68 protein-coding genes, 1 tRNA gene and 1 riboswitch are annotated in these 89745 nt (G+C 59.7%); of the genes, 50 read left to right on the top strand and 19 right to left on the bottom strand.

Annotation, left to right across the window (positions count from 1 at the left end):
• Both HMPREF2842_RS08505 and HMPREF2842_RS09130 read right to left on the bottom strand, forming a co-directional pair.
• On the bottom strand, positions 1–1920 hold a 1920-nt coding region (locus HMPREF2842_RS08505; protein ID WP_246823242.1), incomplete at its 3' end, for a pentapeptide repeat-containing protein.
• A 181-nt stretch (positions 1921–2101) separates the two neighbouring features.
• Positions 2102–4381, bottom strand: a complete 2280-nt coding sequence (locus HMPREF2842_RS09130) for a pentapeptide repeat-containing protein (RefSeq protein WP_083309229.1) — start codon at positions 4379–4381, stop codon at positions 2102–2104.
• A gap of 772 nt (positions 4382–5153) precedes the next feature.
• Here HMPREF2842_RS09130 and dnaK point away from each other — a divergent pair.
• The 4 genes from dnaK (at position 5154) to HMPREF2842_RS08475 (ending at position 9365) form a co-directional block, all read left to right on the top strand.
• Positions 5154–6986, top strand: a complete 1833-nt coding sequence (gene dnaK, locus HMPREF2842_RS08490) for a molecular chaperone DnaK (RefSeq protein ID WP_070644231.1) — start codon at positions 5154–5156, stop codon at positions 6984–6986.
• Positions 6987–6988: 2 nt separating this feature from the next.
• Entirely contained in the window at positions 6989–7567 is a 579-nt protein-coding gene (locus HMPREF2842_RS08485; RefSeq protein WP_070644228.1) for a nucleotide exchange factor GrpE, read from the top strand.
• A 295-nt stretch (positions 7568–7862) separates the two neighbouring features.
• Positions 7863–8855, top strand: a complete 993-nt coding sequence (locus tag HMPREF2842_RS08480; RefSeq protein WP_049341459.1) for a DnaJ domain-containing protein — start codon at positions 7863–7865, stop codon at positions 8853–8855.
• A gap of 3 nt (positions 8856–8858) precedes the next feature.
• Positions 8859–9365 carry a heat shock protein transcriptional repressor HspR gene (locus tag HMPREF2842_RS08475; protein ID WP_070644225.1) on the top strand — a complete coding sequence of 169 codons (507 nt, stop codon included), beginning with the start codon at positions 8859–8861 and terminating at the stop codon, positions 9363–9365.
• 258 nt (positions 9366–9623) lie between these two features.
• Here the strand turns inward: HMPREF2842_RS08475 and trmB are convergent, their stop codons facing one another.
• Both trmB and HMPREF2842_RS08465 read right to left on the bottom strand, forming a co-directional pair.
• The gene (trmB, locus tag HMPREF2842_RS08470) at positions 9624–10430 is read right to left on the bottom strand and encodes a tRNA (guanosine(46)-N7)-methyltransferase TrmB (RefSeq protein ID WP_070644223.1); all 807 of its coding nucleotides are present in this window, start codon (positions 10428–10430) and stop codon (positions 9624–9626) included.
• A 240-nt stretch (positions 10431–10670) separates the two neighbouring features.
• Positions 10671–11069: a hypothetical protein gene (locus HMPREF2842_RS08465; protein ID WP_070644220.1), complete on the bottom strand. Its 399-nt coding sequence runs from the start codon at positions 11067–11069 to the stop codon at positions 10671–10673.
• Between the two features lie 500 nt (positions 11070–11569).
• On the opposite strand from HMPREF2842_RS08465, the gene HMPREF2842_RS08460 reads away from it, so the two are divergent.
• Positions 11570–13036 (top strand): amino acid permease, encoded by a 1467-nt coding sequence (locus tag HMPREF2842_RS08460; protein ID WP_070644216.1) that lies wholly within the window; start codon positions 11570–11572, stop codon positions 13034–13036.
• A gap of 448 nt (positions 13037–13484) precedes the next feature.
• Entirely contained in the window at positions 13485–14960 is a 1476-nt protein-coding gene (locus HMPREF2842_RS08455; RefSeq protein ID WP_049350024.1) for an amino acid permease, read from the top strand.
• 188 nt (positions 14961–15148) lie between these two features.
• Here HMPREF2842_RS08455 and HMPREF2842_RS08450 read toward each other — a convergent pair whose 3' ends face one another.
• Complete coding sequence (locus HMPREF2842_RS08450) at positions 15149–16732, bottom strand: dehydrogenase (protein WP_070644213.1); 1584 nt, start codon at positions 16730–16732, stop codon at positions 15149–15151.
• Between the two features lie 413 nt (positions 16733–17145).
• Here HMPREF2842_RS08450 and HMPREF2842_RS08445 point away from each other — a divergent pair, with 413 nt between their 5' ends.
• Entirely contained in the window at positions 17146–19734 is a 2589-nt protein-coding gene (locus tag HMPREF2842_RS08445; protein ID WP_246823241.1) for a helix-hairpin-helix domain-containing protein, read from the top strand.
• A gap of 163 nt (positions 19735–19897) precedes the next feature.
• Here the strand turns inward: HMPREF2842_RS08445 and HMPREF2842_RS08440 are convergent, their stop codons facing one another.
• Positions 19898–20734 carry an aldo/keto reductase gene (locus HMPREF2842_RS08440; protein WP_070644208.1) on the bottom strand — a complete coding sequence of 279 codons (837 nt, stop codon included), beginning with the start codon at positions 20732–20734 and terminating at the stop codon, positions 19898–19900.
• Between the two features lie 175 nt (positions 20735–20909).
• Positions 20910–25049 carry a DEAD/DEAH box helicase gene (locus HMPREF2842_RS08435; RefSeq protein WP_070644205.1) on the bottom strand — a complete coding sequence of 1380 codons (4140 nt, stop codon included), beginning with the start codon at positions 25047–25049 and terminating at the stop codon, positions 20910–20912.
• On the opposite strand from HMPREF2842_RS08435, the gene HMPREF2842_RS08430 reads away from it, so the two are divergent.
• From HMPREF2842_RS08430 to HMPREF2842_RS08415, 4 genes are all read left to right on the top strand, one after another.
• The gene (locus HMPREF2842_RS08430; RefSeq protein WP_070644202.1) at positions 25029–25259 is read left to right on the top strand and encodes a hypothetical protein; all 231 of its coding nucleotides are present in this window, start codon (positions 25029–25031) and stop codon (positions 25257–25259) included. The genes HMPREF2842_RS08435 and HMPREF2842_RS08430 overlap by 21 nt on opposite strands.
• A 56-nt stretch (positions 25260–25315) precedes the next feature.
• A riboswitch (SAM riboswitch) is annotated at positions 25316–25450 on the top strand.
• 35 nt (positions 25451–25485) lie between these two features.
• On the top strand, positions 25486–25713 hold the full coding sequence (locus tag HMPREF2842_RS08425) for a hypothetical protein (protein WP_005506796.1): 228 nt from the start codon (positions 25486–25488) through the stop codon (positions 25711–25713).
• A 10-nt stretch (positions 25714–25723) separates the two neighbouring features.
• The gene (locus HMPREF2842_RS08420) at positions 25724–26158 is read left to right on the top strand and encodes a PIN domain-containing protein (RefSeq protein WP_005508979.1); all 435 of its coding nucleotides are present in this window, start codon (positions 25724–25726) and stop codon (positions 26156–26158) included.
• A gap of 129 nt (positions 26159–26287) precedes the next feature.
• Entirely contained in the window at positions 26288–28765 is a 2478-nt protein-coding gene (locus HMPREF2842_RS08415; RefSeq protein ID WP_070644201.1) for a cell division protein PerM, read from the top strand.
• Positions 28766–28777: 12 nt separating this feature from the next.
• Here the strand turns inward: HMPREF2842_RS08415 and HMPREF2842_RS08410 are convergent, their stop codons facing one another.
• Positions 28778–29368: a 4-hydroxyphenylpyruvate dioxygenase gene (locus HMPREF2842_RS08410; protein ID WP_070644198.1), complete on the bottom strand. Its 591-nt coding sequence runs from the start codon at positions 29366–29368 to the stop codon at positions 28778–28780.
• A 202-nt stretch (positions 29369–29570) separates the two neighbouring features.
• On the opposite strand from HMPREF2842_RS08410, the gene purN reads away from it, so the two are divergent.
• From purN to HMPREF2842_RS08385, 5 genes are all read left to right on the top strand, one after another.
• Complete coding sequence (purN, locus tag HMPREF2842_RS08405) at positions 29571–30152, top strand: phosphoribosylglycinamide formyltransferase (protein WP_044150744.1); 582 nt, start codon at positions 29571–29573, stop codon at positions 30150–30152.
• A 210-nt stretch (positions 30153–30362) separates the two neighbouring features.
• On the top strand, positions 30363–31973 hold the full coding sequence (gene purH / locus HMPREF2842_RS08400; protein ID WP_070644195.1) for a bifunctional phosphoribosylaminoimidazolecarboxamide formyltransferase/IMP cyclohydrolase: 1611 nt from the start codon (positions 30363–30365) through the stop codon (positions 31971–31973).
• Positions 31974–32241: 268 nt separating this feature from the next.
• The gene (locus HMPREF2842_RS08395; RefSeq protein WP_049341495.1) at positions 32242–32823 is read left to right on the top strand and encodes a TetR/AcrR family transcriptional regulator; all 582 of its coding nucleotides are present in this window, start codon (positions 32242–32244) and stop codon (positions 32821–32823) included.
• Positions 32824–33067: 244 nt separating this feature from the next.
• Complete coding sequence (gene glyA, locus HMPREF2842_RS08390; protein WP_049346827.1) at positions 33068–34342, top strand: serine hydroxymethyltransferase; 1275 nt, start codon at positions 33068–33070, stop codon at positions 34340–34342.
• A gap of 205 nt (positions 34343–34547) precedes the next feature.
• On the top strand, positions 34548–35426 hold the full coding sequence (locus HMPREF2842_RS08385) for a bifunctional methylenetetrahydrofolate dehydrogenase/methenyltetrahydrofolate cyclohydrolase (RefSeq protein WP_005508973.1): 879 nt from the start codon (positions 34548–34550) through the stop codon (positions 35424–35426).
• 104 nt (positions 35427–35530) lie between these two features.
• Here the strand turns inward: HMPREF2842_RS08385 and HMPREF2842_RS08380 are convergent, their stop codons facing one another.
• Complete coding sequence (locus tag HMPREF2842_RS08380; protein ID WP_049352140.1) at positions 35531–36364, bottom strand: GntR family transcriptional regulator; 834 nt, start codon at positions 36362–36364, stop codon at positions 35531–35533.
• An 80-nt stretch (positions 36365–36444) separates the two neighbouring features.
• On the opposite strand from HMPREF2842_RS08380, the gene HMPREF2842_RS08375 reads away from it, so the two are divergent.
• The 3 genes from HMPREF2842_RS08375 to HMPREF2842_RS08365 all read left to right on the top strand — a co-directional run bounded on the left by HMPREF2842_RS08375 (position 36445) and on the right by HMPREF2842_RS08365 (position 39101).
• Positions 36445–37320, top strand: coding sequence for an exodeoxyribonuclease III (locus HMPREF2842_RS08375; protein WP_005506814.1), 876 nt, complete (start codon positions 36445–36447; stop codon positions 37318–37320).
• 86 nt (positions 37321–37406) lie between these two features.
• Entirely contained in the window at positions 37407–38471 is a 1065-nt protein-coding gene (gene trpS / locus HMPREF2842_RS08370; protein ID WP_070644192.1) for a tryptophan--tRNA ligase, read from the top strand.
• A 51-nt stretch (positions 38472–38522) separates the two neighbouring features.
• On the top strand, positions 38523–39101 hold the full coding sequence (locus HMPREF2842_RS08365) for a 2'-5' RNA ligase family protein (RefSeq protein ID WP_070644189.1): 579 nt from the start codon (positions 38523–38525) through the stop codon (positions 39099–39101).
• 104 nt (positions 39102–39205) lie between these two features.
• On the opposite strand, the gene HMPREF2842_RS08360 is transcribed toward HMPREF2842_RS08365, so the two are convergent.
• Positions 39206–40609: a hypothetical protein gene (locus tag HMPREF2842_RS08360; protein ID WP_070644187.1), complete on the bottom strand. Its 1404-nt coding sequence runs from the start codon at positions 40607–40609 to the stop codon at positions 39206–39208.
• Between the two features lie 296 nt (positions 40610–40905).
• Complete coding sequence (locus tag HMPREF2842_RS08355) at positions 40906–42015, bottom strand: mannose-1-phosphate guanylyltransferase (protein WP_012904083.1); 1110 nt, start codon at positions 42013–42015, stop codon at positions 40906–40908.
• 348 nt (positions 42016–42363) lie between these two features.
• On the opposite strand from HMPREF2842_RS08355, the gene sdhC reads away from it, so the two are divergent.
• The 19 genes from sdhC to ilvA all read left to right on the top strand — a co-directional run bounded on the left by sdhC (position 42364) and on the right by ilvA (position 67203).
• A complete protein-coding gene (gene sdhC / locus HMPREF2842_RS08350; RefSeq protein WP_005506819.1) occupies positions 42364–42822 on the top strand; it encodes a succinate dehydrogenase, cytochrome b556 subunit in 459 nt (152 codons plus the stop codon).
• Positions 42823–42825: 3 nt separating this feature from the next.
• A complete protein-coding gene (locus HMPREF2842_RS08345) occupies positions 42826–43311 on the top strand; it encodes a succinate dehydrogenase hydrophobic membrane anchor subunit (protein WP_005506820.1) in 486 nt (161 codons plus the stop codon).
• A gap of 51 nt (positions 43312–43362) precedes the next feature.
• Positions 43363–45126, top strand: coding sequence for a succinate dehydrogenase flavoprotein subunit (sdhA, locus tag HMPREF2842_RS08340; RefSeq protein WP_070542594.1), 1764 nt, complete (start codon positions 43363–43365; stop codon positions 45124–45126).
• Between the two features lies 1 nt (position 45127).
• Positions 45128–45916, top strand: a complete 789-nt coding sequence (locus HMPREF2842_RS08335) for a succinate dehydrogenase iron-sulfur subunit (protein WP_005508960.1) — start codon at positions 45128–45130, stop codon at positions 45914–45916.
• Between the two features lie 244 nt (positions 45917–46160).
• Positions 46161–47411: an amidohydrolase gene (locus HMPREF2842_RS08330; RefSeq protein ID WP_049355854.1), complete on the top strand. Its 1251-nt coding sequence runs from the start codon at positions 46161–46163 to the stop codon at positions 47409–47411.
• A gap of 248 nt (positions 47412–47659) precedes the next feature.
• Positions 47660–51421, top strand: coding sequence for an ornithinee aminotransferase (locus tag HMPREF2842_RS08325; RefSeq protein WP_070644185.1), 3762 nt, complete (start codon positions 47660–47662; stop codon positions 51419–51421).
• 88 nt (positions 51422–51509) lie between these two features.
• Entirely contained in the window at positions 51510–52256 is a 747-nt protein-coding gene (locus HMPREF2842_RS08320) for a nucleoside triphosphate pyrophosphohydrolase (protein ID WP_005506837.1), read from the top strand.
• 371 nt (positions 52257–52627) lie between these two features.
• Positions 52628–53908, top strand: coding sequence for a phosphopyruvate hydratase (gene eno, locus HMPREF2842_RS08315; RefSeq protein ID WP_049341512.1), 1281 nt, complete (start codon positions 52628–52630; stop codon positions 53906–53908).
• A 357-nt stretch (positions 53909–54265) separates the two neighbouring features.
• On the top strand, positions 54266–55174 hold the full coding sequence (locus HMPREF2842_RS08310) for a beta-1,6-N-acetylglucosaminyltransferase (RefSeq protein WP_005506839.1): 909 nt from the start codon (positions 54266–54268) through the stop codon (positions 55172–55174).
• Between the two features lie 101 nt (positions 55175–55275).
• Positions 55276–55920, top strand: a complete 645-nt coding sequence (locus tag HMPREF2842_RS08305; RefSeq protein WP_070644182.1) for a septum formation initiator family protein — start codon at positions 55276–55278, stop codon at positions 55918–55920.
• An 85-nt stretch (positions 55921–56005) separates the two neighbouring features.
• On the top strand, positions 56006–56605 hold the full coding sequence (locus tag HMPREF2842_RS08300; protein ID WP_049341514.1) for a DUF501 domain-containing protein: 600 nt from the start codon (positions 56006–56008) through the stop codon (positions 56603–56605).
• Between the two features lie 152 nt (positions 56606–56757).
• A complete protein-coding gene (locus tag HMPREF2842_RS08295; RefSeq protein ID WP_070644178.1) occupies positions 56758–57711 on the top strand; it encodes a Ppx/GppA phosphatase family protein in 954 nt (317 codons plus the stop codon).
• Between the two features lie 63 nt (positions 57712–57774).
• Entirely contained in the window at positions 57775–59406 is a 1632-nt protein-coding gene (locus HMPREF2842_RS08290; RefSeq protein WP_070644174.1) for a S8 family peptidase, read from the top strand.
• Positions 59407–59844: 438 nt separating this feature from the next.
• Positions 59845–61230 (top strand): NAD(P)/FAD-dependent oxidoreductase, encoded by a 1386-nt coding sequence (locus HMPREF2842_RS08285; RefSeq protein WP_049341518.1) that lies wholly within the window; start codon positions 59845–59847, stop codon positions 61228–61230.
• Between the two features lie 259 nt (positions 61231–61489).
• Positions 61490–61563: transfer RNA gene (locus tag HMPREF2842_RS08280), tRNA-Leu, on the top strand.
• Between the two features lie 610 nt (positions 61564–62173).
• A complete protein-coding gene (locus HMPREF2842_RS08275; protein WP_070644170.1) occupies positions 62174–63058 on the top strand; it encodes a Cof-type HAD-IIB family hydrolase in 885 nt (294 codons plus the stop codon).
• Between the two features lie 199 nt (positions 63059–63257).
• On the top strand, positions 63258–64268 hold the full coding sequence (locus HMPREF2842_RS08270; RefSeq protein WP_070644167.1) for a Bax inhibitor-1/YccA family protein: 1011 nt from the start codon (positions 63258–63260) through the stop codon (positions 64266–64268).
• A gap of 173 nt (positions 64269–64441) precedes the next feature.
• Positions 64442–65716 (top strand): AI-2E family transporter, encoded by a 1275-nt coding sequence (locus HMPREF2842_RS08265; protein ID WP_049358313.1) that lies wholly within the window; start codon positions 64442–64444, stop codon positions 65714–65716.
• Between the two features lie 233 nt (positions 65717–65949).
• Positions 65950–67203, top strand: a complete 1254-nt coding sequence (gene ilvA, locus HMPREF2842_RS08260; RefSeq protein ID WP_070644165.1) for a threonine ammonia-lyase — start codon at positions 65950–65952, stop codon at positions 67201–67203.
• Between the two features lie 158 nt (positions 67204–67361).
• Here ilvA and greA read toward each other — a convergent pair whose 3' ends face one another.
• Positions 67362–67859, bottom strand: coding sequence for a transcription elongation factor GreA (gene greA / locus HMPREF2842_RS08255; protein WP_044150727.1), 498 nt, complete (start codon positions 67857–67859; stop codon positions 67362–67364).
• 419 nt (positions 67860–68278) lie between these two features.
• Here greA and mca point away from each other — a divergent pair, with 419 nt between their 5' ends.
• The 5 genes from mca (at position 68279) to HMPREF2842_RS08230 (ending at position 73299) form a co-directional block, all read left to right on the top strand.
• A complete protein-coding gene (gene mca / locus HMPREF2842_RS08250) occupies positions 68279–69250 on the top strand; it encodes a mycothiol conjugate amidase Mca (protein WP_070644159.1) in 972 nt (323 codons plus the stop codon).
• 279 nt (positions 69251–69529) lie between these two features.
• Positions 69530–70339, top strand: coding sequence for a polyprenyl diphosphate synthase (gene uppS, locus HMPREF2842_RS08245; protein WP_070644154.1), 810 nt, complete (start codon positions 69530–69532; stop codon positions 70337–70339).
• A 111-nt stretch (positions 70340–70450) separates the two neighbouring features.
• The gene (locus HMPREF2842_RS08240) at positions 70451–70978 is read left to right on the top strand and encodes a prepilin peptidase (protein WP_049346792.1); all 528 of its coding nucleotides are present in this window, start codon (positions 70451–70453) and stop codon (positions 70976–70978) included.
• A 126-nt stretch (positions 70979–71104) separates the two neighbouring features.
• Positions 71105–71611 carry an NUDIX hydrolase gene (locus tag HMPREF2842_RS08235; protein WP_070614673.1) on the top strand — a complete coding sequence of 169 codons (507 nt, stop codon included), beginning with the start codon at positions 71105–71107 and terminating at the stop codon, positions 71609–71611.
• A 416-nt stretch (positions 71612–72027) separates the two neighbouring features.
• Positions 72028–73299: an MFS transporter gene (locus HMPREF2842_RS08230; RefSeq protein WP_246823240.1), complete on the top strand. Its 1272-nt coding sequence runs from the start codon at positions 72028–72030 to the stop codon at positions 73297–73299.
• A gap of 132 nt (positions 73300–73431) precedes the next feature.
• On the opposite strand, the gene HMPREF2842_RS08225 is transcribed toward HMPREF2842_RS08230, so the two are convergent.
• Positions 73432–74838 (bottom strand): class II fumarate hydratase, encoded by a 1407-nt coding sequence (locus HMPREF2842_RS08225; protein WP_070644148.1) that lies wholly within the window; start codon positions 74836–74838, stop codon positions 73432–73434.
• A gap of 224 nt (positions 74839–75062) precedes the next feature.
• Complete coding sequence (locus HMPREF2842_RS08220) at positions 75063–75782, bottom strand: carbonic anhydrase (RefSeq protein ID WP_070644145.1); 720 nt, start codon at positions 75780–75782, stop codon at positions 75063–75065.
• A 417-nt stretch (positions 75783–76199) separates the two neighbouring features.
• On the opposite strand from HMPREF2842_RS08220, the gene glpX reads away from it, so the two are divergent.
• Positions 76200–77207 (top strand): class II fructose-bisphosphatase, encoded by a 1008-nt coding sequence (glpX, locus tag HMPREF2842_RS08215; RefSeq protein ID WP_049346787.1) that lies wholly within the window; start codon positions 76200–76202, stop codon positions 77205–77207.
• Between the two features lie 164 nt (positions 77208–77371).
• On the opposite strand, the gene HMPREF2842_RS08210 is transcribed toward glpX, so the two are convergent.
• From HMPREF2842_RS08210 to HMPREF2842_RS08200, 3 genes are all read right to left on the bottom strand, one after another.
• A complete protein-coding gene (locus tag HMPREF2842_RS08210; protein ID WP_049346785.1) occupies positions 77372–78373 on the bottom strand; it encodes a lipid II:glycine glycyltransferase FemX in 1002 nt (333 codons plus the stop codon).
• Positions 78374–78392: 19 nt separating this feature from the next.
• A complete protein-coding gene (purE, locus tag HMPREF2842_RS08205) occupies positions 78393–79031 on the bottom strand; it encodes a 5-(carboxyamino)imidazole ribonucleotide mutase (RefSeq protein WP_049346784.1) in 639 nt (212 codons plus the stop codon).
• 99 nt (positions 79032–79130) lie between these two features.
• A complete protein-coding gene (locus HMPREF2842_RS08200) occupies positions 79131–80321 on the bottom strand; it encodes a 5-(carboxyamino)imidazole ribonucleotide synthase (RefSeq protein ID WP_049346782.1) in 1191 nt (396 codons plus the stop codon).
• Positions 80322–80684: 363 nt separating this feature from the next.
• On the opposite strand from HMPREF2842_RS08200, the gene HMPREF2842_RS08195 reads away from it, so the two are divergent.
• The gene (locus HMPREF2842_RS08195) at positions 80685–81302 is read left to right on the top strand and encodes a GtrA family protein (RefSeq protein ID WP_070644140.1); all 618 of its coding nucleotides are present in this window, start codon (positions 80685–80687) and stop codon (positions 81300–81302) included.
• A gap of 124 nt (positions 81303–81426) precedes the next feature.
• Here HMPREF2842_RS08195 and HMPREF2842_RS08190 read toward each other — a convergent pair whose 3' ends face one another.
• The gene (locus tag HMPREF2842_RS08190) at positions 81427–82227 is read right to left on the bottom strand and encodes a TIGR03089 family protein (RefSeq protein WP_070604210.1); all 801 of its coding nucleotides are present in this window, start codon (positions 82225–82227) and stop codon (positions 81427–81429) included.
• A gap of 651 nt (positions 82228–82878) precedes the next feature.
• Between HMPREF2842_RS08190 and HMPREF2842_RS08185 the strand changes: the two genes are divergently transcribed.
• The 3 genes from HMPREF2842_RS08185 to HMPREF2842_RS08175 all read left to right on the top strand — a co-directional run bounded on the left by HMPREF2842_RS08185 (position 82879) and on the right by HMPREF2842_RS08175 (position 85021).
• Positions 82879–83295 carry a WhiB family transcriptional regulator gene (locus HMPREF2842_RS08185; RefSeq protein WP_005506882.1) on the top strand — a complete coding sequence of 139 codons (417 nt, stop codon included), beginning with the start codon at positions 82879–82881 and terminating at the stop codon, positions 83293–83295.
• Positions 83296–83315: 20 nt separating this feature from the next.
• Positions 83316–83543 carry a DUF3499 family protein gene (locus HMPREF2842_RS08180; RefSeq protein WP_070634168.1) on the top strand — a complete coding sequence of 76 codons (228 nt, stop codon included), beginning with the start codon at positions 83316–83318 and terminating at the stop codon, positions 83541–83543.
• A gap of 146 nt (positions 83544–83689) precedes the next feature.
• Entirely contained in the window at positions 83690–85021 is a 1332-nt protein-coding gene (locus tag HMPREF2842_RS08175; protein ID WP_070644130.1) for a TIGR01906 family membrane protein, read from the top strand.
• A gap of 168 nt (positions 85022–85189) precedes the next feature.
• Here HMPREF2842_RS08175 and HMPREF2842_RS08170 read toward each other — a convergent pair whose 3' ends face one another.
• Positions 85190–86836 (bottom strand): dolichyl-phosphate-mannose--protein mannosyltransferase, encoded by a 1647-nt coding sequence (locus HMPREF2842_RS08170; protein WP_070644127.1) that lies wholly within the window; start codon positions 86834–86836, stop codon positions 85190–85192.
• Between the two features lie 196 nt (positions 86837–87032).
• Here HMPREF2842_RS08170 and rsmI point away from each other — a divergent pair, with 196 nt between their 5' ends.
• Complete coding sequence (gene rsmI / locus HMPREF2842_RS08165; RefSeq protein WP_070634166.1) at positions 87033–87971, top strand: 16S rRNA (cytidine(1402)-2'-O)-methyltransferase; 939 nt, start codon at positions 87033–87035, stop codon at positions 87969–87971.
• Positions 87972–88040: 69 nt separating this feature from the next.
• Complete coding sequence (locus tag HMPREF2842_RS08160) at positions 88041–89114, top strand: TatD family hydrolase (protein WP_070634165.1); 1074 nt, start codon at positions 88041–88043, stop codon at positions 89112–89114.
• The last annotated feature ends 631 nt before the right edge of the window (positions 89115–89745 follow it).

The following is an 89745-nucleotide window of genomic DNA, read 5'->3' as shown; positions in this document are numbered from 1 at the left end:
GTACACCGCGAAGTTATGCGCCTCCTGACCAGCAGCTTCCGAAGCGGTAGACAGGGCAGCGAACCGAGCCCGGCGCATCTCGCCCGAGTCAGCATCCTCAACAGCGAAGACCGGCGGGGTCTTCACGAAAGACACATTGCAGAAATCTGCAACACCCATAAAGGTTGCCTCCACGAACTCCGCGCCTGCCTCGAAGGCTGCATCAGCGAACCAAGCGAGCTGCTCAAACGCAACCCCGCTGAAGTTGGCATCAGCGCTGAAAGCCGCCGTGCTGAACCCGGCATACCCCTCAAAGACAGCCTCACGGAACTCTGTAGTCCCCGCAAAATCCGTCCTGAAGAAGCTCGCATTACCGCCGAACGACGCCCTGCAGAACCCCGCATTACCACCAAAGGTTGCACCGCTAAACCTCACATCTGCCGCAAACGTAACGTCGCGGAAGTCCGCGTGCCCTCTAAAAGAAGCCTCGTGGAACTCCGCATTAGCGTTGAAGGTCGCATTCGCGAAGCTCGCACTATAGTTGAACGTCGAACAGGTAAAGTCCGCGCCCTGACCGAACGTCGCATCCGCGAAGTAGGCACCCTCAAAGCTCGCCCCGTTGAAGCTCACCGCCCGAGCGAACGTCACCCCACCGAAGCCGACACTCGCCGTGAACGTCGCCTCACTAAAGTCGGCATCCTGCGCAAATGCCGCGTTACCGAAGTTCGCGTACTGCGGGAAGTCCATCTCATAGATCGTCCTCGGCAGCGCAATAAACGACGACCGGCTGAACGTGACATCGCCGTCGAACCGCGCCCCACCAAAATCCTCGTACTGCGTGAACGACGCCCCGCTAAAGTCCGCCGCGCTCGCAAAGCGTACGTTGCTGAACATCGCGGACTGCTTGGTGACTACACCGGCAAAGCGCGCGGCCCCGCCGAACAGCGACTTGGAGAACACCGCCGGGCGGTTGAAGACCGAGGCGGCGAAGTGTGCTTCATCGTGGAACGTGGAGGCGGTAAATATTGCCTCTCCGCCGAAGGTGACCGCCGCGAAGCTCGCTATGCCCGCGGTGTTCAAGCGTGAAAAGTCGGCGTCGGACTCGAAGGAGGCTACCGCGAAGTCAGCCGTAGCTGAAAAGACCGCGTCTGAGAAGTTGACCGTGCCGGTGAAGGTTACGGTTGCGAAGCTTGCGGTATCCGCAAAGCGTGCCCCGCTGAACTTAGCCGCGCCTGCGAAGTGGGCGGCGCTGAACCCCACCCAGTCGTTGAAGTTCGCGCCATGGAAGGATGCGTCGGCCGTGAACTGCGCCGCCGAGAAGCTGGTGTCACCGTGGAAGGTAGCACCGGAGAAATCCGCCGGGCCGTAGAAGGTCGCGGAGGCAAAATCGGCGTTCTGAAAGTGCAGCTGCCCCAGCGGGTAGAAGATGGGTGCGCCACCAAAGTCGAAGCGCAGGTCAGCCCACATGGGCGATATTGGCGGCACCGAGTGCTGGCTTTCCCTGTTGTCTTTCTCGGCGCTCTCGGTGATTGAGGCGAGGCGGCGGCTGAGCTCCATGAAGACTGTGCGGCGTACTAGCTGCTCTTCGCGTAGTGCTTCCTGATCGTGCGTAAAGTCGCCTGCGTACCCTTCGGGGGCCTCGTCTGCTTCTAGGATCTGCCGTTTCTGTGCGAGGGGGTAGGGCGTGCGGATGCACTCGGTCAGCGCGTCGATAATAGCTTGGGCTTCTTCGCGGCACACCTGCTCGGGCAGGGAGGTATCGGTGAGCCATTCGTCTGCAAGGTTTACGAGCGTGTACGCCCCGCCGAGGCGTACGGCGGGTTGTCCGTCGAGGAATTGTTCGAGGGCGTGAGTGTAGCGTTCGTGCCGCCCGGCCTGCTGGTTGCGCGCCGGGGTGTTTTTGCGTTGCCGCAGCGCTGTGAGGAGTTTGTTGAGGTTCATGACGGTGTGCCCTTCCTGCTCCGGTGCTAGCTTATAACCAGCATAGGGGAGAGCCCCACCCTGGCGCGCTCGCGCTGGGCAAAGAAGAAGCCCCGCCTGCACGAGGTGTGCAGACGGGGGGGGTCTCTATGAATGAGCTTTATTTAAAGGAGGACTTTCCTTCTTTTTCAGATTCTTATATTCACTTCGCGGGATCACTTATATCGTCTGAATCGGGATTGAAAAGTACCGTATCAAGAGGAATTTCAAAAGTATTACCGTAAAGTGTAGCCTTTCCTAAAACTATTTTATGAGAAAAAGAATCATGTTTGAACTCGTATGCGTCAGATGCAACATTGACGGAGAATTTTGCGGCACCGTTCTTTTCAGAACCTTGAGAGAATAATACCTCCTCGGCAAAATATGCATCGGTAAAGTCCACGCTTTTTTTAAAAATTGCTTTGATAAATTCTGCCCCTTCTTCAAAACGCGTTTTTATGAAGTATGTATCTTTATTGAAAGTTGCCCCATAAAATTTTGCTGGAAATTTCGCTGAGGGGAGGGTTTTTCTAATTTCTGCGAATCTCCTTGAGCGGGCATAATAAAAAATAACTTCACTGAAATCTGTGGGGCCTTCAAAAACTGCATGGGTGAAGTTTGCTACACCCTTAAATTTTGCTCGAGTGAATTTTGCTGCACCTTTGAAATTTGTTCTATTAAAATAGCAACTTCCCTTAAATATCGTTTCTTTAAATAGGGCATCCTGATGAAATTCTGTACCCCAAATAAGTAAATCTTTTTCAAATATTGCTCCACTGAAATTAATTTTTTGCCTAAAGTTCATATCGGTTAGGCGCATCTCTTCTCTGAATACTGCGCCGCTCAAGTTTACAATTTTTGCAAAACGTATTTCATTTATGATTGGAGTCTCATTAAATATTGCTCTACTAAAATTTTGATCCTGAGGAAATATTGTATTTCTAAAATCTGCCTTGCCGTAGAATTTTGATGCAATGAAATTAGCTTTCTCGATTGTTATATCGCTGAGAGGATAAAAAATTTGAGCTTGGCTAAAGTCAAAATCGAAGTTACTCCAAGGGCCTGGATTTGTATTTTTTTTGCCTCTAGAGAGAGTACTGCTACGTTTGCTCATTTCAACAAAAATGGTTCGGCGTATACTTTGTTCTTCGAGAACTTTGGCTTGGAGATCTGTGATATTTCTAGGCTTCTTGTACTTGGCAGAAGCATTAAAACGATGATGAAGAAGCTTGAATTTTTGCTGTTCTTCTACGCTGCGACGGCTAGATTCCTTATTCTCAAGTTTTTTCAATTCTTGGCGAGCTTCATACTCCTCTACCGGATCTATATGTGCGAAAGGAGAACGAATGTAGGAGCAAAGATTATTGACAATAACCTGCCCCTCCTTGAGCCGAATTTCTTCATTGATGTTATCGTCATCTAACCACTCATCGACAAGACCAACAAGAGCGTAGACTCCACCAAGGCGTACCGGTGCATTATCGCTCGATAGTTTATCAACAGCTTCAATATAGCGGTCACGGCGATCTGCATGAATCTGACGAATATGATCCTGGCTATTTTTTCGATTTGTTTCGATTAAGCCAAGAATTGCAATAATACCACCTGTGATATACAGAAGGTGAAGTCTTAAATCGGAAGTCGATTTTTGCTCTACCTCTGCAGCCTTATTGCCAGTAGGCGAGGCTGTAGGAGTGGGATTATTCTGCGCCTTTTCTGGATTTTCTTTGGTGCTATCTTGTAGCGGGCTGGTATATCCGGACTCCCTAAATAAATTTGTATAGCTCGGTATTATTAGAGCGGCCGCTCCGCCAAGAAGTGCAAGTACTGCTAGAGTGAATATGAAATACTTACTAGTTAGATTAGATATATATTTTTGTAACTTTGCAACAATTATTTTAGTAAAGAGAAAGAGGAGGAAGGTTGTTGCCGCTAGTGATAATGAAATTTTCACTGGATTGTCGTTAGGGAACAGAAATTCTAGCACTGATGTCGTTGCATTAGTTGCTTCCCCCCAGTGAGTTGTAAAAAATAGAGAGGCGAGGAATACGAGGATTGCCATAAATGCTGCAAAAACTATTCTCATTGATAATTTCTTGGACATCTCTAGAGTTTTCTTTTTGTTTATTGTCTCGAATAGACTGGCAATTAGCCCCCGTAGTGAAATCATAATTTTTGATATATAAGTACATGGATGAGGTGATTTTTTATCTTCTTTTTTGTTTTGAAGCAAGGTATCTTGCTTGCTTTTTTGGGTGTTGGTTTTTATTGATTCTTTTTTGAAATTTTTATCTTTTGAGAAAAGGGAGGTGATAAAAATGATTCCAGATGCAAATAATATGATATTTTCTATAATTTTAGATATTGAAAATCTTTTTTCTGGAGTTGATGGTGATTTGGGAGAATCTGTGTTTGTCTCCGGTGAATTGTCTTGCTCTGACATGGGGTCTCCTGTCTACTTTGAGAGGATATGGTCGTAACCAGGATACGGCAGGAGGGTAGCCTCAAGCCATAGGTGAAGGTTAGGGGATTACGAGTCGGACAAGCGGAGATGCCTCTATAAGATGAGCGATGGAGCTCATAAGCAGATCCTCTATATATAAGAGGAGTGAACCTCTAAGATCTCAGACGGGCGTTCGTAGTTGAGGCGCCTACACGAAGCGCACCCCTAACAACGCTGCTAGAGGCCTAGCCTCCAGGCCTAAAAATCGCGCCTAAAAATCGCCTCGCACACCCTATATAAGGTGCCCTCAGACCACCTTCCGGCACCTCTCACACCCTCATTTTTAGGTTTTTCGCCCCTTTTTTTAATTTTTTTAAAAAATTTTTCGCCCAGTTAGCCCGCCCATGTCCGCCGTGCGCTGAATCGCCTCGCCACACCCTAGCGCCACCCAAAAACCGCGGAATTTCGCGGCAAAACCGCCCATTCGCGCCTCGCCGCCGCCTCAAAATCACCTGCAAAAACACCCCGGCAGAACCCCCAAAAAATCTGCCCCTCACACACCTCCGCGAAAAAAAGTTGAGTAAAGTTCGCTCAACTCTATTGACAGCCCCTCCGAGAGGATGCATACTTGAGTACATGAGGCTCAAGGAAGCCGCGCAGACCACCCCACACGGGGCGGCACGCACAGCACCGACCGCCTCCAAAACTTTCAAACTATCCCGCCTCGCATTAGAAGAAGCGGGGCACTAACACCTAAGGAGTGAATAAACATATGGCACGTGCAGTAGGTATTGACCTCGGTACCACCAACTCGGTCGTAGCAGCACTGGAAGGTGGCGACCCGGTCGTCATCGCTAACGCAGAGGGCACCCGCACCACCCCCTCCGTCGTCGCATTCTCCAAGGACGGCGAGGTTCTGGTCGGTAGCGTTGCAAAGCGTCAGGCAGTGACCAACGTCGACCGCACCATCTCCTCCGTCAAGCGCCACATGGGCACTGACTGGACCACCGAGATCGACGGCAAGAAGTACACCCCGCAGGAAATCTCCGCTCGTATCCTCATGAAGCTGAAGGGCGACGCAGAGGCATTCCTGAACGACACCGTCACCGACGCTGTCATCACCGTCCCGGCATACTTCAACGACGCTGAGCGTCAGGCAACCAAGGAAGCCGGCGAGATTGCAGGCCTGAACGTCCTGCGTATCGTCAACGAGCCCACCGCCGCAGCACTCGCATACGGCCTGGACAAGGGTAAGGAAGACGAGCTCATCCTGGTCTTCGACCTCGGTGGCGGTACCTTCGACGTCTCTCTGCTGGAAGTCGGCAAGGACGACGATGGCTTCTCCACCATCCAGGTTCGCGCAACCAGCGGTGACAACCGCCTCGGTGGCGACGACTGGGACCAGCGCGTAGTCGAGTGGCTGCTCGCACAGGTGAAGGCAAACACCGGCGCAGACCTGTCCAAGGACAAGATCGCGCTGCAGCGTCTGCAGGAAGCAGCTGAGCAGGCTAAGAAGGAACTGTCCAGCGCAACCAGCACCAACATCTCCCTGCAGTACCTGTCCGTCACCCCCGAGGGCCCCATCCACCTGGATGAGAAGCTGACCCGCGCAAAGTTCGAGGAACTGACCCGCGACCTGCTCGAGCGCACCAAGAAGCCCGTGCTCGACGTAATCAAGGAAGCTGGCGTAACCATCTCCGAGATTTCCGAGGTCGTTCTGGTCGGTGGCTCCACCCGTATGCCCGCCGTCGCTGAGCTCGTCAAGGAGCTCACCGGCCGCGAGCCCAACAAGGGCGTGAACCCCGACGAGGTCGTGGCAATGGGTGCAGCACTGCAGGCAGGCGTTCTGAAGGGCGACCGTAAGGACGTTCTGCTGATCGACGTCACCCCCCTCTCCCTCGGTATCGAGACCAAGGGCGGCGTGATGACCAAGCTGATCGAGCGCAACACCGCAATCCCGACCAAGCGTTCCGAGACCTTCACCACCGCAGAGGACAACCAGCCCTCCGTGACCATTCAGGTCTTCCAGGGTGAGCGTGAGTTCACTCGCGACAACAAGAACCTGGGTACCTTCGAGCTGACCGGCATCGCCCCCGCACCCCGTGGCGTGCCCCAGATTGAGGTCACCTTCGACATCGACGCAAACGGCATCGTCCACGTCTCCGCAAAGGACAAGGGCACCGGTGTTGAGCAGTCCATGACCATCACCGGCGGCACCTCCCTCTCCAAGGACGACATCGACCGCATGGTCAAGGACGCAGAGGCACACGCTGAGCAGGACAAGGCACGCCGCGAGGCTGCTGACACCCGCAACGCAGCTGAGTCCCTCGCATACTCCGTCGAGAAGCTCCTGAAGGAGAACGGCGACAAGCTGCCCGAGGACGTCAAGACCGAGGTTCAGGGCGATGTCGACGAGCTGAAGAAGGCACTCGAGGGCGACGACGACGCAGCAGTGAAGTCCGCATTCGAGAAGCTGCAGGCATCCCAGTCCAAGCTGGGCGAGGCACTCTACGCAGCAGCACAGGCTGAGGCATCCGAGTCCAAGCCCGCCGCTGATGAGGACGTTGTCGACGCCGAGGTTATCGACGAAGACGAGAAGAAGTAATCATGGCTGAGCAGGAAAACACCACCCCCGACCCGCTGGAGGAGGCATTCAATGCCCCCGCAGCGGAAGGCCACCCCGAAGCTGAATCGGTCGAAACCGCCGAAGAAGCTGCGGAAGCCGTCGAGGCTGAGCTCCAGGACGCCGTAGAAGCAGAATCTGCGGATGCGGCACTCGCCGCAGAGCGCCTGGACTCCCTGCTTCGCCTGCAGGCAGAGTTCACCAACTACAAGAACCGCACCGCCCGCGAAAAGGAGCAGCTGCGAAACTTCGTAATCGGTGACCTGGTCGGCGCACTGTTGCCGGTGCTCGACGACATCGACGCCGCACGCAAGCACGGCGACCTGCAGGACGGCCCCTTCGCCTCCATCGCTGCGAAGCTCGAAGAGCTGCTCAGCAAGCAGGGCGTGGAGCGCTTCGGTGAAGTAGGCGACGCCTTCGACCCGAACATCCATGAAGCTGTACTGCAGCAGCCCACCGACGAGGTGGCCGAGGATCATGTCTCCATGGTTCTGCGTTACGGCTACCGCGTGAACGACCGTGTGGTTCGTACCGCTCAGGTGGCTGTGGCTGTCGCACCGTAAGGTGGTCGGCTCAGCAATGGCTGAATAACTAACGACGGGCGGGTGCTCTCCCTGGTGGGGAGTGCCCGCCCTGTTGTTTGCCTAGCTGTTCTGCCTGGTGTTGGCGCGGGTTCCGGCGGGCTGTGGCTGCGGTTAAAAGGCTTGTAGGGGCGCAATTTTTTGGGCTCAACCCTTTCAAAATTGAGTCAAGTAGACTAAACTTTTATATAGAGCATTAAGACAAGCACGCGGTGCCCCTGCAAGCCGTCCCGTAACCGAGGAGGGCGGCGCATCACCGCAGAAGGAGAAACACAACATGGCAAGTGAAAACTGGCTAACCGACGACTTTTATAAGGCACTGGGTGTCAGCGAAGACGCAAGCGAAAGTGACATCAAGAAGGCGTACCGCAAGCTCTCCCGCAAGTACCACCCGGACCTGAACCCCGGTGACGCCGCAGCAGAGAAGAAGTTCAAGGAAATCTCGGAAGCATACGACGTGCTCTCCGACAAGAAGCAGCGCGAAGAGTACGACCAGATTCGCCGCTACGGCGCATCTGGCATGGGCGGCTTCGGCGGTGGCGGTTTCGGCGGTGGTAGCTACACCGGCTACCCCGGCGCGGACGCATTCGGCGGCTTCAGCAGCGGCGGCGCAGGCATCAACATTGACGACCTGCTCGGCGGCCTCTTCGGTGGTAGCGCTGGCGGTTCCCGACGCTCCGCAGGTTTCACCAGCGCCGACTTCGGCGGCATGGGTGGCGGCGGCTTCGGCGGTGCACAGCACGCAGCCCCCGAAGAGAGCAGCACCAGCACCCGCATCAGCCTCGCTCAGGCATACACCGGTGCGACCGTGACCGTGTTCCTGCCGGACGGCTCCCACACCGAGGCACGCATCCCCGCAGGCATTAAGGACGGCCAGAAGGTCCGCCTGCGCGGCAAGGGCCTGCACGGCGGCGACCTGAAGGTCACCGTGCGCGTTTCCGATGACTCCGTGTACTCGCGCGAGGGCAACAACCTGATTATGCGTGCGCCCGTCACCCTCGCCGAGGCTGTCGACGGCGCAGTGATTGAGGTGCCCCTGCCCGACGCATCCACCGTGAAGCTGCGCCTGGCCCCCGGCCAGGTCGGCCGCCGACTGCGCGCCAAGGGCCGCGGCTTCAAGGCTAAGGGCGGCGACGGCGACCTGCTGGTCATCCCCGAAATTGTTCTGCCCACCGAGCTGAGCGCAGAGGCGCAGGAAGCATTCGATAAGTTCGTAAAACTGGCACCGCAAGAGAACCCGCGTAAGGATCTGTTGAAGAAGGCGAAGTAAACCATGGCATCTCGAGAATCATCATCTAAGTCCCGTAGCGGCAAGCCGTTGCACAGCGTGGACCTGCCGGTTTTCGTGATTTCTGTGGCGGCTGAACTGGCGGGCATGCACCCGCAGACCCTACGCCAGTACGACCGCATCGGCCTGGTCCAGCCTTCGCGTGCGCCCGGTAAGGCGCGCCGCTATTCGCAGCGTGACGTGAACCGTCTGCAGCAGATTCAGCAGCTCTCGCAGGAGGGCGTCTCCCTAGAGGGTATTCGCCGCATTATTGAGCTGGAGTCCCTCGTGGAGGAGCAGCAGGAGCAGATTGCGGCGCTGCAGCGTCAGGTTGAGGATGGGAAGGTGAAGCTGGGCTTGGCGGAGCGCGTGTTCGCCGCCGGTACCAGCGGCGACGTGGTGCATATTGCCCGCGGTACCCGCCCGGCGCCTCGTCAGCGTTCTTCGGCTGTGGTGCTGTACCGTCAGCGTCACCAGTCGGCTACGGCGGATGACGCGAAGCCGCAGCGCTAAACCAGCTAAACCCGCTACACTTGGATAAACGGCTCGGCTGTTCTAGCTCGCTTCTAGTTCATTTGAGCTGGTCAGCCGCCCGTATAGGCTTGTGCGTCTTAGCGTTGTGCGAGCGAGGTAGGGTAGACCCCCGCCCGCACTTGGACCCACACACAAGGAGGTGAGGCTCCCCGAACGAACGGGGAGCCTCACCTGCTTTAACGTATGCACTTTGCGCGCTGGAGGGAAACCACCTGGCGGTAACTGGCGTTGCCTTGCTTACTTGCGGCGGTAGGTCAGATCGTGCGCGCGGCGGCCCGCCTCCTGAGCCTTACGCTCAAAGCTGGTGAGGGTACGACCCTCCCAACGCGGAGCCCAACCACCCAGCGGATCCTCCTCGGTCGCACCGGCGCCCGGGTTCATGTTCTCAAAGTCGGGGTGAGCCTCCAGAACCTCACGCATGACCAGGGCGTACTCCTCCCAGTCAGTCGCCAGACGCCAAATGCCGCCGGGCTTGAGCACGCGCGCAACCTTATCAGCGAACGCCGGGGACACCAGGCGGCGCTTGTGGTGGCGGGACTTGTGCCAGGGGTCCGGGAAGAACACCCACAGCTCGTCCACGGAGTTCTCCTCAAGCATGTTGTCGAGCAGTTCGGGTGCGTTCGCCTGAGCCACACGCACGTTCTCCACGCCGGCGTTGCCCATCTTTAGCAGCAGGTCCGCGATGCCGGGGGTGTACACCTCAACGGCGAGGAAGTTCGCCTCGGGCACCTCAGCAGCGCGGTGCACAATTGCCTCGCCCAGACCGGAACCGATCTCGACGACCTGGTACGCCTCACGGCCGTAAATCTTCACCGGGTCGAAGGTCGCCTCGGGTGCGACGGAGGTGTCGGTGCGCAGGCGCGGAATGTCCAGCACGTGGGTGGGGGAGTAGGTGTCCCACGCCTTCTGACGGCGCGCGGTGAGGCGGTCGCCGCGGCGGACGAAGGAGTAGGGCTGGCGGAAGAATTCCTCGGGAACCGGCTTCTTGGCCTTTTCTTCGGTGGATTCGGGTGCCTGGCTAGGCTGCGTGTTCTCAGTAGACATACCTAAAAGAATAGCGTAGCGCCGCTACACCGTGCGGTTTCGTGGTGCGCGGGGCTGGCGTGACGCTGAGCTAATCGGGCGCGGGGTAGGGAGCGTGCGCGGTCTGCGAGGCATAGAAAATCGGCGCGCATAGAAATTCGGTGCGCATAGAACTTCAGCAGGCACACAAAAGTGCGGCGGGAACAGTCTTGGTTCCCGCCGCACTTTCGTGAGGTTGTTGAGTGAGTTAGCTTGTGGGGATTACTTCTTGGAGCCCAGCAGTGCCAGGCCCGCGCCGAGCAGCACGATGTTGTTTGCGAGCTGCTGGCCGTCCTGGGTGGGGCGGAAGGTTGCGTCGTGCATGTCCGGGTTGCGGAAGTACATGGTCATCAGGTTTGCTGCGAATGCGGTCAGGCCTGCACCCGCCAGGCGTGCGGGAATGAAGGGGGTCAGCAGGGTTGCGCCGAGTGCGGTCTCTGCGCCGGCGATGAGCTTACCGAAGGTTGCTGCGTCCAGCTTGGAGACTGCGGGAACACCGGTTGCCGCCATCTGCTGCAGGAAGGCGTAGGTGCCTTCGTCTGCCTTGAGCTTCTTGACGCCTGCGTCGAGGATGAGTGCGCCAGCGGTGAGTCGCAGTGCTGCGTTGGAGAACTTGCCCATTGTTGTGTCCTTCTGTTCTGTAGTTGGTTGGTTAGGTTTTTGTTGAACGGTTTCTACTCTAGACCCGGTTTCTCGCTATGTAAAGTTTTACACGTAAAGTTTCTAAATATTTTTGAAAACCCGGCAGGAGCGTGCAGGGAAGGGGCGCGATCTAAGGGCGGTGCGGGGCGTGTTCCGAGTGGAGGGTGAGGGGTGCCACAGGCTCGCCCGTCTCAAAAATCTGGTGATGTTGTATTCCTTGTACTTGTGTGGGTATGAGGGGGTAAAATTTGAAATTATGCGTTCTCTGCATAACCCTTTATCGGCGATGCAAGAAATCGGAAGCCCCGCGAAATCGGAGCCCACAAGCCCAAGTCCACCGCGCAAGCTATGGATGCGGGAATTTCTCCCCCATACACGCCGCTAAGAATTATGCATGAATACCAACCACCCGGACTCGCCCCCGAGTGAAATTTAGGGCGAATCGACGCAGGAAAGAGAAATACGTGACACAGCAGCCAATGCAGCACAACTCCGTCACCGGCCTAGACTCCGAAGCTGAGCACTCCAAGCTTCAGCGCGGACTAAGCTACCGACACATCCAGCTGATCGCTATTGGCGGCGCCATCGGCACCGGCCTTTTCCTCGGCTCAGCAAAGACCATCGCCCTGACCGGCCCCTCCATCGTCTTTGTTTACGCCATTATCGGTAGCGTCATCTACTTTGTTCTGCGCGCCATGGGCGAGATTCTGCTCTCCAACCCCAAGTACAAGTCCTTCACCGACTTCATCACCGACATCCTCGGTCTGCGCGCCGGCTTCTTCGTCGGCTGGTCGTACTGGTTCTTCTGGGTCGTCACAGGTATCGCGGACGTCATTGCCATTACCGGCTACATCAAATACTGGTGGCCGGAAATCCCAGCCTTCATCCCGGCGCTGACCGTTATCGTGGCTCTGCTGTTGCTGAACCTGCCCTCGGTGAAGAACTTCGGTGAAATCGAATTCTGGTTCGCAGTCATTAAAATCGTCGCGATTGTCGCCCTCATTATTGTTGGTGCGCTCATGGTTGCCTTCAGCTTCACCGCGCCCGACGGTACCGTCGCCTCTGTGGCAAACCTCTGGGATCACCCCGGCCCCTCCGGTAGCGGTATCTTTACCCAGGGCCTGACGGGCTTCCTGGGTGCCTTCCAGATTGCGCTCTTTGCCTTCGTGGGTGCTGAGCTGGTCGGTACCGCCGTGGCGGAAACCGAACACCCTGAACGCACCCTGCCCAAGGCAATTAACGCGGTACCCTTCCGCATTGGCCTCTTCTACGCGCTGCCGCTGCTGACCATCCTCGCCGTCACCCCCTGGGACAAGCTGGATAAGTCCATGAGCCCCTTCGTGGGCATGTTCTCCCTGGCGGGCATTGCTGTTGCCGCCTCCCTGGTGAACTTTGTGGTGCTGACCTCCGCGGCGTCCTCGGCGAACTCCGGTATTTTCTCGACCTCCCGCATGGTCTACGGTCTGGCACACGACGGTGCCGCACCCTCCGCGCTGGGTAAGCTCACCAAGAACGGTGTGCCCGCTAACGCCCTGTACCTGACCACCGTGATGCTGCTGTTTAGCCTGGTCATGTTGTATGCCGGTAGCGGCATCATGGAGGCGTTCACCGTGGTGACCTCCGTGGCGTCGATGATGGGTATCTTCACCTGGAGCATGATCCTGATTGCGTACCTGGTGTACCGCAAGAAGTTCCCGGAGCGCCACGAGGCGTCCGCGTACAAGATGCCCTGGGGTATTGGCATGAGCTGGTTTGGTCTGGTCTTCTTCGCCGTCATGGTCTACGCCCTGAGCCTGTACCCGGACACCGCAATCGGCCTGGCGCTGACCCCCATCTGGTTTATCGCTCTGGCTATTGGCTACGAGATTCTGACCCGCCGCCACGCGGCGAAGCGTGCTCGTGCGCTGGCTGTTGAAAACGCTGCTGACAAGGCTGGTCAGAAGTAGTTTCTGTTCTTTCTGTGGCGCTCCGGTAGTGCTGTGTGTAAGCCCCGTTTCTGCATTCTTTGAGATGCGGAGGCGGGGCTTTCGCGTGCCCTCGTGCTTGCCTGTTTACGTTCGAGGCGGCATTTTTTACACCGCTTGATATGACGTGAATAATAGAAACAGGTCACATTTTTGCCGTAAATCCTGTTTTCTTGCACTTAACACCTGTAGAATAACTATCCAAGTAGCTGTGAGAGCTCTCAGAAAAACTCCGCGTCAATCGATAGCGTGACACTTCCGAATGCCGCGCGGTATTTGATAGAGACCCAGCCTCGCCCCGAAATCCGGGGACGCCCCGCAAGCTAATGGCCGCATATTCATACAGTGACCGTGCCTGCTGCGATCTAGCGATTCTTATTCCAGTAACGGCACATGCGGTACGGGGTACAACCGCTGAAAAGAGGACGTCGTGACTGAACAGAACAACGTCAGCCTGAATCCTAAAGCTCCCGAGCAGGGAGAGCGACTACACCGCGGTCTAAGCAACCGCCACATCCAGCTCATCGCCATCGGCGGTGCCATCGGCACCGGCCTGTTCATGGGCTCCGGTCGCGCCATCTCCCTGGCGGGCCCCTCCGTGATTTTCGTGTATATGCTCATCGGCGCCGTCATCTTCCTGGTGCTGCGAGCTATGGGCGAGATTCTGCTCTCCAACCTGAGGTACAAGTCCTTCTCCGACTTCACCACCGACCTCGTCGGCCCCATGGCCGGGTTCTTCCTCGGCTGGTCCTACTGGTTCATGTGGGTGGTCACCGCCGTCGCGGACATCATCGCAATTGTTGGCTACCTGCGTCTGTGGTGGCCCGACCTGCAAGCCTGGATCCCGGCGCTCGTCGTCATCGGCGTTCTGCTGACCCTGAACCTGGTGTCCGTGAAGAACTTCGGCGAAATCGAATTCTGGTTCTCCATGATTAAGATTGTCGCCATCGTCGCCCTGATTATCGTTGGTGGCGGCATGGTCGCTATCGGCTTCACCTCACCCAGTGGCGCGCAGGCGTCCGTCGCCAACCTCTGGAACGACGGCGGTATGTTCCCCAACCACCTGATTGGCTTCCTCGGCGCGTTCCAGATTGCCGTCTTCGCGTTCATGGGCTCCGAGCTTGTCGGTACCACCGCCGCAGAAACCCAGGACCCCGAAAAGACCCTGCCCAGGGCAATCAACGCCGTGCCGGTACGTATTATGGTCTTCTACGTGGGCGCGCTCGTCACCATCCTGATGGTTACCCCCTGGCGCCTCGTCAGCCCCGATAAGAGCCCCTTCGTCGCCATGTTCACCCTGGCGGGCCTGGGCATCGCCGCGCACATCATCAACTTTGTGGTGATTACCAGCGCAACCTCCTCGGCGAACTCCGGTATCTTCTCCACCTCGCGCATGGCATTCGGCCTGGCGCGCGAGCGCAGCGCCCCGCAGTTCCTGGGCAAGATCTCTAAGAACGGTGTGCCGCGTAACGCGCTGTTCCTCTCCGCCGTGATGCTGCTGTCCTCCATCGTGCTGCTCTACGCGGGTGACTCAATCTCTAGCGCGTTCAACCTGGTCACCACCGTGGCTGCGGTACTCGTGATTTTTGCGTGGGCGATGATTATGGTCAGCTACCTGATGTACCGCAAGAAGTTCCCGTCACGTCACGAGAAGTCGAAGTTCCGTCTGCCCGGCGGCCGTTTCTCCGCGTGGCTGTCGCTGGTGTTCTTCGCCTTCACCATCGGTGTGCTGGCCATGGATGAAGAAACCCTCAGGGGTCTGCTCGCGATGCCCGTCTGGTTCGCGATTCTGGGTATTGGTTGGTTCTTCAAGCGCCGTGCGGATGCACGCCGCCACGAAGCAATCTCTACCCGCACCGCGCAGATTGCGATTGTGGAGGCATCCGAGATTTTCTCGGCACGCTAAACACCCACGCTAAACACCCACGCTAAGCAACCCACGCTAAGCCACATCGGCTATCGGTACCGGCTACTAGTACACCGGCTACCGGTGCATGCGTAAAGCCCGCGTCACCTGCTCCTCTCAGGGAGCGGGGGACGCGGGCTTTCGCTGTCTCCAGGGATGAACCCGACGAGAGGCTCGCGGGAGTGCGCTTAGAGAGGCGCCACCTCAGCCTCTTCGGCCAGCGGGTCGTCGTCATCATCGGTGCGGTAGAAATCCCAGCGTTCACAACCGCAACCCGAACGCATCGCCTCAATGACGGCGGCAGCAGCCTCCAGCGGGTCGAGCGCGTGCAGGTTCCACAGCGCATGCACCGGTACCGGGTGCCTCCAGCCGTGCTCCTGCAGGAACTCCGGGTCGAAGGCGGGCAGCGCCTCGACGGTGGGTTCAAGCTCGCAGAGGAAACCGGTGGGGGAGCGGAAAACCGTCACCACGGGGGTCGGGTCGGCATCTTCCAGGCAGGCTCCGTCGAAGAAGTAGTAGGTGCTCAGACGGCGGTTCCAGGCAAGCTGCGCGAGGCGTTCGCCGAAGACTTCCACCGTCTGCTCCCACTGGGTGCGGTGGTACGCCGCCAGGTTGGTGTGGGCGGTCTGCACCACGCCGATGCCCTGCTCGGTGAGTTCGCGGGCGCTCAGACGCGCGGGCTCTGCCGGTTCCGCCGGTTCTGCGGGAGCGCCCGCAGGGGATGCGTCCGGGGTATCCAGCTCTGCTAGTTCTGCTTCGGGGAGCTCAGCGTTAGTCAGCTCAGCGTCGAGGAGCTCAAGCTCCTCAGCCGCGCTCGCCTCGGTCTCGTTCGACTCAGCGGCAGCTGCGTTTGCTTCGTTCTTCGTCCACAGGCGCAGCTCGCGGGCAATCTGCGTGCGTCCGCGATGCAGAGTCGTCTGCCAGGAACCGAACTTGGCGCGTACCGCACCCAGCGGCGGCACCTGCTCAATGAGCGTGGGAATGGTAGACCAGTAGCCGTAGTTCAGCGCCGTCGGCTCGCGGTCGTAGCGGGCGCAATAGCTCAAAAAGAGGCTCAGAGTCTTCGGTGCAAAATCCTCGGGTACCGCCGCGGCGTCGATATACCACTCGTTCTCGAGCGCCTCCGCCGGGTAAATGCCGGTGCGGAGCATGCCCAGGGACCAGTCGCCGTCGCCGAGGTAATCGTTGACCGTCTGTGCGGGGGCAGGCCACGCGGATTCGCCCTCCATGCTGGAGGCGAGCAGGGTGTACAGGCTACCGCCCTCGGTGCCGATTTCTTTCACGCCTCGCTGCCGGATGTCCTCGAGGGTCTGCGCGTAGGCTTCTTCCTCCAGCTGGGAGTAGGGGTGTGCGGCAAGGTACTTGAGCGTTGCGCCAATCTTCGCCAGAACGTGTGCAATGTCTTCATTGTTGAAGTGGCGTGCCTCCAGCGCGGGCGGCAGGTCGTGAATAATATCGCAATCAAGAATCAGCGCCGTGTACTCGGGCTCCGGAGGCAGATCGTAGGCTTCCGCGAAAACGTACCAGAGGCCGCAGGCGAGCACCGTGTAGCTCGGGGCGTCTGCCGTGACCGGGCCAAACTGCCAGATGCCGGAGCTCAGCGCATAGTTCAGGTACTTCTTGTTGATGCGCGGGTACAGAAAGTTGAGGCGGCGGAGAACCTGGGTAGGGGTGAACCCCAGCGCGGCGAGTTCGGCGATGAGTTCCGCGTACTCGTCGTGAAAATCTAAGTAGCCCTCCGGAGCGTTTGATAGCGCGGCTTGTTCGCGCATGGGTCCCTCTTTCATCTGCGGGATGTGGCGGCACCTTGTCGTACCGTGCCGCCGAAACCCTGAATGTGTGCACGCAGATAAGGGTGTTTGCGTGGTGTGAGGCCACCCCTTATCTGCACGAATAAGAGATATTTTTTCAAAAAAATATGCTCTTTTATCTAAATTTATCGCTGAAACTTAGCACTATTCAAATATGTGAACCCCTAACACGGTTTCTTACGGAAAGATGACAATGTTTAGCGCACCCACAGGGCAAAATGTGCGTAAAGACTCGTAATCTGCGCTAGAAGATACGGTGGAAAAATACGCTTACCCGCACCCGCACAGGCGAGCAAAATACGCCCCGCGCTGACTCTTTCCTCAGCATTACCTGCCAACCCATGAGCCGCGGCGAAATATGCGAAACTGGAAGGATGAGCGAACACCCCCTCCCGAGCAGCATCCGCCCGCGCGCGGATCGAGCTGCATACCCCGCGCCCAGCAGCGCCGCCGGCAATGAACCCAGCAGCGCCGCCGGCAACGAACCCAGCAGCGCCGCACACCGCGAAAAACACGAAACCGGCGGCACAGCTGAGCAGCCCGCCGAGCACCTCATTAACGCGCTCGCCGTAGAAACCGGCATTGCGCCGCACCGCATCCGCGCAGCCGTGGCGCTGCTTGACGCCGACAACTCCGTACCCTTCATCGCCCGCTACCGCAAAGAAGCGACGGGCGCGCTCACCGACACCCAGCTGCGCACCATCCAGTCGCGCCTGGGCCAGCTCCGCGCCCTCGAAGAGCGCCGCAACCGCGTGCTCGAAGCGCTCACCGAACGCGCCGATGAAGGCCTCATCGACCCGCTCACCCTGCTGCAGCTGCGTTCCTCGCTCATGAACGCCGCCACCATTGCAGACGTGAATGCCATCTACGCCCCGTACCGCAGCGAGCGCGTGACCCGCGCCCAGATGGCGCGTGCCGCCGGGCTTGATTCCCTCGTCGAAGACCTGCTGGAGGTGCCCCTCGCCGAGGCGCACGCCATCGCTGCCGCGTACATTACCGACGGCACCGAAGACGACGGGGACGATGGGGATGATGAGGACGAGAGCATTGAGGTTGCAGAGGCGGACGAAGCCCTGCAGATTCACAGCGCCGAAGAGGCCCTCGACGGTGCCCGCGCAATCCTGGTTGACCGCGCCCTCACCGACCCGGTGCTGAGCGAAAAGCTCCTCAAGCGCCTGCGTGAAGGTGGCGTAATCGAGTCCCGCGTGATTGCCGGTCAGGAAAGCATCGGTGCGAAGTTCTCCGACTATTTCGCCTTCTCGGACCGTATTCGTTCCATTCCGCCGCACCGCGTGCTGGCGCTGCACCGCGCCAAGGATGCCGGCGTGGTGCGCCTCAAGGTGGATGTGGCACCCGCCCCCGTGGCGCTCAGCCGCCTGCGTGATGCCGCCCGCGCCGAAGCTGAGGCCGCCACCGAAAATTACGAGAACGTCCGTTCTGCATACGAGCGTGAAGTCGCCGCCGCGCTACGCATCCCCGTGCAGGTGCTCAACACCGTCGACGACGAAGACCGCGTACTCGGCTGGCTCGCCGCCACCGTGCGCACCGCATGGCGCAGCCACCTGCGCCCGCGCCTTGCCGAACGCATCCGCCACCAGCTACTCGACGCCGCCGCACAGCACGCGACCGAGGTGTTCGCCTCCAACCTACGCGATATTCTGCTCGCCGCACCCGCCGGACACAAGACCACCCTCGGCCTGGACCCGGGCCTGCGCCACGGCGTGAAATACGCCGTGGTCGACGGTACCGGTGAGCCGCTGCGCGTGGGCACCGTCTACCCGCACGCCCCGCGCAATCAGTGGGAGGAGGCGTTGCGCGAGCTCGCCGCCGCCTGCCGCGAGCACAGCGTGGAACTCATCGCCATTGGCAACGGCACCGCAAGCCGCGAAACCGACAAGCTCGCCAGCGAACTGATCCGCACCCTGCGCGAGGAAGGCGCAGAAGCACCCCAGAAGGTGACCGTCTCGGAAGCGGGCGCCTCCGTCTACTCCGCCTCCGCGCTCGCTGCCGCCGAGCTGCCCGACTACGACGTGACCGTACGCGGCGCCGTCTCCATTGCCCGCCGCCTGCAGGACCCGCTCGCCGAGCTCGTTAAAATCGACCCGCAGTCCATCGGCGTGGGCCAGTACCAGCACGACGTGCCGCCCGCCGCCCTGCGCCGCGCCCTCAACGACACCGTCGAAGACTGCGTGAACGCCGTGGGCGTGAACCTCAACAGCGCCTCCGTGCAGCTGCTCGCGCACGTGGCGGGCGTGGGTACCGCAACCGCCGAACGCATCGTCGCCTACCGCACCGAACACGGCGCCTTCGCGAACCGCCAGCAGCTGCTGAACGTGCCGCGACTGGGCGCGAAAACCTTCCGCCAGGCGGCAGGATTTATTCGCATCCGCGGCGGTGAGGAGCCGCTGGACGCCTCCGCCGTGCACCCGGAAGCCTACCCGCTCGCGCGCCGCATTATTGCCGACGCGCAGGCGCGCAACGGCGCCCACTGGGTTGCCGGCGCCCTGGGTACCTCGGATGGAACCGACCCGCTCGCCGGGCTGAACCCCGCCGACTACGTGCAGGACAGCCACGAGCAGGACGGCCACATGCCGGAGAGTGCGGAAGGCACCGCCGGCGTGTACACGGTCGAGGACATCTTCGCCGAGCTGCGCCGCCCCGGCCTGGACCCGCGCGGTAGCTTCCGCACCGCCCGCTTCTCCGAGTCCGTCTCGCACTTCGAGGACGTGCGCCCCGGCATGGTGCTCGAGGGCACCGTCTCGAACGTGGCGGCATTCGGTGCGTTCGTGGATATTGGCGTGCACCAGGACGGCCTCGTGCACATCTCGCAGATGAGCCGCGGCTATGTGGCGAACCCGCACGATATTGTGCGCAGCGGCGACATCGTGCAGGTGCGCGTCGTGGAGGTCGACCCGGCTCGCCGCCGCATCTCCCTCTCCCTGCTGGTGGAGGACGAGAACTAGCGGGGGAGAGCGCAAGCGTTCGCTGACCTGTTGAGCAATCCGCGAATGAGCATTCTCTAAAACCTTAGCTCCCGCAAGAGCGCACAAAAGCCCCGACAAACACTATCTGTGCCTGTCGGGGCTTTATGTAGGTTCGATTCGAGCTCTACGCCCGAGCTACACCTTAGAAGTCGATGTTCGCCGGGTCAGCGCCAATACGACCCTCGGGGGTGGAAAGCGCATCCACAGCCGCGATGTCCTCGGCGGTCAGCTTCACGTTCACCGACGCCAGGTTCTCCTCAATGCGGGAGGGGGTCACAGACTTCGGGATAGCCACGGTGCCCTTAGCCAGGTGCCACGCCAGCACAACCTGCGCGGGGGTTGCGCCGTGACGCTCCGCAATCTCAGTCAGCACGGGGTTCTGCAGCAGGTCGCTACCGTTGCCCAGCGGGCTCCACGCCTGAGTCGCGATGCCGTACTCGGCGTGAACGGCGCGCAGCGCCTCCTGCGAGAAGTAGGGGTGCAGCTCAATCTGGTGGATGACCGGAATTACGCCGGTCTCCTCGATAATCTCGCGCAGCTGCTCCTCGGGGAAGTTCGAAACACCAATGGAACGGACCTTACCCTGCTTCTGCAGCTCAATCAGCGCCCGCCAGGAATCCAGGTACAGGCCCTGCTGCGGCTTAGCCCAGTGAATCAGGTACAGGTCAACGTAGTCGGTGCCCAGCTTCTCCAGGGACGCCTCAAACGCCTCAAAAGCGCTCTCGTAACCCTGATCGGAGTTCCACAGCTTGGTGGTGAGGAAGATGTCCTCACGAGCCACGCCGGAGTTAGCGATAGCGCGGCCTACGCCCGCCTCGTTGCCGTAAATAGCGGCGGTGTCGATGTGGCGGTAGCCGATCTCCAGGGCGGTGGCCACGACCTTCTCGGCGACCTCGTCCTCAACCTGCCACACGCCGTAGCCCAGCTGCGGAATGGATCGGCCGTCGTTGAACTTTACGTTGGGTACGTTGTAGCTCATGATGCTCCTTTGGAATCTATGGGGAGGCGGCGCCTCCGTAAGCAGTCCTTCAAGGCTACGCCTCAGAGCCCCCGTTGAGAAGGGCCGGGCCAGAATCGGGCGTGAATCTAGCCGGAGGCGTAACCAAATGACAAAAATGACGGGTGCCAGAAATACCGCTCAGACTCGAGGGCGGCTACCGCTCGACAGCCGGCACGAAGAGCTCGCGCACATCCTCAGCCGTCACCGCCGCGGAGGCGAACTCACCCTCACCGACCACCGCATCGAAGAGCGCCGCCTTCGACTCCTTGAGCTGCATGACCTTCTCCTCAATCGTGCCCTCGGCGACCAGGCGGTAGACGTGCACCTCCTTGTCCTGGCCGATGCGGTGAATACGGTCCACTGCCTGCTGCTCAGCGGCGGGGTTCCACCACGGATCCATGATGAACACGTGATCCGCCTCGGTCAGGTTCAGACCGAAACCGCCAGCCTTGAGCGAAATGAGGAACACCGGCTCCTGACCGCTCGTGAACGCCTCGATGACCTCGGCGCGGTTGCGGGTCGAACCGTCCAGGTACAGGTGGCCGATGCCCTCCTCCGCCAGGCGTGCCGAAATGCTCTTGAGGTAGCCGGTGAACTGGCTGAACACCAGCACGCGGTGGCCCTTCTCGAGCAGGTCGGGTAGCTGCTGAACCAGGTAGTCGCGCTTGACCGACGACACCCCGGCGTAGGCTTCCGGATCAATCAGCGCGGCATCAAGCGCCAGACGGCGCAGCAGGGTCAGCGACTGGAAGATCGTGAACCGGTTCTTATCCATATCCTCCAGTAGACCCAGCACCTTCTGGCGTTCACGCTGCAGATGCGTGTCATAGATGCGGCGGTGACCGGGAGCCAGCGGCAGGTTCACGCGCGTATCGTTCTTCGCCGGAAGCTCCACCGCCACCAGCTCCTTGGTGCGGCGTAGCATGAGCGGGCGGATGCGCCGGCGCAGACGAGCAGCCGTCGCCGCGGCGTGCGCCGGGTCCTCGCCGGACTCCGCCGGGCGAGCGTACAGGTCACGGAACGCACGGGCTGAGGGGAACAGGCCGTCCGCCACAATCGCCAGCAGCGCCCACAGCTCCATGAGGTTGTTCTCAATGGGCGTGCCGGTCATCGCGATCTTGGTGCGGGCGGGTATCGCGCGGGCGATAGACCAGGCGCGGGTGCCGGTATTTTTGACGAATTGCGCCTCGTCCAGCAGGAGCGCACCCCAGCCTTCGGGGGCGGACTGCTCGCCCGCGAATTCGTCAACGGTACGGCCTAGCGTGCGGGCGTAACCGGTGTATGCGTCCTCGTCCATGCGCAGCAGCGTGTAGCTGGTCAGCACCAGGTGCGCCCCGGCGATGCGCTCGGCAAGTGGGGTCTTACCGGCGGTGGTTTCGGTGATGGTCACGACCTTCGCCTCGGGCAGGAAGCGTTCCGCCTCCGCCGCCCAGTTGGTGATGACGGAGGTCGGGGCAACCACGAGGAAAGGTGCGAACGGCTCGATGCTCTCACCGCGCTCGGTGGTACGTTCGGAGGCGGCACGGTGCTCCTCAATCGCGTGGGCGAGCAGTGCGAGAGCCTGCACGGTCTTACCCAGACCCATATCATCCGCGAGAATACCGCCCAGACGCTGCTCGTACAGGAACGACAGCCACTGGAAACCCTCCACCTGGTAGGGGCGCAGGGTCGCCTGCAGGCCGGCGGGTACCGGGCGCTGAGCGATAACCCGACGGGACGCCTTCTGAGGTGCGGGGGAATCCTGAGTGCCCTTGTCGAGAGCTTTTTCAGCGCCCTTTTCGGGGCTCTCTTCGGTGCTTTCCTCGGCATCCCCCAAACCCTCAACCAGCTCCAGCAGCGAACGCACCTGAGCATCCCACCGCGCGGTCGTATGCACGCTCGCCGCCAGCGACTCCAGCTCAGAGAACAACCCCGCCTGGTGACGGTTAATGCGCAACTCACCGCCCGCATCGTCGAGTTCGCGAGCCTCCGCAATGAGGGTGCGCAGGGTCTTAAACTCGGATCGACGCAGCGAGAAATAGGTGCCGTTACCGAGCAGAATACGGTCTGCCCCGCGGTCGAGCGCCTCAAAAATCTGGGCAAACGGCACGGTCCAATTGTTGACCTTCACCGCAATGCCCAGGCCGAACCAGTCACGAGAATTGCCCTCGCTCACGGTGATTTCAATCAGCGCGTCGGTTGCCTCCACGAACTCCGGCGGAGTGCCGTTAAAACGCACCTGAACAGCGGAAACACGGCGAAGCTTCGGCAGAATCGCACTGAGCAACTCGCGGGTTTCCCAGCCTTCGATGCGGCGCTCCTCCAGCCCGGAAAGAGCCGGATGGGAGGCAAGAATAGTGCGCACAGAACGCAGTACGCGCGCCTCAAAACGCTCATCACGAATCTCGCCGCCCTCTTCACCGGGGTAACCGAAAACGGGTAGAGACTGCACATCGGAAGCACCCGCAGCATCCTGCGCGCTCGCCTCCTCTGCGCTGTCCTCCGCGAAGGGGTTCAGCGGGTACTCCCAATGCCAGCTCAGCTGTGCGTCGTGGCGTACCTGCTCGTCAAAGCTGATTTCAAGCACCAGATGCGGCGGCTTCACGCGCGGCAGCGCCAGCGCCGGATCGGGGGTCAGCGAGGGAATGGAGCGGCTGAGCGCGGGCAGGTACTCTTTCTGGAACGTGGCGCGTTCCGCAGCGGGAATGTGCACGGTTCCGGCGCTAATGAGCGATTCGGAGGCGGCATCGAGCGGCTCGACCAGGGGGATGAGCGCCAGTTCCACACCCTCGGGCAGTTCGGGCACGGCGGGGGAGTAGCGCACCCGTTCACCCTGCGCCGGGTTGATGGTCGGGGTAGAGGGCTCAGTAGGCGCCTCCTGCGCGTCCTTTTGGGCAGCCTTTTGAACGAAAGATTCGCGGCTCACTTCATCCAGTGCGCCGGGGCGCACGGTCTTCCAGTGCACCGCCTTTGCCGCCTGCTCGTACTCCTGCTGGGCGAGCCCGCCCAGGGCAAAGAAGCCGGTACGCGGGGTGCCGATGGGGTGGCAGTGCGCGGCGGGCAGCCAGAGCTGGCGCAGTAGTTCGCCTTCGCGTCCTTCCCAGCTGAGCGCTGCTTGAAGCCGCAGACCGGTACCTTCCGCGTGCTTCTCTTCGCTGGCGGCGGCATGCAGGCGCACCTGTGCGGGGCTCAGCACGGCGTAGTTCACTTCGCGACCGTTGACGAGCAGGGGCAGGCCAATATCCTCCGCGCGGGCGAGTACGTCCCAGAGCAGAGTGGAGGCGCAAGCGCTGATTGAGATCCAGTCGCGGTGCGAGGAATACATGTTCTGCCAGGGGCGGGCAATCGAGTAGAGCTCGGCGAAGAACCGTTCGTGTTCGGGGTAGATTTCGTGCCGTCCGACGGGTCCGCCCACGCTGGAGGCGAAGGTTTCCCAGCTGAGTCCGCCCTTGATCCAGCGCCCGGTTTTGGATGCCATGAGCGGGCGGGCGAGCAGGTTAATGCTGGGGGTTGCGCCGGGCATATTGCGGCCGCGCGCGTAGGAACCGGAGACGCTCAGCGAGAAATCCAGGGCACCGCTCACACGCATCGAATCAATGCCCGCAAGGTCCTGACGTGCGGAAAGAACGGAGGAGAGGTCGCGTCGCCATGCCGAGATTTTGGTGGCGGATGCCTCTGCCTGCAGGCTTGGGGAGGCGCCTAGCTCGTTGAGCGCAAAGCTTCCCTGCGCCTCTTCGTGCTCGGCAGCCGCTGCATCGGGTGAGGGCAGCTTCGCCGCGGTGGTGAGTGCACCGGAGGCGCGCAGCGCCGCGAGCGGGTCGGCGGATTTCTTCGCCTCCGCAACGTTTGCGCTCTTTGAATCTGCGGATCCCTTTGCCTCTGCCGCGTCCTTTGCCGCGGCACCGGGTACGCCGACCGGCCCGGGGTGTTCGCTGAGTGCTTTTTTCGCTACGGAGGCGCGGTCGAGCGCGGTGAGCATGAGCGCTACGGCGTGCTTGCAGTCGGTGAGCACGGGGCAGGTGCAGCGGGCGGTGAAGGTTGCGGAGCCGCTGACGGCGGGGAAGAAGCGAATGGTCACTTCGTAGGGGATGATGGTGCTTCCGTTGACGAGCCCGGTGAGGGTTCGCTCGTCTTCGTCGTAGCTGTAGCGGATGACTTCGCGGTTGCGCTGGTAGGCGAGGCCGCGCTGGTAGGTGCGGTGCCCGGCCTGGCGAATGATCTGCGGTACGGTGACGGGAATTTCGGGGAAGGGGTTGTTGGCGCTCACCAGCTCATTATCGCGTATTGTGCGGGTATGCGCCTTGTTGCTGGTCATTTGCTGGCGGCTGCCGGGCTGGCTGTTGGACTGACTGCCGGGCTGGTTGCCGGGGTGACTATTGAGCGGTGGTTTGGGGTGTATTTCGTATTTGTGGTGGGGGAGTTTTTAGCGCATAAAAACACCGGTATTCACATAAGATATTCCGCGCAGTATCAAAAATTCACGCCATTTAAAACGTTTTCACAAGCCAAAACGCTAATAATCTAAATCTCTTTCAAAAAACGCTTTACTTAACTTGAGAAAATGCTGTAAGCTAAACCCAGCTTCAAGAGTTTCGACTGATAAGCTCCGACTATGGTCGAACGCCAACCCCATGTTCACGGGTGGCTCGGATGACGAAGCGGTTTGTATTCACCACCGGAATAACCGGTGGTAATTGGTACAGACAAGAGCAACGCGAAAGGATCGCGCCACTCACGGCGCAGGTTGTCACATGTACAACGGCTCTGCAACCGAAGCAGCAATCTCTCTGAACCCCTCCCGCTCCTACCAGGAAAGCCTGCGTGCCGCAGCTGTCCCCGCGCGAGGCGGATACACCGCAGTCAGCATTGACGATTACTCCCGCATTTCTTCTAAGCGCGACGAGTTCCTGAACTTCCTTCTTCTGCCGAACCCCGAGGGTATCCCCGCTATTGAGTACGCCGGTCTGCGCGTAGCGTAGCATTAGGGGTATGAATTTCTCCGGTATGCTTCTGGACTCCGACGTTCTTGCGGAGATCCGTAAGGCGGATCCAGACCCCGCCGTGGTCGCTTTTCTGCGCCGCCGCTCGTTCCGGCACATGTACATTTCTGTGCTGAGCATTGGCGAGCTGAAGGGCCTGTACCCCTACCCGGAAACTGACCGCTGGATTACCGAACTTCTTGAGCGCTTTGGCGACCACGTTATTAACGTGGACGCGCGCGTGAGCCTCGAGTGGGCTGGTCGCCAGGCGCCGCGCGGCGTGCATGCCGTAGGCCGTGATGATGCCGGTCCGCTGCCTACCGCCGCCCTGGAGGGTCTGATGGCGGCGAGTGCGAGTGCCTATGATTTGGAGCTGATTTCTTCTAAGGCGCAGGTGTACCGCGCCTGGGGTGTTGAAGCTTCCAACCCGTGGACTGAGCAGTAAAACTTCGCCTGATGCGCGCCCTCGCGTGCGCGTCTGGATGAATACCTGTGTGAATAGTTGTGAGAACCCGCTTTCGAGTGTTAATCGGAGGCGGGTTTCGTGGTTAATTCGTGGCATGATTGAAGGACGATGAAAAGCACCTCACCTATCTCTCGTTATTCCATGCCCATGCCTCTGTGGCTTCAGGGTGTTGTTGAGCTAATTGTTACTGCCCTGTTCTCTGCGCTTGCAGTGTTTGCGGCGATGTCTGCCGTGTGGGCGACCAAGGGTTTTGGCGACATGGAGTTCTCCTCCGTGGCCGCCATGTCGGCGCACCTGTGGCTTCTGATTCACGGTGTTCCTTTGGATCTTGCGGCTGCTTTTGGTGCTTCTGCCGGCACGATGACGCTGGTGCCGCTGGGTTTGAGTATTCTGCCTCTGCTGCTCTGTTACCGTTCGGGTCGTCGCCTGGCGCGCGCCTCGTATGAGGGTGAGTTTTTGATTCCGGTGCTGTCCGGTTCGGTGACTTATGCCCTGATTAGCTCGGCGATGTACGGTTGGGCGAGCCCGCATCCGCAACCTCTGCAGGCTTTGAATGCTGCCCTGGTGCCTTTGGGTATTGTGGTGGCTGGTCTGATGTGGGGTGGCTACCGTGAGGCGCGTTCGCTCTCGCGCATGGTGGGTGTTGATACTGCGGAGCAGATTTCGCAGATGAGTCAGTATTCGCGTTGGGCGGGCTCGTACGCCTGGGCTGTGGTGCGTGCTGCGGTGGTTGCTTTTGTGGCGCTGGTCGGTCTGGGTGCGGTGCTTTTGGGTATCGGTATTTTGGCGGGCTGGTCGCAGATTGTTGCCACCTACCAGGAGCTGCATGCGGGCGCTGTGGGTGATACTGCGGTGACTCTGTTGCAGCTGGGTTTCTTGCCGAACCTGGTGATTTATGCGATTGCGTGGTCGACCGGTGCCGGTTTCTCCTTTGGTGCGGGTACCTCGGTTGGTTTGACCAGTAGTGATGTTGGTACTTTGCCGATGCTTCCGATTCTGGGTGCTGTGCCCGAGTCAATGGGCACGTTCGGTCTGGTGGGTCTGCTGGTGCCGCTGGGTGCCGGTGCGATTGCTGGCTGGTGGTTCTTGCGTGAGGGTGAGGATCACCTGGATGAGTGGGTTGCCCTGAAGGTTCCGTTCCGCCCGCTGTCTGCGCTGATTTCTGCGGTGGTGCTGGGCATGATGACCGGTATTATGACGTCGTTTGGTGCCCTGTGGCTGGGCTGGATTTCGTACGGCTCTCTGGGTATTGGTCGTTTTACGGAGGTTGGTGCTGAGCCGCTGACTTTTGCGGCGCATACCGCGTTGACGGTGGGCGCCGGCGTGACGTTCGGTATGTTGCTGAGCCGCGCCCTGGTGCCGGATAGCAGCCGTGAGCTGCCTCGTTTTGCGGATGAGCGCCCGAACCTGGGTGAGCGTCTGATGAGTTTTACTGCCTCGACCCGTGAGCGTTTTGCGCAGGGCCGTGAGCGTTTTGCGGAGCGTCGTGAGGAGCGTGCGCAGGCGCGTGCGGAGCGTATGGAGCGTGAGGCTGAGGAAGCTGCGGCACGTGAGGCGGCTGAGCGTGAAGCTGAGGAAGTCGCCGCTCGTGAGGCTGCAGAGCGTGAAGCAGCTGAGCACGAGGCGGAAGAGACGGCACGCGCGGCTGCCTCTAAGAAGGCTTCTGAGAAGAATGTCTCTGAGCCTGAGCAGTCTGTTGTATCTGAGGTGGCGACCGGTCACGTGCCGGTGCATCCGCAGGAGCCGGTGGTTGCCGTCCCCGTGGAGGCGACCGAACAGCTGGCGCAGCGTGCGGCGGCGGACGCTTTCGCAGACATCGTTGAAGAGCGTGAAGAGGCGGCTGAAGAGCCCGCCTCCGAAGAGGCTACTGCTGAAGAGAGCCCCGCTGAGCAGTACGAGCCGATTGAGGCCGTTCAGCAGGTCGATTACCTGCACTCTGCCCATGCTGACTCTGCGCAGGCGGAGGATTACGAGAGCATTGAAGCATCTGTTGAGCCTGCCTCCAACGAGTACACTGCTGACGAACACGGCACCTATGACCCTGCCGTGTACGCTCATGACCCCTCCGAGGAGGAGACTCGCGAACTGATTCAGGAGCCCGTCTACGAGGCTACCGAACCTGTGGCAGCTGAGCGTGAGAACGCTGTTGAAGAGCCCGCAGAGCAGACGCCGCGTTCGAAGGGCCGTGCGAGCCGCATTATGGCGTACTTCGGTTTTGGTCTTGAGCAGCCCGCCGCAGCGCAGGGTTCAGAAGCGGCAGAGAGCGCCCACGCTGAACCCGCCCCGCAGGATTCCGCTCAGGACCGCGCGCTTGAGCGTGCGCAGAAGCGCGAGGCGAAGAAGGCGGCCAAGGCGGCACGCAAGAAGCAGAAGAACGACCTAGAGCGTGATTTTGTGGATCGCGAGCTGGATGTCCTCTCTGCCGATCAGGCGATGAGCCGCATCTTTGAGGTTCGTAGCCAGACCGGCATCCTTCCGCTGGTGACCGATGAGGCGTCTACCGTGGAGCTGCCCCCGCTGGATGTCAGCTCCTCGAAGTCCCAGGGCTCTAATGCGCAGGGTTCTAACGCCCGCAAGAAGAACTAGCGCGCAGAACCCCTAACGAGCTGCAGAAGAGCTAGAGCTGGACGCACCGGTGAGCTTGTCCATCGTGCCCTGGAACTTCTGGTCGCAGGTGTACATGTCGGTCTGGGTCAGCGCGGCGGCGCGGCACTCGCGGTACTCCTGCGTGCCGGGCATGAAGGCGAGGCCAATGCCACCGAGCAGGGTCATAGCGCCGTAGATAATGCTGACGCCTGCGGCAATGTAGAAGAACCAGGGGCCGCGGTAGATTGCGGTGCGCACAATCGCAATAATGCTCAGGGTAATGCCGGCGAGCGCGAAGAGGAAGAGCGCCAAGAAAAGCGGCATCGTGGAAAGCACGAAGGAAGACGCCGCAAAAATCACCAGCGCGGCAACAATCAGCATGAGCGAGGTGCGAATATTCGCTTTCTGCTGTTCGATGGGGTCGATGGGCTTGCGCGGCTTCTTGCCCTGAGGTCCCCGAGGCTGCGGCATCATGTTCTGCGGTGCCTGCTGCGGCGCTCGCGGTGGAACCTGCTGGTTCTGCGGTGCACCGTTGTTCGGGGTGGGCTGCTGCGGGGTGTCGTTCGGAGTGTTGTTCGGGGTGTTCTGCGGGGGAGTAGACATACCTATAAGGGTACCGCCCCGTCTGCCCGTGACCTATTGAGTTTGCGACCTGTTGAGTTTGCGTCCGGTGAACCCCAGTGAGGATTCGTCTCGCCGGGGTTTCTTTGTGCTCGCCTTTGGGCTTTAGGCGTGTTGTGAACCTCTTACCCCCTTTGGATAAGGGTGTGAGACGGGTTATACTAGTCGGGTGCGAATTGTGGTTATGGTATCCGGCTCCGGAACGAATCTTCAGTCCATCCTCGACGCTGTAGCAGCGGGCGAGCTTCCCCTCGACATTGCGGCAGTGGGCGCCGACAAGCCCTGTCTGGGCATTGAACGTGCCCAGGCGGCGGGCGTACCCACCTTCCTGGTGCAGCCCGGCGACTACGCCGACCGCCCCTCCTGGAACCGCGCGCTGGAAGAAAAGATCGCTTCCTACAACCCCGATTACATTGTGTTCGCCGGCTTCATGCGCATTGTTGACGCGCAGCTGGTCGAGCGTTTCAAAAACCGCATTATTAACACCCACCCCGCCCTGCTGCCCTCCTTCCCGGGTGCGCACGGCGTGCGTGACGCCCTAGCGCACGGTGTGAAGATTACCGGCCTGACCGTCCACTTTGTGGATGCGGGCGTTGACACCGGCCCCATCCTCGCCCAGGCGGCAGTGCCCGTTCTGGATGACGACACCGAAGAAACCCTGCACGAACGCATTAAGGTGCAGGAGCGCCGCCTGCTCGTGCAGACCATCGCATCCCTGGCTGAATCTCACGGCGCTGCATCTGACGGCGCTGCATCCGACAGCTAATTCCGCCCACTAGATTTTTGCGGCGGAATGAGCCGAGCTCACACCCCGCCGCCCACACACGTTCCGTTGTGGCACCCGAGTACCCCTGAGGGGAAGGTGCACAGCGGCGGGGAATACCCCACACATATCCTGTCTATCCGGGCAGGCTACGTCCATCCACCAGCTGTGCCGCCGAGAACCGGCGTGCACGTCTAAAGCATCGGAGTATTTGTGTCTCTCATTGAGCTCGATCGCGTGCCCCTGCGCCGCGCCCTCATTTCCGTCTACGACAAGACCGGTCTGGAGGAGTTCGCCCGCGGCCTGCACGAGGCTGGCGTTGCGCTGGTCTCCACCGGCTCCACCGCATCCACCATCGCGGCAGCAGGCGTACCCGTCACCGAGGTCACCGAAGTGACCGGTTTCCCCGAGTGCCTCGAAGGCCGCGTGAAGACCCTGCACCCGCGCATCCACGCCGGTATTCTGGCTGACCGCCGCAAGCAGGAGCACATCGACACCCTCGGCGAGCTGGATGTCGAGCCTTTCGACCTGGTGGTTGTGAACCTGTACCCCTTCGTTGAGACCGTTTCATCCGGTGCCGATCAGGACGCCATCATCGAGAAGATCGACATTGGTGGCCCCTCCATGGTTCGCGCTGCCGCGAAGAACCACGACGCCGTCGCAATTGTGGTAGACCCCGCCGACTACGCGCGCACCGTTGAGGCCGCTAAGAACGGTGGCTTCTCCCTGGATGAGCGCCGCCGCCTTGCCGCTGGCGCATTCGCCCACACCGCCGCATACGACACCGCTGTGGCCACCTGGACTGCATCCCAGTTCCTGCAGGATGAGGACGCTAACTTCTGGCCCCCGTACGCTGGCCTGGGCTTCGAGCGCAGCGAGACCCTGCGTTACGGCGAGAACCCGCACCAGCGTGCCGCCCTGTACGTTGACCCCGCCGCTGCCCCCGGCATTGCTCAGGCGGAGCAGGTGCACGGTAAGGCGATGAGCTACAACAACTACGTTGATGCTGATGCCGCTCTGCGTGCCGCTTACGACTTCGACGAGCCGGCTGTTGCCGTTATCAAGCACAACAACCCCTGCGGTATTGCTGTGGCAACCCCCGGTGCGGCTGACCCGATTGCGGACGCTCACGCGAAGGCGCACGCTTGCGACCCGCTGTCCGCGTACGGCGGCGTGATTGCCGCTAACCGCCCGGTGACCGCCGCTATGGCTCAGACCGTCAAGGGCATCTTCACCGAGGTGATCGTGGCTCCCGGCTTCGAGCCCGAGGCGCTGGAGATCCTGCGTGAGAAGAAGAACCTGCGCCTGCTGGTTCTGCCCGAGAACTTTGCCCGCGAGGCTATCGAGTACCGCCCCATTTCCGGTGGCGCACTCTTCCAGGAGGCTGACCGCCTACAGGCTGAGGGTGACGACCCGAAGAACTGGACCCTGGTTGCCGGTGAGCCGGCTGACGAGGCAACCCTGCGTGGCCTCGAGTTCGCGTGGCGTGCACTGCGTTCGCCCAAGTCCAACGCCATTCTGCTTGCCGATAACGGTGCCGCCGTGGGCATCGGCATGGGCCAGGTGAACCGCGTGGATTCCTGCAAGCTTTCGGTGGAGCGCGCGAACACTCTCGGCGGTGAAGGTAACGAGCGTGCCCGCGGTGCGGTTGCCGCATCCGACGCGTTCTTCCCCTTCGCTGACGGCCTGCAGGTGCTGCTGGACGCCGGCGTGCGTGCCGTCGTGCACCCGGGCGGTTCGATCCGCGACGAGGAAGTTATCGAGGCGGCTAAGGCTGCTGGCGTGACCATGTACCTGACCGGTACCCGCCACTTCTTCCACTAAAAATGTGTAGCGGGCTCAGCCTGCGCTGAGCTGCCCGCTGTGAGCGGGGCATTCTAGGGTGAACCTTCTGGTGAGCCTGGGATGCCCCGCTTTTTCATACTCTCCACCTGGGACATTCGTGTTGGAACATCTGCGGTGGAGCATCCGTATTGTGGGCAGTCGTATTTATAGAATTTTTGCTCTATTTTGCGCCGGATTTGCGCATGAGGGCGCGTCAACAGCGACCAGGATGCGCACGGATTGGCTAAAAGTTCGCTAGGATTAGGGTGTGCCTAAAGTCAGCGAAGAATACAAAAAGAACAGGCGTTCTCAGATTGTAGAGACCGCCCGCGAATGCTTCATCAAGCAGGGTTATCAGAAGGCTTCGATGAGCGAGATTATTGCGGCCACTGGCCTGTCTGCTGGAGCGATTTATAACCACTTCTCCTCCAAGGATGAGATTATCCTGGCGGCAGCCCGCATGGACATGGCGCCTTTCGACCGTATCCGCGCCGAACAGCCCTGGGACTACGTGTTCGGGTGCCTGAAGGTGCTGGACACCCCCAAGATTCGCCGTCACCTGCTCGTCACCTGGGGCGAGGCTGTGGCAATGCCGCAGCTGGCGACCGTGGTGTCTGAACAGCTGAGCTACCTGCGCGATCAGTCCCTGGAGCGCTACCGTGCCTGGGGAGCCGCTGAGCTGGACTTCACCGAAGAGGAGCTTGAAGAGTGGCTGACCGTTATCGGTGCCGCGGTGCTGTCGGTGCTGACCGGTTACGTGGTGCAGACCCAGCTGGTCGCTGGCGGTAAGAAGGAGAGCGCTCGCGAGGCGTACCTGGAGTATGCTTCCGCTATCCTGCGTCAGGCGTAGGGTTTGTAGACCCGCGTAGCTACCGCCGATAAGCCTAAAGGCCGGTTTATATGCCCTGCGGTGGCGGTGTAAAACTTCATCGTGATGCTTTGTAAAGCCTGTTTTCCTTCTCGAAGGAAAGCGGGCTTTACGGTATTATGAGGTGTAGCTCATATTTTTTCATTCAGGGTTTTCAGCCGCAGACACTGCCGCAGCCCCGATGATGAGCGACCGAAGATAATGCAAAAACACTCCCAGGAGCGTAATGTCCGAGCAGAAGATCCTCGAGATGCCCCTCGCCGACCTTGACCCCGAAGTTGCAGAAGCCATTGAGCTGGAGCGCAAGCGCCAGCAGAACACCCTCGAGATGATTGCATCCGAGAACTTCGTCCCCCGTGCCGTCCTCGAAAGCCAGGGCTCGGTACTGACCAACAAGTACGCTGAGGGTTACCCCGGCCGCCGCTACTACGGCGGCTGCGAATTTGTCGACATCGTTGAGTCCCTCGCTATTTCCCGTGTGAAGGAACTCTTCGGCGCTGAGCACGCCAACGTTCAGCCGCACTCCGGTGCGCAGGCGAACAACGCCGTCATGCATGCACTGCTGAACCCCGGTGACACCATCATGGGTCTGTCCCTGGCACACGGTGGCCACCTGACCCACGGCATGAAGCTGAACGTCTCCGGCAAGCTGTACAACGTTGTGGCGTACAGCGTGGACGAGTCTGGCCGCGTTGACATGGAGCAGGTGCGTGAACTGGCTCTTGCCGAGCGCCCCAAGCTGATTATTGCCGGCTGGTCCGCGTACCCCCGTCAGTTGGACTTCGCTGCGTTCCGCGCGATTGCTGACGAAATCGGCGCGTACCTGTGGGTGGACATGGCCCACTTCGCGGGCCTGGTGGCTGCAGGTCTGCACCCGAACCCCGTCCCGCACGCACACGTGGTTTCCTCCACCGTGCACAAGACTCTGGGCGGTCCCCGCTCCGGCTTCATCCTCTGCACCGAGGAGCTGAAGAAGAAGATTGACTCCGCTGTGTTCCCCGGTCAGCAGGGCGGTCCGCTCATGCACGTGATCGCTGCGAAGGCTACCGCGTTCAAGGTCGCCGCATCTGACGCGTTCAAGGACCGCCAGAAGCGCACCGTTGAGGGCGCACAGATCCTGGCGAACCGCCTGCTGCAGCAGGATGTGAAGGACGCCGGCGTTTCCATCGCATCCGGCGGTACTGACGTTCACCTGGTGCTTGTTGACCTGCGCAACCACGCCCTCAACGGCAAGGAAGCAGAAGACCTGCTGCACGATGCCGGTATTACTGTCAACCGTAACGCTGTGCCGAACGACCCCCGCCCGCCGATGGTGACCTCCGGTCTGCGTATCGGTACCCCTGCTCTGGCGACCCGCGGCTTCGACGCCGAGGGCTTCACCGAGGTTGCCGACATTATCGCTTCCGTACTGCTGCCGAACCCGGACATCGCTGCGCTGCGTGCCCGCGTTGAGGCACTGTGCGCCAAGTACCCCCTCTACCAGGGCAGCGAGAACTGGTAGACCCATGAATGACCCCGTTCGCTCAACATTCCCTGTGGGTGCTGAGCGGGCGGGGTTATTTCGCCCTCTTACTTTTTACCGCCCTGCCCGCTACACCCGTTCAGGGACGTAGCGGGGGAGTGGTACCTCTAGGGGCACACCCTAGAACCCAACACACAGACCGTCCGTTTCGGCGAACCCGCCGCAATCTATGGAAGGAAAAACAATGCCCCAGATTCTAGACGGTAACGCAACCGCCGCAGCCATCAAGGAAGAGCTGAAGGAGCGCGTCGAGGCGCTCAAGGCTAAGGGTATTACCCCCGGCCTGGGTACCGTGCTGGTCGGTGACGACCCCGCATCCCGCTCGTACGTGGGCGCTAAGCACCGCGACTGCGCAGAGATCGGTATTAACTCCATCCGTGTGGACCTGCCCGGTGACATCACTCAGGAAGAGCTCGACGCAGAGATCGACAAGCTGAACAACGACCCGGCGTGCACCAGCTACATTGTGCAGTTGCCCCTGCCCAAGCACCTGGACACCAACCGCGTGCTGGAGCGCATCGCCCCCGAGAAGGACGCTGACGGCCTGCACCCGACCAACCTCGGCAAGCTCGTGCTGAACGTTTCTGAGCCGCTGGATTCCCCGCTGCCCTGCACCCCCAACGGTGTCATTGAGCTGGTGAAGCGCCACGGCATCGACTGGAACGGCAAGAACGTTGTGGTGCTCGGCCGCGGCATTACCGTGGGCCGCCCGCTGGGTCTGCTGCTGACCCGCCGCGAGGTGAACGCGACCGCAACCCTGGCGCACACCGGTACCGAGAACCTGGACGAGGTACTGCGCGAGGCTGACGTCATTGTTGCCGCTGTGGGTGTTCCGCACGTGCTGAAGGCTCACCAGGTCAAGGACGGCGCAATCCTGCTGGACGTTGGTGTTTCCCGTGCTGAGGACCCGGAGACCGGCAAGAAGAAGCTATTCGGCGACGTCTCCCCGGAGGCTGCGCAGAAGGCGTCCTGGGTTTCCCCGAACCCCGGCGGTGTGGGCCCGATGACCCGCGCGGAGCTGCTGGTGAACGTGGTTGAGACTGCGGAGCGTCAGGCGGCGTAAGGCTCGCAACATTTCAGGGCTGATAACTCAAAAGGGCGGTGCCCCGGTAGAACAATCTACCGGGGCACCGCCCTTCACACTGTCATCACAAGAAAAGGCAGATGCTAGAGAATCATCTCGTAGAAGTAGGCATCGGCAAGGTACAGGGTCTCTGCGTACTCTACGGGGCTACCTTCTTCGGTGTAGCCGGTCGCGCAGACCTTGAACGCCGCCTCGCCCACGGGAACCTGGTGGTTGAACGCCTCGGCGTCGGCGTCGGTGAAGAGCGCCGCGCTGGTGCGTACGCGGGCGTGCTTAATCGCGTTGGGGGTGTCGGCAAGCTGGTCTAGCGAGCTCATCGCACCGGACATCTCCGCCATCATGGCGTCCAGGATGCTGCTTGCGGCGGCCTTGACAAAGTAGGAACGCTCAAAGCCGATGACTTCGTGGTTGGCAAGACGCAGACGACGCACGAACAGCACCTGCTCACCCACCGGCACGGATAGGTGGGTGGAGATCTCTTCGGTGGCGTCCACCCAGCGGGTCGCAATCATGCGGGTGGACCCCTCAAAACCGCGGCGGCGCATATCGTCAACGAAGGTGTCCACGCGCGGAATGTAGGTGGCGTCGGTGCGCTCGGCAACGTAGGTGCCGGAGCCCTGCACGTTGTAGAGCAGGCCGCGTTCAATCAGAACCTTCAGGGCGCTACGAACCGTCTGGCGGCTCACCCCAAAGTTCTGCTGAATCATGCGTTCGGTGGGCAGCTTATCGCCGGGCTTGCCGGGAATAATGTAGCGCTGCTCAATGTAGTGGATGACCTGCTCGTACTTCGGGCCGGGAATCGGGGGTAGCTCGTAGCGGCTCTCAGCGTTGTGAGCGGTACTTTCGGATGCGGTGGTGCCCGCAGAATGTGAGGGGGCACCGTGGTCGGTGGTATGTGAGGAGTGTGAATTCATCACCCAATAGTTTACCGTTCAGCCAGAGAAAAAACGCGCACGAGTGAAAATTTCTCTTCCCTCAAACTGGCATAATTAAGACTATGCATTTTTCTAACACCCCTGCACCGCGCCCGAGCGGTCTGCTTCGCGTGGCGAGCGTGAATGTGAACGGTATCCGCGCCGCCTATAAGAAGGATATGGCGGCGTGGTTGGCGAGCCGTGACATCGACATTCTCTGCCTGCAGGAGGTGCGCGCCCCCGACGCTATCGTGCGTGAGCTGCTGGACGAATCCCAGTGGCATATTCTGCACGCGGAGGCGGCAGCGAAGGGCCGCGCCGGTGTGCTGGTGGCGACCCGACGCACCCCGAACTCAGCCGGTGAAGTCCTGGAGAACCAGCCGGTAGCGACCCGCTCGAATATTGGCGAAGAGTACTTTGACGATTCGGGCCGCTGGGTTGAGGCGGACTACGTTCTGCCCAACGGTAAGACCCTGACCGTGGTCAGCGCCTACGTTCACTCCGGCGAGGTCGGCACCCAGAAGCAGGACGATAAGTACCGCTTCCTGGAGCGCATGCTGGTGCGCATGCCTGAACTGGCAAAGCACTCGGACCACGTGCTCATCGTGGGCGATTTGAACGTGGGCCACACCGAGCTGGACATTAAGAACTGGAAGGCTAACCAGAAGCGTGCCGGCTTCCTGCCGGAGGAACGCGCCTACTTTGACCGCTTCTTCGGCGATATCGGCTACCGCGATGTGGCTCGTGAGCTGGCGGGTCAGGTGCCCGGCCCCTACACCTGGTGGTCTTACCGCGGCAAGGCGTTCGATAATGACGCAGGCTGGCGTATCGACTACCACATGGCGACCCCGGCGCTCGCCGAAAGCGCCGTGGAAGCGGTCGTGGACCGCGCGGCAAGCTACGACGAGCGTTTCAGCGATCACGCGCCGCTCGTGGTTGACTACCGCATCGGTGAGTAAGACGCGGACCCACCTACAGATAAGTTTTTGAAGATGTGCTGCACCGTCCGCAGCACCGCACAGGAAGAACTGCACAGGAAATAACTATGGCAGACGAAAAGAAGCAGGATAAGTCCCTCATCCCTAACGCCTCTCAGCAGAAGGCACGTATCTACTCGGGTGCGCAGCCGTCGGCTGATTCGATGCACCTGGGTAACTACATTGGTGCTGTGAACAACTGGGTGGCGTTGCAGGACGACCCGAATAACGAATGTCTGTTCTTTATCCCGGATATGCACGCCATCACCGTTCCTCAGAACCCCGAGGAGCTGCGTGAGCGTACCCGCCTGACCGCGGCGCAGTATATCGCCTCCGGCATTGACCCGACCCGCACCCCGCTGTTCGTGCAGTCGCACGTGCCCGAGCACGCCCAGCTGGCGTGGGTTCTGAACTGCTTCACCGGCTTCGGCGAGGCCTCCCGTATGACCCAGTTCAAGGACAAGTCCCAGAAGCAGGGCGCCGAGAACGCCTCCGTGGGCCTGTTCACCTACCCGATTCTGATGGCTGCCGACATCCTGCTCTACCAGGTGGACGGCGTGCCCGTGGGCGAGGATCAGCGTCAGCACCTGGAGCTGACCCGTAACCTGGCTCAGCGCTTCAACTCCCGTTTCGGTGAGACCTTTGTGGTGCCCGATCCGGTGATTCTGAAGGAAACCGCTAAGATTTACGACCTGCAGGACCCGACCTCGAAGATGTCCAAGTCTGCAGCCACCGACAAGGGCCTGATTAAGCTTCTGGACACCCCCAAGACAACCCAGAAGAAGATTAAGTCCGCCGTGACCGATGACGGCTCCGTCATCGCCTACGACCGCGAGGCTAAGCCCGGCGTCTCCAACCTGCTCTCCATCTACTCGGCAATGACCGGCGAGAGCATCGACGAGATCGTGGCACGCTACGAGGGCAAGATGTACGGCCACCTGAAGGTCGACCTTGCCGATATTGTGGTGGAGCGCCTCACCCCGGTGCGTGAGCGTACCCTCGAGCTGATGGACGACCCCGCCGAGCTGGACCGCCTGCTGGCTGTGGGCGCATCCGCTGCCCGCGAGATCGCTACCGTCACCATTGAGAACGTGTACAAGAAGGTTGGCTTCCTGCCTGCCGCCGCAATCTAGCGCGCTGTTCAGCCAGTCCGGCTGAGACGCCGCATTACCTGCACGATTGAGATGACAGCACAAGAGAACTCTTCGAGCCCCACGACGGCTCCTGTATCCCCGACCCTGAAACCCGGTCGCCGCTACCTGAGCGTTATTGCGCACGTGAGCGGTGAGAATGTTCAGCGCCTGGAAGAGTGGAAGCGCGCGGTAGCCGGTGGTGCGGTGGCGCCTATCAGCACCCACGTGACCGTGTACCTGACGGAGCTGAACGAGTCTCTAATGGCTGAGGTGCACTCCCCGCAGCTCCGCGAGGCGCTGGACACGCCGCGTTTTGAGGCGCGCTGGGGTTCGGTACACTCCTTCCGCCCGGTCACCGAGGTGGAGTACCTGAACCTGGAGGCGGGTAGGGCCGAGTTCGAGCAGATTCACCAGAAGCTGGTTGAGCTATTCGGTGCCGGCGCGGCGTCCTTCCCCTATGTGCCGCACGTGACCCTGGGTCACGGGCTCACGGAAGAGCAGGTGGCGAACGCCCGTGAGGTGTTTGATGCTCTGCCCGCCGAGCAGCGCACCTTCACCGTGGATCACCTACACTGCTACTCCTATGACGGGCAGGACTGGGAAGAGATGACGGTTCTGCCGTTGCGTTAGGAGCAGGCGTATCAACCTGGAAAACATAAAGAGAGATGCGACCGATAGGTTATCGGTCGCATCTCTCTTTATGCTTTCACTAGGTTTATCTCAGCGTGAGATCCCTAGTGGGAGTGGCCCTCGTGAGCCTCGCCAGACTCGTGCGCATCAGCGGAAGCCGAGGAGGAAGCAGCGCCGTGTGCCTCAGCCTCAACCGGTGCAGCGTTCGAGGAAGAGACACCCAGAATCTCGTTCGGGGTCTTCGGAAGCTCCACGCTCATCAGCTCCTTCGGCGCTGCCGGGTTCGACAGAGATACCGCAATGAGCTTCTTGGTCGCCGGGTCGGTCACGTAGGCGGTCTTACCGTCCACCCACAGTGCCGGACGCTCATCCTGCCACGTCTCAGACTCGGTCCACGCCTCCATTAGCTGTACGGATCCCAGCTCAGTGCCGGTTGCCGGATCGAAGACGCGCAGCTTACCGTCGGTGGTCAGCAGCAGCGCCTCACCCTGGGGACCGCGAGCCAGCGAACGGAAGGTGTAGCTCACGCCAGAAGGCAGGGAGTAGACGGTGCGAGTTGCCGCAACGGTGTCGATAATGGAGAACTTCTCGGGGCGCTCCAGCTTAGCGTCCTTGTCGGTCTTGTAGTCCGCCAGAACGTACTGGGAGTCAGCCTTGCCAGCCTGGTTACCCGAGCGCGAGTACGGGTCCTCGGGATTGGTGATCTTGGTGAACTTGCCGTCCTTGTAGATCAGCGCGCCGTCGGTGCAGCCGATGGAGAACGCGCCGTCCTTGGCGATGGCCTCACCGTGAACGCCGGGGCAGGCGGGGCTCTCGGTGACGGTCTTGCCCTGCGCATCCACAACAGCGGCGCCGGTGCGGGTCTTCGAGTCGCCGACCGCTACCAGGTACTGGTCGTTGGGCAGCGGGATTGCGAAGCCGTGGTGCGGCTGCGGCAGGGTGACGGTGGTGGTCTCCAGGGAGGAGGCGGTGCGCTTGTCGTGGGTCAGCTTCGCCGGGTCGTACACGGCGAAGGAGCCGGTGCCGTCAGCGAATGCCGCGACCTTGCCGTTGTCCTTGATGACGTGACCGGTGTGGTCAGCCGCCAGAGACAGCGAGGACAGCGACGGGGAAGTGGTGTAGTAGTGCGAGTGGTCGCCGTGCGCTACGGACCATACGCCGGTATCCAGGAAGGTGTAGCTGTTGCCGTCTGCAACGACGAGGTGGCGGTTATCGCCAGCGTCGGAGAGGCGCAGGAAGCCTTCCTTGGGGATATCTGCGAGCAGCTTCATGTCCTTGGCATCGTAAACGAGCACGCCACCGTCGTAGGTGATGGCGACGCGGCTTGCCGCGCCCTTGCCTTCGGTGATGGGGGCGGGGGTTGCGCTCGCGGAGGTGGAAGCGCTGGGGCTGGTCTGCGTGTTCTGGCTGGTCTGGGCGTTCTGGGCACCGCATGCGGTCAGGGCGAGGGTGGCTACTGCGCCGAGTGCGCCGGCGCGGGTGAGGAAGAACTTACGGGTCATGTGCATGCACCAAGATTAACATGAGAATGGTTCTCTATAGTGGTTGATCCTTGGCTTGTATCAGACTCTGGAAGTGTAGCCCACGCCGGGTGCGTAAGGCATTCAGACCCATGATCCAGCCGCAGGGGAGCATCCTTCCGTGCCCCCACTAGGTGAAAGCCTTGAATCGACTCGCGAAATGGCTCATCAGGGCATAAAAAACCGGCTCCCTTCCGAAAAGAAGAGAGCCGGTTTCTAGAGGTGTCTTTTGCTCGAGTAGGGTTCAAGCGCCTACTCGGAGCTAAACATTTAGGGCTAAAAACTTAGAGGAGGTTGTTCAGGCCTCGCGCCTTGACCTCACCCACTGCATCCTTGACAGCCTGTGCCTTGGAGCGCGGAGCGACCAACAGGGCGTCGGGGGTGTCCACCACAACGATATCGTCGAGGCCAAGGATAGAGATCTTGCGGTCGGTATTCGCGACAATAATGCCGGAACAACCGTGGTTGATAACGTTATCCTTCTCGCCGAGAATGGTCAGCTCTTCGCCGCTCTTCTCGGTGTTCAGGCGTGCCACAGCGTCGAAGTCTCCCACATCGTCCCAGCTGAAGGAACCGGGAACCATTGCAACGTCGCCCGCTGCCGCAGCGGGCTCAGCCACAGCGTAGTCGATAGCGGTCTTGGGCAGGGTCTCCCAGACGCGGTCCATAACAGCCTCACGCTCGGGGGTGTCCCAAGCGTTAGCAATTTCCATGATGCCCGCGTACAGCTCGGGCTCGTTCGCCTCGAGGTGCTTGAGCATCAGAGCCGCCGGTGCCACGAACATGCCTGCGTTCCAGGTGTACTCACCGGAGTCCAGGTACTTCTGTGCGGTAGCGGCATCGGGCTTCTCCACGAAGGTGTCCACAGCCTGAGCGTTGGGGGCGTCCTCAATACCCAGGGACTCGCTGGCGTGGATGTAGCCAAACGCGCTGGAGGGCTCGGTGGGGGTAATACCGATGGTGACAATCTTGCCGGTTGCCGCGGTGATGACAGCTTCGGTCACCACACGGTGGAATTCATCCACGGGGCTGATCACGTGGTCAGCTGCGAAGGAGCCAATGATGGCGTCCGGTTCGCGGCGGTGGATGATAGCGCAAGCCAGGCCGATAGCTGCAGCCGAATCCTTGGGGGAGGGCTCCAGTACCAGGTCAGCGGCACGCAGTTCAGGAATCTGCTGGGTGACCGCATTGGCGTGCGAAGTACCGGTAACCACCATGACGGAACCGTTGCTGAGATCGATGAGACGGTCGTAGGTGTCACGCAACAAGGAATTGCCCGACGAGGTGAGGTCGAGCAGGAACTTCGGGGCGTGCGCGCGGGATAGAGGCCACAAACGCGAGCCAACACCGCCGGCGGGAATAAGCGGGCGGAATCGAGTGAGTGCAGTATTCATCGCTTCAAGAATAGCGGGTCAATTTGTCATATATCGAATTCTTTTAGGGTTTAAACAAAAAGTGTCAGATGGCTCTCATTTAGGCGATGTTTGAGGTTAGGTTAAGGTAAGTCCCGCACAAACACAGGGAAGTAGGCGATATCGCAATAAAAACATGCTCTAATTCCCTTTTAGAACCTGTAAAAAAACCCTAAACAGGGTGTCAGTAAGCTGTGAATTTACCTGATATCTTGGAAGTAACAGACGAACAAAAAGCAGTCGGTGAGCACACAGCTGTGCCTGGAAGCTGGAGCCTAAAAATGCGGTACCAGAACCCAGACGCTCGCCGTCGCAGCAGGAGGTTATTCAGTGTTGAATGGTTCTAAAGGAACCCTCTACCGCGGCCGCTGGGGCATGTGGTCCTGGGTTGCTCATCGCATTACCGGTATCGCGATTTTCTTCTTCCTTCTTGTACACATCCTGGATACTGCCGTCGTGCGTATCTCCCCGGAGGCCTACAATGGCGTACTGAGCCTGTACAAGAACCCCATCATGGGTCTGGGTGAGACCGCGCTTGTCGCCGCCATCGTCTACCACGCGTTCAACGGTATTCGCATTATCCTCATTGACTTCTGGGGTAAGGCAACCAACTCGCACGTGGAGCACATCCAGGCGAAGAACAAGGACGGCAACGTCGAAATCAGCCAGAAGGCAACCTACACGCACATCAAGATTCTCTGGGTTGTGCTTTTCCTCTGGGCGATCACCGTTGCTGGCTTCGCCGCACGTCACCTGCCGATCGTTTTCTCGCACATGGGAGGTCACTAAACAATGGCTACTCCGCTCAAGCCCCGCACCTATGTACCCCGTCTGCGCGATAACCGCATCGACGGCGTAAAGTACAACCGTTCCTCCTCCAAGCGCAACAACTTTGAGATGTTCGCTTGGCTGGGTATGCGCCTGTCCGGCGTCGTACTCGTCGTGCTGATTTTCGGTCACCTGTTCTCCAACCTCATGGTCGGCGACGGCATCCACGCCATCGACTTCGGCTTCGTGGGCGGCAAGTGGGCGAACCCCTTCTGGCAGGTCTGGGATCTGCTGCTGCTCTGGCTGGCTATGCTGCACGGTGCAAACGGCATCCGCGTCATCATCGATGACTACGCTGAGAAGGACCGCCTGCGCGTTTGGCTGAAGGTTATCCTCTTCGCAGCATGCGCATTCGTCTTGCTGGTTGGTACCCTCACCATCTTCGCGTTCGACCCCTGCCCCTCCGGTGCAGCGGCTGAACTGCTCCCCAGCTTCTGCTCGGCACGCTAACGGCGACGTATCCGAGACAAACGAAAACATCTAAAACACAGAAAGAACATCATGCAGGTACATAAGTACGATGTAGTGATCGTCGGTGCCGGTGGCGCAGGTATGCGTGCCGCCATTGAGGCCGGCCAGCGAGTTCGCACCGCGGTACTGACCAAGCTATACCCCACCCGCTCCCACACCGGTGCGGCACAGGGTGGCATGTGCGCCGCTCTGGCTAACGTTGAAGAGGACAACTGGGAGTGGCACACCTTTGACACCGTCAAGGGTGGCGACTACCTGGTCGACCAGGACGCAGCAGAAATCATGGCTAAGGAAGCTATTGACGCTGTGCTCGACCTGGAAAAGATGGGTCTTCCCTTCAACCGAACCCCCGAAGGCCGCATTGACCAGCGCCGCTTCGGCGGTCACACCCGTGACCACGGTAAGGCTGCTGTGCGCCGCGCGTGCTACGCAGCTGACCGTACCGGCCACATGATTCTGCAGACCCTCTACCAGAACTGCGTTCGCCACAATGTGGAGTTCTACAACGAGTTCTACGTTCTCGACCTGATCCTGGTCAAGGACGAAGAGGGCAAGCCCCGCCCCGCAGGCGTCGTCTCCTACGACCTGGCAACCGGCGAGGTCCACGTCTTCCAGGCTAAGTCCGTGATTTTCGCATCCGGCGGTTGTGGCAAGATCTTCAAGACCACCTCCAACGCACACACCCTCACCGGTGACGGCATGGCTATCGCACTGCGTGCAGGCCTGCCCCTGGAGGACATGGAATTCGTTCAGTTCCACCCGACCGGCCTGGCTGGCCTGGGCATTCTCGTCACCGAGGGTGCTCGTGGTGAAGGCGGTATTCTCCGTAACGCTGACGGTGAGCGCTTCATGGAGCGCTACGCACCCACCATTAAGGACCTCGCACCCCGCGATATCGTGGCACGTGCAATGGCAAACGAGGTGCGCGAAGGCCGCGGCTGCGGTCCCCACAAGGACTACGTGCTGCTGGACCTGACCCACCTGGAGCCCTCGCACATCGACGAGAAGCTGCCGGACATCACCGAGTTCGCTCGTACCTACCTGGCAGTGGAACCGCACCACCAGCCCATCCCGGTGTTCCCCACCGCGCACTACGCAATGGGCGGTATCCCCACCAACAACGAGACCGAGGTCTACCACAACAGCGAAGAGACCATCCCCGGCCTCTACGCAGCTGGTGAGGTTGCTTGTGTGTCCGTCCACGGTGCAAACCGTCTGGGCACCAACTCCCTGCTGGACATCAACGTGTTCGGTAAGCGTGCAGGCCGCAAGGCAGCAGAGTACGCAGCATCCGCTGAGTTCGTACCGGTTCCGGACGACGCAGCAGATCGCGTTCTCAACATGCTCAACGGCATCCTCGAAGGCAAGGGCACCGAGAAGGTCGGCGCTATCCGCGCAGACCTGCAGAAGGCTATGGAAGCTGACATGCAGGTGTTCCGTACCGACGAGACCATCCGCGCAGCACTGGCAACCATCGCTGAATTGGAAGAGCGTTACAAGAACATCTCCATCCAGGACAAGGGCAAGCGCTTCAACCTCGACCTGCTTGAGGCTGTTGAGCTTGGCTTCCTGATTGAGCTGGCAAAGGTCATGTCCGTTGGCGCGCTGCACCGTAAGGAATCCCGTGGTGGTCACTACCGCGAGGACTTCCCCAAGCGTGACGATGTCAACTTCATGAAGCACTCGATGGTCTACCTCGACCCCGAATCCGAGTTTGAGGGTGTCAAGGGCCTGCGATTCGAAACCAAGCCCGTTGTCTACACCCGCTACGAGCCGAAGGAGCGTAAGTACTAAAATGGCTGAAAACGAACTCCCCGAACCGGAATCCGTCAAGCTGTTTGAGGGTATGACCGGCGGCGACTCCGACTCCATCCCCACGTACGATGTGGTCATCAAGATTCGTCGCTACAACCCGGAAGTTTCCTCCGAGGCGTACTGGGATGAATTCCCGCTGACCATGTACCGCACCGACCGCGTGCTGGATGCTCTGCACAAGATCAAGTGGGAAGTAGACGGCTCCGTCTCCTTCCGCCGCTCCTGCGCACACGGCATCTGCGGCTCGGACGCAATGCGCATCAACGGCCGTAACCGCCTGGCTTGCAAGACCCTGCTGAAGGACCTTGACCTGACCAAGCCGATTACCGTTGAGCCCATCAAGGGTCTGCCCTGCGAAAAGGACCTCATCGTTGACATGGAGCCCTTCTTCCAGGCATACCGCGAAATCATGCCGTTCTTCATCAACGATTCGAACGAGCCTGAGCGTGAGCGCCTGCAGACCATTGAGGACCGTGCACGTTTCGATGACACCACCAAGTGCATCCTCTGTGCAGCATGTACCTCGTCCTGCCCGGTCTTCTGGACCGACGGTCAGTACTTCGGCCCCTCCGCTATCGTGAACGCACACCGCTTCATCTTCGACTCGCGCGATGATGCAGGCGACCTGCGTCTGGAGATCCTCAACGACAAGGAAGGCGTATGGCGTTGCCGTACCACCTTCAACTGCACCGAGGCTTGCCCCCGTGGCATCCAGATCACCAAGGCTATTGCCGAGGTGAAGCAGGCAATCCTGAGCCGCTCGCTCTAATCTGAGTACGCGGTATCAGCTGATACAGCATTGACGATTCAAGCCGTCACCCACACCGGGTGGCGGCTTGAATCTTTTTAACAGAAAAGGACCGGCTTCAAATCGCGGGGCAGAGCATTGAACGGGGCTTCGGCGGGCAGGAGTACTCTTCACAATCTGTCATAAAGTCATAGATATTCTCGAGGGCTGTCAGAAAGGGGCGGCGGGTAGGTAAACCCCGGCGGGCGGCGTTATTCTACTGTGTATGGTTTTCGCTAATTCTCGCTACGATTTGTCCACCCCCGTCTTCGATGACTGGGTGGAGCGCATGATGGGTACCCTCGTGCAGTTCCGCCGCGAAGTGCACGCCAACCCGGAGCTTTCTTTCCGCGAGGTGGTGACCACTGAGCGCCTCATGAACCGACTGCGAGAAGCCGGCATGAATCCTGTTGCTTGCGAAGGCACCGGCTGCTACGTCGATATCGGAAGCGGTCCCTTTGCCGTGGCTCTGCGTGCCGATATTGATGCTCTGCCCATTGTTGAGCAGACAGACCTGCCCTACGCCTCCACCGTGCCCGGTGTGATGCACGCCTGCGGCCATGATATTCACCAGACCGTCATGCTCGGTGTAGCTCTGGCACTGCACGAGCTGAACGAGAAGACCCCGCTGGGCCGTAGCGTCCGCATTCTTTTCCAGCCCGCTGAGGAGCAGCTGCCCGGCGGTGCGGTGCAGATGATTTCGCAGGGTCTGCTCAAGGATATTCCGCGTGCTTTCGCTCTGCACTGTGACCCGAAGGTGGACCTGGGCCAGATCGGTACCCGCATCGGTGCGATTACCAGCGCCTCGGATACCGTGAAAATTCATCTGAGCGGTCACGGCGGCCACACTTCTCGCCCGCATCTGACTGAGGACCTCATCTATGCGATGAGCCAGATTGCTGTGCAGGTTCCCGCCGTGCTGACCCGCCGCACCGACGTGCGTTCGGGCGTGCTGGTCGCCTGGGGCCAGGTCAGTGCTGGTGTTGCTCCCAACGCTATTCCCGCCGAGGGCTACCTGGCGGGTACCATGCGTTGCCTGGATGTTGAGGTTTGGCGTCAGGCAGGCAACATGCTGGATGAAGTCATCGAGCAGGTTGCCGTACCCTTCGGCGTGACCGCGCGTGTGGAGCACATCCGCGGAGTGCCCCCGGTCGTGAACACCGACCTGGAAACCACCATGCTGGAGAACGCGGCTCGCGCCGAACTGGGCGAAGACTCCATTGTGCTGGTTGAGCAGTCCATGGGCGGCGAAGACTTCGCGTGGATGCTGCAGGAAGTTCCCGGCTCCATGTTCCGCCTGGGCACCCGTGCCCCCGGCGACCCCACCTACGATCTGCACCAGGGCGATTACGCCCCGAGCGAGCAGGCAATCGGCATTGGTGTGCGCGTCATGGCGGCAACTGCCCTGCGCGCCGTCCGTTTTGAGCTGGCGAAGGCTGCGAAGGCAGCGAACCCCATCCGCGATGAGGCACGCTAAAGAGCTTTTCGAAAGCTTATTCTGCAGTCTTGAAGGCGCGACTCTATAGCCGCATTAAGCCTTGAAAAGTGTAGAAGTTTCACCCCGTTACCTCTCACCGAGTAGCGGGGTGAAACTCTATGCACGCGATAGAATTAAAAGGATTATGAGGACATTTGCGTCATGTTTCCGACCCCGTGCCCACACACCTGCGGGGGATGAAGGAGGTGGCGCATCATCACACGGCGCACGCCGGAGGAGGACACCCAATGAGCTTCTTTGGAATCGGCAAGAAGAAGTTGGATGAGCAGTCGCGCGAAGAACAGAGTGCCGAAACTGCTAAGGTCCAGAAGGAACAGGTAAGCGAAGACGCTCCCAAGAATGCGCGACTGAGCCAGAAGATTATGGAACAGCAGCAGTGGGAGGACTCCCTGCGCCGCTTCGTGAAGTCTGAAAGCACACGCCACCAGAACCACGATGAAGAGCAGAACGAAGAGCACCGCGCTGTTGAGGACCTCAAACGCGCCCTCTTGCACGGCGATGAGAAGGTTGAAGAATCTTCCGCTGCTGATGAGCTGACCGAGGAACAGGCTGAGGAGCAGGAACGCCGTAGCCTGTTGGCGGCGCTTGGTGTTTTCCCCCAGGAGGCTGAGGAGCCTGTTGAGGTTGAGCAGGCTGCTGAGACCCAGGACGTTGAAGAAGACGCTTCGCCGGTTGCTGAGGCTGCTCAGCCCGCAACGCCCGCGTTCCTGCGCGATGACGAAGAGTCTGCAGCTGAGGATGCATCTGTCGAGGAGCAAGAGCCTAAGGACGCTGCAGAGGATGCACGTTCCCATTTTGAGGAGCACCTGCGTGCTGTGCGTGCCCAGAACACCGAAGATGCTGCCGCTGAGGATGCTGAAGATGCTGAGGCCGATGCAGATACTGCAGGCGAGGCAGAGGGCCGCGAAGAGCTTGAGGTTGTCGAGGCTGTTGTAGAAGCTTCCGAGAACAAGTCTGAGAACGCTCATTCTGCATCTGAAGCTGAGGAAATTCATACCGTTGAAGATATGAAGGCAGCCCGTACCCGTGCCGCCGTGACCGAGGCGCAGAACGCCGGTCTGGACGATCTGGCGGCAGCCTACGCGGCACGCCTGGGCATCACCTTGGACAGCGAAGAGGAGACCTTTGTCGAGGTTGCTTCCGATGAGGCGATCGCTGAGGAAACTGCTGCTGACAAGGCAACTACTGAGGCACCTGAGCCCGCTGAAGCTACTGAATCTGTTGAGGACACCGATGTGTCTGAGGTATCCGCAACTGTTGCTGAGACTGCTGAAGACTTCGAATCCGAGGAGACCGTTGACCTCACCGCAGGTGAAGAAGAAGTTGTAGAGCCTGCTACCGCTACTGAGGAAGAGCCGATTGAGGCTGTCGTTGAGGCGCCTGAGCTGCTGGCATCTGAACTTACTGAGGAAGAAAACGCGGTCTCTGATGAGACCGAGCTGCTCTCCGCCGTATCCGTTGAGGAGAAGCATGACGTGTCCGTCTCTGAAGCGCCCGCGGCTAAGGACTTCGACGCTGAAGAAGAGAACACCGCAGAGCTGATCTTTGACGCCTCCGCTGTTGCTGCCCCCGTAGTTGCTGCAGCTGCCGTTGCCTCTACCGCAAAGACCGAAAAGGCTGAAAAGGCTGAGGAGAAGACCGAAAAGGGTACCTCTCAGAGCGTCGCGCTGACCGCAGAGGGCATCGATAAGAAGGAAGCAGAGAAGCACGAGTCTGCTGCTCGTGATGACTCCGCTGAGGAGCCCGTTGCTGAGTTGAAGGAAACTGAGCAGAAGCTCAGCGAAGACGAAGCTGAACTGGTTGCCGAATCCATCATCCTGAGCGAGCCCGTTGAGGGCGCGGCAACCCTGCCCGCGCTCCCCGAGCAGCGTGCTCTCCACGGCCTTGCGGAGCTTATGCGCACCCGCGGTTCGGGCACCATGAGCCTGGAACTGCGCCAGGTTGATGAGGATATGCACTACCGTCTGCTGCACCGCGGCCGTGAGGTTGAAACCGGCATTGTCGTGCCCGGTGTTGACTGGTTTGCACCCGTTGCGGCACTGTACACCGAGGCTCAGCAGGTCGGCGCAACCTGGAACCGTGCGGCTGTCTCTTTGAAGCCGCGCCTGGGTGATGGCCTGGAGGTTCACGCATCGTACCTGGGTGCTGTGGATGGTCAGACTATTAGCGAGAGCTTCCTGCTGGAAGGTGCCGCTGTTGAGGCTAAGCCCGTTGCGACCGCTGAGGCCGCTGAGGCTACCTCGCAGGATGAGCCTCAGGAAGCTGCTGTTCAGAGTGTTGACCCGGTTGAGGCTGAACGTGAGGCTATCGAGCGTGAGCTGGAGGCTGAACTCGCTGAGAAGCAGGCTGCGAACGAGGCTGAGGCAGCTGCCGAAGCTGCTGAAGAGCCTGTAGTTGAGACTGCTGAAGAGGGTGCCTCCGCGGGTCTGCTGACTGCTGCAGGTCTTGCCGCTGCCGGTACTGCTGTGGCTGGTTCTGCCGCTTCTGCGCAGGAGAAGGAAGACGTAGAGGAGGCTGTTGAAGCTTCTGCCCAGCCTGCCGCCCAGCCTGCCCAGGCTGAGTTTGCGCCGGTTGAAGCTGAGTTCGAGCACGATTACGAGAACGACCCGGTCTTCGGTGCGGCTACCGTAGAGCCCGAAACCGAGCATGCCGAAGAATCTGCCGCTGAGGTAGTCGAGGCATCTGCCGAGGACTCTGTAGAGCCCGGCGAAGACATGGAAGCCGCCCTGGCCACCATTGTCGCCAACGCTCAGAAGAAGCTGGACGCTGAGGAAGCAACAGCCCCCGCAGTTGCTGAGGAAGCACCCGCTGAGGAAGTTTCGGCTGAGGAAGTTTTGGCTGCCGAGGAGCAGAAGGCTGCCGCTCCCGTGGTTGCTGAGTCCTTCACCCTGGACCGCACCCAGCCCGTTGAAGAAGCTGCAGATGAGCCGATCGCAGAGAGCTCCGAAGAGCCCGCCCTGCCCGCGTTCTTGGATGACTCTGAACTGCTGCCCGAGAAGGAAACCTCCGCTGCTTCCGCTGAAGCGCCCGCCGAGGAACCTGCCCTCGTAGACGTTGAGCCTGCCGCTGAGAGCGCGTCTGTGGCTCCCGGCCTGGCTGGTGCTCTTGCCGCAGCTGCCGCAGTGGGCACTGCCGGCGCCGCTACGAAGGCTACCGAGGCAAAGGCATCTGAGGCGAAGGCTACCGGCGCTCAGGAAGAGCCCGCTGAGAAGGCCGCTGAGCTCAAGACCGTTGAGGTGGCCCCCGCGGCTAAGATTGCTGAGGCTCCCGTAGCGGTTGCACCCGCCTCCGAGGCTACCGCTCAGACTGCCCCGGCAGCACCGGCAGCAGAGGTAGCAGAGGCGGCACCCGCCTCCGAGGCGACCACCCCGGTTGCCCTGCCGGAGAGCACCCCGGCAGGTATCTCCTCCAGCATCTCGGCATCCGCGCTGAGCGAGCTCAACCAGCTACCCACCATCGTGGCTGAGCCGGACACCCCCTCCGCCGCGGTGCAGAGCCCGCTGGTTCCCTCGGAGACTCAGCTGGCAGCCGGCAACCTGGTTCTGACCGAGGCTCAGGTCGCTCAGCGTCTGGCGCCGGTTGTCGAGCACCTCTTCGGCGAGAACGGCACCGCAAAGGATGCCACCACCGTGCTGATTCGTGTACGTGCCCTCGGCTCCTACTACGACGCCCTGACCCACGTGCGCCGCAACGGCTTCTGGGAGCAGGTCCGTACCTTCGAGCTGATTCCCGAAACCCTGCTGGACATTCCGGCGCTGAAGACCGACTCGTACAGCGAGGGTGAGGGCTCGCCGCTGGCTATGAGCCTGACCTTCACCCCGGGCGTGCCGGTTCAGGCGGCATTCGATTATGCGAATGAGCAGGCGTTTGTCACCTACCCGCGTCCGCTGGATGCTGAGCGTTATGTTGAGGAGCTGCGCATGTTCCCGCGTCTGGGTTCGAAGATCCCGGCTCATATGACGAGCGCGCTTTCGCACTGGAACCTCTAAAACCTTGTAAGGTGCGCCGCGCCGGCTCCCCGTGTGGGGGTCGGCGCGGCGCGCTATGTTTGTCATTTTTTCGATGAGGAAGATTGTTATGACTGATACCCCTAATACTCCTGAGGCTTCTGCGGCGCAGAACGTTCAGGACACCGCCGCCCGCGCGGCTGAAGCCTTCGGCACCCTGGTGGAAACCATGGCGCTGTTGCGCGCACCGGGCGGTTGCCCGTGGGATGCTGAGCAGACTCACGCCTCCCTAATCCGCTACCTGGTGGAGGAAGCCTACGAGGTTGTCGAGGCGGTAGAAACCGGCGGCGAGCCGAATATGCCGCTGCTGCGTGAGGAGCTGGGCGACGTGCTGCTACAGGTGGTGTTCCACTCTGATATTGCTGCGGCAAACCCGCAGGGCTTCGACATCGTGCAGGTGGTTGAGGGCCTTGTGCAGAAGCTTCGTTCGCGCCACCCCGATGTGTTTGCGGCTGAGTCTGAGGGCTCTTCGGAGGCGCCTCGCACCGCGGCTGAGCAGCAGGCGGCGTGGGATGCGTTGAAGAAGAAGGAGAAGAGCGACCGTGGCGCGCTGGATGGTATTCCACCGCATCTGCCGGCGCTCGCTATGGCTGAGAAGACTGCTGTGAAGGCACGTAAGGCGGGTATTATTCTGCCGCCGGAGCCCACGAGCATGGAGGACGACCTGCGCTATATGCACACTGAAGAGGAATTCGGCGAGCTGCTCTTTGCGTTGGTGAGCCGCGCACAGCGTAATGGTTTGGATCCGGAGCGTGCCCTGCGTTCGTACACTCGTCGCTATATTGCTCAGCATACGCATGATGAGCCGAGCTATTAGAAACGCTGGTTGAGTTCTTCTGTGAGACGCTTTGAAATCTGTTCTCTGAGGGAATGAAAGGTTTCAAAGCGCCTTCTGTTTGTTTGGGGTTGTGTTGGGCAACCGTGAGGATGCTCGTGGCACATGCCCCGGCATTTGGGCTCATGTTGTGCTTTGGTCGAGTACCCACACCCTCACAATGTGGGGGAGTGTGGGTCTTGTTCCGCTTTGTAGCGCCTGACTAAGGGTTATCTAGACCTTCATTAAGGCAATAAAAAAGCGGTGGCAACTAGTGTGTTTGTGTGGGAGTTTTGCTAGAATTTAGGGGACGCGACTTGTCCACTACCGGGTGAGCCGTTCACATCCTTGACATCTCATAAGGAGAACAATTCATGGCTGTTATTACCGCAGTTCACGCACGCCAGATCCTGGATTCCCGTGGCAACCCGACCGTTGAGGTTGAGGTTCTGCTCGAAGACGGTGCTTTCGCACGCGCAGCTGTGCCCTCGGGCGCATCCACCGGTGAGTGGGAAGCTGTTGAGCGCCGCGATGGCGACAAGTCCGTATACCTGGGCAAGGGTGTTCTGGGCGCAGTGAAGTCTGTTATCGAAGAAATCGCTGAAGAGGTCATCGGCATTGAGGCTTCCGACCAGCGCGCTGTTGACGCAGCCATGATTGCTCTGGATGCAACCAACAACAAGGGCAAGCTGGGCGCAAACGCAATCCTGGGTGTCTCCCTGGCTGTTGCTAAGGCAGCTGCTGAGTCCGCTGACCTGCCCCTGTACAAGTACCTCGGCGGCCCGAACGCTCACGTTCTGCCCGTCCCCATGATGAACATCCTCAACGGTGGTTCTCACGCAGACTCCAACGTTGACATCCAGGAGTTCATGATTGCTCCCATCGGCTTCGACAACTACTCTGACGCTCTGCGCGCAGGTGTTGAGGTTTACCACTCCCTGAAGTCCGTGCTGCACGACCGCGGCCTGGCAACCGGCCTGGGCGACGAGGGTGGTTTCGCACCCAACCTGGAGTCCAACGCAGCTGCACTGGACCTGATCGTTGAGGCAATCGAGAAGGCTGGCTACAAGCCGGGCGAGCAGGTTGCACTGGCACTGGACGTTGCATCCTCCGAGTTCTACAACGACGGCGCATACGAGTTCGAGGGCCAGAAGAAGTCCGCAGCTGAGATGAGCGCATACTACGCTGACCTCGTTGCAAAGTACCCCCTGGTTTCCATTGAGGATCCCCTGGATGAGAACGACTGGGAGGGCTACAAGACCCTGACCGAGCAGATCGGTGACAAGGTCCAGATCGTCGGTGACGACCTGTTCGTGACCAACCCCGAGCGTCTGGCTCGCGGTATCGAAGAGGGCGCAGCTAACGCTCTGCTCGTGAAGGTGAACCAGATTGGTTCGCTGACCGAGACCCTGGATGCAATGGAGCTGGCACAGCGCCACGAGTACCGTTGCATGGTTTCTCACCGTTCCGGTGAGACCGAGGACGTCACCATCGCTGACCTGGCTGTTGCAACCAACGCTGGCCAGATCAAGACCGGTGCTCCCGCACGTTCCGAGCGCGTTGCTAAGTACAACCAGCTGCTGCGCATCGAGGAAGAGCTGGGCGACGCAGCTGTTTACGCTGGCAAGTCCGCATTCCCCCGTTTCAAGGCATAATGACGCTTGAAAGCTTATAAGGGGATGCTCTGCTGAACTTCCCTGAACAGGCCGGGTCGATCCCAATACATCGTGAGGTAATTCATCACGTTATGTATTGTGGGTCGGCCCGGTTTTTCCTTGTCAGAGGCATATAATATTGGGTATATACTCACTCACGCTTCATACTTTCAACTGGTTTAATGCGTCAATTGACGGCTTAAGCCTATGAGCTAACTGGTGCTCTCTGCTCGGCTAATCGGGTCGTACCTGACTATCTCGTGATGTGATTCATGACTGGTAGTTGCGGTGCGGCCTTATTTTTTATGCCTTGATAGGACACCCAGATCTTTCCACTCAATTTCTTAAAGGACTGTCATGACTGTATGTTTTATGATCCTCGCCCATTCGCGACCTCAGCAATTTCTTGAACTCACCCGAATCATTAAAAACTCGGGTGGAGAAACAGTCGCTTTTATTGATAAAAAAGCTAATTTGCAGGAATTTGAAACTGCTGATGCTCATTTTGTAAGCCGCCGGTTTAACGTTAACTGGGGAGGTTATTCCCTGACACGTGCTATGCAGGTTCTGCTGCGTGAGGCTCTGCAAACCTACCCCGACGCTCATCACTATATTTTCTTGTCTGGCCAAGATTATCCGGCTCGTCCGCTCACTGAATACATTGAGTACCTAGGCCGAGAAGAGAACCGTGACCGATGCTGGATGAACTTCTACGCAATGGCACCTGGTACGCAGTTCTATACTGTTTTGAAGTACCCGCGTTCCTATGACTTGAAGGCGCGTTTGGGCAATAAGGTGTACGCCCTGGTTCAGAAACTTTGGGACGTATACTACTCTCGTCGGCCTCGCATGAAGTATCCGGTGCAGTTTTACCGTGGCTCTTCTTCTTGGGTTGTTTCTCGTGAAGGAGCGCTGGCAATGGTGAAATTCCTTGATTCCAATCAGGGCAAGGCTATGCAAAAGTTCTTGCGGAAAACCCACGTTTCTGATGAGATTTGGGGTGCCACTGCTCTCCTGAATTCTTCTGCGAAGGAACATGCTACCAACTGGGATACCGATGGTCAGCTTGTTCCTGGAACTATGAAGGAAGAGAACAAGGTTTACCACCATTACATTGATTGGGATCCTGAACGCGAGAACCCTGCTCTTCTACATAGCGGTGACCTTGAGAAGATTGATGCGTCAGGCAAGTGGTTCATCCGAAAAGTTGATGCTGAAAAATCGCAGGATTTGCTCGATATTCTGCGTCAACGACAGATTCTATAATCCTCAGATTCTGCCTCACCCGTGAAGAAAAGTGGTGCTACAAACCCGGTAGAATATAAAGGAAGCGCTTAGCGGTACAGAATGGAACGAGGGATAGAGCAATGAGCCAGCGAGCAAACCAGCAGACCCGGTCGCACTCTACGAGTTCCACTGCACCCGCTCAGGGCGCTACCGCCTCCGATGCGCCGCGTGGCGCCGCTAAGGAAGCCCGCACCTCCCTGATGAAAAAGGCTAGTGCCCTTTTCTTCGGCGTGGGTTTGAGCGAGCGTCACCCTGAGCGTGAACGTCAGGCGCAGGCTCGCCGTGAGGAACGTGCCCGCCGCCGCGCCGCAGCCCAACAGGGCCGTGAAGAAGACGGATACGATGCCCCCGTGGCGGCTCATATGTTCTCCGGTCGTAGCTTCCTGACCGCTGTTGTGGTGGGCGTGATTGCGCTCGGTACCGCATACCCGGTGGTCACCTACATTGACCAGGACCGGGAAATCAAGCAGATCAACACGCACATTTCCCAGCTGCAACAGGAGAACGCCCAGCTGAAGGCGGAGCAGACCTGGTGGAACGACGACAACTACGTTCGTCAGCAGGCACGTAGCCGCCTCTACTATGTGAACCCCGGCGACACCCCCTACGTGGTCACCGGCATTACCGAGGACTCCACGAAGGCGGACGGTACTTCTGCGAACGCGAAGAACGCCCCCGAGGAAGCCTGGACCACGAAGGTTTGGAATTCTCTCGAGAAGAACTAGCCCCAGCCACCGGCAGGAACCCCCGCCCTGGCAAGCACCCGGCATAAGCGGACGAGGTGACCCCTCGTACCAGAAACTTAGGATTATGAGCACCGAAAACACCATTGAAGAGCTGAAGGCACGCACCCCCGGCGGCTTCGGCGTAACTGTTGAAACCCTGACCCCCACCGAGCAGGACATCCGTGTTCTCTCCGCGCAGCTGGGCCGTAAGGTCCGCGACGTGATTGAGATTCCGGCACGCTGCGTGTGCGGTAACCCGCTCGTGGCTGCTACCGCGCCGCGCCTGAGCAACGGCACCCCCTTCCCGACCGTTTTCTACCTGGCGCATCCGGTGATTACCGCTGCGGCTTCCCGCCTGGAGGCGGGCGGCCTGATGTACGAGATGACCGACTCGCTGGCTGAGGACGCGGACCTGGCGGCACAGTACGCTGCCGCACACGAGAACTACCTGGCTGAGCGTGAGCGCATCCGCCTGATCAGCGGCACTGAAGAGGTCCCGGAGATTGACGGCATCTCTGCCGGCGGCATGCCGACCCGTGTGAAGTGCCTGCACGCCGTTATCGGCCACACCCTGTCGGTGGGGCGCGGCGTGAACCCGATGGGTGACCGCGGCCTGGACGCTATCGCCGAGTGGTGGACCCCCGAGGTCTGCTCCTGCGACCCCGCGTGGCGTGAAGAAGCCTAAATATTGATTCTGGTGCGCCCGCATCGTCGTAAGGGACGGTGCGGGCGCATAATAGATAGAAGAAAGAGCGCCGAAAAGCGAAAAGTTTTCGCATGCGGCGCTCGCTGTGCCTTTGGCACTGATTGGTATTGAAGACCTGAAAGGAACCCACCGTGCGCGTTGGTGCGATTGACTGCGGTACGAACTCTATTCGCCTGCTGATTGCTGATTCCACTACTGAGGTGGTGGACGGGGTCGAGAAGACCGTCCTGAAGGACGTTGTGCGTGAGATGCGCATTGTGCGTCTGGGTCAGGGTGTGGACGCGACCGGCTGGCTGGCGCAGGAGGCGCTGGACCGTACTTTCGCTGCGGCTCGTGAGTATGCGCAGCTGCTGAAGGAGCACGGCGCGGATTCGGTGCGTTTCGTGGCGACCAGTGCGACCCGCGATGCGGGTAACCGCCAGGTATTCGTGGACGGTATCCGCGAGATTCTGGGCATTGAGCCCGAGGTCATCAGCGGTGATGAGGAAGCTGCGCTGTCATTCGCAGGCGCGGTGCGCGCTGTCGGTTACGGCGATGGCGACACCCTGGTGTTCGACCTGGGCGGTGGCTCGACCGAATTCGTGCTCGGTGACGAGTCGGGCGTGAAGGCTTCGCGCAGCGTCAATATCGGTTGTGTGCGTCTGACTGAGCGTCACATGATGAGCGCTCCGTCGACTGAGTCGCAGATTGCCCGCGTTGAGGCTGATACTGATGAGGCTCTCGAGGTGGCGCGTAAGACTGTGCCCCTGCAGGATGCACGCCGCGTGGTGGCTGTGGCTGGTACCGCAACCACTGTAGCTGCCGCTGCCCTGGGCCTGGACCGCTACGATTCTGAGGCTATTAACGCTCAGAGCTTCTCCGTGGAGACCGTTCAGAAGACTGCCCGCTGGTTGGCTTCGCTGAGCCGTACCGAGCGCGAGGAACTCGGATACATGCACCCGGGCCGGGTGGATGTGATTGGTGCCGGTGCGACGATTTACGCCCGCATCCTGACCCGTCTGAATGAGATGACTGACGGTGCCGTTGATTCGGTGACCGTCAGCGAGCACGACATTCTGGACGGTATCGCTCTGTCCCAGCTGTAGGCTTGAGCGCTCGCGCCGTGAACCGATGGTGGTTCACGGCGCGGCTCAGCTTGAGGAGTTTTAATGGTTCGTTCTGAGCATCTTCGTTCTGAGCATCGGCGAGGTACGCCCCTGACTGGCTGGTCTTTTGTGCCGTCTTTTGCCTCTGCGTCTCGTGTATGTGGTGTGCGCGCCTCGGTTTTTGCTGATCGAGGTGCCTCTCGCCGCGCCCGCAAGGTTGCTGCTTTGGGTGCCAGCGCCGCGTTGACTCTTCTGCCGTTGTGGACCCCGCTGGCGCCTGCTGCGTGGGCGACTGACCCGACGCCTTCAGCTTCTGCGTCCCCGAGCCCGAAGAGGGAGGTGACGGCGACTCCTTCGCCGTCGGGTACTGCGGTGCCGAAGACCTCGGCAACTCCAAGTCAGGGTGCGGATACGGCAAATGGCGACGATGTACGTCACCGCGAGTACTGGCTGAAGGAGTACGGTATTACGTCGCTGTGGTCGCAGGCTACGGGTAAGGGCGTGACGGTTGCCGTAATTGATACGGGCGTGGATGGTACCCACCCGGATCTTGAGGGTAACGTGCTGCGTGGTACCGATGTCTCGGGCGTGGGTAGCGAGGACGGCTGGAAGGGCCTGGGTGCTGAGCCGATGCACGGCACGGAGGTTGCTTCTCTGATTGCCGGTCACGGTCACGATACGCAGGGTTACTCTGCGATTGCGGGTCAGCCGGGTAAACCGACCGGCATGATTGGTGTGGCTCCCGAGGTGAAGATTCTGCCGATTTCGCTGAATATGGGTACGACCGGCGGCAAGAGCATTGATGAGCAGATTCCTGCGGCGGTGCGCTACGCGGTCGACCACGGGGCTCAGATTATTAACATGTCGATTGGTTCGAATAAGACGAGCTGGCCGCAGAGCTGGGATGAGGCGTTTGCCTACGCTGAGCAGAAGGGCGTGCTGATTGTTGCGGCTGCGGGTAACCGTGGTAGCGGCTTGACTCAGGTTGGTGCTCCGGCGACGATTCCTGGCGTGTTGACGGTGGGTGGTATTGACCGGAATAAGCAGGTTTCTGAGGGCTCGTCGACTCAGGGCATTTCGATTGCTGTGGTTGCTCCGAGTACGGATATGATTGCGGCGGCTCCCGGTAATGGGTACATGCTGTGGTCGGGTTCTTCGGCGGCAGCCCCTCTGGTGACGGGCGTTGCGGCGTTGTTGAAGCAGAAGTATCCGCAGGAGTCGGCGGCTCAGCTGGCTCAGCGTTTGATTGCTTCGGCTGATGATGCTGGTGCGACGGGCCGTGACCCGTTGTACGGCTACGGTGTGTTTAACCCGCAGGATGCGATGGCTTTGCCTGCGCCTAAGGTGACGGCGAATCCGCTGGGTTCGATTTCTGAGTGGATTGCGGTGCATCGTAAGCAGCAGGTGAGTGAGCCGACTCCGAGTGATGCTGCTCCGGTGCATGAGGAGGGTGAGAGCATTGTGAAGGCGGCTGCGCCGGATGCGCGTCGCCCTCCGGAGGATCGTGGCTGGTTGCCGCCGGTGATTTTGGCGGCTTTGACGCTGTGGCTGACGATTATTACGGCTGGTTCGGTGCATCGTTTGCACAGGCTGCATGTAAGTGCGGGTGAGGCTGCGCGGATGGCTCGTGCGGCGGCGCATCATCCGGGTTCTCATCAGGGTTCACGTCGGGGCGCTCGCCGGACCTCTCGTTAGCATCGTTTGATTGCGTTTTTCTGTTCGCCCGGGGCTGACTTTTGAGTTAGTCCCGGGCTTTGTGATGCGGGGGCTGGCTTTCGACGGGGGAACACCCCAATAAACGAAAATATCGAACATACCGCGCAAAAAACGGAAAGAGTGATTTAGACCGTAATCCACATCACGAGATGAACCCTGTTCATATCTTCAAAACTTTTAACTTAGGGTCAGCTCAAAGGGGCCATAAGTGCGAAATCACCTAAACAAAGGCGTAAAATAAAAGACAACAGGTATGTGATAGACAGGCTCGTGCTGCTAGCCACTTCGCGTTGCGCAAGGACTTCCAGAGCGAGCCGCTTTGTTCGTCAGGGGAGCTTTCGGAACGAGCCGAAAGTTGCACATATCAACCTACCGGGGCTACCGAACCTCGGTACCTAAAGACTAGGAAGTAACAAAATGGCATTCACTAAGGTGGCACAGGACCGTCCTCGCGTCCTGATCGTCGGTGGCGGCTACGTCGGCTTCACCGTTGCTAAGAAGATTCAGAAGGCTATCAAGGAGACCGGTGGCGTCGTCACCATCGTTGAGCCGAACCCCTACATGACTTACCAGCCCTTCCTCCCTGAGGTTGCAGCAGGTTCCATGGAAGGCCGTAACGCAACTGTGCCGCTGCGCCAGCACCTGCGCGACACCGAGCTGATTCCCGGCCGCGTTGTCTCCATCGACCACGCAAACCGCACCGCTGTTGTTGAGCCCACCGACAACGGTGAGCCCTTCGAGCTGAAGTACGACGAGATTGTTCTCGGCGCAGGCGCTGTGACCCGTGCATTCCCGATTCCGGGTCTGGCAGAGGTTGCTATCGGTCTGAAGACCATTGAAGAGGCAGTCTCTGTTCGTAACTGGGTTCTGGACCGCATCGAGGTTGCATCCATGCTGTCCGACGCTGAAGCTCGCCGCCGCGCCCTGACCTTCGTTGTTGTTGGTGGTGGCTTCGCTGGCGTTGAGACTATCTCCGAGCTCGAGGACATGGCACGCGTTGCTGTGGAGCGCAACGAGCGTCTCTCCGTTTCTGACCTGCACTTCGTCATGGTTGAGGCTGCACCGCGCATCATGCCCGAGGTTCCCGCAGACCGTGCCGAGAAGGTCGTTGCAGAGCTGCGTGCACGCGGCATCGAGATCCTGCTGAATACCTCCCTCTCCGACGCAACCGACGGCAACCTGCAGCTGATCAACATGGCTGACAAGTCCCCCGCAGGCGAGATTAAGACCGATACCCTCATCTGGACCGCAGGTGTGGCAGCATCCCCGATGCTGAAGAACACCGACTTCCCGATCGACGAGCGTGGCCGCGTTCGCGTGGGCGCAGACCTTCGCGTCACCGGTGACGACGGTGTGGTCGAGGGTGCTTGGGCTGCAGGCGACAACGCTGCTGTTCCGGACCTTTCCGGTGGCGGCGTGGGCGGCTTCTGCGTTCCCAACGCTCAGCACGCTTCCCGCCAGGCTGTTGTTCTGGCTAAGAACCTGCTGGCTGCTCGCCGCGGCGAGCCTCTGACCGACTACTACCACGAGACCATTGGTGTTGTGGCAGGTCTGGGCCTGTGGAAGGGCGTTGCAAACTTCAAGGGCAAGACCATTGGCGGTCCGCTGGCATGGATCATGCACCGCGGCTACCACGGCTCTGCAATCCCCACCACCGAGCGTACCGTTCGCGTTATGACCACCTGGGCTCTGAACCAGATCTTCGGCCGCGACACCTCCTCGATTCGCCACCAGCGCTCCCCGCGCCTGGCATTCCAGGAAGCAACCGGTACTGCACCGGCACGCCAGAAGGCAAAGCTCTAAAATAGCCTGACTTAGGGGTATGCCCCTGAGATAGCGCATTTGAGATAAAGCAATGGGCGGTGTGGAAGACCTTAGTCTTCTGCACCGCCTATTCTGCGCCTGGGTGCTTGCGAGCTGTCTAGCTTAGCCGCCCACCGGTGCTTTTGCATGATGCTTGCTGAGGCAGGGTGCGGGGAACTGCTTGAAATGTGTTTCCGCTTAGGTTCGAGTGCGTTTTCGTGGAATAATAATTACTTGTGTCCCGGACTGTTCGGGATACGCCCTCATAGTCCAATTGGCAGAGACAGAGGACTTAAAATCCTTGTGTTCTGGGTTCGAGTCCCAGTGGGGGCACAGCATAGACGCGCGTAGATGTGCGGTATAGATGGGCGGCGGCTCTTCCCGTGGGGGAGGGGCCGCCGCTTGCGTATCTGAAGGTTTACATATCTGGGGTTTTGTGGGGGTGAAAAGGCGATGCCCCCGACCCATACTATCGGGGGCATCGTGGAGTGGCGGTGCGGGCTATGGCATTCCGCGCACTCTCTTCACCGCGGATAGAAGAGCTCGTCCTCTGCCGGAATCAGGACGGCTGGCGGTGAAGTCTGGTGAACCTGCAGGTGATTGCCTGCCTCGGTCATGTGTGGAGGCAGGAGGCGGTTCAAAGCTTACTTGCGGCGCGCGGTCACGAGCGCGTCGATGGAGAACTTGCCTGCGCCGCTGTATTTCGTGGTGTTGTTCATGCCTTCAAGCTTGACAAGTAAAGTTTTACACTTCAAGTAAGTCTAGTTTGTGGAGAAAAAGAGTGCAAAACAGGGGGTTTAGATGACGTTTTGTGACGGGGCTCCACGCCCTAAAACACCCGCGAACCGTCTTCCGGAGCTCAAAAAACGTGAGACCCTATAAAGAGACACAGCCACAGACGCACCCCTGCCTGAACGGGGGAGCAGAGTCAGAAAGGCACAGCATGCAGACTAAACCCTCCATCATTGCCGTCGATATGGACGGCACCTTCCTCACCGACTCCAAAACCTTCGACACCGAACGGTTCGCGCGCATCCTGCCCCGCCTGCAGGCGCATGGAATCCACTTCGTCGTGGCGAGCGGAAATACCCATGCCAAGCTACAGGACTATATGCGCGGTTTCGAGGACCAGGGCCTCACCTACATTGCTGAGAACGGCGCGTACCTCGCCGATGACAGCGGTCAGCTTGCCGTGCATCCCTTTGAGGAAGAGGATATCCCGCGCATTATTGAGGTAGTGCAGGGGCTGGACCAGATCGGTCTGCTGGTGTGCACCACCGAGGGTATTTACCTGCCCAAGGATCGTTGCGATCAGATTGTGCACATGATTCGCGGCTATTTTGAAGACACCGGTCAGGAACTCCCCGAGACCCTCACCCTGGAGGATTTTGCGGCGTTCTTCTTCCCTGGCTCGGTCATGATTGACTCCATTGAGGATTTTGAGGGCGTCCCCATCAAGTTCCCGCTGCTGACCCCTCCGAAGCAGACCCAGCAACTGAGCGTCTACTTGCGTGAGGTTCTTCCGCAGACCGTTACCCCGATGGTCAGCGGCTTTGGCGCCATCGACTTGGTGCGCACCGGCGTCAACAAGGCAACCGGTCTGAAGGACCTGTGTGAGCGCCTGAACGCCGACCCGGAGGGTATTCTCGCTTTCGGTGACGGTGAGAATGACATGGAGATGCTCCGCTATGCGGGCTGGGGTGTTGCTATGTCTAACGCCCCGGAGGTTGTGCGGAATGCTGCTGACGAGGTGATCGGCTCGAACGAGGAGCAAGCAGTTCTGGATTATCTGGAGCAGCTCCTGGATCGTTTGGAAGCTTCGCAATAGAGACTTCACGAAGAGGCACACAGAAGCGTTTGCGTGCGGGGCGGTGTGGACTTGGGTGAACCTCAGGTAAACACCGCCCTGAAATATTCTGGCAAGGTCGCCAGATGCGCTTGCTGGTAACGAACAGCGCCCGTGAGCGCAGAATCTATCCGATAGAATTAACAAGAATTAGTTTTGTCCCCGTATGAAGGAGAGAATGATGGCGGGAAATCCGCTTCTGAATTCAATGACGAAGAATGCCACTCAGGGTGACTCTCGTTTCGGTCGCTTTGGTGCGCAGTCTCAGCAGAACAACCAGCAGGCGTACGGTCAGCAGCAGGGCTACGGCCAGCAGACTTACGGTCAGTACGGTCAGCAGTCCTACGGCCAGTACGGCCAGCAGGGCTACGGTCAGAACGCATACGGTCAGCCCCAGTACGGTCAGCAGCCCTATGGTCAGCAGTACGGCCAGCCCCAGTATGACCAGCAGGCACAGTACGGCCAGCCGTACGGTGAGGCTGACTACGGCGTAGCGGCTCCCACCTACTCGGAGCCCATTTCCGCAGGTGAGCGTCTGACCATGAACGATGTCATGGTCAAGACCGGTATCAACCTGGGTCTGGTCGCTGTCGGTGCCGCCGTTGCATGGCATGCACCGGTGCTGCTGCTCCTGGGCATGGTTGGCGGCCTGGTGCTGGGTCTGGTGAACTCCTTCAAGAAGAAGGTTTCCCCGGTCCTGGTCATGACCTACGCGCTCATGGAAGGCCTGCTGCTCGGCGGCCTGTCCGCAGTTGTGGATATGCGCTACCCCGGCGTGGCAATTCAGGCGGTTCTGGCAACCCTCGTGGTTGCAGGTACCACCCTGGCTCTGTTTGCGAACGGTAAGTTGCGCGCAACCCCCAAGCTGAATAAGATTTTCATGATTGGTGCGCTCAGCTACCTGGGTTACGGCCTGGTGTCCATGCTGACCGCGGGTATCTTCGGTTCCTCGCTGAACAGCTTCTCTATTGGTGGTATTCCGCTGGGCCTGGTGGTTGGTCTGTTCGCTGTTGCGCTGGCAACCTACTCGCTGCTGCTGGACTTCACCACCACCTCCGAGGCTGTGGAGGCTGGCCTGCCCGAGCGTGAGTCCTGGCGTCTTGCATTCGGCCTGACCGCTTCTCTGGTCTGGCTGTACGTTGAGATCCTGCGTGTTCTCATGTACCTGGCAAGCATCTTTAGCAACGACTAAAGCTCGTTATGAGGCGGCGGTACCGTGATGGTGCCGCCGCCTTTGCCGCTTTACTTCCCCGATGTATCGAGGCGCAGGGGAGGGGCGCAACAACATCACCACATACCGCCTTCCGCTGGGGCAGCCGAAGCTGCCCCGCGCGGGCGCGACACCGATAACGATTTGGAGACACCGTGAAAATTACACCTATTGCAGAAGAACATGTAGCCGAGGAGAAGCGCGGCTACCGGGTGCCTTTTGCTATGGAAGTTGCTGGTGCTTGGGCGTGGCGCATCATTATGATTGCCGGTGCCGGTTGGATCCTTTGGAAGGGCCTGGGGCACGTCTCCCTGCTGGTTATTTCTCTTCTGGTGGCTCTGCTGCTGGCGGCTCTGCTGAGCCCCGCCGTGATGCTTCTGCGTAAGAAGGGCGTTCGTGCCGGTGGCGCGGCGGCTATTGCCGAAATCGGTATGATTCTGGTGCTCGCCGGTATTATTTCGCTGACCGGTCAGCAGATTCTGCGCGGTTTTGTGTCCATGGCGGATAAGGCGATGCAGGGCTACCAGCAGCTGATTGGTTGGCTGAAGGACCTCGGTTACGAGTTCGGTGCAGACCAGCTGAACCAGCTGCTGGAACAGATGGAGAGTGCTGCAACCAATAACCCCAGCTCCGTGCTGCACGGTGTGTCTCGGGTGGGTTCGACTGCGGCTGAGGTTGCAACCGGCACCCTGTTGACCCTGTTTACCCTGGTCTTCTTCCTGATGGAGGGCGAGCGTATCTGGCTGTTCGTCACCCGCCTCTTCCCGAAGGATGCGCGTGCCGCCGTCAACGGTGCGGGTCGTGCGGGTTGGAAGTCCCTGGGCGCGTACGTGCGCGTTCAGATTCTGGTGGCGGCTATTGACGCTATCGGCATTGGCATTGGTGCCGCAATTCTGGGCGTGCCGCTGGCTATCCCGCTGGGTGTGCTGGTCTTCCTCGGCTCCTTCGTTCCGGTGATTGGTGCTCTCATTTCCGGTGCTGTGGCTGTGCTGCTGGCGCTGGTTGCTCTGGGCCCGGTGCAGGCGCTGATTATGCTCGGTATTGTTCTGCTGGTTCAGCAGCTCGAATCCCACATTCTGCAGCCGCTCATTATGGGTAAGGCTGTCTCCCTGCACCCGCTGGCGGTTATTTTCTCGGTGGCTGGTGGATCCATGATTTTTGGTGCGGTGGGTGCTCTGTTCGCTGTGCCGACTCTGGCTGTGGTCAACGCGGTGGTGCGTTACCTGGCGAACCGTGACTGGGAGAAGGAAGCACCTCGTGAGGAGGAGTTCCTCTTCCCGCACGAGGTGGCTCGCCGCGAGCAGGCTGAGGAGAAGGCCCAGGAACGGCAGGAGAGCGTCAAGAATCTGGCCTCCCGGGTGCCGAGCCGTCAGAAGGCTGAGGAGCCTGAGAACCAGGCTTCCGAGGCTTCGGACTCCTCCGAAGACTAGGGGCCTGCATCGAGCGGGAGGTTTTGGCGTAGGGCACCCCGCCACCCTCGATAACGCACCGCTAACTCGTCCCGGCGATACCGCCGGCCGCGATGCCGTCTACGGCGGTGTCTCGCCAGGGGGCTACTTGCGACCGGGTAGCCCCCTTCGCTGTACCCATCCTCTAAAATGGGATGAGCAATACATCACCATCCCGCGCCCGCGGGACAACGCACCGTCAGAATGGAAACCTCGTGAGCGTAGATCTCGACTCCCTGCCCGTGACCCTCACCGACATTGAACGTGCCGCAGAGCTGCTCGAAGGCGTTATTGAACGCACCCCCGTCGCTCATTCGCGTGCGCTGAGCCAGCGCCTCGGTTCAGAGGTTTTCTTCAAGTGCGAGAACCTGCAGCGTGCCGGTTCCTTCAAGGTGCGCGGTGCGTACGTGCGTATGGCGAAGCTTTCTGAGGAGGAGAAGAAGCGCGGCGTTGTGGCTGCGAGCGCGGGTAACCACGCTCAGGGTGTGGCTCTGGCTGCTGACCGTCTGGGCATTAAGGCCCGTATTTACATGCCGCTGGGTGCGGCGCTGCCGAAGATTACCGCGACCCGCGATCACGGCGCTGAGGTTGAGCTGCACGGCGTGACCGTGGATGAGGCTCTGGCGGAGGCGAAGCGCTACGCCGAAGAGACCGGCGCGGTGTTCGTGCACCCCTTCGACAATGAAGACATTATTGCCGGCCAGGGCACTATCGGTCTGGAAATCCTGGAGCAGGTTCCGGACGTTGACACCGTGATTGTGGGTGTTGGCGGCGGCGGTCTGCTTGCTGGTCTGTCCGCTGCTATCCGCGCGAAGGAGCAGAAGCTCGGTAAGAAGATCAAGATTATTGGTGTTCAGGCGGAGCACGCGGCGGCGTACCCGCTGTCGCTGGCTGCGGATGCTCTGGTGCCGCTAAAGAAGGTTTCCACCATCGCTGATGGTATTGCGGTGGGTCGCCCCGGCCAGATGCCTTTCTCCATCATTAAGGAGCTGGTAGACGATGTGGCGACCGTGAGTGAAGACGATATCGCTCGCGCCCTGATCTTCCTGATGGAACGTAACAAGCTTGTGGTGGAGCCTGCCGGTTCGGTGCCCGTGGCTGCGCTGATGAACGGCAAGCTGAAGGAAGAGTACGGCGACCTGGGTACGGTCGTGTGTGTGCTCTCCGGCGGCAATATTGACCCGATGCTGATGCTGAAGGTGATTCAGCGCGGTCTGTCTGCGGCTGGCCGCTACATGACCGTGAAGATGATGCTGTCTGACCGTCCGGGTGAGCTGGCGACCATTTCCCGCATTATTTCTGAGAATGATGCGAACGTGACCGGTGTGGATCACACCCGTGTGGGTGGTTCGCTGTCCATGGGTGATGTGTCGATTACCATCGACATGGAAACCAAGGGCGTGGAGCATTGCCGCCAGGTGATTTCTGTCCTGGAGGATGAGGGTTTCAAGCCCATCATCGTCTACTAAGCCGATATATTTATTAGCCGACGAGCTGTAATAGGTGCGCCTGCGACGTATAGGCAGAACGCGAGAATAGACAAAAACAGTGCGGGGTGCTGACCGTTGATGGTCAGCACCCCGCACTGTTTGTTTTATATCTAGCGCTGTCTCTTAGCTCTAATCTCTTAGCCCTGGTAGGGGGTTGCGGAGATAATCTTGGCGCTCAATTCCTTACCGTTCGGAGCGGTGTAGGTGACCTCGTCGCCCTGCTTAGCGCCCATGATTGCGGCACCCAGCGGCGACTTCTCGGAGAAGACCTTCAGGTCGCTACCTGCCGGCAGAGTGTCCTCAATTTCGCGGGAGCCGAGCAGGAACTTCAGGGTGCGGCCGGCAACCTCAGCTTCGATAACCATGCCGTGTTCTACCACGCCGTCGTCAGCAGGAGTGTCGCCGATGTGCGCGGTTTCCAGCAGGTGCTTGAGCTGCTTGATGCGAGCTTCGTTCTTAGCCTGCTCGTCGCGGGCGGCGTGGTAGCCGCCGTTCTCGCGGAGGTCACCCTCATCGCGTGCCTGCGCGATGCGGTCAACGATTTCCTGGCGGTACGGGCCGGAGAGGTACTCCAGCTCCTGGGTGAGGCGGTCGAAGGCATCCTGAGTGAGCCATGCACCGGTGTTTTCAGCCATGCGTGTCCTTTGCTTATGCGCCGGCTCTGCCGGTGCGAAACGAATAAACCCGCTACCGCGTGCCGCGTTCAATGCGCGGAGGTGCCGGTAACGGAATGAATCAACAGACCTATTCTAGAGCACCGGAGGATTTTCGGCTGTTATGCCGGTCGTATCTTCCCCTCTGAGCGCATCTTCGTCGGTACGCACGCCTGTAGCTGAACGCTCCGCCAGCATCAGCCTGTTTCATGCCCAAGAATCTGCTGATATGACGGCATGTTTCACGATGTCACACGGCGTCATCTGCGCTAGTGTACCGGCGCTATCCTTGGGTATCATACGAGAAGCTACAACCGTAAAATTTCTGCCGTGTAGCGCTCGTATTCGCGAGTCACAGACACATCATCGACCCCCTGGCGCATCACCTAAAGGAGACCACCGTGAGCGAAGCCATTGAACAGCTGAAGGCAAACCTGCCGACTCACCCTCCCGTGGACTCCCTCAAACCGCTGGAGGAGGACTACACCGGTCTGCGTATCCTCGCGGTGCACGCCCACCCGGACGACGAGTCCTCCAAGGGCGCCGGTACCGCCTCGGCGTATATTGCCCGTGGTGCCCGCTTCATGGTGGCGACGATGACCGGCGGCGAGCGCGGTGACATCCTGAATGGGGAGGTCGATAAGAGCCCGCGTGCGCACCGTGACCTGCCGGGTCTGCGTCGTGCTGAGATGGCGGCTGCCCGCGAGATTATGGGTATTGAGCACCGCTGGATTGGCTTCTTCGACTCGGGTCTGCCCGAGGGCGACCCCATGCCGCCGCTTCCCTTCGGTAGCTTTGGCACCATGCCCCTGGACCGTGCCGCCGCGCCGCTCGTGCGTCTGGTGCGTGAGTACCGCCCCCACATCATCATCACCTATGACGAGATCGGCGGTTACCCGCACCCCGACCACATCATGACCCACAAGGTTGCCGTGGAAGCATTCGAGAAGGCAGGCGACCCGGAAGCCTACGTGGGTGAGGGTGAGCCCTGGACCCCACTGAAGCTCTACTACGACCGCGCATTCAACCCCGAACGCACCCTCGCCCTGCACGAGCATCTGCTCGATACGCACGGTGAGAGCCTGCTGAGCGGCTGGATTGAGAACCTCGCGCACCGCGCCTCCTCGGGGGAGGCACCTCGCCACGAGACTACGACCCGCATCCTGGTTCACGAGCACTTTGAGCAGCGCGATCAGGCTTTGCGCGCGCACGCCTCGCAGGTGGACCCGAACGGCGTGTTCTTCGCCGTTCCCAGTGAACAGCTGAAGGACATTTGGCCCTGGGAGGACTACACGCTGGCCGCCTCGCATACTGAGGTTCAGCTGCCCGAATCTAGCCTGGACGAGGGCCTGAGCGACTACTACGTTATCTAGGCTGGGGCGCAGCGCCCCGCGCGTTACAATGATGCCCTTCACCCACGATATGAGTCGTAGGTGAAGGGCATCAACTATTATTAGGCGCGCGATGCGTGCAGCCCCTGTACGCACCCCGGATACCGCCACCAGCCGCCACAAATTTTGAGCCGATTCTCAGCCCAACCGCGATGCTGATTGCCGCGAAGGTACGGCGCGGCGGCGTAGAATAAGAGCTTGGACTCTTTCGTTATGAGCCCGCTGAATTATCTGCCACGACAGCCGAATGAGGTATGAGCTATGAGCGCCAACGCCCTGCCCGTGATTACTGTGCACGGCCACGCCAGCAACCCCGGCACTGTCACTGAGCCTACCGTCTATGAGCAGGCTCTGGCGCACTCGCTGAGCCCTGAATCCCTGCCGGCACATATTGGAGTGCTGGTGGACGGTAACCGCCGCTGGGCGGCTCAGCGCGGCTTGAGCACCCGTGAGGGCCACGCCGCCGGTGCGGAGCGAATTATTGATTTTCTCGCCTGGTGTACGGAGCTGTCGATTCCGCAGGTGAGCCTGTACATGCTCTCCACCGAGAACCTGAAACGCCCCGAGAAGGAACTGACCGGTCTGGTCGCTGTGATTGATGCGTTCTTGGTGCGTCTGGTGGAGTCCGCCTGCGGTCCGGTGCGCGCTATCGGCAATATTGACCTGATTCCTCGCCAGCTGCACGAGCGCCTGGACTGGGCGATTGAGCAGACTGCGCACCTGCCCGGTGTTCGCGTGAACATTGCGGTCGGTTACGGCGGCCGCCAGGAGATTGTGGACGCGGTCCGCTCGGTTCTGCGCGAGGCTGCCGCTGAGGGGGCATCCTTGGACTCGCTTGCCGAACAGCTGAGCGTGGAGGATATTTCTTCGCACCTGTACACCGCCGATATGCCCGACCCGGACCTGCTGATTCGCACTTCGGGCGAGCAGCGCCTGTCCGGTTTCATGACCTGGCAGAGTGCGTATTCTGAGTTTTACTTCTGCCGCGCCCTGTGGCCGGATTTCACACGCGTTGATTTTCTGCGTGCCCTGCGGGATTACGCGAACCGTTCCCGCCGCTTCGGTTCCTAGAACCTATGCGTTCTAGCGCCGCCGGCGCGTGTTTCTCGGCTGGCTGGCTGGCTGGTTCCTGGCTAGCAGCCTCCGGTAGTACAGCCTCCAGCAATACAGAATGGACGTTCTATGCTCGCTGAGCTTTCCCGCCTCTACAACGCTGGAGGCGCCTCCACAATTGCCGCTCTGGTGCTCGGCAGCTACCTGCTGTATTTTCTGTGGTGCGCCCTGCGGCTGTGGCGTATTGATGTGCGGGAGCACCGTCTGCCGCACCGCATCCTGATTCCTTTGGCTATTGCCACCTATACGGCGCTGCCGGTGTCTTTGCTTTTTGCCGGTCGCCCCGCCGATATTTGGCGTGTGATTGGTGCCGGTCTGGTGCTGTGGTTCTGCTACCTGCTTCTGCGTATCCTGTCTTTTGGCGCGCTGGGCCGCGGGGATGTGAAGCTTGCCGGTATTCTGGGCGGCGTGCTCGGGTACCTGTCCTGGGCGAATCTGGGCTGGGCGTCGCTGGTGACGTTCCTTGCCGGTGGTCTGGTGTCTTTGGCTCTGGTGCTGTTTACGAAGGCGCGCGGTAGCACCCGCATTGCTTTCGGTCCGTTTATGCTTTTGGGGGCGCTGGTGGCGTTGGCTGCTCCGGCGTATTCTCTGTGGTAGATTTCGAAGTAGGGTGACCGTCCGGCTAAGTGGCGGGCTTGTTCTGTGTGCGGCTCGCGGCTGTTTGCTCTGCTCTCTAGCACCTATTCCCGATAGACTTGCCGGGGCTTTTGAAAGGTTGATGTTATGCCTACTCCTCCCTATATCCGTAAGCTGCGTGAGCAGATTGGATCGGATTACCTGTGGCTGTCCGGTGCGACGGCTGTGGTGTACCGTGAGCAGGATTCTAAGGTGCTACTGGTGCGCCGTAGCGATAACGGGGCGTGGACCCCGATTACGGGCATTGTGGACCCGGGGGAGAGCCCCGCGCTGACTTGCCTGCGTGAGGCGCAGGAGGAGGCGAACGTGCAGATTGAGGTGCTGGAGTTGGCGCAGGTGAAGGCTGACCCGCCGATGCAGTTCGGTAATGGTGACCGCTGCCAGTTCTTGGATCATACGTTTTTGTGCCGCTGGGTTTCTGGTGAGGCGAAGGTGAATGATGAGGAGTCTTCGCAGGTGCGTTGGGTGGATGTGTCTGACCCGGCGGAGCGTGCGTTGCTTTCGGAGCGGATGCTGGACCGTATTGATGCGGCGCTGAACTATGACGGCCACTGCCGTTTTGGTTTGGAGTCGGTGCCGCCGGAAGAGCTCTAGACCGGTTACTGGGACTGAGTAAAAGCTGCTGAACTAAACCTGCACATACAGAAGGAGGGGCGACCCGCCGTCATGGCGAGTCGCCCCTCCCTCATTTTTGTGACAGTTTGTTACATGTTATTGGGTGGTTCTTCCTGCTTTTCTGTGGGAGTGGGGGACTGGAAGCCTAAATGTTGCCGTGGTTTTATTTTGTTTTTGTCTTTTTTACCTTAAGTTGTGCCTGCGTATCGAGCTATGAGTGGTGTACATGAGATGCTTTATATATGACACGGGTTACATTGGGAGTGACGGCCCCGTATTAGTCAGTAACCCGAGAAAGATTCGTTCACGTGATGTTCTGGTGAGCGTAGTCGCTTTCCTTTTACTCTGCCTATAAATCTTTAAGGCATGCCATTTTTCTGTGAACTAGGCTCATTGTGTTCATCGCAATTCTTGGGCGCTATTTTGATGCGTCCTGGAAGGAGCAAAGCATGACAACACATAAAATACCCTGGAGAATCTACGTAGCCCTTATTGGCTCTCTGGTAGGTACAGGAATATATTCCTTCGCCCTACCCATCGCGATTCTCGCTAGTACAGGCGAAATTGGGCTGGCTGGCGTAATGGCGGTAGCCATGCAAATCCCCAATATCGCCTTGGCATATCCACTAGCAACCCTATCGGATAGTCTGCCTCGAAAACCTATGATTGTGATTGCCGGGGCAGTAAACATCCTCAGCATCCTTACCTTGGCGTTGATGATTGAGCAGCATATGCTGTCATGGTTCGCCATCGCCGCACTAGGATTTGTGAGCGGTGTCTTCTCCGAGCTGGCTGCTGCCTCAGAAGCAGGATATATTCCGCAGCTTCTCGGACGAGAAAACCTTCTTTCGTATAACGCACGTCGTGAAATTTGCGAGGGAATATCCGCAATCGTTGCGCCCCCTACGGCAGGATTTATTGTTCTTGTCGCGGGTGCAACGGTCGGTCTTATCGTCCCGGTGCTCCTTTTCGGAGCGGCAACTATTTCATACGCAACGTTGCCATCCGTAGAGATGGAAACTAAAACTGAGCAACGCGAAACCGCACAACGTGGATTTATTCACCGCATGTTTGACGGTATCCAATACATGTTCTCCGGCGCCCCGCAGAGACTTATCCTTGTCTACACGTTCTTCTTGGCGGCAGCTACGGCATCGTATTCACTCATCATTATTTACCGCCTGTATGAGGAACTCACTTTTGAAGCCTCAGTAGTAGGCATGATTATGGCCTGCAGCGGTATCGGTGGTATCGTCGCGGCGCTCATCATCGATCGTTTCCTCTCTTTCGAGAACACACGAGGAATGCTGCTGGTCGCCAATGTCGTATCCCTGCTTGGAATACCGCTCGTCACCGTCAGCAATAACCCCGTAGTGCTCGGCGCCCTGCTCTTCATCCTGGACGTAGGATGGGCATCAGCTTTCATCTTCTCCAACAATCTGCGTGACTGCATTACACCGAATGAGCTACTGGGGCGTGCCAGCTCCCTTGACGGTGCCGTGTTTGGGCTAGGAACGCTGTACTCCATGGGCGCGGTAGCACTGATGCTTGACCATCTCGGCTCCTTCAACGCTGCGCTTGTCGTCAGTATCCCGGCTGTACTCTGCCTCATCTACACGCTGGTCCACTATAAACAGTTCAAAGTGTTCAATATTGTTGAACAATAGTGAGAGCCTGCTGCCAACTCAATGATGGGGCAGAGAACACATACAGAGGGAGGGGCGACCCGCCGTCATGGCGAGTCGCCCCTCCCTCTATGGTTAAGCCGCGAACCTCAGGCGAGGCTCAGGCGGGTGAGATTAGAAGTTGCCCAACATCTTGGTGACGTCCAGAGCCGCATCCAGCTGCTCCTCAGTCACTTCGCCGCGCTCCACGTAGCCCAGAGCCACAACTGCCTCACGGACAGTCACCTTGTGAGCCACCGAGTACTTAGCGATCTTCGCAGCAGCTTCGTAACCAATCAGCTTGTTCAGCGGGGTCACGGTCGACGGCGAAGCCTCAGCCAGGAAGCGGCAACGGTCAACGTTAGCGGTCAGACCGTCAATCATCTTCTCAGCCGAAACGCGAGAAACATTAGCGAGCAGGCGGATCGACTGCAGCAGGTTAGCAGCCATCACCGGGATACCCACGTTCAGCTCAAACGCGCCGTTAGTGGAAGACAGAGCAATGGTTGCGTCGTTACCGATGACCTGAGCGGCAACCATGATGGTAGCCTCACAAATCACCGGGTTGACCTTACCGGGCATAATCGAGGAACCGGGCTGCAGGTCGGGGATGTGCAGCTCGCCCAGACCGGTGTTCGGGCCCGAACCCATCCAGCGGATGTCGTTGCTGATCTTCATCAGGCCGTACGCCAGGGTGCGCAGCTGACCGGAAACCTCAATCAGGCCGTCACGGTTAGCCTGAGCCTCGAAGTGGTTACGAGCCTCGGTCAGGGGCAGACCGGTCTCCTCAGCGAGCAGTTCAATCACGCGAGCAGAGAAGCCGTCCGGGGTGTTAATGCCGGTACCCACAGCGGTACCGCCCAGGGGAACCTCAGCCACGCGGGGCAGGGAAGCATTCACACGCTCAATGCCGTAACGCACGGTTGCGGCGTAGCCGGAGAACTCCTGGCCCAGGGTGATGGGGGTTGCGTCCATCAGGTGGGTACGACCGGACTTCACGACGTCCTTGAACTCAACGGACTTGCGCTCCAGGGACTCAGCGAGCACCTCGAGAGCGGGAATCAGGTCCTTCACCAGAGCCTCGGTCACAGCAACGTGCACGGAGGTGGGGAAGACGTCGTTGGAGGACTGGGAAGCGTTCACGTGGTCATTGGGGTGAACCTCAATGCCCTTGGACTCCAGGGAACGAGTTGCCAGGGTTGCCAGGACCTCGTTCGCGTTCATGTTCGAGGAGGTACCGGAACCGGTCTGGAAGACGTCAATGGGGAAGTGGGCGTCGTAGTCACCGGTTGCTACCAGATCCGCTGCGTCGCGGATAGCCTGGGCGCGCTCAGCGTCGAGCACCTTGAGTTCCTCATTGGCGGTCGCGGCTGCCTTCTTCACGAGGGCAAGCGCACGAATATGGGCGGATTCGAGGGTCTGACCCGAAATCGGGAAGTTCTCGACTGCGCGCTGGGTCTGTGCACGGTAGAGTGCATCAGCCGGAACGCGAACTTCGCCCATGGTGTCATGTTCAATGCGGTATTCAATGTTTTCAGCCATATCTCTAGGATAGGCGTTCAAAGTGGCTTACGTCGCCTCGAAAAGGTGTCAAAAGAGGAAAAACGCTCATAAATTTTGAGGCGTGAGAAGGCACGTAAAAACCCCGCCCCGGTAGATGTGCGAACACGCTACCGTGGCGGGGGTATCCCATAGAAAAATCTGTTGTTAAGTGCGAGCATGTGGGTTCTCGCGCTAAGGCTCGTAATGAGCGGAGAAGAGGAAACCTAGTCCAGGTTCTCCGCAACCACAACGCGCGGGGGAGTCTTCACGACCACCGGAAGCGCCTGAGTCGGCGGGTTCTGCGCGCCATTCTTCTCCTCCGGCAGGGTCAGGTCCTGCGAGCTGAACACCAGCTCCGCCTTACCCTCCTTCAGATGGTAGAAGACACCAATCACGGCGACCTTACCCTCAACCACCGCATCCGAAATGATGTGGGACTGCTCAATAATGCGGATGGCGGTCTGGCGGGTGTGCTCACGCACCATGTCGTTAACGACCGGGTTCTCCGGCAGCTTCGGAGACATCACCGAAGGCAGGATGTGCTGCACCAGGTTACGGATGAAGCCGTGCGGCATCTCACCGGATTCCAGGGACTTGCTGGCCGCAGTCACAGCACCGCAGGAGTCGTGACCGAGAACCATCACGATAGGGGTCTTAAACTCCTCAACCGCGTACTCCAGCGAGCCGAGCGCGGCATTCTCCAGGACGTGGCCGGCGGTACGCACCACGAACGCGTCGCCCAGGCCCAGATCAAAAATAATCTCTGCCGCGAGGCGAGAGTCACCGCAACCGAAAATCGAGGCGAAGGGGAACTGCCCCGATGCCAGGTCGGTACGGCGAATCGTGTCCTGGTTGGGGTGCTCGTTGCTGCCCTCAACAAAACGGCGGTTACCGTCCTTCAGACGCTTCCATGCTTCTGCGGGAGTCGGTTGGATGCCAGCCATGTGATGCTCCTTAGCGGACAAATACAGATAACGCGTGCCGTCGGAGCCAGCGAATCTGCGAACGGGTATGTGGGGCTTCAGGCGCTCGCGCTGAAGCTGAGTTTCTCGCCGGGAGCCTCCCGGAGAAAGAACCTACCTCAAATATGCCTTAAATATGCGAAAAATAGCTAGTTTGGCGCGCCTTCACAACACCCAAAATCAGCGCCTCAGAGCGTATGAAGCGCCGAAGAGAGACGCAGCCCTCACCAATTTGCCGCATCTGCTCACCTTAAAGTCAACACGCACGCAAACTCGTTCAGAACAAGAAAAACGAAGCGCCCGCGCGCTATCCTGAAAGGAGCACTACTGCGTCGGCGACTTCGTGCTGGAAAGAACCAGCCAGCCGACGGTGTATTCAGAAATCTCGAAGGTGAGTCTATGACTACGAACAACAACCACGGCGATCGCAACCTCGCAATGGAACTGGTCCGCGCGACTGAAGCAGCAGCAATTGCTGCAGGCCCCTGGGTCGGCGCAGGCGAAAAGAATCTCGCAGATGGTGCAGCCGTAGACGCAATGCGTTACCGCCTCTCCACCGTCAACTTCAACGGCACCGTTGTCATCGGTGAAGGCGAGAAGGACAAGGCTCCCATGCTGTACAACGGCGAGAACGTCGGCGACGGCTCCGGTCCCTCCCTCGACGTGGCGGTTGACCCCATCGACGGTACCCGCCTGACCGCACTCGGCATGGACAACGCCCTCTCCGTGATTGCTGTGGCAGACGGCGGCACCATGTTCGACCCCTCCGCAGTGTTCTACATGGAGAAGCTGGTCACCGGCCCCGACGCCGCAGAGTTCGTCGACCTGCGCCTGCCCGTCAAGCAGAACCTGCACCTGGTCGCTAAGGCTAAGGGCAAGAAGGTTAGCGAGCTGACCGTATGCGTGCTGGACCGCCCCCGCCACGCCAAGCTGATCCAGGAGATTCGCGAGGCAGGCGCCCGTACCCGCATCATCCTCGACGGTGACGTCGCAGGCGCTATCGCAGCTTGCCGCGAGAACACCGGCGTGGACCTGATGCTCGGCACCGGCGGCACCCCCGAAGGCGTCGTCGCAGCGTGCGCTATCAAGGCAACCGGCGGTGTGATTCAGGGCCGTCTGGCACCGACCGACGAGGCTGAGCGCGAGAAGGCACTGGAAGCCGGTCACGACCTGGACCGCGTGCTGACCACCAACGACCTGGTCACCAGCGACAACTGCTTCTTCGCCGCAACCGGTATCACCGACGGCAAGCTGCTGCGCGGCGTGCGCTACAGCAAGAACACCGTGACCACCCAGTCGCTGGTCATGCGTTCCTCCTCCGGTACCGTCCGTACCGTCGAGGCTGAGCACCGCCTCTCCCGCCTGCGCGAAATCCTCGCACAGACCAACAGCCCCGAAGATCAGTAATCTTCGCCCCCGCAAGGGCTGAGGAGCCGCGCTAAGACTCCTCGAACATTGCACATACATACGCGCAGGAGCCGCCCCCACCGAAGAACTCGGTGGGGGCGGCTCCCTCATGTATTTAGCTTTTAGTTCTCAGAGTGCTCCCGGTAAGGGCGCGTCTGAACCCGTTAGCGAGAGCGGAAAGACTGAACCTTCGCCTTCGCCTTCGCCACAGCATCACGAACAGCCGGACGAGCCTTGTACGCCAGCGTGTAGGCGCGGTAGCCCAGCGAGGTTACCGGAACATCCCAGGTACCCGGGTACTCCACAGACTCGCCGCCAAAGGACTTCTTGAACTTCGTGAAACCAGCCCACTCGTGATCCGGCTGATCCTCCGGCGCAATACCGAAGAGGTCAACGTACTTCAGACCCTTGCGCTTAGCGTCCAGGATAAAGTTCGTCACCACCACAACACCTGCACTAAGGTTGCGGTGCTCAAAAGAAGCCGCAGCGTGCGCGTAGGTGCGGGTGTCATCCGAATCGTACACAAACGCCGCCGCAATCGGGGTGCTCTCACCGTTCTCATCGGTCAGCTTCGCAATGTACAGGGACGCCGCACCGGCGGGCATCAGCACACGAGCAACCTGCATCAGGTACTCATCCTGCTGACGGTTAAAACCGTTACGGTCCGCGGTTTCCTCGAGGAAGCCGAAGAGAATCGTCATATCCGAGGGATTGGTCGACACCTCAACGGTCACGCCCTTTTTGTGGAGATTACGATGACGATTACGGTAACTGGAGCTCATTCCCTTGAGGATTTCGTCCTCAGTGCCCGAAAGATCAATAATCTGAGTGTGCGAAGGCTGCACCTGGCGAGGAGCCAGAACCGCACCGCGACGAGCCAAGAAAGCAGCCGCATCCTGATCGCCCCAAATAGCGGATTCAGTAGGCTCAATGCGCACAAACAGGCAACGAAGCTTCGCGGCCTCTTCCTTCAACGACGCGAGAGCCTCATCAAAAGCCACAGCGCTGGAGGCGACCGGTCCGTACGGGCTGTACAGGTAGCGGCCGGTAGCGCCGCCCTCAACGGTTGCAAGGTACGACCAGCCGTTACCGCTCTTACGAATTACGGTGTGACCATTAGATTCCTGAAAACGTGCCCAAATATCGGACTGAAGAATATTGCTCATCCTTCTAGTGTATCCGAGCTTAGGGAACGTAAGCCTGGGGCTCCGACGACGCTTCGGGAGCGGAAGCGGGGCGGGGTGCGGAGGAGCTTTCCTCCGCCTCGCGCTCAGCGGCTGCCTTAGCCTTTGCATCAGCAACGCGGGTGCGCAGAGCCGCGCCCTTGTCCATGGCGCTCTGGCGCAGATCCTGAGAGAACTGACGCAAATCAGCATGAACCTGCTGAGCGAATGCGTCAGTACCCGAACCCAGAATACGCAGAGCCAGCAGACCCGCATTGCGAGCACCGTTAATGGAGACGGTAGCTACCGGAACACCGGCGGGCATCTGAACAATCGACAGCAGTGAGTCCATGCCCTCGAGGTTCTTCAGACGTACCGGAACACCAATCACGGGCAGAGCGGTCACGGAAGCGAGCATACCGGGCAGGTGAGCGGCGCCGCCAGCACCAGCAATAATCACGCGGATACCGCGGCTGTGAGCCTTCTTGCCGTACTCAATCATGTCCTCGGGCATGCGGTGTGCAGAAACAACATCAGCCTCGTAAGGGATGCCGAACTCGTCCAGAACCTCGGCTGCGGCCTCCATGACCGACCAATCCGAATCCGAACCCATCACAATGCCAACAATGGGCTGGGAAGAATCATAGGGAGACTGAGACATAATCCTCATATCCTTTCAGGATGCGGTGGCGAACCACCATCAATAGGGTGCGTCGGATACGCAGGATGCTCTCACCCCACGCACCGGCTAAAAATAGGGCTACAGGGGGCGGCCGTCACGCAAAATGGAGGCGGCATTCGCGGCGCTATGGCGCAGCGCCTCAAGCTCAGCCACCGTGCCGGTAATGTTCACGTGACCAATCTTGCGGCCCGGACGGGTTTCCTTGCCGTAGAAGTGAATCTTTGCGCGCGGCTCAGCCGAAAGCGCCAGCGGGTAGACGCCGAAAATGTCTTCGTTCTCGCCGCCCAGGTAGTTCTTCATCACGGCAACGCCCTCCAGCACGGAGGTGTCACCCAGCGGCAAATCCAGCACGGCACGCAGGTGCTGCTCGAACTGGCTGGTCACCGAGCCGTCCTGAGTCCAGTGGCCGGTGTTGTGCGGGCGCATCGCCAGCTCGTTGATGTAGAAGCCGGCGGGGGAGCCGGGAACCTCGAAAAGCTCGGCAGCCATCACACCGGTGACACCCAGCTCGGAAGCAATAGTCACGGCGGCGGAGGCTGCAGCCTCAGCGATCTCGGGGTCCAGGTTCTGCGCGGGGGCAATAACCTCGTCGCAGATAGAGTTCACCTGGATGGTCTCAACGACCGGCCAGGGGCGCACCTCGCCGCTTTCACGGCGAGCAACCAGCGCGGACAGCTCACGGGTGAAGGGCACCTTCTCCTCGGCAAGCAGGGCGGAGAAATCAGCGCGGGAAGGCAACTGCTCGAACCACGCAGTACTGCGCTCGCGAGCCTCCTCGGGGGAATCCAGGACTAGAACGCCCTTGCCGTCGTAGCCGCCGCGCGGGGTCTTCAGCACCACGGGCCAGCCAATCTCATCACCAAAGGCGAGCAGCTCATCCAGGGTAGAAACCTCAGCCCAGCGCGGGTTCGGCAGGCCCAGACGCTCAATAGCGGCGCGCATCAGGAGCTTGTCCTGAGCGTACTGGAGAGCTTCGGGACGGGGCTGAACATTCACACCCTCCGCCATGAGGGTGCGCAGAAATTCAGTGGGCACGTGCTCATGATCGAAAGTGATGACATCCTTGCCGCGAGCAAATTCGCGGAGGGTGTCCAGATCTTTGTAGTCCCCGACGGGAGCGGTACGTACCGCTGCCACGGCGCCAACGGTGGGCGCCTCCGCGAGAATCTGCAGGTTCAGGCCAAGGTTAGTTGCTGCGGGAGCCATCATGCGGGCCAGCTGGCCGCCGCCGATGACACCAATTACGGGTCCAGTCACAGGGTAAGTCACATCACCTAAGTGTACCGGGTTCGGAGTGCTTATGGGAGCAAGACCACATGAAGGTCGCAGAATGGGTTCAACTGGGCTTCAGAGCCCAATATTTGGGCGTGAATACCGGAAGAAATCGTAAAAACCTGCCTTCTGCGCGGTCAGGCAGAGACGAAACTATCAGCGCATGATGAAAAGAGTCACCCGGTAGCTGAGAGGTCTATGGAAAAACTCCCAAAGGGACAAACAACGTACCGGGACTGTACTAACATATAAGAGCTTGTAAAAGAGACCGAAGCGCCACGCAGTGACAACGTAACCAACGCTCACCGTCGCAGCATCGGCACCTTTTTCTCCGATAAAACCCCGCTAGATAGGCCCCGCATGAGCGCACAGACGAAACCGACCATTACCGAACGCCTGAAATCCCTCTGGGACAGCTACGGTATTGAGGTTCTCAAATTCGGTACCGTGGGCGGCGCCGCCTTCATCGTCAACTCTGTGACGGTGTGGGTGCTGATGATGACCATCATGTCGGAGTCCCACACCAAGGCGAAGGTTGTAGCGAGTGTTGTCGCAACCATCTTCTCCTGGCTCATGAACCGCCTGTGGACCTTCCGCGACTCCCGCTCCGAGAACTGGAAGCGCGAAGCTATCGAATTCGGCTTGGTCAATCTGCTCGGCATCCTCGTTGAGGCCGGCTGTGTGGCATTCAGTACCTACGTGCTGAACCTGCGCACCCCCGAGGCGTCCTTCATCTCCGGTACGATCATCGGTACCATCCTGGGCACCATCCTTCGCTACTTCCTCTACCGCTTCTGGGTGTACGGTTCGCACCGCCAGAAAGTCGAAGAGGGCGAAGGTACCGACCACGAGGAGCTCGGCCGCATGTTTGATGAGGCTGCCGCCATTCTCGACGGCGAAGAGCCCGCAGCACGTAAGGCAACCTCTGAAGCGGCTGCATCCGAGGCGCAGTCGAAGCCCGGTTCGCAGAACTCCTAGACCCGCCTAAGGCCGACCATCAGCTAAGACTTGTTCCAAAAACTTATCCCCCGATACACGCTGTATCGGGGGATAAGTTTTTTAAAAATCTAGAAACTTTGGAAGACTCACTAGGCGCGGGAAACTAGCTGCGGGGAATCTCCACTGCACGCTCGGAATCCATCAGAGACGCCAGCTGCTCATCCTGCCAGTCCACGCTCGGGTCAGCCACAAACACCGCATGACCGGAGAGCAAAATCGCCAGAACCTCCAACAGGGCGCTCATGGTCGCCTCCGACGCATCAAAAGCGTAATCGGGGCTCAACTCCAGCGCGAGCGCACGCTGACCCGAAGGCAGCGCATAACCCGCCGTGCGATAAATCTGCGCCTGTGCAAGCGCCTGCTCGTACGCCTCTGCGTATGTGAAGCCCTCAAGCACCTCTGCCGAGTCATCCGGAAGCATACCGGAGTACTGGTCGCCAAAGCTACGCACCAGCGCGCAATAATCGAGCACCTCATCGGCATAGGAGGACAGCGCCTGCAGGTCACCGGTGTAAGAAAGCGCCAGCGGGGCACGATCAACCGCCAGAAGGTACGCGGGGTCGTTCGTGTAGCCAGCCTCCTGCTCGGTGCAGACTGCGGCAACCAACGGCTCATCCTGGTTCAGCAGAGCGCCCACACGCAGCGCCGCCAAGCCCAGAACAATAGTGCGCCAGTGCAGGGGAGCCTGAAGGTCAAAGTCCTCACCAGGCTCCAGTTCGCATTCTTCAACCAGCAGGTTTGCGCTCTTATCAACCCAATTCATGAGGACCCTGCCGGAGAGCTCGATGCGCTCGCCATTTACCGAATACCAGATGAGGGCGGGAGTCTGCTGGCTGCTGAGCTTCTCAAAGAAGCGGTTCAGAGTTGTGGGCACGGAGGCGCCGGTGGGGGAGAGAGTAACCATGGGTTTTACTCTACCGCACCGTGTGGTGGGGCGCGTGGAGAAGCCGACGCGGGAGTAAAAGATACAGGGGTAAAGTAAAAACGCCTAAGGATGCCTTAAAAAATCTAATGGCTCAAAATGTTTGACAGCCCTAATGTCTCATTTTGGAATGTGGCATAAATATAAATTGGAAATGTAAATGGTTCGCAATGCCTCGAAAAATATTCAGAAACCGCATGGTGAAAAAGATAAGTTTTTCTTATCTAATTATTAGAATCTTTCCCTATACTCGAGATGGGGCGTGTGGGATGGTCGTCATGAACCCTTATATTTGCAGTCAGGATGCGGAATTTGCGGGCGATGGAAACCACTCCTGGAGAAGGGAAAACCTGGGTGTCCCTTAGGTGTGAGCGAGGGTAAGTGGTGCGTGGGAAAATATATAAAGGTCAAATTTACATTAAATATGACGCCCCTAACACATACATCTAAATATTGTTTAAGTCTAGTTTGACGAAACGGCGTGTCGCACGTCTAATAGATATATAAGCGTGTTTGCCTTGGAGGGACCGTAGAGGCCAAAGCGAACCATGCCACACCATACACACTAAGATTCCGTCGACGACGGATCCGCAGACTCATTAAGCTCACAATGAGAACACGGAAGGAAAACCCATGGGCTCCTACATTGCATCGGACCGCTCCATCGCGGCCGCGCGCGCATCAGGCGCTCAGCACCGTAGCATGAATCCCACTCAATCTCTCGAAAAAGCCACCGACGCCTTTCTCGCAGACGCAGAACGAAACATGCCTGCCTGCACCGACGTATGGACCGCAGCGGCAGGACTCTACGGAACCGAAGGCGAAGACGGAGAACTCGCCTGGCAAGCTGAAGCACTCTGCGCCCAGACCGACCCCGAAGCCTTCTTCCCCGAGAAGGGCGGCTCCACCCGAGACGCCAAAAGGGTATGCGGTGTATGCCCCGTGCGCGAAGAATGTCTACAATATGCAATGGACAATGACGAGCGCTTCGGAATCTGGGGCGGGCTGTCAGAACGTGAACGCCGCCGACTGCGCAAGCAGGCGAGCTAAGCCAGGAAGGTACCATCTACATGCAGACCGCACGACTGTGCTCCCGCCAGACCTGCCAGCGAGAGGCGACTGTTACTCTCCACTACTCCTACGCAGATTCCACGGCACTCATTGATGCACTCTCTGAATTCCGCGAACCCCACGCCTACGACCTCTGCGACGATCACGCCGCACGACTGACGGCACCTCAGGGCTGGCGAGTGGTCTACAAGGTACCCGTCCAGGGTGCGGACACCATCGAATCCTAGAATTCGGACCCAAGATTTAAACACCCGAATGCAAAGAACCTTCCGTGAATTCACACGGAAGGTTCTTTGCGTATGAGAAACTGGCAGATAGTACAGACACCCGCAACTCACTCAAACACCATTCACTCGAAAAGAACGCGAGATCCATGAGCAAAGAAACACACCGAGGAATGTGGGGCGCACTGCGCCCGGCCATCCGCCGCACCAGTGCCGAAGAACTACTCCACGCCCGACGCACCGAAACTAAAACCAGCGAACCGGCACCGCACACCGGCGCCTTCGGGCGCATCGCAGCAGACGTACCCACCGTCGCCGAAGAACCCGACCTGCCTACCGGCTCCGTACCCGTCGTACCCGCACGCAGCAAACTACGCGAACAGGGCGTCGGCACCCGCGTGCGCACCCGCACCAACGTCTCCACCGGCTTCGTGCCCCTCGTTCGCGACTCGCAAAGCACCCCCAAAAACCCGACCCTCAGCGACCTCAACCGCGAAACCATGCAGAGGGCAGCAGAAGCAGAAGCAGCAGCAGCAGAAGCCGAAAAAGCCGCTGAAGCAGAAACCGTCGCCACAGCGGAGGCGGCAAGCGCCTCCACCGCCGGACGCAAGTACCGCACCGAAACCACCCGCACCGGTCACACCCACGCGGTCGCAGACCCCAACGCGCCGCTGTCCTCCCTGGCGGCCTCGCCCGAAGCCGCAGAACGCGCCGCGGCACGCGAAGACGCTGTGGAAGACACCCCGCGCTTCCTCAAGCTCCGCGCAACCCTCATCGCGCTCACCGTACCGCTGACCGTACTCATGATCGCAATCCGCGCTGTAGCCTCCGCGCCCTTCCTCTGGCTCGAATACCACCGCCCCGGATTCCCCGAAGACAGCTACGGCTACTACCTCGTCGAGAGGATGCGCCTGGGCTCCTACGGCGTGGACTACATCAACAACTTCGCGCCGCGAGAATACCTCGCCCGCGTTACCACCGGTGCCGATAATACCCTCGCCTTCACCGAAGCAGAAGTGAACCACATGCACGACGTGAAGTGGGTACTGCTCATCGCCACTGTAGCCGTTGCCGCGCTCTTCTTGGTGACCCTCTTTAGCAGCATTTCCCTGCGTGAGCGCGCCCCCGGAACCATCCGCCGCAGCCTCTTCACCGGCGCGTGGATTACCCTGGGACTCATCGCGGTGCTCGGCGTTGTGGGCTTCTTCGGCTGGGAATGGCTGTTCACCACCTTCCACCAGGTGTTCTTCCCGCAGGGCAACTGGGAGTTCTCCGTACGAAGCTCCCTCATCCGCCTTTACCCGCCGCAATTCTGGATCGATGCAGCAATCGCCGTAGCGGTCCTCGTAGCAGCGCAGATTACGCTCCTGCTCGTGACCACCTGGCCCACCAAATACCGCAAGCTTAAGGCAGAACGCCGCCGCCAGGAACGCCAGGAACTGCGCGTCAAGCTCGCCTCCGCACGCGTCAGCGACAACTAACACACGCGTCGGCGACAACTAAAAATCATCAGCCACTTCCCCGTGCAAACCAGCGCGGAAAGGGCACAACAAAGGGGGCTGGGCTCTACCACACGGTAGAACCCAGCCCCCTTTGCTATACCTAAGCTCGCATCGCTCGAACCTAAAAACCGAGGCTAGATTCCGAGCCTAAATCCAGGACTTAAACCACATATGCGAATACCACTGCTCATACGGAATCACCTGAGCAGTCCACAACGGCATAAAGTACGCGCTCAACACCAGCACACCCACCAGGTAAATCGCCACCAGCGTCACGCCCAAACGAGCACGCAACACCGAACCACGAGCACCCGACAGCGCCAGACCCAAAACACCCGCCAACAGCAGGATCAGGAACGGCTCAAAGGACAGGGCGTAGAAGTAGAACATCGTGCGAGTCGGGTACATAAACCACGGGAAATAGCCCGCACCGAACACAACCAGCAGCGCGCCAAAACGCCAATCCCGCTTCAGCAGCAGAACCAGAAGCGCCACAATAATCGCCGGAATAAAAGCCCACCAAATCGCCGGGTTACCGATATTCAAAATAGCCTCGGAACAGGACTTCACGGTACAACCCGAAGAACCCAGCTTCGGCGACTCATAGTAGTACGAGGTCGGGCGACCCAAAACCAGCCACTGCCACGCCTGCGAAGAATACGTATGCGGGCTGCTCAAACCAGAATGGAACTTAAACGCCGAGACATGGTACTCCCACAGGGAACGCAAATCCTCAGGAAGCCACATGACACCCTTGCCCGGGTTCTCAACCGCCCAGCGGCGGAAATACGCATTCGACGACTGGAACCAGCCCGCCCAGGTGCTCAGATATACCAGCAGACCCACACCAATCATCTGGAAGAACGCGGGGATGCCGTCACGCACCAGCGCCGTCAAACCCCACTTGTTCAGACCCACAATACGGCGAGCATTAATATCCCAGAACACCGTCAGCAGACCCATAGCCGCAATGAAGAACAACGAATTCCACTTCACGCCCACCGCGGCACCGGCACACACACCGGCCGCGAAACGCCACAGGCGCAGACCCATGCTCGGGCCCCACGGCATCGGCGGAAGCACACCGCTATTCTGGCGTGCCGCCTCCGCAATATTGCGCGCCAACACGCGCCGCGCCTGAATACGGTCAAGCACCAGACACACAAAAGTCGCTAAAATCCAGAACATCTGGAAAATATCCAGCAGAGCCAAACGAGACTCCACCAGCATCAGGCCATCCACAGCAGCCAGCAACGCCGCAATAGTCGCCACCGTCATCGAGCGGAACAGCAACCAGCCAGCATAGGCAATCAACGCCACCGACAGGGTGCCAATCACCGCAGCAGAAACACGCCAACCAAAGGGATTATTATCACCAAAAATTGCCATGCCCGCGGCAATCATCCACTTACCCAACGGCGGATGCACCACATACTCCGGCGAATCCGTCAACAGACCCGACGGGTGACCCGCCGCAAAGGAAGCATTAGCGTCCTTCGACCAGCTCAACTCATAGCCATAATGCACATACGAGTAGGCGTCCTTGGCGTAGTACGTCTCATCAAAAACAATGGCATTCGGATGCGCCAAATTATAAAAACGCAGAATGCCGGCAACCAGCACAATCAATGCAGGCGCCAACCAACCCCATCGCGGGGCACGAATATAGGCAACAGCGAGCGCATCCAGCAGAGAATCGAGGCTGTAACGACCACGCTCAGACGAAGAACGGGCAGAACCAGCCGAACCAGCCGGAGCGGCAGATGCGGGAGAAAGTAGCTTAGGTATCTTCACCCCATCAATCCTAAAGGGTCAGAACGCACGATGCACCATTTCAGCCCGTGAACGGCTTATATGAAGCACCCTGAACCTGCTCCTGACGCAGCGCCCCGCCCGGTGCCTCACCCGGCAAGATCACCCGGCGCCGGATTGAGCGCGGGCGTTACACTTAGTGGGTACACGAAGACCAGACACAGACACGAGGCCTGCCATGACCGCACCCGCAGAATACACCGAAGAGATTGTCGACCCCTCAGAAACGGTCGAGGCACCCGAGACTGACACCGCTGACGCTACTGTCACCTCTGAAGAAGGCGGCGTGCTCATCCTCGGCGGCACCCCCATCGGCAACCTTGCCGACGCCTCCGACCGTCTGCGTACTGAACTCGCCACGGCAGACCTCATCGCCGTCGAGGACACCCGCAAGCTACGCACCCTCGCCTCCGGGCTTGGCGTGCGCACCCGCGGCCGCGTCATCGTCAACCACGACCACAACGAAGAAGAACGTAGCGAAACCATCGTGCAGGCGGTACAGGACGGTCAACGTGTGCTGCTGCTCTCGGATGCGGGCATGCCCACCATCTCTGACCCCGGCTACGTTGCCGCCGCAGCCGTCGCAGAAGCCGACCTGCCCGTCACCGTGGTGCCCGGACCCTCCGCGGCGTTGACCGCGCTCGCGCTCTCCGGTCTGCCCACCGGACGATTCACCTTCGAAGGCTTCCTCGCCCGCAAGGGCTCCGAGCGCACCCGCCGCCTCGCATCGCTGGCGGGGGAGGAGCGCACCATGATCTTCTACGAATCCCCGCATCGCACCGCCGCAACCCTGGCTGACTTCGTGCAGACCTTCGGCGCCGACCGCCGCGGAACTGTCAGCCGTGAGCTAACCAAGCTCCACGAAGAGGTTCGACGCGGTACCCTGGCAGAGCTTGCCGAATGGGCTGAGTCTGAACGCGTCCGCGGCGAAATCGTCATTATTGTCGAGGGCGCACAAGCCCCCGAAACCCCCGAAGCACAGGACGTAGTGCAACTGGTCCTCGAGCGTGTAGCGGGCGGCGAGCGCCTCAAGAGCGCCTGCGCCGCTGTCGCCGCTGAGACCGGCACCTCCAAGCGTGACCTGTACGAGGCGGCACTGGCTGCCCGCTCCGAATAACTCAGAATCACCGCGCAGCTTTACCCCCCCCCCAGCTTTACCCTGCAGTTTTATCCCAAGGATTTATCAATGTGTCAGAGCCATCCCGGTCCTGAAATCACCCAGGAGTACCTGAACTCCCTCGCCGCCCTGGCGAACTACACCCTGCCCACCCCCGCGGCGCTCCAGGCAACCGCTCTGCCTAACGGCTGGGTGCCTGTCCCCGGTGAAGTACCTGCGCCCTATAAGGCGGAACTCTACACCGGCATCAGTGACGCCGAAGGCGGAGAAGGAACCCGCCGCCGCTCCACCACCGGCGAGAACGGCCGCAGCCGCAATCTGGTCTTCCCGCCCGCCCCCGAGCCGCTGCCGTACCCCATCGTGGATAACCACACCCACATGGACCTGCTCGACGGCGAAGTAGAAATCAGCGCCCGCGACGCACTCGACGCCGGCGAAAAGCTCGGCATCGCCGCTATCGTGCAGGTCGGATGCGATATTCCCTCCTCCCTGTACGCGGTCGCCGCCGCGCAGGCTGATGAGCGCGTCCTCGCCGCCATTGCGATTCACCCCAACACCGCTCCCGAGCTGGCTGCAGCCGGTCAGTTGGAGGCGGCGCTCGCCACCCTCGACGAGCTCGCCACCGCTGACCGCGTGCGCGCTATTGGTGAGACTGGCCTGGATTATTTCCGCACCGGCGAGGAAGGCATGGAGGCGCAGCACTACAGCTTCCGTGAGCATATTCGCATTGCGAAGAAGCACAACCTTGCGTTGCAGATTCATGACCGCGACGCGCACGAGGACGTTGTGCGGATTCTAGATGAAGAGGGTGCGCCGGAACGTACCGTGTTCCACTGCTATTCGGGTGGCCCGGAGCTTGCGGCGATCTGCAATGAGCGCGGCTGGTACATGAGCTTTGCTGGTACCGTGACTTTCAAGAACTCGAAGGGTATTCAGGAGTCGTTGGCGATGGCTCGCCCGGAGCTGATTCTGGCTGAGACGGATGCACCGTTCTTGACCCCGCATCCGTTCCGTGGCCGCCCGAATGCGTCCTACATGACGAACTACACGGTGCGTTTTATGGCGGCTCATCGCGGTGAGGAGCTGGAGGCGCTCTGCCGTCGTATTCGTGAGAATTCGGAGCGGGTTTACGGTCAGTGGTAGGTGCGTACAGCCTGTAGCGGAGAGCTACTCTGAGTCGCCTCGGATGCTGACTGGGCTCTGATTACTGAGAACGACATCCTTATTTCTCCGGATGCTGAGGCGGTGGCGAATGCAAAGAACGCCCTGGACGCCACCATTGATGAGGTGAAGCAACGTCTGGGCAAGGCGAAATAAGTAAGCATCTTTGAGAAAGCCTTTCTTTGTCATATATGTATGGCAGGGAGGGGCTTTTTTGTAGTTATTTTCAGCTTTAGCGCGTGAGGTATCGTGTAACGTGCGAGACATAACAGGGGGCTGCACGCCAATTGTTGGGTACTATCTTCACATGAGTGATAGGGTATTTTTATACATACAATTCATCACTCACTGACTAGGCATTTTGTTATCGTGCGCGCATATTTTCGGCGTGCTTTGTGTTTGTCGGTGCCAAGTCAATACTCGGCACTCATGCATGGCTTCTGTCGTTTCAGATCAGGACCGTATGGGTGCGCCAAGCAAAGGGAAATTCATGGCAAAAATTCTGAAATACGTTCTGGGACTGGACGGCGCTAACCGGTTTGATTCTTTCTTCTCGGTGGGGGCACCCGCTCAAGGTTTTCAGCGTTATTCTGCGGTGGATAACCGTGATAAT

This window comes from Rothia sp. HMSC069C10 (assembly GCF_001812205.1).
In the GTDB taxonomy this organism is placed as follows: Bacteria; Actinomycetota; Actinomycetes; order Actinomycetales; family Micrococcaceae; genus Rothia; species Rothia mucilaginosa.
The sequence above is the reverse complement of the archived record's forward strand: the minus strand, read 5'-3'. Positions and strand labels throughout refer to the sequence as shown.

Bases quoted from the DNA above. Each gene is read 5' to 3' on its own strand.
- HMPREF2842_RS08160 (WP_070634165.1), top strand. From the start codon at position 88,041: ATGTGTCAGAGCCATCCCGGTCCTGAAATCACCCAGGAGTACCTGAAC.
- HMPREF2842_RS08345 (WP_005506820.1), top strand. From the start codon at position 42,826: ATGGCTACTCCGCTCAAGCCCCGCACCTATGTACCCCGTCTGCGCGAT.
- HMPREF2842_RS08190 (WP_070604210.1), bottom strand. From the start codon at position 82,227: ATGGTTACTCTCTCCCCCACCGGCGCCTCCGTGCCCACAACTCTGAAC.
- eno (WP_049341512.1), top strand. From the start codon at position 52,628: ATGGCTGTTATTACCGCAGTTCACGCACGCCAGATCCTGGATTCCCGT.
- dnaK (WP_070644231.1), top strand. From the start codon at position 5,154: ATGGCACGTGCAGTAGGTATTGACCTCGGTACCACCAACTCGGTCGTA.
- HMPREF2842_RS08195 (WP_070644140.1), top strand. From the start codon at position 80,685: ATGAGCGCACAGACGAAACCGACCATTACCGAACGCCTGAAATCCCTC.
- HMPREF2842_RS08185 (WP_005506882.1), top strand. From the start codon at position 82,879: ATGGGCTCCTACATTGCATCGGACCGCTCCATCGCGGCCGCGCGCGCA.
- HMPREF2842_RS08355 (WP_012904083.1), bottom strand. From the start codon at position 42,015: ATGAATACTGCACTCACTCGATTCCGCCCGCTTATTCCCGCCGGCGGT.
- HMPREF2842_RS08180 (WP_070634168.1), top strand. From the start codon at position 83,316: ATGCAGACCGCACGACTGTGCTCCCGCCAGACCTGCCAGCGAGAGGCG.
- HMPREF2842_RS08375 (WP_005506814.1), top strand. From the start codon at position 36,445: ATGCATTTTTCTAACACCCCTGCACCGCGCCCGAGCGGTCTGCTTCGC.
- HMPREF2842_RS08450 (WP_070644213.1), bottom strand. From the start codon at position 16,732: ATGCGCGAACAAGCCGCGCTATCAAACGCTCCGGAGGGCTACTTAGAT.
- HMPREF2842_RS08435 (WP_070644205.1), bottom strand. From the start codon at position 25,049: ATGACCAGCAACAAGGCGCATACCCGCACAATACGCGATAATGAGCTG.
- HMPREF2842_RS08475 (WP_070644225.1), top strand. From the start codon at position 8,859: ATGGCATCTCGAGAATCATCATCTAAGTCCCGTAGCGGCAAGCCGTTG.
- HMPREF2842_RS08175 (WP_070644130.1), top strand. From the start codon at position 83,690: ATGAGCAAAGAAACACACCGAGGAATGTGGGGCGCACTGCGCCCGGCC.
- HMPREF2842_RS08445 (WP_246823241.1), top strand. From the start codon at position 17,146: ATGAGCGAACACCCCCTCCCGAGCAGCATCCGCCCGCGCGCGGATCGA.
- HMPREF2842_RS08420 (WP_005508979.1), top strand. From the start codon at position 25,724: ATGAATTTCTCCGGTATGCTTCTGGACTCCGACGTTCTTGCGGAGATC.
- greA (WP_044150727.1), bottom strand. From the start codon at position 67,859: ATGGCTGAAAACACCGGTGCATGGCTCACTCAGGATGCCTTCGACCGC.
- HMPREF2842_RS08220 (WP_070644145.1), bottom strand. From the start codon at position 75,782: ATGGCTGGCATCCAACCGACTCCCGCAGAAGCATGGAAGCGTCTGAAG.
- sdhA (WP_070542594.1), top strand. From the start codon at position 43,363: ATGCAGGTACATAAGTACGATGTAGTGATCGTCGGTGCCGGTGGCGCA.
- HMPREF2842_RS08310 (WP_005506839.1), top strand. From the start codon at position 54,266: ATGACTGTATGTTTTATGATCCTCGCCCATTCGCGACCTCAGCAATTT.
- trmB (WP_070644223.1), bottom strand. From the start codon at position 10,430: ATGTCTACTGAGAACACGCAGCCTAGCCAGGCACCCGAATCCACCGAA.
- HMPREF2842_RS08430 (WP_070644202.1), top strand. From the start codon at position 25,029: ATGCGCCTTGTTGCTGGTCATTTGCTGGCGGCTGCCGGGCTGGCTGTT.
- HMPREF2842_RS08410 (WP_070644198.1), bottom strand. From the start codon at position 29,368: ATGTCTACTCCCCCGCAGAACACCCCGAACAACACTCCGAACGACACC.
- HMPREF2842_RS08270 (WP_070644167.1), top strand. From the start codon at position 63,258: ATGGCGGGAAATCCGCTTCTGAATTCAATGACGAAGAATGCCACTCAG.
- HMPREF2842_RS08465 (WP_070644220.1), bottom strand. From the start codon at position 11,069: ATGGGCAAGTTCTCCAACGCAGCACTGCGACTCACCGCTGGCGCACTC.
- HMPREF2842_RS08365 (WP_070644189.1), top strand. From the start codon at position 38,523: ATGACAGCACAAGAGAACTCTTCGAGCCCCACGACGGCTCCTGTATCC.
- purN (WP_044150744.1), top strand. From the start codon at position 29,571: ATGGTATCCGGCTCCGGAACGAATCTTCAGTCCATCCTCGACGCTGTA.
- HMPREF2842_RS08225 (WP_070644148.1), bottom strand. From the start codon at position 74,838: ATGGCTGAAAACATTGAATACCGCATTGAACATGACACCATGGGCGAA.
- HMPREF2842_RS08385 (WP_005508973.1), top strand. From the start codon at position 34,548: ATGCCCCAGATTCTAGACGGTAACGCAACCGCCGCAGCCATCAAGGAA.
- HMPREF2842_RS08360 (WP_070644187.1), bottom strand. From the start codon at position 40,609: ATGCACATGACCCGTAAGTTCTTCCTCACCCGCGCCGGCGCACTCGGC.
- trpS (WP_070644192.1), top strand. From the start codon at position 37,407: ATGGCAGACGAAAAGAAGCAGGATAAGTCCCTCATCCCTAACGCCTCT.
- uppS (WP_070644154.1), top strand. From the start codon at position 69,530: ATGAGCGCCAACGCCCTGCCCGTGATTACTGTGCACGGCCACGCCAGC.
- HMPREF2842_RS08305 (WP_070644182.1), top strand. From the start codon at position 55,276: ATGAGCCAGCGAGCAAACCAGCAGACCCGGTCGCACTCTACGAGTTCC.
- HMPREF2842_RS08460 (WP_070644216.1), top strand. From the start codon at position 11,570: ATGCAGCACAACTCCGTCACCGGCCTAGACTCCGAAGCTGAGCACTCC.
- HMPREF2842_RS08425 (WP_005506796.1), top strand. From the start codon at position 25,486: ATGTACAACGGCTCTGCAACCGAAGCAGCAATCTCTCTGAACCCCTCC.
- rsmI (WP_070634166.1), top strand. From the start codon at position 87,033: ATGACCGCACCCGCAGAATACACCGAAGAGATTGTCGACCCCTCAGAA.
- HMPREF2842_RS08240 (WP_049346792.1), top strand. From the start codon at position 70,451: ATGCTCGCTGAGCTTTCCCGCCTCTACAACGCTGGAGGCGCCTCCACA.
- HMPREF2842_RS08415 (WP_070644201.1), top strand. From the start codon at position 26,288: ATGAAAAGCACCTCACCTATCTCTCGTTATTCCATGCCCATGCCTCTG.
- purE (WP_049346784.1), bottom strand. From the start codon at position 79,031: ATGTCTCAGTCTCCCTATGATTCTTCCCAGCCCATTGTTGGCATTGTG.
- glyA (WP_049346827.1), top strand. From the start codon at position 33,068: ATGTCCGAGCAGAAGATCCTCGAGATGCCCCTCGCCGACCTTGACCCC.
- HMPREF2842_RS08335 (WP_005508960.1), top strand. From the start codon at position 45,128: ATGGCTGAAAACGAACTCCCCGAACCGGAATCCGTCAAGCTGTTTGAG.
- HMPREF2842_RS08440 (WP_070644208.1), bottom strand. From the start codon at position 20,734: ATGAGCTACAACGTACCCAACGTAAAGTTCAACGACGGCCGATCCATT.
- HMPREF2842_RS08275 (WP_070644170.1), top strand. From the start codon at position 62,174: ATGCAGACTAAACCCTCCATCATTGCCGTCGATATGGACGGCACCTTC.
- HMPREF2842_RS08300 (WP_049341514.1), top strand. From the start codon at position 56,006: ATGAGCACCGAAAACACCATTGAAGAGCTGAAGGCACGCACCCCCGGC.
- HMPREF2842_RS08325 (WP_070644185.1), top strand. From the start codon at position 47,660: ATGAGCTTCTTTGGAATCGGCAAGAAGAAGTTGGATGAGCAGTCGCGC.
- glpX (WP_049346787.1), top strand. From the start codon at position 76,200: ATGACTACGAACAACAACCACGGCGATCGCAACCTCGCAATGGAACTG.
- HMPREF2842_RS08330 (WP_049355854.1), top strand. From the start codon at position 46,161: ATGGTTTTCGCTAATTCTCGCTACGATTTGTCCACCCCCGTCTTCGAT.
- HMPREF2842_RS08485 (WP_070644228.1), top strand. From the start codon at position 6,989: ATGGCTGAGCAGGAAAACACCACCCCCGACCCGCTGGAGGAGGCATTC.
- HMPREF2842_RS08235 (WP_070614673.1), top strand. From the start codon at position 71,105: ATGCCTACTCCTCCCTATATCCGTAAGCTGCGTGAGCAGATTGGATCG.
- HMPREF2842_RS09130 (WP_083309229.1), bottom strand. From the start codon at position 4,381: ATGTCAGAGCAAGACAATTCACCGGAGACAAACACAGATTCTCCCAAA.
- HMPREF2842_RS08210 (WP_049346785.1), bottom strand. From the start codon at position 78,373: ATGAGCAATATTCTTCAGTCCGATATTTGGGCACGTTTTCAGGAATCT.
- HMPREF2842_RS08290 (WP_070644174.1), top strand. From the start codon at position 57,775: ATGGTTCGTTCTGAGCATCTTCGTTCTGAGCATCGGCGAGGTACGCCC.
- HMPREF2842_RS08285 (WP_049341518.1), top strand. From the start codon at position 59,845: ATGGCATTCACTAAGGTGGCACAGGACCGTCCTCGCGTCCTGATCGTC.
- HMPREF2842_RS08320 (WP_005506837.1), top strand. From the start codon at position 51,510: ATGACTGATACCCCTAATACTCCTGAGGCTTCTGCGGCGCAGAACGTT.
- HMPREF2842_RS08480 (WP_049341459.1), top strand. From the start codon at position 7,863: ATGGCAAGTGAAAACTGGCTAACCGACGACTTTTATAAGGCACTGGGT.